Annotated in this window: 113 protein-coding genes, 4 tRNA genes and 1 other RNA gene (2 of these 118 cut by a window edge); 45 read left to right on the plus strand and 73 right to left on the minus strand. The window is 68.3% G+C overall.

The window, feature by feature from the left end:
* From OHB23_RS03265 to OHB23_RS03310, 10 genes are all read right to left on the minus strand, one after another.
* Positions 1 to 310, minus strand: partial view of an LLM class F420-dependent oxidoreductase gene (locus OHB23_RS03265; protein WP_027506666.1) — the 5' end (the start) only. It extends 680 nt beyond the left edge of the window; 310 of the gene's 990 nt are visible here — the first part of the coding sequence; its start codon is at positions 308 to 310; its stop codon lies beyond the left edge, outside the window.
* A 15-nt stretch (positions 311 to 325) separates the two neighbouring features.
* Positions 326 to 1126: an SDR family NAD(P)-dependent oxidoreductase gene (locus OHB23_RS03270; RefSeq protein ID WP_027506665.1), complete on the minus strand. Its 801-nt coding sequence runs from the start codon at positions 1124 to 1126 to the stop codon at positions 326 to 328.
* 6 nt (positions 1127 to 1132) lie between these two features.
* Positions 1133 to 2941, minus strand: coding sequence for a glycoside hydrolase family 15 protein (locus OHB23_RS03275; RefSeq protein ID WP_222626305.1), 1809 nt, complete (start codon positions 2939 to 2941; stop codon positions 1133 to 1135).
* Positions 2938 to 3603 (minus strand): HAD family hydrolase, encoded by a 666-nt coding sequence (locus OHB23_RS03280; protein WP_222626304.1) that lies wholly within the window; start codon positions 3601 to 3603, stop codon positions 2938 to 2940. The genes OHB23_RS03275 and OHB23_RS03280 overlap by 4 nt, the downstream gene beginning before the upstream one ends.
* A gap of 50 nt (positions 3604 to 3653) precedes the next feature.
* On the minus strand, positions 3654 to 5090 hold the full coding sequence (locus OHB23_RS03285) for a hypothetical protein (protein ID WP_328810870.1): 1437 nt from the start codon (positions 5088 to 5090) through the stop codon (positions 3654 to 3656).
* Positions 5087 to 5617 carry a signal peptidase I gene (locus OHB23_RS03290; protein ID WP_056443316.1) on the minus strand — a complete coding sequence of 177 codons (531 nt, stop codon included), beginning with the start codon at positions 5615 to 5617 and terminating at the stop codon, positions 5087 to 5089. The genes OHB23_RS03285 and OHB23_RS03290 overlap by 4 nt, the downstream gene beginning before the upstream one ends.
* A 48-nt stretch (positions 5618 to 5665) precedes the next feature.
* Entirely contained in the window at positions 5666 to 6340 is a 675-nt protein-coding gene (locus OHB23_RS03295; RefSeq protein ID WP_222638965.1) for a hypothetical protein, read from the minus strand.
* A gap of 21 nt (positions 6341 to 6361) precedes the next feature.
* Positions 6362 to 7033 carry a SipW-dependent-type signal peptide-containing protein gene (locus OHB23_RS03300; protein WP_328810871.1) on the minus strand — a complete coding sequence of 224 codons (672 nt, stop codon included), beginning with the start codon at positions 7031 to 7033 and terminating at the stop codon, positions 6362 to 6364.
* Between the two features lie 339 nt (positions 7034 to 7372).
* Positions 7373 to 8896: a catalase gene (locus tag OHB23_RS03305; protein WP_027506659.1), complete on the minus strand. Its 1524-nt coding sequence runs from the start codon at positions 8894 to 8896 to the stop codon at positions 7373 to 7375.
* Positions 8897 to 9057: 161 nt separating this feature from the next.
* Positions 9058 to 10143, minus strand: coding sequence for an SMP-30/gluconolactonase/LRE family protein (locus OHB23_RS03310; RefSeq protein ID WP_328810872.1), 1086 nt, complete (start codon positions 10141 to 10143; stop codon positions 9058 to 9060).
* Between the two features lie 200 nt (positions 10144 to 10343).
* Between OHB23_RS03310 and OHB23_RS03315 the strand changes: the two genes are divergently transcribed.
* On the plus strand, positions 10344 to 11492 hold the full coding sequence (locus OHB23_RS03315) for a hypothetical protein (RefSeq protein ID WP_328810873.1): 1149 nt from the start codon (positions 10344 to 10346) through the stop codon (positions 11490 to 11492).
* A 72-nt stretch (positions 11493 to 11564) separates the two neighbouring features.
* Here the strand turns inward: OHB23_RS03315 and OHB23_RS03320 are convergent, their stop codons facing one another.
* The 4 genes from OHB23_RS03320 to OHB23_RS03335 all read right to left on the minus strand — a co-directional run bounded on the left by OHB23_RS03320 (position 11565) and on the right by OHB23_RS03335 (position 16563).
* A complete protein-coding gene (locus OHB23_RS03320) occupies positions 11565 to 13271 on the minus strand; it encodes a GMC family oxidoreductase (RefSeq protein ID WP_328810874.1) in 1707 nt (568 codons plus the stop codon).
* A complete protein-coding gene (locus OHB23_RS03325) occupies positions 13268 to 14743 on the minus strand; it encodes a flavin-containing monooxygenase (protein WP_051613577.1) in 1476 nt (491 codons plus the stop codon). Before OHB23_RS03325 ends, OHB23_RS03320 begins: the two co-directional genes overlap by 4 nt.
* A gap of 56 nt (positions 14744 to 14799) precedes the next feature.
* Positions 14800 to 15411, minus strand: a complete 612-nt coding sequence (locus OHB23_RS03330) for a TetR/AcrR family transcriptional regulator (RefSeq protein WP_056443296.1) — start codon at positions 15409 to 15411, stop codon at positions 14800 to 14802.
* 69 nt (positions 15412 to 15480) lie between these two features.
* Positions 15481 to 16563, minus strand: coding sequence for a glycosyltransferase (locus tag OHB23_RS03335; protein WP_328810875.1), 1083 nt, complete (start codon positions 16561 to 16563; stop codon positions 15481 to 15483).
* A gap of 183 nt (positions 16564 to 16746) precedes the next feature.
* Between OHB23_RS03335 and OHB23_RS03340 the strand changes: the two genes are divergently transcribed.
* Positions 16747 to 16944 carry a PspC domain-containing protein gene (locus tag OHB23_RS03340; RefSeq protein WP_027506653.1) on the plus strand — a complete coding sequence of 66 codons (198 nt, stop codon included), beginning with the start codon at positions 16747 to 16749 and terminating at the stop codon, positions 16942 to 16944.
* Positions 16945 to 17235: 291 nt separating this feature from the next.
* Complete coding sequence (locus tag OHB23_RS03345; RefSeq protein ID WP_056443289.1) at positions 17236 to 17925, plus strand: hypothetical protein; 690 nt, start codon at positions 17236 to 17238, stop codon at positions 17923 to 17925.
* Positions 17926 to 17997: 72 nt separating this feature from the next.
* Here OHB23_RS03345 and OHB23_RS03350 read toward each other — a convergent pair whose 3' ends face one another.
* Both OHB23_RS03350 and OHB23_RS03355 read right to left on the minus strand, forming a co-directional pair.
* The gene (locus OHB23_RS03350) at positions 17998 to 19041 is read right to left on the minus strand and encodes an aspartate-semialdehyde dehydrogenase (RefSeq protein WP_027506652.1); all 1044 of its coding nucleotides are present in this window, start codon (positions 19039 to 19041) and stop codon (positions 17998 to 18000) included.
* A gap of 7 nt (positions 19042 to 19048) precedes the next feature.
* Positions 19049 to 20314, minus strand: a complete 1266-nt coding sequence (locus OHB23_RS03355; RefSeq protein ID WP_027506651.1) for an aspartate kinase — start codon at positions 20312 to 20314, stop codon at positions 19049 to 19051.
* Between the two features lie 128 nt (positions 20315 to 20442).
* On the opposite strand from OHB23_RS03355, the gene OHB23_RS03360 reads away from it, so the two are divergent.
* A complete protein-coding gene (locus tag OHB23_RS03360) occupies positions 20443 to 22119 on the plus strand; it encodes an FUSC family protein (protein ID WP_328810876.1) in 1677 nt (558 codons plus the stop codon).
* Between the two features lie 168 nt (positions 22120 to 22287).
* The gene (gene leuA / locus OHB23_RS03365) at positions 22288 to 24108 is read left to right on the plus strand and encodes a 2-isopropylmalate synthase (RefSeq protein WP_027506649.1); all 1821 of its coding nucleotides are present in this window, start codon (positions 22288 to 22290) and stop codon (positions 24106 to 24108) included.
* Positions 24109 to 24156: 48 nt separating this feature from the next.
* On the opposite strand, the gene OHB23_RS03370 is transcribed toward leuA, so the two are convergent.
* On the minus strand, positions 24157 to 25050 hold the full coding sequence (locus tag OHB23_RS03370) for a LysR family transcriptional regulator (protein WP_222633309.1): 894 nt from the start codon (positions 25048 to 25050) through the stop codon (positions 24157 to 24159).
* 72 nt (positions 25051 to 25122) lie between these two features.
* Here OHB23_RS03370 and OHB23_RS03375 point away from each other — a divergent pair, with 72 nt between their 5' ends.
* From OHB23_RS03375 to OHB23_RS03390, 4 genes are read left to right on the plus strand one after another with little or no spacing between them, the layout of a single operon-like run.
* Positions 25123 to 26082, plus strand: coding sequence for an EamA family transporter (locus OHB23_RS03375; protein ID WP_328810877.1), 960 nt, complete (start codon positions 25123 to 25125; stop codon positions 26080 to 26082).
* Positions 26083 to 26120: 38 nt separating this feature from the next.
* The gene (locus OHB23_RS03380) at positions 26121 to 27032 is read left to right on the plus strand and encodes an ABC transporter substrate-binding protein (protein WP_442973014.1); all 912 of its coding nucleotides are present in this window, start codon (positions 26121 to 26123) and stop codon (positions 27030 to 27032) included.
* Positions 27033 to 27081: 49 nt separating this feature from the next.
* Entirely contained in the window at positions 27082 to 28368 is a 1287-nt protein-coding gene (locus OHB23_RS03385) for a Mur ligase family protein (RefSeq protein ID WP_328810878.1), read from the plus strand.
* Positions 28361 to 29062 (plus strand): type 1 glutamine amidotransferase, encoded by a 702-nt coding sequence (locus OHB23_RS03390; protein WP_222633306.1) that lies wholly within the window; start codon positions 28361 to 28363, stop codon positions 29060 to 29062. Before OHB23_RS03385 ends, OHB23_RS03390 begins: the two co-directional genes overlap by 8 nt.
* Here OHB23_RS03390 and OHB23_RS03395 read toward each other — a convergent pair.
* The 4 genes from OHB23_RS03395 to OHB23_RS03410 all read right to left on the minus strand — a co-directional run bounded on the left by OHB23_RS03395 (position 29059) and on the right by OHB23_RS03410 (position 33086).
* The gene (locus OHB23_RS03395) at positions 29059 to 30135 is read right to left on the minus strand and encodes an AbrB family transcriptional regulator (protein WP_328810879.1); all 1077 of its coding nucleotides are present in this window, start codon (positions 30133 to 30135) and stop codon (positions 29059 to 29061) included. The two genes, OHB23_RS03390 and OHB23_RS03395, sit on opposite strands and share 4 nt — an antisense overlap.
* 20 nt (positions 30136 to 30155) lie before the next feature.
* Positions 30156 to 30557, minus strand: coding sequence for a universal stress protein (locus tag OHB23_RS03400; RefSeq protein ID WP_027506642.1), 402 nt, complete (start codon positions 30555 to 30557; stop codon positions 30156 to 30158).
* 31 nt (positions 30558 to 30588) lie between these two features.
* Positions 30589 to 31995 (minus strand): CitMHS family transporter, encoded by a 1407-nt coding sequence (locus OHB23_RS03405; protein ID WP_328810880.1) that lies wholly within the window; start codon positions 31993 to 31995, stop codon positions 30589 to 30591.
* A gap of 104 nt (positions 31996 to 32099) precedes the next feature.
* Entirely contained in the window at positions 32100 to 33086 is a 987-nt protein-coding gene (locus OHB23_RS03410; protein ID WP_222633438.1) for a Bug family tripartite tricarboxylate transporter substrate binding protein, read from the minus strand.
* Between the two features lie 136 nt (positions 33087 to 33222).
* On the opposite strand from OHB23_RS03410, the gene OHB23_RS03415 reads away from it, so the two are divergent.
* Together OHB23_RS03415 and OHB23_RS03420 are read left to right on the plus strand one after the other, a co-directional pair.
* A complete protein-coding gene (locus OHB23_RS03415; RefSeq protein ID WP_328810881.1) occupies positions 33223 to 34953 on the plus strand; it encodes a sensor histidine kinase in 1731 nt (576 codons plus the stop codon).
* On the plus strand, positions 34950 to 35618 hold the full coding sequence (locus OHB23_RS03420) for a response regulator (RefSeq protein WP_056444251.1): 669 nt from the start codon (positions 34950 to 34952) through the stop codon (positions 35616 to 35618). The genes OHB23_RS03415 and OHB23_RS03420 overlap by 4 nt, the downstream gene beginning before the upstream one ends.
* Here OHB23_RS03420 and recR read toward each other — a convergent pair.
* From recR to OHB23_RS03435, 3 genes are read right to left on the minus strand one after another with little or no spacing between them, the layout of a single operon-like run.
* Complete coding sequence (gene recR / locus OHB23_RS03425; protein ID WP_027506637.1) at positions 35615 to 36226, minus strand: recombination mediator RecR; 612 nt, start codon at positions 36224 to 36226, stop codon at positions 35615 to 35617. The two genes, OHB23_RS03420 and recR, sit on opposite strands and share 4 nt — an antisense overlap.
* 16 nt (positions 36227 to 36242) lie before the next feature.
* Positions 36243 to 36581: a YbaB/EbfC family nucleoid-associated protein gene (locus tag OHB23_RS03430; RefSeq protein ID WP_204869622.1), complete on the minus strand. Its 339-nt coding sequence runs from the start codon at positions 36579 to 36581 to the stop codon at positions 36243 to 36245.
* A gap of 58 nt (positions 36582 to 36639) precedes the next feature.
* The gene (locus OHB23_RS03435; RefSeq protein WP_027506635.1) at positions 36640 to 37074 is read right to left on the minus strand and encodes an SRPBCC family protein; all 435 of its coding nucleotides are present in this window, start codon (positions 37072 to 37074) and stop codon (positions 36640 to 36642) included.
* A gap of 228 nt (positions 37075 to 37302) precedes the next feature.
* Here OHB23_RS03435 and OHB23_RS03440 point away from each other — a divergent pair, with 228 nt between their 5' ends.
* From OHB23_RS03440 to fadD5, 3 genes are all read left to right on the plus strand, one after another.
* A complete protein-coding gene (locus tag OHB23_RS03440; RefSeq protein WP_328811581.1) occupies positions 37303 to 38715 on the plus strand; it encodes an FAD-binding oxidoreductase in 1413 nt (470 codons plus the stop codon).
* Positions 38712 to 40031 (plus strand): class I SAM-dependent methyltransferase, encoded by a 1320-nt coding sequence (locus OHB23_RS03445; protein ID WP_027506633.1) that lies wholly within the window; start codon positions 38712 to 38714, stop codon positions 40029 to 40031. Before OHB23_RS03440 ends, OHB23_RS03445 begins: the two co-directional genes overlap by 4 nt.
* An 87-nt stretch (positions 40032 to 40118) precedes the next feature.
* Positions 40119 to 41654 carry a fatty-acid--CoA ligase FadD5 gene (fadD5, locus tag OHB23_RS03450; protein ID WP_328810882.1) on the plus strand — a complete coding sequence of 512 codons (1536 nt, stop codon included), beginning with the start codon at positions 40119 to 40121 and terminating at the stop codon, positions 41652 to 41654.
* Here the strand turns inward: fadD5 and OHB23_RS03455 are convergent.
* Positions 41651 to 41839, minus strand: coding sequence for a hypothetical protein (locus tag OHB23_RS03455; protein WP_027506631.1), 189 nt, complete (start codon positions 41837 to 41839; stop codon positions 41651 to 41653). The genes fadD5 and OHB23_RS03455 overlap by 4 nt on opposite strands.
* A gap of 108 nt (positions 41840 to 41947) precedes the next feature.
* Between OHB23_RS03455 and OHB23_RS03460 the strand changes: the two genes are divergently transcribed.
* Entirely contained in the window at positions 41948 to 43087 is a 1140-nt protein-coding gene (locus OHB23_RS03460) for a lipase family protein (protein WP_328810883.1), read from the plus strand.
* 50 nt (positions 43088 to 43137) lie between these two features.
* Here OHB23_RS03460 and OHB23_RS03465 read toward each other — a convergent pair whose 3' ends face one another.
* The 7 genes from OHB23_RS03465 to ffs form a co-directional block, all read right to left on the minus strand.
* Positions 43138 to 45288: a 3-hydroxyacyl-CoA dehydrogenase NAD-binding domain-containing protein gene (locus OHB23_RS03465; protein ID WP_328810884.1), complete on the minus strand. Its 2151-nt coding sequence runs from the start codon at positions 45286 to 45288 to the stop codon at positions 43138 to 43140.
* A gap of 8 nt (positions 45289 to 45296) precedes the next feature.
* A complete protein-coding gene (locus OHB23_RS03470) occupies positions 45297 to 46508 on the minus strand; it encodes an acetyl-CoA C-acetyltransferase (RefSeq protein ID WP_027506628.1) in 1212 nt (403 codons plus the stop codon).
* 176 nt (positions 46509 to 46684) lie between these two features.
* Complete coding sequence (locus OHB23_RS03475) at positions 46685 to 48928, minus strand: DNA polymerase III subunit gamma and tau (RefSeq protein ID WP_328810885.1); 2244 nt, start codon at positions 48926 to 48928, stop codon at positions 46685 to 46687.
* A 46-nt stretch (positions 48929 to 48974) separates the two neighbouring features.
* Positions 48975 to 49559, minus strand: a complete 585-nt coding sequence (locus OHB23_RS03480; protein ID WP_027506627.1) for an HhH-GPD-type base excision DNA repair protein — start codon at positions 49557 to 49559, stop codon at positions 48975 to 48977.
* Between the two features lie 12 nt (positions 49560 to 49571).
* Positions 49572 to 50477 (minus strand): hypothetical protein, encoded by a 906-nt coding sequence (locus OHB23_RS03485; RefSeq protein ID WP_328810887.1) that lies wholly within the window; start codon positions 50475 to 50477, stop codon positions 49572 to 49574.
* A 133-nt stretch (positions 50478 to 50610) separates the two neighbouring features.
* Entirely contained in the window at positions 50611 to 51897 is a 1287-nt protein-coding gene (locus OHB23_RS03490; protein WP_328810888.1) for an aminotransferase class I/II-fold pyridoxal phosphate-dependent enzyme, read from the minus strand.
* Between the two features lie 41 nt (positions 51898 to 51938).
* Positions 51939 to 52033, minus strand: an RNA gene (gene ffs, locus OHB23_RS03495) — signal recognition particle sRNA small type.
* 82 nt (positions 52034 to 52115) lie between these two features.
* Between ffs and OHB23_RS03500 the strand changes: the two genes are divergently transcribed.
* Positions 52116 to 52200: transfer RNA gene (locus OHB23_RS03500), tRNA-Ser, on the plus strand.
* 43 nt (positions 52201 to 52243) lie between these two features.
* Here OHB23_RS03500 and OHB23_RS03505 read toward each other — a convergent pair.
* Together OHB23_RS03505 and OHB23_RS03510 are read right to left on the minus strand one after the other, a co-directional pair.
* On the minus strand, positions 52244 to 52378 hold the full coding sequence (locus tag OHB23_RS03505) for a hypothetical protein (RefSeq protein WP_268788599.1): 135 nt from the start codon (positions 52376 to 52378) through the stop codon (positions 52244 to 52246).
* A gap of 50 nt (positions 52379 to 52428) precedes the next feature.
* Positions 52429 to 53337 (minus strand): hypothetical protein, encoded by a 909-nt coding sequence (locus OHB23_RS03510; protein ID WP_328810889.1) that lies wholly within the window; start codon positions 53335 to 53337, stop codon positions 52429 to 52431.
* Positions 53338 to 53370: 33 nt separating this feature from the next.
* Here OHB23_RS03510 and OHB23_RS03515 point away from each other — a divergent pair, with 33 nt between their 5' ends.
* Positions 53371 to 53910 (plus strand): hypothetical protein, encoded by a 540-nt coding sequence (locus OHB23_RS03515; protein WP_285189706.1) that lies wholly within the window; start codon positions 53371 to 53373, stop codon positions 53908 to 53910.
* Between the two features lie 140 nt (positions 53911 to 54050).
* Positions 54051 to 54953, plus strand: a complete 903-nt coding sequence (locus OHB23_RS03520) for an alpha/beta fold hydrolase (RefSeq protein ID WP_027506623.1) — start codon at positions 54051 to 54053, stop codon at positions 54951 to 54953.
* A gap of 60 nt (positions 54954 to 55013) precedes the next feature.
* Here the strand turns inward: OHB23_RS03520 and OHB23_RS03525 are convergent, their stop codons facing one another.
* Positions 55014 to 56399 (minus strand): MFS transporter, encoded by a 1386-nt coding sequence (locus OHB23_RS03525; RefSeq protein ID WP_328810890.1) that lies wholly within the window; start codon positions 56397 to 56399, stop codon positions 55014 to 55016.
* 128 nt (positions 56400 to 56527) lie between these two features.
* Here OHB23_RS03525 and OHB23_RS03530 point away from each other — a divergent pair, with 128 nt between their 5' ends.
* From OHB23_RS03530 to OHB23_RS03545, 4 genes are all read left to right on the plus strand, one after another.
* Entirely contained in the window at positions 56528 to 57481 is a 954-nt protein-coding gene (locus tag OHB23_RS03530; protein ID WP_231476434.1) for a LysR family transcriptional regulator, read from the plus strand.
* Positions 57478 to 58368: a tRNA glutamyl-Q(34) synthetase GluQRS gene (gluQRS, locus tag OHB23_RS03535; RefSeq protein ID WP_328810891.1), complete on the plus strand. Its 891-nt coding sequence runs from the start codon at positions 57478 to 57480 to the stop codon at positions 58366 to 58368. The genes OHB23_RS03530 and gluQRS overlap by 4 nt, the downstream gene beginning before the upstream one ends.
* A gap of 104 nt (positions 58369 to 58472) precedes the next feature.
* Complete coding sequence (locus OHB23_RS03540) at positions 58473 to 59189, plus strand: RDD family protein (protein WP_328810892.1); 717 nt, start codon at positions 58473 to 58475, stop codon at positions 59187 to 59189.
* 78 nt (positions 59190 to 59267) lie between these two features.
* On the plus strand, positions 59268 to 60011 hold the full coding sequence (locus OHB23_RS03545) for a queuosine precursor transporter (protein ID WP_027506618.1): 744 nt from the start codon (positions 59268 to 59270) through the stop codon (positions 60009 to 60011).
* 88 nt (positions 60012 to 60099) lie between these two features.
* Here the strand turns inward: OHB23_RS03545 and tgt are convergent, their stop codons facing one another.
* The 7 genes from tgt to OHB23_RS03580 all read right to left on the minus strand — a co-directional run bounded on the left by tgt (position 60100) and on the right by OHB23_RS03580 (position 68902).
* Positions 60100 to 61317 (minus strand): tRNA guanosine(34) transglycosylase Tgt, encoded by a 1218-nt coding sequence (tgt, locus tag OHB23_RS03550; RefSeq protein ID WP_056443237.1) that lies wholly within the window; start codon positions 61315 to 61317, stop codon positions 60100 to 60102.
* Entirely contained in the window at positions 61314 to 63248 is a 1935-nt protein-coding gene (locus tag OHB23_RS03555; RefSeq protein ID WP_328810893.1) for an ABC transporter ATP-binding protein, read from the minus strand. The genes tgt and OHB23_RS03555 overlap by 4 nt, the downstream gene beginning before the upstream one ends.
* Positions 63245 to 64978 carry an ABC transporter ATP-binding protein gene (locus OHB23_RS03560; RefSeq protein ID WP_328810894.1) on the minus strand — a complete coding sequence of 578 codons (1734 nt, stop codon included), beginning with the start codon at positions 64976 to 64978 and terminating at the stop codon, positions 63245 to 63247. Before OHB23_RS03560 ends, OHB23_RS03555 begins: the two co-directional genes overlap by 4 nt.
* Before the next feature lie 66 nt (positions 64979 to 65044).
* Positions 65045 to 67375 (minus strand): MMPL family transporter, encoded by a 2331-nt coding sequence (locus OHB23_RS03565; RefSeq protein WP_222633292.1) that lies wholly within the window; start codon positions 67373 to 67375, stop codon positions 65045 to 65047.
* Between the two features lie 56 nt (positions 67376 to 67431).
* Complete coding sequence (locus OHB23_RS03570) at positions 67432 to 68070, minus strand: TetR/AcrR family transcriptional regulator (RefSeq protein ID WP_051613574.1); 639 nt, start codon at positions 68068 to 68070, stop codon at positions 67432 to 67434.
* 93 nt (positions 68071 to 68163) lie between these two features.
* Complete coding sequence (locus OHB23_RS03575) at positions 68164 to 68745, minus strand: antibiotic biosynthesis monooxygenase (RefSeq protein WP_027506614.1); 582 nt, start codon at positions 68743 to 68745, stop codon at positions 68164 to 68166.
* 19 nt (positions 68746 to 68764) lie between these two features.
* Positions 68765 to 68902: a hypothetical protein gene (locus tag OHB23_RS03580; protein WP_155957101.1), complete on the minus strand. Its 138-nt coding sequence runs from the start codon at positions 68900 to 68902 to the stop codon at positions 68765 to 68767.
* A 351-nt stretch (positions 68903 to 69253) separates the two neighbouring features.
* Here OHB23_RS03580 and OHB23_RS03585 point away from each other — a divergent pair, with 351 nt between their 5' ends.
* Entirely contained in the window at positions 69254 to 70315 is a 1062-nt protein-coding gene (locus OHB23_RS03585; RefSeq protein ID WP_442973015.1) for a fatty acid desaturase family protein, read from the plus strand.
* A gap of 35 nt (positions 70316 to 70350) precedes the next feature.
* Positions 70351 to 71232: a sterol desaturase family protein gene (locus OHB23_RS03590; RefSeq protein WP_328810895.1), complete on the plus strand. Its 882-nt coding sequence runs from the start codon at positions 70351 to 70353 to the stop codon at positions 71230 to 71232.
* 52 nt (positions 71233 to 71284) lie between these two features.
* On the opposite strand, the gene OHB23_RS03595 is transcribed toward OHB23_RS03590, so the two are convergent.
* The 6 genes from OHB23_RS03595 to OHB23_RS03620 all read right to left on the minus strand — a co-directional run bounded on the left by OHB23_RS03595 (position 71285) and on the right by OHB23_RS03620 (position 74627).
* Positions 71285 to 71968 carry a YceI family protein gene (locus OHB23_RS03595; RefSeq protein WP_222641258.1) on the minus strand — a complete coding sequence of 228 codons (684 nt, stop codon included), beginning with the start codon at positions 71966 to 71968 and terminating at the stop codon, positions 71285 to 71287.
* 72 nt (positions 71969 to 72040) lie between these two features.
* Positions 72041 to 73057 (minus strand): aldo/keto reductase, encoded by a 1017-nt coding sequence (locus tag OHB23_RS03600; RefSeq protein WP_261770341.1) that lies wholly within the window; start codon positions 73055 to 73057, stop codon positions 72041 to 72043.
* 67 nt (positions 73058 to 73124) lie between these two features.
* Positions 73125 to 73215: transfer RNA gene (locus OHB23_RS03605), tRNA-Ser, on the minus strand.
* A 69-nt stretch (positions 73216 to 73284) separates the two neighbouring features.
* Entirely contained in the window at positions 73285 to 73482 is a 198-nt protein-coding gene (locus tag OHB23_RS03610) for a CsbD family protein (RefSeq protein ID WP_222633433.1), read from the minus strand.
* 117 nt (positions 73483 to 73599) lie between these two features.
* Positions 73600 to 74037: a nucleoside deaminase gene (locus tag OHB23_RS03615; protein ID WP_027506609.1), complete on the minus strand. Its 438-nt coding sequence runs from the start codon at positions 74035 to 74037 to the stop codon at positions 73600 to 73602.
* A 32-nt stretch (positions 74038 to 74069) separates the two neighbouring features.
* Positions 74070 to 74627: a tRNA adenosine deaminase-associated protein gene (locus OHB23_RS03620; RefSeq protein ID WP_027506608.1), complete on the minus strand. Its 558-nt coding sequence runs from the start codon at positions 74625 to 74627 to the stop codon at positions 74070 to 74072.
* A gap of 121 nt (positions 74628 to 74748) precedes the next feature.
* Between OHB23_RS03620 and OHB23_RS03625 the strand changes: the two genes are divergently transcribed.
* The gene (locus OHB23_RS03625) at positions 74749 to 75708 is read left to right on the plus strand and encodes a prephenate dehydrogenase (protein WP_328810896.1); all 960 of its coding nucleotides are present in this window, start codon (positions 74749 to 74751) and stop codon (positions 75706 to 75708) included.
* 12 nt (positions 75709 to 75720) lie between these two features.
* Here the strand turns inward: OHB23_RS03625 and OHB23_RS03630 are convergent, their stop codons facing one another.
* Positions 75721 to 76329 carry a putative glycolipid-binding domain-containing protein gene (locus OHB23_RS03630; RefSeq protein WP_269320107.1) on the minus strand — a complete coding sequence of 203 codons (609 nt, stop codon included), beginning with the start codon at positions 76327 to 76329 and terminating at the stop codon, positions 75721 to 75723.
* Between the two features lie 313 nt (positions 76330 to 76642).
* Between OHB23_RS03630 and OHB23_RS03635 the strand changes: the two genes are divergently transcribed.
* The 3 genes from OHB23_RS03635 to OHB23_RS03645 are packed head-to-tail and all read left to right on the plus strand — an operon-like array spanning position 76643 to position 79037.
* Positions 76643 to 77803, plus strand: a complete 1161-nt coding sequence (locus tag OHB23_RS03635) for a DNA cytosine methyltransferase (protein WP_222633431.1) — start codon at positions 76643 to 76645, stop codon at positions 77801 to 77803.
* Complete coding sequence (locus tag OHB23_RS03640) at positions 77803 to 78612, plus strand: hypothetical protein (RefSeq protein ID WP_056443224.1); 810 nt, start codon at positions 77803 to 77805, stop codon at positions 78610 to 78612. The genes OHB23_RS03635 and OHB23_RS03640 overlap by 1 nt, the downstream gene beginning before the upstream one ends.
* Positions 78609 to 79037, plus strand: a complete 429-nt coding sequence (locus OHB23_RS03645) for a very short patch repair endonuclease (protein ID WP_027506605.1) — start codon at positions 78609 to 78611, stop codon at positions 79035 to 79037. Before OHB23_RS03640 ends, OHB23_RS03645 begins: the two co-directional genes overlap by 4 nt.
* Positions 79038 to 79039: 2 nt before the next feature.
* Here the strand turns inward: OHB23_RS03645 and OHB23_RS03650 are convergent, their stop codons facing one another.
* The gene (locus OHB23_RS03650) at positions 79040 to 79549 is read right to left on the minus strand and encodes a hypothetical protein (protein ID WP_051613553.1); all 510 of its coding nucleotides are present in this window, start codon (positions 79547 to 79549) and stop codon (positions 79040 to 79042) included.
* Between the two features lie 95 nt (positions 79550 to 79644).
* Between OHB23_RS03650 and OHB23_RS03655 the strand changes: the two genes are divergently transcribed.
* On the plus strand, positions 79645 to 80787 hold the full coding sequence (locus tag OHB23_RS03655) for an NAD(P)/FAD-dependent oxidoreductase (protein WP_027506604.1): 1143 nt from the start codon (positions 79645 to 79647) through the stop codon (positions 80785 to 80787).
* An 11-nt stretch (positions 80788 to 80798) separates the two neighbouring features.
* On the opposite strand, the gene corA is transcribed toward OHB23_RS03655, so the two are convergent.
* Entirely contained in the window at positions 80799 to 81815 is a 1017-nt protein-coding gene (gene corA / locus OHB23_RS03660; RefSeq protein WP_027506603.1) for a magnesium/cobalt transporter CorA, read from the minus strand.
* A gap of 178 nt (positions 81816 to 81993) precedes the next feature.
* Here corA and OHB23_RS03665 point away from each other — a divergent pair, with 178 nt between their 5' ends.
* The 3 genes from OHB23_RS03665 to OHB23_RS03675 all read left to right on the plus strand — a co-directional run bounded on the left by OHB23_RS03665 (position 81994) and on the right by OHB23_RS03675 (position 86844).
* Positions 81994 to 83091, plus strand: a complete 1098-nt coding sequence (locus OHB23_RS03665) for a ferredoxin reductase (protein WP_328810897.1) — start codon at positions 81994 to 81996, stop codon at positions 83089 to 83091.
* Positions 83092 to 83129: 38 nt separating this feature from the next.
* Positions 83130 to 84545, plus strand: coding sequence for a fatty acid desaturase family protein (locus tag OHB23_RS03670; RefSeq protein WP_037186465.1), 1416 nt, complete (start codon positions 83130 to 83132; stop codon positions 84543 to 84545).
* Between the two features lie 121 nt (positions 84546 to 84666).
* Complete coding sequence (locus OHB23_RS03675) at positions 84667 to 86844, plus strand: putative bifunctional diguanylate cyclase/phosphodiesterase (RefSeq protein ID WP_328810898.1); 2178 nt, start codon at positions 84667 to 84669, stop codon at positions 86842 to 86844.
* A 4-nt stretch (positions 86845 to 86848) separates the two neighbouring features.
* On the opposite strand, the gene OHB23_RS03680 is transcribed toward OHB23_RS03675, so the two are convergent.
* The 8 genes from OHB23_RS03680 to OHB23_RS03715 form a co-directional block, all read right to left on the minus strand.
* Complete coding sequence (locus tag OHB23_RS03680) at positions 86849 to 87112, minus strand: lipopolysaccharide assembly protein LapA domain-containing protein (protein WP_056443214.1); 264 nt, start codon at positions 87110 to 87112, stop codon at positions 86849 to 86851.
* A 211-nt stretch (positions 87113 to 87323) separates the two neighbouring features.
* Positions 87324 to 87494, minus strand: a complete 171-nt coding sequence (locus OHB23_RS03685) for a CsbD family protein (protein ID WP_027506598.1) — start codon at positions 87492 to 87494, stop codon at positions 87324 to 87326.
* A gap of 108 nt (positions 87495 to 87602) precedes the next feature.
* Complete coding sequence (locus OHB23_RS03690; protein ID WP_328810899.1) at positions 87603 to 88292, minus strand: ZIP family metal transporter; 690 nt, start codon at positions 88290 to 88292, stop codon at positions 87603 to 87605.
* Positions 88293 to 88359: 67 nt separating this feature from the next.
* Positions 88360 to 88659: a DUF202 domain-containing protein gene (locus OHB23_RS03695; RefSeq protein ID WP_027506596.1), complete on the minus strand. Its 300-nt coding sequence runs from the start codon at positions 88657 to 88659 to the stop codon at positions 88360 to 88362.
* Positions 88656 to 89009: a YidH family protein gene (locus OHB23_RS03700; protein WP_231476430.1), complete on the minus strand. Its 354-nt coding sequence runs from the start codon at positions 89007 to 89009 to the stop codon at positions 88656 to 88658. The genes OHB23_RS03695 and OHB23_RS03700 overlap by 4 nt, the downstream gene beginning before the upstream one ends.
* Before the next feature lie 45 nt (positions 89010 to 89054).
* Positions 89055 to 89432 carry a DUF5313 family protein gene (locus OHB23_RS03705; RefSeq protein WP_027506594.1) on the minus strand — a complete coding sequence of 126 codons (378 nt, stop codon included), beginning with the start codon at positions 89430 to 89432 and terminating at the stop codon, positions 89055 to 89057.
* Positions 89429 to 89899, minus strand: a complete 471-nt coding sequence (locus tag OHB23_RS03710) for a MarR family winged helix-turn-helix transcriptional regulator (RefSeq protein WP_328810900.1) — start codon at positions 89897 to 89899, stop codon at positions 89429 to 89431. The genes OHB23_RS03705 and OHB23_RS03710 overlap by 4 nt, the downstream gene beginning before the upstream one ends.
* A 365-nt stretch (positions 89900 to 90264) precedes the next feature.
* Positions 90265 to 90912 carry a hypothetical protein gene (locus OHB23_RS03715; RefSeq protein WP_328810901.1) on the minus strand — a complete coding sequence of 216 codons (648 nt, stop codon included), beginning with the start codon at positions 90910 to 90912 and terminating at the stop codon, positions 90265 to 90267.
* Positions 90913 to 91070: 158 nt separating this feature from the next.
* Here OHB23_RS03715 and OHB23_RS03720 point away from each other — a divergent pair, with 158 nt between their 5' ends.
* A complete protein-coding gene (locus tag OHB23_RS03720; protein WP_027506592.1) occupies positions 91071 to 91775 on the plus strand; it encodes a response regulator transcription factor in 705 nt (234 codons plus the stop codon).
* Positions 91772 to 93148, plus strand: coding sequence for a HAMP domain-containing sensor histidine kinase (locus tag OHB23_RS03725; protein WP_027506591.1), 1377 nt, complete (start codon positions 91772 to 91774; stop codon positions 93146 to 93148). Before OHB23_RS03720 ends, OHB23_RS03725 begins: the two co-directional genes overlap by 4 nt.
* On the opposite strand, the gene OHB23_RS03730 is transcribed toward OHB23_RS03725, so the two are convergent.
* Complete coding sequence (locus OHB23_RS03730) at positions 93132 to 94379, minus strand: multidrug effflux MFS transporter (RefSeq protein ID WP_442973016.1); 1248 nt, start codon at positions 94377 to 94379, stop codon at positions 93132 to 93134. The two genes, OHB23_RS03725 and OHB23_RS03730, sit on opposite strands and share 17 nt — an antisense overlap.
* 77 nt (positions 94380 to 94456) lie before the next feature.
* Here OHB23_RS03730 and OHB23_RS03735 point away from each other — a divergent pair, with 77 nt between their 5' ends.
* From OHB23_RS03735 to OHB23_RS03750, 4 genes are all read left to right on the plus strand, one after another.
* Positions 94457 to 94897: a MarR family winged helix-turn-helix transcriptional regulator gene (locus OHB23_RS03735; RefSeq protein WP_328810902.1), complete on the plus strand. Its 441-nt coding sequence runs from the start codon at positions 94457 to 94459 to the stop codon at positions 94895 to 94897.
* Positions 94898 to 94934: 37 nt separating this feature from the next.
* Positions 94935 to 95474, plus strand: coding sequence for a thioesterase family protein (locus tag OHB23_RS03740; RefSeq protein ID WP_051613550.1), 540 nt, complete (start codon positions 94935 to 94937; stop codon positions 95472 to 95474).
* A gap of 66 nt (positions 95475 to 95540) precedes the next feature.
* The gene (gene modA, locus OHB23_RS03745) at positions 95541 to 96299 is read left to right on the plus strand and encodes a molybdate ABC transporter substrate-binding protein (RefSeq protein WP_222626248.1); all 759 of its coding nucleotides are present in this window, start codon (positions 95541 to 95543) and stop codon (positions 96297 to 96299) included.
* 10 nt (positions 96300 to 96309) lie between these two features.
* Positions 96310 to 97062, plus strand: a complete 753-nt coding sequence (locus tag OHB23_RS03750; protein ID WP_081821384.1) for an NADPH-dependent F420 reductase — start codon at positions 96310 to 96312, stop codon at positions 97060 to 97062.
* 6 nt (positions 97063 to 97068) lie between these two features.
* Here the strand turns inward: OHB23_RS03750 and OHB23_RS03755 are convergent, their stop codons facing one another.
* Genes OHB23_RS03755 through OHB23_RS03765 form a run of 3 tightly spaced genes read right to left on the minus strand, consistent with a single transcriptional unit; the run spans position 97069 to position 99976 of the window.
* Entirely contained in the window at positions 97069 to 97644 is a 576-nt protein-coding gene (locus tag OHB23_RS03755) for a DUF6518 family protein (RefSeq protein ID WP_328810903.1), read from the minus strand.
* Positions 97629 to 98426 carry an enoyl-CoA hydratase-related protein gene (locus tag OHB23_RS03760; RefSeq protein WP_328810904.1) on the minus strand — a complete coding sequence of 266 codons (798 nt, stop codon included), beginning with the start codon at positions 98424 to 98426 and terminating at the stop codon, positions 97629 to 97631. Before OHB23_RS03760 ends, OHB23_RS03755 begins: the two co-directional genes overlap by 16 nt.
* Positions 98423 to 99976, minus strand: coding sequence for a thiolase C-terminal domain-containing protein (locus tag OHB23_RS03765; protein WP_328810905.1), 1554 nt, complete (start codon positions 99974 to 99976; stop codon positions 98423 to 98425). The genes OHB23_RS03760 and OHB23_RS03765 overlap by 4 nt, the downstream gene beginning before the upstream one ends.
* 44 nt (positions 99977 to 100020) lie before the next feature.
* Between OHB23_RS03765 and OHB23_RS03770 the strand changes: the two genes are divergently transcribed.
* Entirely contained in the window at positions 100021 to 100632 is a 612-nt protein-coding gene (locus tag OHB23_RS03770) for a TetR/AcrR family transcriptional regulator (protein WP_222626244.1), read from the plus strand.
* On the opposite strand, the gene OHB23_RS03775 is transcribed toward OHB23_RS03770, so the two are convergent.
* Complete coding sequence (locus tag OHB23_RS03775) at positions 100629 to 101480, minus strand: SDR family oxidoreductase (protein WP_328810906.1); 852 nt, start codon at positions 101478 to 101480, stop codon at positions 100629 to 100631. The two genes, OHB23_RS03770 and OHB23_RS03775, sit on opposite strands and share 4 nt — an antisense overlap.
* A gap of 85 nt (positions 101481 to 101565) precedes the next feature.
* On the opposite strand from OHB23_RS03775, the gene OHB23_RS03780 reads away from it, so the two are divergent.
* A complete protein-coding gene (locus OHB23_RS03780; RefSeq protein ID WP_308115534.1) occupies positions 101566 to 102459 on the plus strand; it encodes an amidohydrolase family protein in 894 nt (297 codons plus the stop codon).
* On the opposite strand, the gene OHB23_RS03785 is transcribed toward OHB23_RS03780, so the two are convergent.
* Positions 102437 to 102847, minus strand: a complete 411-nt coding sequence (locus OHB23_RS03785; RefSeq protein WP_222626241.1) for a VOC family protein — start codon at positions 102845 to 102847, stop codon at positions 102437 to 102439. The two genes, OHB23_RS03780 and OHB23_RS03785, sit on opposite strands and share 23 nt — an antisense overlap.
* Before the next feature lie 110 nt (positions 102848 to 102957).
* On the opposite strand from OHB23_RS03785, the gene OHB23_RS03790 reads away from it, so the two are divergent.
* From OHB23_RS03790 to OHB23_RS03800, 3 genes are all read left to right on the plus strand, one after another.
* Entirely contained in the window at positions 102958 to 103950 is a 993-nt protein-coding gene (locus tag OHB23_RS03790) for a helix-turn-helix transcriptional regulator (RefSeq protein ID WP_328810907.1), read from the plus strand.
* Entirely contained in the window at positions 103947 to 104801 is an 855-nt protein-coding gene (locus tag OHB23_RS03795; protein WP_328810908.1) for an LLM class flavin-dependent oxidoreductase, read from the plus strand. Before OHB23_RS03790 ends, OHB23_RS03795 begins: the two co-directional genes overlap by 4 nt.
* A gap of 79 nt (positions 104802 to 104880) precedes the next feature.
* Positions 104881 to 105513 carry a dihydrofolate reductase family protein gene (locus tag OHB23_RS03800; protein WP_328810909.1) on the plus strand — a complete coding sequence of 211 codons (633 nt, stop codon included), beginning with the start codon at positions 104881 to 104883 and terminating at the stop codon, positions 105511 to 105513.
* A gap of 31 nt (positions 105514 to 105544) precedes the next feature.
* Here OHB23_RS03800 and OHB23_RS03805 read toward each other — a convergent pair whose 3' ends face one another.
* The 7 genes from OHB23_RS03805 to OHB23_RS03835 form a co-directional block, all read right to left on the minus strand.
* A complete protein-coding gene (locus OHB23_RS03805; protein ID WP_328810910.1) occupies positions 105545 to 106921 on the minus strand; it encodes a lipase family protein in 1377 nt (458 codons plus the stop codon).
* A gap of 144 nt (positions 106922 to 107065) precedes the next feature.
* A complete protein-coding gene (locus tag OHB23_RS03810; RefSeq protein ID WP_027506576.1) occupies positions 107066 to 107704 on the minus strand; it encodes a TetR/AcrR family transcriptional regulator in 639 nt (212 codons plus the stop codon).
* 34 nt (positions 107705 to 107738) lie between these two features.
* Positions 107739 to 108077, minus strand: a complete 339-nt coding sequence (locus OHB23_RS03815) for a DUF2834 domain-containing protein (RefSeq protein ID WP_037186452.1) — start codon at positions 108075 to 108077, stop codon at positions 107739 to 107741.
* A gap of 34 nt (positions 108078 to 108111) precedes the next feature.
* A complete protein-coding gene (locus tag OHB23_RS03820; RefSeq protein WP_328810911.1) occupies positions 108112 to 108900 on the minus strand; it encodes a crotonase/enoyl-CoA hydratase family protein in 789 nt (262 codons plus the stop codon).
* Between the two features lie 121 nt (positions 108901 to 109021).
* Positions 109022 to 109097: transfer RNA gene (locus tag OHB23_RS03825), tRNA-Arg, on the minus strand.
* A gap of 43 nt (positions 109098 to 109140) precedes the next feature.
* Positions 109141 to 109230 (minus strand) — tRNA-Ser (locus OHB23_RS03830).
* 94 nt (positions 109231 to 109324) lie between these two features.
* Positions 109325 to 110038: a dienelactone hydrolase family protein gene (locus tag OHB23_RS03835; RefSeq protein ID WP_328810912.1), complete on the minus strand. Its 714-nt coding sequence runs from the start codon at positions 110036 to 110038 to the stop codon at positions 109325 to 109327.
* 92 nt (positions 110039 to 110130) lie between these two features.
* Between OHB23_RS03835 and hisC the strand changes: the two genes are divergently transcribed.
* Positions 110131 to 111204 (plus strand): histidinol-phosphate transaminase, encoded by a 1074-nt coding sequence (gene hisC / locus OHB23_RS03840; protein ID WP_222650557.1) that lies wholly within the window; start codon positions 110131 to 110133, stop codon positions 111202 to 111204.
* Between the two features lie 94 nt (positions 111205 to 111298).
* On the opposite strand, the gene OHB23_RS03845 is transcribed toward hisC, so the two are convergent.
* The gene (locus OHB23_RS03845) at positions 111299 to 112315 is read right to left on the minus strand and encodes an alpha/beta hydrolase (RefSeq protein ID WP_056443162.1); all 1017 of its coding nucleotides are present in this window, start codon (positions 112313 to 112315) and stop codon (positions 111299 to 111301) included.
* A gap of 544 nt (positions 112316 to 112859) precedes the next feature.
* On the opposite strand from OHB23_RS03845, the gene OHB23_RS03850 reads away from it, so the two are divergent.
* Positions 112860 to 114034, plus strand: the 5' portion of a protein-coding gene (locus tag OHB23_RS03850) for a PucR family transcriptional regulator (RefSeq protein ID WP_261776324.1). Its footprint extends 82 nt past the window's final position; 1175 of the gene's 1257 nt are visible here — the first part of the coding sequence; the start codon lies at positions 112860 to 112862; its stop codon lies off the right edge, out of view.

Genomic DNA, 114034 nt, shown 5'->3' on the forward strand with positions numbered 1-114034 from the left:
CCAGGCCCAGCGTGAAACGGCCGTCGGCGAGGATCTGCAGCGTTGCCGCCTTCTGCGCGACGATCGCCGGGTGGTACCTGATGATGGGGCAGGTCACGTACGTGTAGAGGCCGACTCGGGACGTCGCCTGCGCCACCGCGCCGAGCATCGTCCAGGCGTAGGACGCGTGTCCCTGCGACGACAACCAGGGTGAGTAGTGATCGCTGGACACCTCGAAGTCGAACCCGACGTCCTCCGCCTTCACGGCGTAGTCGACGAGCTGCTTCGGTCCGCTCTGCTCGGTCATGAGGGTGTAGCCGAAACGTGTCATGGGCGTGGGTCCTCTCTAGATGGTCGCGACGGAACCGGAGTCGACGCGGTAATTCGAGCCGTTGACGAAGCTGGCGCGCTCCGAGCACAGGAACGTGATCACCGACGCCACTTCCTCCGGGGTACCCCGTCGACCGAGTTCCATGAACGGCCGGTCCTCCTTCAGGAAGCTCTCGATGGCCTCGTCGCGGTCGGTGCCACGCTCGTCGGCTCGCTTGTCCATCATCGCGTCCGTCATCGGGGTGTGGATGAAGGCAGGAGACACCGCGTTCACCAGGACACCCTCGGACGCATACGTCTTCGACAGTCCCTTGACCAGCGAGAGGATGCCGGCCTTGGCCGCGCAGTAGGGCAGCTCGTCGATGTAGGGCTGCTCCGCGTCCTCGGACGCGAGCAACACTATGCGTCCCCATCCGCCCGCGCGGAGTTCGGGAAGGAAGGCGCGCACGACGCGCACCGGCCCGAGAAGGTCGACCTCGATCGTCGTCGACCACCCGTCGTCGTCGATCTCGTGGAACATGCCCTGTGCGCCGGTGATGCCGGCGCTCTGCACCAGGATGTCCACGGTGCCGAGCGCCTCGACCGCCTTCGCGTGCATCGCCTCGACGTCGGCGGGCTTCGTCACGTCCGCGGCGAACGCCGTGACGGCACCCTCCGGTCCGGTGAGCTCGGCAGCGCCGGCGGCCAGCTTGTCCTGGTCCTTGTCCGTGACGAAGACCCGGACACCCTCGTCGAGCAGCATCTGCGCCGTGCACCACCCGATTCCCGAGTCCGCGCCGGTGACGACAGCAGTTCTGCCCGTGATTCCGAGGTCCATGTGGTCCTACTTTCCTGTGTCGGAGGTCGTGTGGTCGTGGCCGCTGGCGAGAGTGAGCGCAGCGTTGATGAGAGCGAGATGGGAGAGCCCCTGCGGGAAGTTGCCCAGAAAGGTCGACGGCTCGTCCTCGGCCGACCGGTCGGGATCGATCATCTCGGCGAAGAGGCCGACGTCGTTGCCGCTGGTGACCAGTCGATCCATGAGTGCGCTGGCCTCGTCGTCGCGGCCGAGCTTGGCGAGGGCGCCGACGACCCAGAACGAGCAGGCGACGAACGTACCCTCGACCATCTGCATGCCGGAGTAGCGATAGAGGTGGTCGCCGGAACCGAGTTCGTCGCGCAGAGCGTCGACGGTTCTCGACATCCGCTCGTCGTCGACGCACCGACTGCCCGCGTGCAGCAACACGGAGGCGTCGAGCTCATCCGTGCCCGGGTACCAGACGTAGGCGCCGCGCGACTCGGACCAGCAGTTGTCGTCGATCCACTGAGCGATGTGATCGCGCTCGGTCACCCACCTGTCCGCGATGCCGGGAATCATGCCCTGCTCGGAGAGGTGCACTGCACGGTCGAGCGCGTGCCAGCAGCCCATCTTGGAGGACGTGTAATGCCGGATCGTGGGCAGCTCCCACATCCCGGCGTCCTTGCGGCGCCAGATGTCACACGTCGTGTCGGCGATCTCCGCGAGGAGTCGGCCCGTGGGCGCGTCGAGTACGTTGCCCGCGTCGACGTAGAGGGACACGATGTCGAACAGGTCACCGAAGATCCCCTGCTGCAACTGAGTTGCCGCCTCGTTTCCGTTGATCACCGGACCGACGCCGCGCCACCCCGGCACGTCGGGATATGTCGAGCCGCCCGGGATCTCGCCGTTCAGGGTGTAGAACACCTGCGTGATCTGCTCGTTGCTGCGGATGATGCGCAGCAGCCACGCCACCGCGGCGTGGACCTCCTCGCGCAGACCGAAGCGGATCAGCGCCTTGATCGTGTACGCGGTGTCACGCACCCACGCGTAGCGGTAGTCCCAGTTCTTGGCACCGGCCCACCGCTCCGGCAGCGAGGTCGTCGCCGCTGCCGCGATGGCGCCGGACGGGCTGTACAGCAGTAGCTTCAATGCGAGGGCGCTACGGTGCACCTCGTCGTGCCAGGGGCCCTCGTACCGGAACTCCTCGGACCACATCTGCCAGTTGGCGATCGTGCGATCGATGCCAGAGTCGACGTCTTCCGGCACTGGGAGATACAGCGGTTCCACCTCGGTACCGACCACGGCCACGAGGGAGCGCGAACCGACCGCGGTGGTGAATCGACCACTGATGGAGCGAGATTCGAGCTCGATGTCGTCGGCATTGAGAGTGCGCACGCCCAGAGTGACACCGTCGACGCGCAGCACCGTGCCGTGCACCGTCTCGTACGACCACGGCGACGCCGTTCCCAGACACGTCCCCGGAGCGACGGACCACTCCATGTCGACACTGCCCTCGACGCCCTCGACGCGCCGTGCGAGCTCGGTCCACGGAAGGCGTCCCGCCACACCGGTGTTCAGGGAGTCCGTGACGTTCACGACGCCCGACTCGGTGGTGAACGTCGTGACCAGGACATTGGTGCCGTCGGCGTACCGACGCGTGGTCGTGAACTCCTCCGCCGGGCGCATCGAGATGTAGCCGCCGGACTCGGCGTCGAGCAGTGCCGCGAACACCGGCGCGGTGTCGAGATTGGGAACGGGAAACCAGTCGATGCGTCCGTCGTCCGCGATGAGCGCGACGGTGCGGCCGTCGCCGATCGCCGCGTAGTTCTCGATCGGTGCGTAGCCGTTCTCTCTCATTCGAGGCGCGCGATCATCGAACTGTCGATGTGCGCCAACAGGTCTGCAGGATCGTCGTACACCGCGGTGGCGCCGGCCTCGGTCAACTCGGCACTCGAGACGCCGCCACTGCGCACTCCGATACACGGGACGCCCGCTGTGACGGATGCCTTCACGTCCCACACGGAATCCCCGACGAAGACGGCGCGCTCGGCACCGACGCCGGCACGGTCCAGCGCGATGTCGACGATGCGCGGCTCAGGCTTCGCCGTCTCGACGTCCTCCGACGACGTCAACTCCGAGACGATCTCCTCGACCCCGAGAAGTCCGCGAAGGATCGCGAGTTCGTTCTCCGGTGCCGAGGTGGCGAGTACGACCTGCAGCCCGCGGTCCGCTACCGCGCCGAGCAGGTCGAGCGCACCGGGCAGCGGCGACAGCAGGGAGGACATCTCCTCGTAGTACTGCGTGTGTAGTTCCTTCGCGCGTTCCGCCGCGTCCTCGGGTGCGTCACCCGCCAACGACGAGAGCAGCTTCGCGCCGTCCATGCCGATCGAGCGGTGAATCCGCCACGAGTCCACAGCGATACCGGCGTCGGAGAAGGCACGAGCCCAGGCGTGGACATGGGCGTAGTTCGAATCGACGAGCGTGCCGTCGATGTCGAACAGAACGGCGGGAGAAGTCACCCTCCCCGACTACCCGGGGGTGGGGGACGACAAACGGCGGGAGGGCAGCGTCACGACCGGGTGGCCGCCTCCACCGGCACCGTCTCCCCCGTGAGCGTCCTCGGCGACCAGAGCCCGTCGGTCGTGGCAGCGGCGATGCCAGGTGGCGACAGCGCCACCGGAGTGAAGACGAGGGTGCTGCCGTCCGAACACGTGAAGGTGACCGCATCAGGACCGACGGAGCATTCGAGCCCGTCGGATGTCGTGATCGACGTGATGGGCCCCGCCCCGGAGAACACCGTGGCGGAGGCTGCAGCGGGAGTGGTGGTGGTGGTCGGCGCCGGAGACGTCGTGGTCGTTGCGGCGGTGCTCGACGATGCAGGAATCGTCGTCGCGTCGGTCGGTGACACCACCGAGGACGCCGACGGCTGAGCGCTGGTCGTCGCGGCCGCTGTCGTCGCGGCCGCTGTCGTCGCGGCCGCTGTCGTCGCGGCCGCTGTCGTCGCGGCCGCTGTCGTCGTGACCGGTGTCGTCGCAGCCGGCGGTTCCGCTGCGGCTACTCGCGCAGATGCGGCGGTGATCGACACGGGCCCGGTCGGTCCGCCTCCGCACGCCGCGTCGACCAGCACCAGGGTGAACCTGATGTCGAGAAGGATGCCCCCGAGCAGTCCCAGCCTCAGGATCCGGCCGTTCTCCAGCACGAGGCTCGAGCGCGCAGACGACGAGTTGTCGACGACACTGCGAAGTGTTCCCGACACGCCAGGCACCACGACGGTGGACCCGCTCTGGGGGAAATCGAACGACACCGTGCCGCCCGCAGGCGGAATCGCGACGGCGTTTCCGCCTCGAACGGTGATCGAACCCCGAGGGTTCAGCGTCGTCACGTTTGCCGCACTCGGAGGGGTTGCCGTGTAGGTCGGCCCGGAGGTGGTCAGGTCACAGGATGCGGCCGATGTCACAGGTGACGGCACCGAGACCACGTCTGTCGACCCCAGGCCGAGAAGCGACAGCAGTGACGCGTACAGCGTGTAGGACGACAGAGTTGCGCGCGCGTTCACTCTCTGCGACGGGACCGTCGTGCACGGTGCCGGCGTGTTCGGCGCCCATCCGTAGGCCGCGCACGACGAGCCTTGAATCGGTGTTCCCGGAGCAGCGCCTCGCGAAGTCAGCTCGTTGGCCAACCCGAGTACCCCGGCGCTGCTGTACGGCCCGGCCGTGGTGCTGGTGACTGTTCCCGGAGCCGCTTGCGAACGCGTCGCTGCCGGTCCGGGCCACGGCGGGTTCGTTCCGCCCGCGAGCACATCGAATGCGAGACCCGACGCTGAACCGACGCGTCCGATCTCCGCGTACGCGCTTCCGGCGCTGGGCCATGATCCGATCGACACGGTGGCCGCTGCGTGGTCCCGCCCCTGCCAGGCGGCAACGGTGCCATCCGTGTTCGAGACCACCGACACGACCGTCAGCACAGCAGCGATCAGGACCAGTGCCACCGAGCGCGGGCGGCTCACGGTACCGGCCGCTTCGGCGTTCTCGGCCAGAACATCGCCACGACGAGAGCCGCCATCGAGAGGGTCAGAAGCGCCAGAACCAGGGGACTAGAGAACCACACCACCACCTTCGCGAGGCCGGGCACCGACCACAGCACCTTGCGCACCTCGGTGACGTCGTATCCGGCCGGATCTTCGTACTCGTTGGCATCGCCCTTCAGCTCGAGGAACGTTGCGCCGTCGCGGCCGGGCGAGGTCTCGACCACACGGTGCGTGACAGGCAGCTCGCCGACCCGTGCGATCGTCACGACATCCCCGGGAACGACGGAGTCCGCAGGTACCTCCCGCACCACCGCGAGTGACCCCGTCGGCATCGTCGGTGCCATCGATCCCGTCTTGAACATGATCAACGAGATGTTCAGGGTGAACGACAGAACCACCAACACGATGCAGACGACACCGCCGAGCGCGAGAACGTTGAGAACGGCGTCACCCAGGCGGGAGAAGGCCGAACGACGCCGAGGGGGCGCTGCGTGACGAGTCGACATGGTGTGAGCACTTTCTGGTGGCGCGAAGGGGTGATCGGACACGTGGACTCAGGCGGTACCGAGGAAGGTCCACGTTGCCCGAAGGGTCGACGACGCGGCCCCGGCGGTCCACACCGCGAGGGTGTCGGGCAGCGTCATCCTGAAGCACAGAGGCACAACGGTTCCCGTGGTCGTCGGCGATCCTGCCGGGAGTACGACGGCCCCGCTCGCCGAATCGGCGGACAACGGGACACCGCCCGTGACCGAGCCGACGACGAACGATGCCGTCGAGGCGAACGAGGTGCTGTCGCACGTGGGCGATCGAACGACTGCGTACTGCAACAACGATGCGAGGCCCGAGGGCACCGACGCCGTGCCGTCGACGGTCACGGCCACCGCCGGCGACCCGGCAACCGAACGCAACGAGATCGCGCCGTAGACCGACTGACCCGGGAGCAGCGGCGCAGCCGGAAGCAGAGAGAGCACGGCAGGCGCGGCCTCCGAGTGGGTCGCGAAGGGCGCCCCGAGCGTCGCCGACTCGAAGCCGAACGGTGTTGTGCTGAATGCCGATCCGCCCAGGACCCGGTCGGTCCACGACGCCGCAACGTCGGTGGCCGAGAGTGCCGCGACGGCGAGTCCTACGACCAGACCGATCACGGCACCGAGCCGAGCCCGTCGTCCGACGACGGCGTCGTGCGTCCGCGGTTCCGCCGCAGTGTGCCGAGATGGTGCGTGACGAGACATGGGGTGACGAGGAGCAGCCGATTACGGCGTCGGCACCACGGCCTCGGCCTGGAACTGCCAGGTGACCGTATTGGTGGTCTTACCGGCCGCCTGGTCCGCGCTCACGGTCGCAGGCAGGGTCACGGCGAAGCACAGAGGAAGAGCGGTGCCGGTCTTCGGCAGCGTGATGGCCTTGGAGGCGCTTCCCGTGCCGAGGGCACTGCCGACGGGGACGACACTCGCGCCTCCGGTGATCGTTCCGGCCGCGCAGTTCGCCGCGGTGACGCCGCTGACGACCTGATAGGTGAGAAGGGGTGTCAGCGCCCCAGTCGTCGGCGTGGCCCCTCGGAGGGTCACGGCCGCGTCGTATGCGCCGCCTGCACTGGTTCCCAAGCCGACGCGCAGGGCAACCGGCGCGTACACCGTCGTGCCGGGGCTCAGCGCGGAGAAGCCCGTCGTGTAGTTGAAAGTGCCCGCAGTCTCGGCGGTGTTGTATTCCTGCCACGCCCCACTGCCGGCGGCCGAGAAGTCACCCTGCACGTTCCAGTTCTCCGCTGTGAACTGCGCGGTGCCGAACACGTTGTCGCTCCATGCAGCCAATGTCACCGCCGCTCCCACGCCGAGAACCAGCCCGCCCGCGAGGAGCGCTCGAACCTTGCGGCGACGGACATCGCGCTGGTCACGCTCTGTCTCGACGGTGAGATCGGTGATCATGGCAGGTCCCCGTTTCGCTTCGACGAGCCATTACCGCAATGGCTGCGAGCGAACTGTAGATCTATTCTCGAAACCACACATACCGAACGTTCTTCAATTTCCGCGAACCATTGATAGGTACTCGAGGTAACACAGACCGATCGGGCGATACGACGAGGCCGTTCGATGAACCGGGCCGGGACGTGAGCCTGTCGGCGTTGCCACCGCCGCTTCGGTGCCCGAAGCAGCGAGCCGGCAGAGAATTCTGACCACACGTTTCAAACGTGATCTACATCACACACGGCAGCGCCCGCCGCACCCGCTGAGGGTGCGACGGGCGGCGTCGGAAATCGGAGCGGATCAGACCTTCGCGGCCTCGTCGGCCGGGTCGTCCACCGCGCCGGCGCCGGTCGTGGGGGCGGTCTCGCCCTGTCCGGAGCGCACACCCTCCTCGACCTTCTTGCCGATCTCGGGGTCGACGTTGCTCCAGTACTGGAACACCCGCTGCAGCACAGGCTCGGTGACACCGTTCAGCGCGTGGCCGACGATGTTGCCCACGAGACGCTCGCGGGCGTCGTCGTCCATGATCTCGCGCACGAGAATGCCGGCCTGGACGAAGTCGCCGTCCTCGGGATGCTGCACGTACCCGGTGCGCACGAATCGGGGCTCGAAGTCCCAGGCACCGTCGTCGCCGTACGCGTTCGTGTCGGCGGCGGGACCACCGTACGAGTTCGGGGCGTACACGGGCGTCTCCGCGGAGTTGTAGTGGATGTTCATCGCACCCTCCTTGGAGTAGGAGTTGATCTCCGCCTTCGCCCGATTGACCGGCAGCTGCGCGTAATTGGTGCCAATGCGGTACCGGTGCGCGTCCGCGTAGCTGAAGATGCGTCCGAGCAACATCTTGTCCGGGCTCGCACCGATGCCCGGAACGAGGTTGGACGGCTCGAACGAGCTCTGCTCGATCTGGGCGTGGAAGTTCTCCGGGTTCTTGTTCAAGGTCATCGTGCCGACCTCGATCAACGGGTAGTCCTTCTGCGACCAGACCTTGGTCAGATCGAACGGGTTGTACCTGTACGTCTCGGCATCGTCGTACGGCATGATCTGCACCTTGACGGTCCAGCTCGGGAAGTCGCCGTTGCGGATCGATCCGAACAGGTCCTGACGATGATGATCGGGCGACGTGCCCGCCAGCTCGTCGGCCTTGTCCTGTGTCAGGTAGTCGATGCCCTGATCCGTCTTGAAGTGGAACTTGACCCACGACTTGGTGCCGTCGGCAGCGATGAACTGGTACGTGTGCGAACCGAAACCGTCCATGTGGCGGAACGACTTCGGGATTCCGCGGTCACCCATCAGCCAGGTCACCTGGTGCGCCGACTCGGGCGACAGGGTCCAGAAGTCCCACTGCATGTTGTTGTCTCGGAGACCGGAGTCGGGCATGCGCTTCTGGCTGCGGATGAAGTCCTGGAACTTCAACGGATCGCGCACGAAGAACACCGGCGTGTTGTTGCCGACCATGTCCCAGTTGCCTTCGGTGGTGTAGAACTTCAGCGCGAAACCGCGGGGGTCGCGCCACGTGTCGGGGCTGCCCTGCTCGCCCGCGACGGTGGAGAAGCGCGCCAGCATCTCGGTCTTCGCGCCGGGCTGGAACACCGCCGCCCGCGTGTACTGCGAGATGTCACCGGTGACCTCGAACGTGCCGAAGGCGCCTGCACCCTTGGCGTGCACCACACGCTCCGGGACCCGCTCACGGTTGAACTGCGCCATCTTCTCGATGAGGTAGTGATCGTGCAGCAGGATCGGTCCCTGCGCACCCGCAGTGAGGGAGTGCTCGTCGCTGGGAACCGGGATACCGGCGTTGTTGGTCGTGGGCCTCGGCTGTGTCATGAGTCCAGTGCCTCCTGTTCGTGGCAGACGCGAAGCGTCGCGGTGTGACGCAGAACGTCCGTCGTACCCGCATACCCGGGCATCGACTCGCGCACACGCAGAATGTCGATCCGTTCCAGTATGACCCCTTTTCTGGAATCAGTCCAGTTACGTTCGTGGTGTCAGGGCGTCGGGTACAGGAGGGGCAGTCCCCGCTCCCCCACGCCCAACTCCTGGATCGACCACTCGCGGGGGTCGATCGCGTACTGGGAATGGTTGGTCGCCAACACCGACGTGCCGCGGAAGGCCAACGATGCGGGAGTGACGAGAGGCACCGCCAGCGCCGCCCTCGCTTCGGGGGACGGGAGCGCGCCGACGACGCCACGTCCGGGCTCCACGATCTCGACGTCGTTGATGATCGGGTTCGCGACCGCCACGTAGACGCGGCCCGACTCCCCGATGGCGATGCCGTCACCCTGTGACGTCGTGGCGATCTCCTCGCGAGTACCCGGACCACCGTTCCCGTCGACGCCGAGGCGGAACAGCTTCCCGCGGAAGATCGACGGGTCCGCTGTCAGGGAGATCGTGACCACGAAGACGAGGCGGCCCTGCGCGTCGAACTGCATGCCGTTGACGCTGTACAGCGACACGAAATCTGGACTCTGGTACCAGATCCGAGCCTCACCGCCGCCGGCCGGCACCTTCCAGATGGTGGCCTGGTTCAGATCGCTCACGTACATATTGCCCGCCGCGTCGAACACCGGGTAGTTGGGCCACGCGGGTCGATCGACAGGGCTCGGCTCGCACGGGACGATCCCCCGACCACAGGACGGCAGATCGGGGAACGTCGCGTAGACCGACTGGGCTCCCGATGCAGGATCGAGTCGTACCGCACGCGCACCCGACCAGTCGAGCGCGTAGACCCGGCCCGCACCGTCCAGCGCGATGCCGTTGACCCCGTGCTCGGCGTCCGGGGAATGCCCCACGAGATCGTAGGTGCCGATCAGTGCACCGGATCCGTCGTGATGCCAGACCGTTCCCGTCGATCGGGGCCGATTCGATCCCGTCCACACGCTGCCGTCGGACGGATCGACGGCGATGCCCTCCGGCTGTCCGGGCAGCGGAAGCTCGGAGAACGTTCGTGCGCCACCGGGCGCCGGCGACGGTTGTACGGCGGGATCCGCACTCCCCGTGGCACTCCCGAACACGGTCATGGCGGCCACTGCCACCACGGTGACCATGACTCTGGTCAGAGAGAACGTCGACACGTCAGGAGCCCCCCGGCACGAATTGCGCAGCACTGTGCTGCTCCGGTGGACACTACGGTCAGTCCGACCGTCCCCTCGTGTCCACTCGTCCAGGGCCGCGTAGCGGGCATTGTGCCAGGTCACACACATGTCGGAGATGGGGGATTCGTGTGGCACTCTTCGGTCGTCGAGATGGCAGCAGTTCTGGGGGGAATACAACAATGCACAGTCGTTCGAGCAGATCCGGTCTTCTGCGGCGGGCGGGACTCGTCGCCGCTGCGGCCGTCACCGCGGTCGCCTCCTTCACGGGCACCGCCTCGGCCGACCCGGGACCGGTGGCACCGTCGACCCTTCTCGGATCGATCAGCGACGGCCCCGGCCAGTTCCACGTCTTCCGCACGGTGGACAGCGGCAATCGGCCGACTGCCGAGGACACCGCGCGGTGCAACGCCCAGTACGGCGTTCCGGCCCAGTACCTCCTCGTCGAACGTCTCGACGCCCGTATGTACACGTTCCAGTCGGACCCCGCGTCCGGCGTGCTGACCGCCGAGACGGCGCGCAACGTCGGACCTATCTACGTCTGCGACGGGCTGGGGCTCGACGGAACCCAGATCCTCGACCAGTGGGGCACTCTCGACGCTCCCGGCCTCGGCCGTCTCGACATGCGCGGACCGTGCGGCTTCGAGCTCTACCCCGGATCGCCCGGACGCGGCGCCGTCGACTGCGTTCTCCGCATCCAGCCCAACGCGTCCGGTGTGAGCGCCGGTGTCGCCACCAGCAACTCGGTGGCCAACCCGTTGCGTCTGCCCGGTGGACGCACCGGATCGGTGTGGACGCTGTACTCGCTCGGCGAGGGCACCGCGCCCATCGATTCGGCTCCGCCCGCCGGAATCCCGCAGCCGACGGGCCCGATCGCCTACAACGTGACACGCGAGGTGAACTCCCGATCGGTGGGATCGTCGCCGTCCTGTGCGGGAGGCGAGCGCACCACCGAACTGCACGCGGCGAGTGTGGATCCGGCCACGGGCGCGGCCTCGACCTCGCCCAGCGAGATCACGGCCGCGACGGCGCGTGTCTGCTACTCCCCGACGGCGCAGCCCGAATTCGGTGCTGCCCTGACCGTCACGTACGACAACCTGCCCGGTGGCCCGCTGACGGTCGAGGGACGCGGTCAGTGCCGCCAGAACTCGCTGCCCGGCATCGCCGACGTGCAGCAGAGTTGCGGCCTCACCCTCCCGCCGAACCCCGCACGCGGACTGGCCGGCGGACAGGTGACCATCAACGGACTGGTGCCGGCCGGTGACCCGGCAGGGTCCGCCAACTCGGCGATCTGGACCACCTCGCTGCTGGGACCCATATCCGGCAAGTGACCGAACGGGACAGGCCCCGATCTCCGCGAGGAGGTCGGGGCCTGTGTCGTCTCGGGGTCGAGCCCGCGCGAGTCAGCGGTTCCGACCCACCACGGTGAGCGGGAGTCGCAGTGCGCCGGGTGCTTCGGCGGGAACCACGGGAGCGACGGGGCGGACCGGGGCGAGGGGTTCGTACCCTGTGCCGACCGGCGGACGCTGATCGTTTTCTCCCTTGTTCGGCCACAGGGCCATCGCCCGCTCAGCCTGGGCGGTGATGGTGAGCGACGGATTGACGCCGAGGTTCGCGCTCACGGCCGATCCGTCGACGACGTGCAGACCCTCGTGCCCGAACACCCGGTGGTACGCGTCGATGACGCCCCGTTCCGGCGTCGCACCGATGACACAACCACCGAGGAAGTGCGCGGTCATGGGAATGTCGAACACGTCCGCGAACGAGCCACCCGGGTCGCCGCCGATCTTGTCCGCGGCCTTCCTGATCGCGATGTGCCCCTCCGGAATCCACTTCGGCGGCGGGCTGCCACCTCCCGGGCGAGAGGTCAGACGCCGACCGAATCGACCTTTCCTGGAACCGAGTTCCAGCGAGTTGTCGTCGGTCTGCATGACGAGCGCGATGACGGTGCGTTCCGACCAGTTCTTCACCGACAGGCTGCGCACGGTGGCGGCCGGGTGGCGCAGCGCGACGCCCAGCGTCTTCAGCGGTCGCGGCAGCCTGCCGCCGCCGTCACTGAGAACGGTCTGCAACAGTCCGATGGCGTTGCTGCCCTTGCCGTATCGCACCGGCTCGATGTGCGTGTGATCGTTGGGGTGGAACGACGAGGTGATCGCCACGCCCTCCGTGTAGTCGATCTGCCGGTCACGCGCCGTCGCGGCCAGCACCGCTTCGGAGTTGGTACGCACCACGGACCCGAGCTTGTCCGACAGGTGGGGCAGATCTCCGGTCTCCTTCATCGCCAGCATCAACTTCTGGGTCCCGTAGGTGCCGGCGGCGAAGACGACGTGGTCGGCCGTCATCACGGTCTCCTTGCGCCGCAGCTTCGCACCGGTGCGACGCGTCCGCACCTCGTATCCACCGCCCTCGCGGGGACGCACCGAGGTGACCGTGGTCAGCGGATGCACCATGGCACCGGCCTTCTCGGCGAGGTAGAGGTAGTTCTTCACCAGGGTGTTCTTGGCGCCGACACGGCAGCCCGTCATGCACGCACCGCACTCGGTGCAGCCTGTCCGGGTGGGTCCGACGCCACCGAAGAACGGGTCCGGGACGTCGCGACCCTTCTGCCCCGGCTGACCGAAGAACACGCCGACCGGTGTGGTGCTGAACGTGTCACCGACGCCCATCTCCTCGGCGATGTCGCGCATGACCTTGTCCGCGGGGGTGATGGTCGGGTTGTCCTCGACGCCCAGCATCCGACGCGCCTGCTTGTAGTACGGCGTCATCTCCGCTTCCCAGTCGGTGATGTCACCCCACTGCGGATCCTCGAAGAAGCGGCTCGGGGGCTGGTACAGAGTGTTCGCGTAGTTCAGCGATCCGCCGCCGACACCGGCTCCGGCCATCACCAGGACATTGGGGAGCAGGTGGATCCGCTGCAGTCCGTAGCACCCGATCACGGGCGCCCACAGATACTTCCGCAGTCGCCAGCTCGTCTTGGGCAGCTCGTCGTCCTCGAAACGACGACCGGATTCCAGGACACCGACTCGGTATCCCTTCTCGGTCAGACGCAGGGCGGAGACGCTGCCGCCGAAACCCGATCCGACGACGATGACGTCGTAGGTCTTCTTCATATTGCTGCCTTCTCCGACGGTGTACTTCCCACAGTTCGGCCGACGTCCGGCCCTCCGCGCGCCCGCATCGTGCGGTAGTTCTCGATGTCGAACGCGGCGGTCGCCTTGCGGAACTTCCACGTGAAGGTCGGCCACATGGCCGAGTTCCGTCCACTCGCGTCCAGGTACCAACTCGAACACCCACCGGTGTTCCACACCGTGCCGGCCAGGTCGGCGTCGAGAGACGCGTTCCACTCGTCGACCGCGGACGGACTCACGTCGACGGCATCGACGCTGCGACGCGTCATCTCGCGCAGAGCGGATTCGACGTACGCCGACTGGGACTCGAGCATGTAGACGATCGAGCTGTGTCCCAGGTTGGTGTTCGGCCCGTACATGAGGAAGAGATTCGGGAAGCCGGCCATCGTCGTACCTCGGTAGGCGCGCGGGCTGCCGCCCCACCGCTCGGCGAGAGTTCGACCGTCGCTGCCGCGCAACAGATGTGCGACGGGCGGCTCGGTGGGGGTGAAGCCGGTACCGAAGACGATGGCGTCGACCTCGCGCTCGCGTCCCGCGGCGTCCACCACACCTGTCGGCGTGATCGAGGCCAGACCGCTGTCCACCAGTTCGACGTCCGGTCGCTGCAACGTGTCGTACCAGTCGTTGGACAACAGCATGCGCTTGCAGCCGATGGTGTAGCCCGGCGTGAGGCGCTTCCGGAGTCCGCCGTCGCGCACCTTCAGTCGGAGGAAACCCGTGGCTATCGTGTGCGCGATCGACAGAAGCTTGGGCCGCTTGGCCATCATCTCGACGTACATCTCGCGGTACGCGTAGATCGCACCGCGCTGCGCCTCGAGTGTCCACGGCGCGCGGCGGTAGAACCATCGCTCGATCGGACCGCGCGTGCGGTCCATGCGCGGGATCACCCACGCCGGGGTGCGCTGGAAGACGTGCAGTTGCGACGTGACCGGGGCGATCTCGGGAACGAACTGGATGGCCGACGCACCGGTGCCCACGACGGCGACACGCTTGCCGCGCAGGTCGTAGTCGTGGTCCCACGTCGCGGAGTGGAAGGTGTGGCCGGCGAATGTGTCGAGGCCCGGCACAGCGGGCAGCTTCGGCGTCGAGAGCGTTCCCGTGGCCGCGACCAACACTCGGCAGGTCAGATCACCCTTCTCCGTGGTGACGTCCCAGACGCAGCGTTCCTCGTCCCACTGCGCCCCGAGCAGCGCGCAACCCGTGACGAGACGGTCTCGGATCCCGAAGTCGTCGGCCACCCCGCGCAGGTACCGATGAATCTCCGGTCCACGAGCGAAGGTGTGGCTCCAATCGGAATGCGGGGCGAAGGAGAACGAGTACAGCGACGTCGGAACATCGCACGCGACACCGGGATACGTGTTGTCGCGCCAGGTCCCACCGACGTCGTCGGCACGCTCGATCACGAGCACGTCGGCGGACGGGTCCTCGCGGAGCACCCGCGCCGTCACACCCATACCGGCGAATCCCGATCCGACGACGAGAACATCGACGTGCGCGGGCAGTGTGGTCGTCACAGCTCCGTCACCGCCCGCTCCCACTCCGGCAACAATCGTGCACGCATCGCGTGTTCCTCCTCGGGGGTTCGGAAGATGGCCGACACGGCCATCCCTCGTGCGAGTTCGATACTCAGGTCGAAGGCAGCGGGAGACATGCTGTCCCCGTAGAGCTCTCGGCCGCCTTCCTGCAACACCTCGGTCACTCGACGCTCGAGTGGTTCCACCGCGGCGTGCAGTGCCGCATCCGTGCGGGCGGCGACCCACAGTTCGAGCGCCGCGTGGAACAACGGGCCGGAGAAGGCGTCGAGCAGGAGCGCCGGGCCGACGGGCCCACCGCGGTGGACCCCGACCAGCTCGTCGAGGCGTCGCTCGACGAGCCGCTCGACGGCCGCCACGACGAGCGCTTCCTTCGTCGGGAAGTGGTGGAGCTGAGCACCGCGGGACACACCGGCCCGACGTGCGATCTCCTGAGTGCTGGCGCGGGAGTATCCGACGTCCACCAACGTGTCGATGGCGGCGTCGAGAAGCTTGGCCCGCGTGCCGGCGGTGCGCTCGGCCTGCGTCCGGCGGGCGGGCTGAGCAGCCGGCTCGGTCACGGCGGTGGTCTCGGTCACATCTGCGACCATATCGGCTTTCTTACAAACAGTCCAGACTGAATGTAAGTGAGTTAGCCGGGGTTCAGGGCGGGCCGACCGTCACCGCCCGGACAGGACCTCGAGCATCGATTCCACCGCCGTCGGCCAGCCGTACTGCTCCGCCCTCGCCCTGGCCGTGGGCCGTCCGCCCGAGGGGAGCACCAGGGTCGCGGCGATGCCCTCGGCGAAGTCGCGAGAGCGATTGGCCACTGCTGCGCCGCAGTCCGGGGTGACGATCTCGGCCAGCGCGGACGTTCCCGAGACCACCGCGGGTGTGCCCGACGCCAGTGCCTCCAGCGCCGCCAGCCCGAACGTCTCGTGCGGTCCGGGAGCGACCGCCACGTCCGCCTCGGCGAGCAACCGTGCGACGCGCTCGCGGTCGGAGACGAACCCGGCGAAGTGCACGGGCAGACCCTCGGCGCGCCGCTCGAGCGCGGACCGCCGCGGACCGTCGCCCACCACCACCAGGCGTGCGTCGATGCCCTCGCGGCGCAGGTGTGCCAGGGCGTCGACGCTCCGCTCGGCGTGCTTCTCCACCGACAGCCGTCCACAGTGCACGAGCCGGATCATCCGTCCCTCGTTGCGATGGCGACGCGACGGGTGGAACAACTCGAGGTCCACCCCGAGTGCGATGCGGTGCGCGTCTGCGCCGATCCGGTCGAACTCCTCCTGCGCGAACGCGGTGGTGCACACCACCGCGTCGTGACCGAGGACGGACCGCCTGTTGGCGACGTCCGCCGCCGCGCGCGCCACCGGGACGGGCAACACCTGTCCGAGCAGTCGGTCCAGCCTCTCGTGGGAGATCATCACGCTGCGAATCCCTCTGTGGCGCGCCCACGTTCCGAGGCCACGCAGGGTGAGACGGTCCGAGATCTCGAGCACGTCCGGTCGCAGACTCGCCGCGACATCGGCCGTCACGGACGGCCTCGCCACCCGGTAGCCACCGGTCATCGGGAGCCGGGTGGACGGGACGGTGATGCGATGCACCCCGGTGGCAGACATCGTCTCGGAGTGGACGTCGCCGGGCACGATGACCGTCACCTCGTGGCCGCGAGCGACATAGCCGGCTCCGAGTTGGTCCACGGCCGTCCGCAGACCGCCCGAACGAGGTCCGTAGAAGTTGGCCACCTGCACGATGCGCATGCGGCCCAGTGTCGAGGTGAGCCGTGTACGGACGAGGACCGCGCCGAGAACGTCGCACGAACACTCATGTCGAGCATTCACCGTCGTCGCACGACGGCGGCACGGGAACCCGGCACCGGCGCCGCACGTTGCCGTGGTGTCCGACCCGCGACGACACGTCACCGACGAAGAAGAGGTCCCACGATGACCAGCCCGGCCCGCAGGCTCACCCGTTCACGTCAGAGCAAGCTCATCGCCGGAGTGTGCGGCGGTCTCGCCGAGCGCTTCGGTCTGAGCGCAGGACTCGTGCGCCTGCTGTTCGTCCTCTCGTGCATCCTTCCGGGACCGCAGTTCGTGATCTACCTGGTCCTGTGGATCGCGATCCCCAAGTCGTCCTACTGATCGTTCGATCAGTTCGAGAGTGAGTGCACATCGGGCGCCGCTCCCGTGGCGGGTTCGTATTCCGATCACCGACAACATCTTTGACCAACGGTTGGACAGGGTCTACTTGCGGCACGACTGACCTGCACCTACTGTCGAAGTCGATTCGTCGCACGTGCGGTGTCGTCACCTCGTCCACCGTGCGCTCACGTCGAAGTGCGAGGCGTTCGAGCCCCGGGGCGCCCGGCACCACACGGCCACTCTCGAGCAGGCTGTTCGCCACCACCCTGGCGCGCGGCCGGCAAGGACACGATGTCTTACCACGGCGGTTTCCCGCACCACGGTGATCCTTCGGGCCGCGGCGCTCGACCTCGTCCGGGCACTCTCCCCGGTCCCGATCGCGCCCGCGGTCGCTACACGTGGCGCTATCTCGACACCGACGACGCCGCCCGCCTGTGGGACGAGGTGACCGACTGGGTGTGGTGGCTGCGTGACCGCTACGAGCTGACCGAGCGCATCCCCCGCTGCTGGTACCGGCACGGACCGGTGGTCGAGGAGTTCACCGCCGTGTTCGCGTCCTGGAGCGAGGCCTACGGCGGCGAGAGCGGACTGTCCCGCTGGCATTCGCAGGACCTGTGGCCACTGATCGAGCGGCTCGAGGTGATCGCCGGATTCGAACAGTGTCAGGCCGACGGGTGCTCGCACGACTCCGGCTTCCTCCACGCTCCCGAGGGCACCGAGGCGGTCATGGAGCCGCTGGTCGACTCGTCGGGCCGCGATGCCGACGAGCCGGTGTCCACGGTCGATGCGATGGTGGTCGGTGTCGTCGACGAGAGCGTGATGCTCTCGGCCGTGGTCAGCGGCGAGGCGACAGCGCTCGACGCCGGTCTCCCCCACGGGCGCTACCGACTCGACGGACGCCTGTGGACCTGGAGTTCGATCCTGGGTGGGTACGTGCCGTCACGCGACACGCACCGCACCCTGCGCGCCCTCGAGAGCTGAGCGCGCGGGACCGAATCCGACCGGCCTCCGGCCTTCCCGCCGAACCCGACCGGCCCCTGGCCTTCCCGCCGACTACCGAACGAAGAGTTCGGCGATCTGAATAGTGTTGAGGGCAGCACCCTTGCGCAGGTTGTCGCCGGACACGAACAGCGCGAGTCCGCGACCGTCCGGCACACCGGGATCCTGCCGGATGCGTCCGACGAGCGACTCGTCGGCGCCGGCCGCCTGCAGAGGCGTCGGCACGGCCACCACTCGCACGCCGGGAGCCGACGACAACAGTTCCGTCGCCCGTTCCACGGACAGCGGGTTCGCGAACTCCGCGTTGATCGACAGCGAGTGGCCGGTGAACACGGGAACGCGGACGCACGTGCCGCTCACCAGCAGGTCCGGCAGACCCAGGATCTTGCGGGACTCGTTGCGCAGCTTCTGGTCCTCGTCCGTCTCGCCACTTCCGTCGTCGACGAGAGAGCCCGCGAGCGGCAGGACGTTGAACGCGATCGGCGCGGTGTAGACCGTCGGATCGGGGTACGCGACGGCGCTGCCGTCGTGCACCAGCTTCTCGGCGTCGGCCACCACGGCGCGCGCCTGCGTCGCCAGTTCCTCGACACCGGCGAGACCGCTGCCGGACACTGCCTGGTAGCTCGAGACGATGAGCCGCTGCAGCCCGGCCTCGTCGTGCAGCACCTTGAGCACCGGCATCGCCGCCATGGTGGTGCAGTTGGGGTTCGCGATGATGCCCTTGACGAGATTCTTCGTCGCCTCGGGGTTCACCTCGCTGACCACGAGCGGGACGTCGGGATCCTTGCGCCACGCGGAGGAGTTGTCGATGACGGTGACGCCGGCGGCGGCGAAGCGCGGCGCCTGCTCGCGGGACATGGTGGCGCCGGCCGAGAACAGCGCGATGTCGAGCCCGGTGGGATCCGCGGTGGACGCGTCCTCCACGGTGATCTCGCCGTCGCCCCACGGCAGGGTCTTGCCGGCGGACCGGGCGGACGCGAAGAAACGGATCGAGGCGACGGGAAACTTACGCTCCGCCAACAAGGTTCGCATGACGGCGCCGACCTGGCCGGTCGCGCCGACGACTCCGATGTGGAGGCCGGTGGAATTCGTGGTCATGGTGCTCCTACCTTCCGGTTCCGCCGTGCACGACGGCGATCTCGTCGCCGCCGAGGCCGAAGGCGGCGTGCAGCACGCGCACGGCCTCGTCGAGCTCGGAGTCCTTGGTCAGCACGGAGATACGGATCTCCGAGGTGCTGATGAGGTCGATGTTGATGCCCGCGTCGGCGAGCGCTTCACAGAACGTCGCGGTGACGCCGGGGTGCGACTTCATGCCGGCGCCGATGAGCGAGACCTTGCCGATGTGGTCGTCGTAGAGCACCTTGGTGAAGCCGATCTCGCCCTGCAGCTTGGTCAGCTTCTCCACCGCGGTGGGTCCGTCGGCCTTGGGGCACGTGAACGTGATGTCGGTCTTGCCGGTGTCGATGCGCGAGACGTTCTGCAGCACCATGTCGATGTTGATCTCGGCGTCCGCGACGGCCCGGAAGACCTTGGCGGCGAAGCCCGGCTGATCGGACAGGCCGACGACCGTGACCTTCGCTTCGCTCCGGTCGTGCGCGACACCGGTCAGAATGGCTTCTTCCACTGGAATGTCCTCCATGGATCCGGACACGATGGTCCCTGGCTTGGTGGTGTACGACGAGCGGACGTGGACGGGAACGTTGTAGCGGCGGGCGTATTCCACGCACCGCAGCATCAGGACCTTGGCGCCGCACGCCGCCATCTCGAGCATCTCCTCGAAAGAAACCTTCTCGAGGTGACGGGCGTCGGGAACGATCCGTGGGTCGGCGGTGAAGATGCCGTCGACGTCGGTGTAGATCTCGCAGACGTCGGCGTTCAGCGCGGCGGCGAGCGCGACGGCGGTGGTGTCCGACCCACCTCGCCCGAGCGTCGTCACGTCCTTGCTGTCCTGGCTGACGCCCTGGAAACCGGCGACGAGGACGATCGAGCCCTCGTCGAGTGCGTCGCGGACGCGCCCGGGCGTCACGTCGATGATCTTGGCGTTGCCGTGCACGCTGGTGGTGACGACGCCGGCCTGCGATCCCGTGAAGGATCGGGCCTCGGCGCCGAGGGAGTGGATGGCCATGGCGACGAGCGCGTTGGAGATGCGTTCGCCCGACGTGAGCAGCATGTCCATCTCGCGCGCGGGCGGCGCGGGGCACACCTGCTGCGCAAGGTCGAGCAGTTCGTCGGTGGTGTCTCCCATCGCGGAGACGACCACGACCACGTCGTGGCCCTTGCGCTTGGTTTCGACGATCCGTTCAGCGACGCGCCGGATCCGCTCGGCGGTCGCCACCGAGGATCCTCCGTACTTCTGAACGACGAGTGCCACGCTGGTGCTACCTCCCGAGTCGAGAACGTCCCGCTGGACATCCACTGGTGCGACGGGTGCCGCCGGAACGGTCAGCAGCCTACCGACCTGCGGGGGTCCGGGGGGAATCGCGTGCCTACCATCAGGTGGTGACAGCCCCGGACCCGTCCGCTCTACCGCCTCGTCCTCGGCGCCGACGACTCTTCGTCGCGGTGCCGTCGGTGGGGCCGCGCTGGCCCGGCGGCCTCCGCGCCGCGCTCGCGTTCGGTGTTCCGGCACTCGCGCTGCTCGCGCTCGGTTTTCCCACCGAGGCCCTGCTGACCGCGGCAGGCGGATTCGCCGTCGTCTACGGCGAGGGCCGGCCGTTCCGGTCCCGCTGGTCGGTCGTCCTGTGGGCCGGTCTCGCACTCGTGCTGTCCGCCACTGTCGGCGGCCTCGTGGGCCAGTACGCCGACCCGCGGAACTCCGTGGTGGGCGCCGTCCTCGTCGTCGTGGTGCTCACCGTCCTGGGCACCGTCGCGACCTTCGTGGTGGATGCGCTCCGTCTCGGACCGCCCGGTGCCTTCTTCTTCGTCCTGACCTGCGCGATCGCCACCATCGTCCCGCAGAGCGGGGTGACGGCGTGGGTCAACTCCGCCTGCGTCGCGCTCGGAGCGCTGTGGGCCCTGGTCGTGTCGATGGCACCGGCGCTGCGCGACGCGTCGAAACCGGAACGTGACGCCGTGGCGGCCGCCGAGCGGAGCGTGACCGTCTTCGGTGAGGCGCGCACCGCGGGCGATCCCGCGGTCGGTGCCCGGCACCGCGCCGCCGTCGCGGTCGATCGCGCCTGGGCCGCGCTGCACGACGCCGGGATACCGGCTCGCCGGATCGACGATCCGCTGGTCCTGCGACTACGGAGAGTCCACCTCGACTTCGCGCGCATCATCGGCGACGCACCGCTCGATCCCGAGCACGCGTCGGACACCGTGCACGTCACTCCGGATCACACGCCCTCCGTCCCGATGTCGCGCCCGACGATCAGGTTCCGGCTGCTCCGGGCCCTGCACGTCGATTCCCACGCCACCACCACGGCGCTCCGCGTCTTCTGCGCATCCGCGGCCTCGGGCGCGATCGCCGTCGTCGCCGGGCTCGGGCGGCCCGACTGGGCTGTCATCGGCGCGGTCCTCGTGCTGCAACAGGGCCTCGACCGACCACGAGGTACCGTCCGCGCCCTGCACCGCCTGGTGGGCACGGCCGTCGGAGTGGTGCTCTTCGCCATCGTCTTCTCACTGTCACCGAGCGGGTTCGTGCTGGTCCTGCTGCTGATGGCACTGCAGTTCCTCATCGAACTGGTCATCGCTCGGAACTACGGCATCGCCGTCACGTTCATCACGCCCCTGGCGCTGCTCATCGGCGGCGCGTCCCATCCGGGTGCGCAGGCGTGGCCGCTCGCGACCGAACGTCTCGTCGAGACGTGCATCGGTGTGGTGTGCGCGCTGGCGTCGATGTGGGTGGTCGCTCGTCACGCTCATCGGCGGTGCCTGCTGTGGTGCGACGGGCGCGTTCTCGACGCCTGTCGCCGGACGGCGGATCTGCTGCGCACCGTGACACCCACCCATCCGGACGCCACGACCGCGCGGCGAGACGTGCAGTTCGAGCTCGTCGGGGCCGCCTTCGCCGCCGAGCACGCCGTCAGCGACGACCGGGAGTGGACGTCGGCGAGGTGGGAGTCGCACCTGCGAGTCGACGCGGCCGGGTACGACCTCCTGTCCGCCTGCTGGCGCACCGCAGACGGCGCCATGCTGGCGGAACCGGAGCGGTGGGCGGACGTGGCACCGCGCCCGTGAGACGTGCCGGTGTCGTCCGCGCGGGCGACGGAGTAGGGTGACCCGCATGTTCGGCGCCGGGTTCGCCCTCCTCCTTCGTCGCCGCGACGGGGTCTGATTCACAGACCGGCTCCCTGTCGCGGGTCTTTTCGGCGCCGGTCGTCCCCTTCCTCACAACGGAGATCATCGATGTCACCCGCCGACGCTTTCGTATCCGGCTCACGCACGGTCACCACCCCCACCAAGCCTGCGCCCGCCGATCAGCCCTCGTGGAACACCCAGAAGAACTCGTCGATGCCGACGTTCCGGTACCGGTCGTTCGCCGAGGAGGTCGAACCGCTCACCCTCCCCGACCGCACCTGGCCGGACAAGGTCATCGATCGCGCACCCCAGTGGTGCGCCGTGGACCTGCGTGACGGCAACCAGGCACTCATCGACCCGATGAGCCCCGCGCGCAAGCGCCGCATGTTCGAACTGCTGGTTCGTATGGGCTACAAGGAGATCGAGGTCGGTTTCCCGTCCGCGAGCCAGACCGACTTCGACTTCGTCCGCGAGATCATCGAGGACGGTGCGATTCCCGACGACGTCACCATCCAGGTGCTCACCCAGTGCCGACCGGAACTGATCGAGCGCACGTTCGTCGCGTGCGAGGGCGCCCGCAGCGTCATCGTCCACTTCTACAACTCCACGTCGATCCTGCAGCGCCGCGTGGTCTTCCGCGCGGACCGCGACGCCATCGAGAAGATCGCGACCGACGGTGCCCGCAAGGTGCTCGAGGAGGCGACGAAGTTCCCCGACACGCACTGGCGCTACGAGTACTCGCCCGAGTCCTACACCGGCACGGAGCTCGAGTACGCCAAGAAGGTCTGTGACGCGGTCACCGAGATCATCGCTCCCACACCGGAGAACCCGATGATCCTGAACCTGCCCGCGACCGTCGAGATGGCGACCCCCAACGTCTACGCCGACTCCATCGAGTGGATGCACCGCAATCTCGAACGTCGCGACTCGATCGTGCTGAGCCTGCACCCGCACAACGACCGCGGGACCGGCGTCGCCGCAGCCGAACTGGGCTACCAGGCCGGCGCCGACCGCATCGAGGGTTGCCTCTTCGGCAACGGTGAGCGCACCGGCAACGTCTGCCTGGTCACGCTGGGCCTGAATCTCTTCACTCGCGGAGTCGACCCGCAGATCGACTTCTCCAACATCGACGAGATCCGGCGCACCGTCGAGTACTGCAACCAGCTGCCCGTCCACGAGCGCCACCCGTACGGCGGCGACCTGGTCTACACCGCGTTCTCCGGCAGCCACCAGGACGCCGTGAACAAGGGCCTCGACGCGATGAAAGTGTCTGCGGACGAACAGGATCAGGACGTCGACGACGTGCTGTGGCAGGTTCCGTACCTGCCCGTCGACCCCAAGGACGTCGGCCGCACGTACGAGGCCGTGATCCGCGTCAACTCGCAGTCCGGCAAGGGCGGCGTCGCTTACATCATGAAGTCGGACCACGGTCTGGTGCTGCCGCGTCGACTGCAGATCGAGTTCTCCTCGGCCGTGCAGCGCGTCACCGACGGCGAGGGCGGCGAGGTGTCGCCCAAGGCCATGTGGGACGTGTTCTCCGAGGAGTACCTGGCCCCGATCGTTCCTCTCGAGCGCATCCGGCAGCGCGTCACCGCGGCCGAGGAGGACGGCGGAATCGACTCGATCTCCGCGATCGTCAAGGTCGACGGCGCCGAGCAGGAGATCACGGGCGACGGCAACGGTCCACTCGCCGCCTTCGTCGACGCGCTGGGCTCCATCGGGTACGACGTCAGCGTCCTCGACTACTCCGAGCACGCCATGTCCGCCGGCGACGACGCCCAGGCCGCGGCCTACGTCGAGGCGGCCGTGCGGCTGCCCGGCGGCGGCGAGACCATCGTGTGGGGTGTCGGTATCGCCACCTCCATCACCACGGCATCACTGCGCGCCGTGGTCTCGGCCGTGAACCGGGCGGCACGATCCGGGGCGTAGCCCTCGTGCGCCTTCTGCGCATCCAGGGATACGCAAAAGGCGCACGGGTCACGCAGTGACCTCCGCGACCCGCGCCGCGAACGCGTCCACCACGGCCCGCACGGCCGGACGCTCCGCGGCGCGGGGTCGTGTCGCCAGGTCGTAGATGCGGGCCGCGCGCACCCCGGCCAACCGGCGCTGCGTGACACCCGGGTGCGTCGAGGCGTGGCGCGGCATCAGCGCGATCCCGTGGCCGTGGGCCACCAGCTCCTCCATGAGCCGGAAGTCGTTGATCCGCAGATTCACTCGCGGCGCCACCCCGGTGACCGTCGCGATGGAGAGCAGCACGTCGTCCACCGGGAACCCTCCGCGGACACTGATCCACCGCTCGTCCGCCAGATCCTCGATGTCGACGGCATCACGCTCCGCCAGCGGGTGCCCCGGCGGCAGCACCAGGTCGATGGGCTCGCGCATCAGTGAACGCACCTCTACCCGCTCGGACGCGATGCTCGGTGCGCGCTCGTCCCGATGCGTCAGCACCACGTCGTAGTCCGCGAGCAACGCCGGCACGGCCGACGCGGGCACGTCCTCGTCCCGGGCGTCGACATCCACACCCGCCTCGGTGAGCCGGTCCAGAACCCCCGGCAGCAACAGTGCGGCGCCCGAGGGGAAGAGCGCCAGTCGAACGGTTCCGCGTGCGCTGCCGCGGTACGACGCCATCTCCTCCGACGCCCGGTCGAGGGCGGCGAGCACGTCGTCGGCGTGAGGAAGCAGCGCGCGTCCCGCCGCGGTGAGCCGCACGCGGCGCCCGTCGGGTTCGAGCAGGGCGACTCCCGCCTCCCTCGCCAACACCTTGAGCTGCTGCGACACCGCGGACGGTGTCATCGACAGCGCGTCGGCGGCCGCGGCGACCGTGCCGCGATCTGCCAGCGCCCGCAGGACGCGCAACCGGTCGACATTCATGTAGCAACGCTACAGCTACTGGTCACCACAATTCGATTGTTCTTAGCAGTCGCACCCGGAACACTCGAGGTCATGACCACTCGCGACCGCCTGCTCGGACTGATCGTCGTGGTGGTCTGGGGACTGAACTTCCTCGCCATCCGCGCCGGGCTCGACCAGTTCCCGCCGTTCTTCTTCGCTGCCCTGCGGTTCGCGGTGATCGCCGTTCCGGTCGCCCTCTTCGTCCGCCGACCGACCGTGCCGGTGCGCTGGCTCCTGCTGTACGGCACGGGTTTCGGCCTGCTGCAGTTCGCGTTCCTCTTCGCCGCGATGAACGCCGGCATGCCCACCGGCCTGGCCTCGCTGGTGCTCCAGTCGTCGGCGCCGTTCACCGTCGTTCTCGGCGCGCTGCTGCTGCGGGAGAAGGTCGGGCCGCGCCAGTGGATCGGGATCGGCATCGCCGTCGGGGGCATGATTCTGATCGGGTGGGATCGCGCCCACAACGCCACCCTCCTGCCCGTGCTGCTGACGCTGCTGGCAGGCCTCAGCTGGGCCTTCGGCAATCTCGGAAACCGACTGGCGACACGAGCATCTCGACCGGCCTCCGGCGTTCCCGTCGAGCCGATGCGACTCATGCTGTGGATGACGGTGGTTCCCCCGCTGCCGATGTTCGCGTTGTCGGCCGTCGTCGAGGGTCCGACCACGGGATGGACCGCCATCGGCGACGTGGTGTCGGCCGGGCAGTTCTCCGGGTTGATCGGGCTCGCCTACATCGTGCTCATCGGCACGATCGCCGGCTCGGGACTGTGGACCGTCCTGATCAGCCGCTACCCCGCCGGCGTCGTCGCGCCGTTCTCGTTGCTGGTCCCGGTCGTCGGCATCGGTGCGTCCTGGCTCGTGCTCGACGAGACGCCGAGCGTCCTCTCCCTCGTCGGTGCGGCCGTCGTGATCGGCGGCTGCACGTGGGGTCTGAGCCGCTCGCCGCGATCCGCGACGACCACACCGACCGAGCCCCGGATCGTGACTCCCCCGTCCGGAGCCACCGTCGGTTAGGGTCCCCTCACCATCACTGTGACGGAGGCTCGGCAAGCGTGTTCGGAAGAAGAAGTACTGTCCTGGCGACCCTGCTCGCCGCGACGGCCCTCGTGGCCTCGGCGTGTTCGACCGATGCGACAGCCGAGGACGCCGCGGACAGCACCCGGACCGTGACCCATGCGCGCGGGGACACGGAGGTGCCCTCGTCGCCGTTGCGAGTCGTCACTCTCGAACCCGTCCAGCTCGACACGAGTGTCGCGCTCGGCGTCGTTCCGGTGGGCACGTCGGTGCTGAGCGAGGCGACGGGGGTGCCCCCGTATCTGGGCGACGAGGCGTCGCGCATCGAGACCGTCGGCACCGTCGCGGAACCTCGCGTCGAGGCCATCGCGGCTCTGCAGCCGGACCTGATCCTGGGAACGGAGACGCGCCACTCCGAGCTGTACGAGCGGTTGTCCGCGATCGCTCCGACGGTGTTCATGGCGTCGCAGAGCGACCCGTGGCAGGACAACGTCCGCCTCGTCGGGCGCGCCCTCGGACGTGACGCGGAGCCGTTGCTGGGCGAGTACGACGCGCGGTGCGACGAGATCGCCGACAGGTTCGACACCGCCGGGTCGACGGCGCAGCTCATCCGGCCACGCAACGAGGAGCTCACGCTCTACGGACCGCTGTCCTTCGCGGGCAGCACCCTCGAGTGCGCCGGGTTCACCACGCCGCCCCGCCCGGAGTGGTCGAACGAGATCAGTGTCGACGTCTCCCCCGAACTGGCGACGGAGGCCCGCGCCGATCTCGTGGTCGTGACGTCGGCGACACCGGACGATCCGGCGTCGATGCCCACGTCCGTCACGTCGAACACGACGGCGTTCCCGAATCCGCACCTCGTCGACCAGTCGTACTGGATCACCGGCGTGGGACCTCGCGGCGGACAGGCCGTTCTGGACGACATCGAACGCCTCCTCTCGCAGCCCTGACCTCCTGCTGACTCTCCCGTGTCCACCGCATGTGGGAGGATCGGACACCATGATCGACAGCAGCAGACGGCACCTCGGAGCCCGCGGACGCCTGGCACTGTCGGCGGCCTCCGCGGCCGCGTGGGCCTCGCAGAAGGCCGGTCGCGGCAAGGGATCGATGATCGGCGGTCTCGTCGCGCTGAAGATCGACCCGGCCCTCATGTCGCGCCTGGGCGCGAATCGACGCACGGCCGTCATCACCGGTACCAACGGCAAGTCGACCACCACCCGGATGACTGCGGCGGCGCTCGCGACACTGGGCGAGGTGGCGACGCAGGCCGACGGCGCCAACATGGACGCGGGCATCGTCGCCGCGCTGAACTCACGGCGCACCGCGCCGCTGGCGGCCCTCGAGGTCGACGAGCTGCACGTCCCGCACGTGTGCGACGCCGTGAACCCCGAGGTCCTGGTGTTGCTGAACCTCAGCCGCGATCAGCTCGACCGCGTCGGCGAGATCAACATGATCGAGCGCAAGCTCCGCGCGGGAATCGTCGCCCATCCCGACACCGTCGTCGTCGCCAACTGCGACGACGTGCTGATGACGTCCGCGGCGTACGACGCTCCGCGGACCGTGTGGGTGGCCGCCGGCGGCGGGTGGGTCGGCGACTCGGTCAGCTGCCCCCGCACCGGGGAACCCATCGAGTGGAACGGCACGCACTGGCGCAGCACAGGTCTGCTGGAGGGCGGGCGGGAGTTCTCGCGGCCGGAGCCGCAGTGGTGGCTCGACGACGAGAACCTGTACGGCCCGGACGGTCTCGTGCTCCCCATGAGTTTGACGCTGCCCGGCCGGGCCAACCGCGGAAACGCGGCGCAGGCCGTCGCTGCCGCGGTCACGATGGGCGCCGATCCCGCGCAGGCCGTCGCCGCGGTGTCCGCGGTCGACGAGGTGGCGGGCCGCTACAGCTCGATCCAGTACGGATCCCACACCGTGCGCATGCTGCTGGCCAAGAACCCCGCCGGATGGCAGGAAGCACTGTCGATGATCGACCCGGCCGCCGACGGCCTGGTGATCGCCGTCAACGGCCAGGTGCCCGACGGCGAGGACCTGTCGTGGCTGTGGGACGTGCGGTTCGAGCACTTCGAGAACACCACGGTGGTGGCGGCCGGTGAACGTGCGACCGACCTGGGAGTCCGCCTGACGTACGCCGGATCCGACCACACCGTGGTGCCGAACCCGTTGCGGGCCATCGCCTCCTGCCCACCGGGGCGCGTGGAGGTCCTGGCGAACTACACGGCCTTCCGTGACCTCGGCCGGGCGCTGGCGCGCGAGACCGCGAAGGAGGCACCCGGTGTCTGATTTCCGTATCGGGCTCGTCCTGCCCGACGTCATGGGGACCTACGGCGACAGCGGCAACGCGCTCGTCCTGCGCCAGCGCATGCTGATGCGCGGACTCGACGCCGAGATCGTGTCGATCACCCTCGCCGATCCGGTGCCCGAGTCCCTCGACGTCTACGTGCTCGGCGGAGCGGAGGACTCGGCGCAGCGACTCGCGACGAAGCACCTCGCGCGCTACCCCGGACTGCAGCGCGCCGCCGAGCGCGGTGCACCGGTGCTCGCCATCTGCGCGGCGATCCAGGTGCTGGGCGAGTGGTACGAGACGAGCTCCGGCGAACGCGTCGACGGTGTCTCGATGCTGAACGTCACCACGGCGCCGCAGAAGACCCGGTCGATCGGTGAGGTCATCACCCGCCCGGTGTCGGACCGCCTCACCCAGACACTCACCGGCTTCGAGAACCACCGCGGCGGTACGACTCTCGGTCCCGATGCCGCACCGTTCGCGCGCGTCGAGCACGGCATCGGCAACGGTGTCGGCGACGGCAACGAGGGCGTCGTGCAGGGCTCGGTGATCGGCACCTACATGCACGGACCGGCGCTGGCCCGCAATCCCGAACTGGCGGACCATCTGCTCGAGACAGCTCTGGGTCACTCCCTCGAGCCGCTGCACCTGGCCGACGTCGAGCAGCTGCGCACCGAGCGTCTGCGCCGCTAGACCGAGACCGGATCCTCGGCCGGCCTCCGCGCCGCCCGGCGCATCAGGAGCTGGGCGATGAGCGGTGCCGCCACGAGCATCGAGACCAGCCGGATGAGCTGCACGCACGCCACGAACGTGACGTCGGACCCGGTGGACGCGGACACCGCGAGCACTGCCGCCAACCCGCCGGGGGTCGTCGCCAGGTAGCCGGTGAGCAGGCTGGTCCCGGTCCACGCGGACAGCGCCCATCCGAGCAGCGCACAGATCACGCCGATGCCGAGCACCAGCGCGAACGCGTAGGGGAAGAGTCGGCCGATCAGGCGCAGGCTCGACATCGTGAACGCCAGTCCCGCTTGCCATCCGATGACCAGGAACGCGAGTGGCAGCACGATCATGGGAACCTCGATGCCCACGGGCCAGCCCAGCAGCGCGCAGGCGCCGGACACCATCAGCGGACCCAGCGTGGCCGGTGCGGGAAGCCGCGCGAGCCGCCCCACCGCGATGCCGACGAGAACAGCGCCGAGCAGGAACAGCAGACCCACCCACCACGGCAGCGCATTCTCGTCGGGTGCGGCCGCCGCGACCGAGTGGGTGTCGGCGTGGAACACGAACGTGACCACCAGAGGCATGGTCACCACCACCAGTGCCACCCGCAGGTACTGCACCACCGCGACCACACGTTCGTCGCCGCCGAGCTCTCTCGCTGTCGCGACGAGACCGGTGGCCCCGCCCGCGATCAGCGCCAGCATCCCGGTGGCCGCGGTGACATCCTTGTTCAGTGCGAGCAGTGCACCGCAGCCGGCGCTGACGACGAGCGTCGCGATCCCGATGGCGACCGCGGGAAACCAGTTGTCCCCCAGCGTACTCAGCGTCTCGACATCCACCATGAGACCGATGGTGACGGCCAACGTTCCCTGCGCCGCCATGGATCCCGCGCGCGGGACGGCGCGCGGCCCCAGTCCGGTGAGGGCGAAGACCACCGCCACCACCAGTGCCGCGAACAACGACGGCGCCGTCAGGCCGACGGCGTCGAGCGCGAACCATCCGGCCACGGACACGGCTGTGAGCGCCACCCAGCGGGTGGCGCTCACAGCGACGGTACGACCTCCGCTCACGACTTGACGAGCAGCACCGGTACCGGTGTTTCGAGAAGCAGGCGCTGGACGGCCTGTCCCATCAGGAACTTGCCGACGGCCGACCGATGCCGCGACCCGACGACCAGCAGCTCGGCGTCCGCCTTGTCGATGAGCGCGAGCAGTGTGGTGGTCGCGTCCGGATCGGGCTGGGCCGCAGCGAGAGTCCACTGCGCCTCGGACTCTCCGAGCGCGGCGAGCGACGTACGGATCGAGTCCTCGACGGCGGTGGTCTCCTTCGCCTCCGAGGAGGGATCCGCGGATCCGGAGAAGGCGTGGAGGACGACCAGTTCGGTTCCTGCGGACCGGGCCTGCTGGACTGCCGATCCGAGTGCCTTGCGGCCTTCCTCGGAACTGTTGTGCACGACGGCGACACTCATGTCGGTGACTCCTCTCTCTGGTGGATGCTGATCAGCCGAAGGGGATCTGGCCGAGGAGGACGCCGACGGCGAGCATCGTCAGGGAGACGACGGTGGCACGCCACAGGACCTTGCGGTGGTGGTCGGCGAGCGAGACGCCGGCCAGGGTGACCAGCAGCAGGATGGCGGGGACCAGCGGGCTCTGCAGGTGGACGGGCTGTCCGGTGATGGAGGCGCGGGCCATCTCGACCGGCTCGATGCCGTACTGGGCGGCGGTCTCGGTGAGGACCGGGAGGATGCCGAAGTAGAAGGCGTCGTTGGTCATGAAGAACGTCAACGGGATCGACAGGATTCCGGTGATGACGGCCAGGAACGGTCCCATCGCGTCGGGGATGACGCCGAGGAGCCACTCGGCCATGGCCTCGACCATGCCGGTACCGGAGAACACGCCGGTGAGGACGGCAGCTGCGAGCACCATGGCGACGACGGAGACGATCGAGGCGGAGTGGCGTGCGATGGCCTCGCCCTGCTCCTTGACCTTCGGGAAGTTGAACGTGAGCGCGATGGAGGCGGCGATCATGAACAGCACCGGGATGGGGAGGATGTCCATGACCAGGATCACGAGCAGCGTGACGGTCAGGATCGCGTTGAACCACAGCAGCTTCGGACGCAGAGTGTCGCGGTTGGGGTCCAGGCCGTCGATGAACTGGCCGGCCTTGCCGTCGTTCTCGTCGTCGCCGGTGGTGATGTCGGCGCTTCCGGTACTGCGACGGGTCTTGCCGTTTCCGGTTCCGGTGCCGTCGGTGCCGACGCCGGCGCCCACCAGCTTCGTGTCGTAGATCAGCGAGCCGAGGCGGCGACGCTCCATGAGGCCGAGGTGGATCGAGAAGAGCAGCACGATGATCAGGCCGGCGATCATCGACGGGACCATCGGGATGAAGACGTCGGAGGGCGAGATGCCCAGTGCGGACGCGGCGCGAACGGTCGGGCCACCCCACGGAATGATGTTCATGGTGCCGTTGGCGAGGCCGGCGACGACCGTCAGGATGACCGGTGAGACACCGAGTTTCAGGTAGAGCGGCAGCAGCGCGGACGTCACGATGATGAACGTGGTGGAGCCGTCACCGTCGAGGGACACGACCATGGCGAGCACCGCGGTGCCGACGACCAGCTTCATCGGATCGTTGCGCACCAGGCGGAGGATGCCGCGCACCAGCGGGTCGAACAGACCCACGTCGATCATGATGCCGAAGAAGATGATCGCGAAGAACAGCAGCGCTGCCGTGGGGGCGAGCGACTTGATGCCGTCCGTGATCATGTCGCCGATGCCGAGCCCAGCGCCGGCGAACAGGCCGAAGATGACCGGGACCAGGATGAGGGCGACCACCGGGGTCGCTCGTTTGGTCAGGATCAGGAACATGAAAGCGGCAACCATGAGGAAGCCGAGTATCACCAACATGGTTACTACTCCTCGTTGTTCGAATAGTGCAGGGTTCGATCAGTGCAGGGTGTGTCGAGGCAGGCTGCGGGCACAGGTGTGGCGCAGTACGGAGGTGTGCGGCGTCAGCCGTCGGTGGGTGGATCGATGGTCGAGCGGACCAGGTCGGCCTGCTCGCGGAGGAACGACGCGAAGTCGTCTCCGGTGAGCAGCGCGTCCCGCCACCCGTTCTGCGCCAGGATCTCCTGCCAGAGCGGCGACCCGACCAGTGCTGTGACGTCGGCGATCAGGCGGTCGACGCGCTCCGGTGGCAGTCCCGGCGGGGCGAGGATGCCGCGCCAGTTGTCGAAGTCGAGGTCGACTCCCTGCTCCCGCAGAGTGGGCGCGTCGATGCCGTCGACGCGCTCGGAGCTCGAGACGGCGAGCGCCCGGACCGTACCGGACGCGATCTGGTCCAGATATTCGCTGACGCCGGTGGTGGCGACGTCGACCTCGCCGGTCAACAGGGCCGGCAGCAACTCGCCGCCGCCGTCGAAGACGCGGTACTCGGATGCTCGCGGGTCGACACCGACGGTGCGGGCGAGCTGCGTCCGGAACAACCCGTCCGGCCCACCCTCCGCGGAGCCGCCGGCGAACTGCAGAGCCGCGGGATCCTGTCGCCAGGCGTTCGTGAGATCGGCCAGAGTCCGCAGCGGGGATGCTGCCGGCACCAGGACGACCTCGGGTTCGGTGACGAGTCGGGCGATCGGGGTGACGTCCGCGATCTCGTGATCGGACGGGGTGGTGGACAGTGCGCCCACCAGACCCAGCCCCATCACCAGCAGGAGTCGATCGTTGCCCTGTTCGAGAGCGAGACGATTGAGTCCCACGACACCACCCGATCCGGGTAGTACGAGGACGTCGTCCACCACGACGCCCTCCGCGGCCCAACCTCGGGCCAGACTGCGAGCGGTCAGGTCGTAACCGCCACCGGCGACCGACGGAGCGATGACACGAAGTCCCGGCTCCTCCGCCCCGGTCACCATGGCCGACACCCCCGCACTGCACGCGGTCGCCGTGCAGAGCACCGCGAGCAACGCTGCGAGAGCGCTGATGCGGAGGCGTCGGTTCATGGGCACGGTCTCAGTGTGTCGGATCCTGTGACTGTGGTCACCCTTTGGTGCACAAACGGGATTGTGTTCATTGTGAGCGTCCGCAGCGCACGCAGATGCACGAATTCCGCGCTCGCCCAGCGGTACGGTTCACCTCGTGATCGGGCGGCGACTGCGCATCTTCGGAACACGCCGCACCCTCTCGTCGCAACTGCTCGCACTGCAGCTTCTCATCATCGTCGCGGTGCTCGTCGTCATCAGCGGGTTGTCGCTGGCCCAGGCGTCGGCGACCTTCCAGCGCGACCAGGGTCTGCGCGTCCAGTCGGCTGCCGAGAACCTCGCCGCGAGTCCCACCGTGCGACAACTGCTCGCCTCCGCCCAGCCCCGGATCCGCACGGCGCTGCAGGGTGCGGTCGAGTCGGTGCGGGCCGTCTCAGGTCTGGACTACGCGCAACTGACGGACCCCGACGGCATCATCGTCGTCGCGACCGACCCGTCGCGGGTGGGACAGGAATCGGCGGCCGAGGGAGCGGGCGCGCGGACGGGCCGATCCTGGACCGGTCTCGCCGAGACGAGCGCCAACACCGCGGTGTCCCCCGACGCGTCCGTGCAGTCACAGGTCCCGGTGCTCGATGCCGACGGCCGCATCGTCGGTGTGGCGATCGTCGGCCGCGAGTACCCGTCGGTGTGGGAGCGCCTCGCGCAGGCGACCCCGGACCTCGTCATCTACCTTGCCGTGGCCTCCGTTCTGGGCGCCGTCGGGTCGATCCTGCTGGCCCGACGCGTCAAGCGGCAGACCATGGGAATGGAGGCCGGGGAGATCGTCGACCTGGTGCGCCAGCGGCAGGCGATGCTCGAGGGCCTCAAGGAGGCCGTGGTGGCACTGGATCCGTCGGGTCGGGTGGTCCTGCTGAGCCGCAGCGCACACGACATGCTCGGCCTCGACGAGGACGGCGTGGGCCGGCGGGTGGAGGAGCTCGGACTCGACGACCGGGTCCTCGACGTCCTGCGTCACCCGAGCGACGACGGCGACCAGCTCGTCCTCACCGGAGATCGCATCCTCGTCTTCAACACGGTGCCGATCGAGGCGTCCGGACGGAAGGTGGCCACGGTGACCACGTTCCGTGACCGCACCGAACTGAGCGAGGTCCAGAGCAAACTCGACATCAGCCGCACCAGCTCGACGGCACTGCGGGAGCACATCCACGAGTTCGACAACCAGCTGCACACCATCTCGGGACTGGTCCAGCTCGGTGAGTACGACGAGGTGGAGCGGTACGTCGACGGCATCACCGAGCATCGTGAGCGCCTCACGTCCACCGTGACCGACCGCATCGACGATCTCGGGGTCGCGGCGCTGCTCATCGCCAAGATCGGCGCCGCCGCGGCCCGCTCGGTGACCGTGGCGCTCGACGACGCCTCACACCTCCCGCGACTCGACGACGATGCCTCCCGAGACCTCTGCACCGTCGTCGGCAACCTCGTCGACAACGCTGTGGACGCAGTCCTCGAGAATCAGGCCGTGGACGCAGTCCTCGAGAATCAGGCAGTGGACGCAGTCCTCGAGAATCAGGCAGTGGACGCAGTCCTCGAGGGGCAATCGGTGGACGCGGTGGTGCGCGTCCGGATCGTCGCGGACGCGGACGCGATCGAGGTCGAGGTGGCCGACAACGGTCCCGGCATCGGCACGGAGGATGCGGATCGCGTGTTCGAGCAGGGGTGGAGCACGAAGGGGACGTCGCTCGACGGGCACGGTTTCGGCCTCGCCCTCGTGCGTGTCGTGTGCCGCCGACGCGGCGGTGAGGTCGGCGTGAGTGACAGAGTCGAGGACGGTAGGCGGTGGACGGTCTTCCGGGCCGTCACCGGATCCGGGGGGAGGACGCGATGACACTCAGGGTGCTGGTGGTGGACGACGACTTCATGGTCGCGCGGGTGCACACCGGTTTCGTCACCAAGGTGGCCGGATTCGAGGTGTGCGGGGTGGCGCACACGGCGCAGGAGGCGCTGGAGAAGGTGGAGTCCACCCGTCCCGATCTGGTGCTGCTGGACGTCCATCTGCCCGGCGTCACCGGGCTCGATCTCATCGGCCCGTTCCGGGAGATCATCCCCGACCTCGACGTCCTGGTGATCACCAGCGAGCGCGAGGCCGAATCGGTGCGCAAGGCACTGCGCGCGGGCGCCGTGCACTACTTGATCAAGCCGTTCAAGTTCCAGGCACTGCAGGAGCGCCTCGAGCACTACCGCCGCACACGGGAGTCGCTGGCCGCGATCGACGAGGCGGAGCAGGACGCCGTCGACAAGGCGTTCGGAGTGCGCGGGACCGCGACACGGCTCCCCAAGGGCCTGAGCGCCGAGACGCTGGCCATGGTCGAGCACCAACTGCGGGAGAATCCCGGCGAGACCTCGGCGAGCACGATGGCCGAGAGGACCGGGATGTCGCGGTCGAGCGCTCGCCGCTACCTGGAGTACCTCAGCGACGTCGACCGGGTGACCGTCTCGCTCGACTACGGCAACGTGGGGCGACCCGAGCGCCTCTATCGGCTCGAGCGCTAATTCATCACGTTGCGGCCGGACAGCGCACGGCCCAACGTGAGCTCGTCCGCGAACTCGAGGTCGCCGCCCATGGGCAGTCCGGAGGCCAGCCGGGTGACGGACAGGCCGGGGAAATCACGCATCATGCGCAGCAGGTAGGTGGCCGTCGCCTCCCCCTCGGTGTTGGGGTCGGTCGCGATGATCACCTCGGAGACGTCGACGCCGTCCTCCTGATTGCCGATACGGGTGAGCAACTCCCGGATGCGCAGCTGATCGGGACCGACCCCGCTCAGCGGATCCAGCGCGCCGCCCAGCACGTGGTATCTGCCCTTGAACTCGCGGGTGCGTTCGACGGCCTGCACGTCCTTGGGTTCCTCGACGACGCAGATCTTCGTCCGATCGCGGCGCGGGTCCGCACAGATGCGGCACAGTTCCTTGTCGGAGACGGTGCCGCAGACGATGCAGAACTGCACCCCGTCGCGGACGCGCTGCAATGCCTTCTGCAGGCGGTCGATCTCGGGCGCCTCGACCCCCAACAGATGAAAGGCGATGCGCTGCGCGCTCTTCGGTCCGACACCGGGAAGTTTGCCCAGCTCGTCGATCAGATCCTGGACCGGACCTTCGTACACGCTTCTCGACCCGGTTCTAGAAGCCGGGCAGGCCGGGGAGTCCGCCGCCGCCCAGGCCGGCGAGGGGACCGAGCTTCTGCGACGCGACCTCACCCGCGGCGCGGGACGCGTCGGCGATCGCACCGATGATCAGGTCCTGCAGGGTCTCGACGTCGTCGGGATCCACGACCTTGGGGTCGATGGTCAGACCGACCACCTCGCCGCTGCCCTTCACCGTCGCCACGACGAGACCGTTGCCGGCGCGGCCGGTGACCTCCGTCGCGGCGATCTCCGCCTGGGCTGCCATCAACTGCTGCTGCATCTGCTGGGCCTGCTGCAGCAGCTGGGACATGTCGGGCTGTTCACCGGGTTGCACGGCGGGTGTCCTTCCGAAGTGGTGACGAGATCGTGTCGGTCGAGCGTAGCCGCGTGCCTCACTCCACCTGGCGCGAGAGGTTCTGCAGGAGCTGCGCCTGAATTTTCTTCAGTCCGAGGGGCGCGAACGTCTTCTCGAAGAAGCCGCCGACACCGCCGGCGCCCGTCCACTCCGTGGTGGTGGTGACCGACGACCCGCTACCGCTCGGGGCGACGAGGTACGTGGTCACCATCGACGAGTTGGCGTCCTTCTCCGTGACGGTCGCGCCGGACACCGACACGGTCGCGAGCACGTTCCGCGAGCGCTTCTCGGTCGCCTGAAGGACCCAGCGAGCGACGGTGCCGTCGCCCTGCCCACCCTCGACGACCGCGAAGTCGCGGTACTGCTCGGGCAGGATGCGCGGACGCACCGTCTCGTAGTCGGACAGTGCCGCGAGGACCTTGTCGGGAGCCGCACTGATGGTGAGGGAACTGCTCGCGCTGACCTTGGCCATGACGGGGAGAACTCCTGATGTCGGGGTGGGACGGACGGTGACATTCATTGTTTCACGTCCACGCCCGGGCGAATCGAGCGCAACGATCGTGTGAAGTTTCCTCGTCGGGAGGCACCTTCCATAGCGTTGCGAACAACCTCCGTATAGCGTTCTCGCGTGGCTCAGACAGTCGATGCGGCGCTCGGGGGAGCGCGGGAACCCGGCGGGGGCGGCAACCGTCCGCACGAGATCGGACAAGCGGGACATCGGGCGGGTGTGGAACGGCTTCTGGCCAGTTACCGTGCCATTCCCCGGGACGCGACCGTCCGCCTGGCGAAGAAGACCTCCAACCTCTTCCGGGCCAGGCCGAAGAACTCCGCCCCTGGACTCGACGTCTCCGGGTTGGGAGGCGTCATCTCGGTCGACCCCGACGCCATGACCGCCGACGTGCAGGGAATGTGCACCTACGAGGACCTCGTCGACGCCACCCTGGCGTACGGGCTCGCTCCCCTGGTGGTGCCGCAGCTCAAGACGATCACGCTCGGCGGCGCGGTCACCGGCCTCGGCATCGAGTCGACGTCGTTCCGCAGCGGCCTTCCGCACGAGTCCGTCCTCGAGATCGACATTCTCGCCGGATCGGGTGACGTCGTCACGGCCACTCCCGACAACGAGTACGGCGACCTCTTCCTCGGGTTCCCCAACTCCTACGGCACTCTCGGCTACTCGACACGGTTGCGCATCGAACTCGAGCCCGTCCTTCCCTACGTCGCCCTGCGCCACGTCCGGTTCCACGACCTCGAGTCGGTGCAGACGGTCATGGCGCGCATCGTCGCGGAGCGGGAGTACGAGGGTGACCGCGTCGACTACCTCGACGGGGTGGTGTTCTCCGGGACCGAGGCCTATCTGACCCTGGGCCGGCAGACCGACGAGCCGGGACCGGTGAGCGACTACACCGACTCGGCGATCTTCTACCGGTCCATCCAGCACGACGGCACCGCACCGCGAACGGACCGCCTGACGGTGCGCGACTATCTGTGGCGGTGGGACACCGACTGGTTCTGGTGCTCGCGCGCCTTCGGTGCGCAGAACCCGCGCATCCGACGTCTCTGGCCGAAGAAGTACCTGCGCAGCAGCTTCTACTGGAAGCTGATCGCGCTCGACCAGAAGTACGACATCGCCGACCGTCTCGAGAAGCGCAAGGGCAACCCGATCCGCGAGCGCGTGGTGCAGGACATCGAGGTGCCGATCGAGAACACGGCCGCGTTCGTCTCGTGGTTCCTCGACGAGATCCCGATCGAGCCGTTGTGGCTGTGTCCCTTGCGACTTCGCGAACCCGACGGGTACGCCGACGCGCAGGACTCCGACGCCGGAATACGCGGGTGGCCCCTCTATCCGCTCGAACCTCACCGCACCTACGTCAACGTCGGCTTCTGGTCGTCGGTGCCCGTGGTCCCCGGTGAACCCGACGGGGCAGCCAACCGTCGGATCGAGAAGAAGGTGACCGAGTTCGACGGTCACAAGTCCCTCTACTCGGACTCGTTCTACGACAGGGACGAGTTCGATGCCCTCTACAGCGGTGACGGTTACCGCCGACTCAAAGAGAAGTACGACCCCGATTCGCGGTTGTTGGATCTGTATTCGAAGGCGGTGCATCGTCGATGACGACATTCAAAGATCAACGGAACCCCGGCCTGTCCGGCGGTTCCCCCAAACTCTCCATCGCCGAGATTCTCGAGCAGTTCACCGAAGGTGATCTGCCCGTTCGGTTCTCGGCGTACGACGGCAGTACGGCCGGTGCCGAGGATTCCGAGTACGGGCTCAGGCTCACCTCACCCCGCGGCACCACCTACCTCGCGACCGCCCCCGGCGACCTGGGCATGGCTCGCGCCTACGTCTCGGGCGATCTGGAGATCGAGGGCGCCCACCCGGGTGACCCGTACGACGTGCTCCGGATGCTGGGCGACGACCTGCACTTCAAACGTCCGTCCGCGCGCGCACTGGCGACCGTCACCCGGTCTCTCGGATGGGAATTGCTGCGTCCCATCGCTCCCCCGCCCCAGGAGTCCCTCCCACGCTGGCGTCGTATCGCCGAGGGGTTGCGGCACAGCAAGACTCGGGACGCCGAGAGCATCCACCACCACTACGACGTGTCGAACACGTTCTACGAGTACGTGCTCGGCCCGTCGATGACCTACACCTGCGCCGCCTACCCGACTCTCGAGGCGTCGCTCGAGGAGGCGCAGGAGAACAAGTACCGCCTGGTGTTCGAGAAGCTGAACCTGAAGGCTGGCGACCGACTGCTCGACATCGGTTGTGGCTGGGGCTCGATGGTGCGCTACGCGGCCCGTCGCGGCGTCCACGTCATCGGCGCCACGCTCTCGCGCGAGCAGGCAGAGTGGGCGCAGAACGCCATCGCCGCCGACGGTCTGAGCGATCTCGCGGAGGTGCGTCACAGCGACTACCGCGACATCGTCGAGGGCGACTTCGACGCCGTGTCGTCGATCGGCCTCACCGAGCACATCGGCGTCTCGAACTACCCGGCGTACTTCGAGTTCATCAAGGGAAAGCTGCGCCCGGGTGGCCGCGTCCTGAACCACTGCATCACCCGCCCGGACAACCGCTCGTCGGCGCGGGCCGGCGGCTTTATCGACCGCTACGTCTTCCCCGACGGCGAGCTGACGGGATCCGGCCGCATCATCACCGAGATGCAGGACGTGGGCCTCGAGGTGCGTCACGAGGAGAACCTGCGCGAGCACTACGCGATGACGCTCCGGGACTGGTGCCGCAACCTCGTCGACAACTGGGACGCCTGCGTCGCGGAGGTCGGTGAGGGCACCGCGCGCGTGTGGGGCCTCTACATGGCGGGCTCACGCCTGGGCTTCGAGCGCAACGTGGTCCAGCTGCACCAGGTGCTCGCCGTCAAGCTCGACGAGAACAACGACGCGGGTCTTCCGTTGCGGCCCTGGTGGATCGGCTGATCCACTGACACGGACGCCGTCTCGGGTGTCGAATCACGGGGACTGTCGACACCCGAGTGGGTGCGACTCCACGAGAGGACACCCGAGATGGCGGATCAGTCGCAGCCCGGACGTGCACGGCGGGACAACTGGAACAACCAGGTACGACGACACGCACTGATGAATCCCGCGGGCGTGGCGCTGCGCTTCGGTGGGACGACGCACACCTGGCGCGGCCTCTGCGATCGTGTCGACGCACTCGCCGGCGGGTTGTCCCACCGTGGCGTGACGGCCGGGGACCGGGTGCTGATCCTCATGCTCAACCGGCCCGAGTACATCGAATCGGTGCTCGCGATCACTGCCGTCGGTGCGATCGCCGTGCCCGTCAACTTTCGGATGAGCGCCCCGGAGATCACCTACCTCGCGCAGAACAGCGGCGCCGGCCTCATCGTCGTGGAGGACGCTCTGGCGCCGCTCGCCGCGGCGGTGGGCGTCGCGGACTCGATCGTGGTGGGCGGAGACGGGGACACCTACGAGGCTCTGATCCGCGAGGGCGCGCCCGCGCCGGACACCGACGTCCCGGACGACGCACCGGCTCTGATCATGTACACCTCGGGAACGACCGGCCGCCCCAAAGGTGCTGTGCTGTCTCATTCCAACATGCAGGCTCAGGCGCTGACCTGCATTCGCGCCCTGCAGATGTACGGAGTCGACGAGATCAACTTCTGTGCGTCACCGATGTTCCACATCGCCGCCCTGGGCAGCATCGCCCCCAGCCTCAAGCTCGGCATCCCGACCGTCGTCCACCCCGTCGGCGCGTTCGATCCGGCCGCGTTGCTCGACGTCCTCGAGGCCGAGGCGGTGACCACCCTGTTCCTCGTGCCGGTGCAGTGGCAGGCGGTCTGCGCGGAACAGGCGCGCCGCCCCAGGACGTTGTCGCTGCGAGTGATCTCGTGGGGTGCGGCGCCGGCGTCGGACACCGTCCTGCGGGCGATGTCGCAGACCTTCCCCGACGCCCTCACCGTGGCCGTCTTCGGTCAGACCGAGATGTCGCCGATCACCTGCGTCCTCGACGGCGGCGACGCACTGCGCAAACTCGGATCCGTGGGACGCGTCGTCGCCACGGTGGAGGCTCGGGTCGTCGACGACGACATGGTCGACGTCCCGAGAGGTGACATCGGCGAGATCGTCTATCGCGGGCCGACGCTGATGCACGGGTACTGGGAGAACCCTGCCGCCACGTCGGACGCGTTCCACGGCGGCTGGTTCCATTCCGGCGACCTGGTGCGTCAGGACGAGGAGGGCTTCGTCTTCGTCGTCGACCGCAAGAAGGACATGATCATCTCCGGCGGCGAGAACATCTACTGCGCCGAGGTCGAGAACGTGCTGTTCTCCCACCCCCGAATCCTCGAGGCAGCAGTGATAGGCCGCCCGGACGACCGCTGGGGTGAGGTGCCCGTCGCCGTCGTCGCGCAGCGCGGCACCGACGAGCCGGACCTCACGCTTCCCGACCTCGTCGGCTGGCTGGACGGACGCCTCGCGCACTACAAACACCCGCGCCACCTGGTGCTGGTGGAGGCGCTCCCCCGCAACGCCGGCGGCAAGGTCGTGAAGGTCGACCTGCGCCGGCGTTTCTCCGACTAGACCCCTCGGCGCCTGCTCACCACCACGATCGCCACTCCGACGATCAGGATGACGGGGCCGAGGATCGACCAGGTGGTCGTGTTGCTCATCGCACTGCCACCGATCACCCCGAATCCCTGGAGGCTGAACAGCAGGCCCATGACGGCGATCACGGCACCGATGACGGTGACAACGGGAGTCTTCACCTGTCGAACCTAGTCCCCTGATGCCGCGTCGGGCGCGTTCTCGTGACGAGACACATCGTCGCGACGGGACACACCACGGACGCCGCTCGACATGATGGACTGCTGTCCGTGACTTCTCTTCCCCGACGATTCTGTCCACCGGTCCTCGTCGCGTGCGTCGCACTCGCGTCGTCCGTCCTTCTCGTCCCCGCTCCCGCGTCCGCCGAGACGGCCGCGGGCACGGTGCTCTCCAGCACCGCGCTCGATCCCTCGCTGGCACCCGCCGGCGCCGCGGAGAGCTATGTGGTGCGCTACTCCACGCTGCGGACGGCCGAGCAGGCCGGGGAGTCGACGGGCACGGTGTTCGTGCCCACAGGCGATGCTCCCGCCGACGGATGGCCGGTGGTGTCCTACGCCCACGGCACCACCGGTGTCGCCGACTCGTGTGCACCGTCGGCGACGGGCACCGCACAGTACGAGCGTCCGGCGATCGAGGCGTGGCTGGCCGCCGGCCACGCCGTGGTGGCCACCGACTACGCGGGCATGGGGACTCCGGGTGTGCACGCCTATCTGGACGGACCCGCCGCCGGTGCCAACGCGATCGACATCGTCCGCGCAGCACACACGATGCTCGGCGATCGGCTCTCGCCGGAATGGATCACCACCGGCCTGTCCCAGGGCGGCAACACGTCCTTCTTCACCGCCGCAGCGGCATCCACCCGCGCACCGGACCTCGACTTCCGCGGCGCCGTGTCCGTGGCCGGCCCGACGGGGCTCGACACCGTGCTCCCGCTGGTCGGTCCGGTTCTCCCGCCGGTCGTCCCCAGCGGCTTTCTCGGCTACGTCTTCTACACTCTCGCCGGACTGGCGGACCAGCGTCCGGAACTCGACGTCCGGCAGTACCTGACGCCGAAGGGCGTCGAGTATCTCGACGCTGCGACCACGCTGTGCGGCACCGAGTTCCGCGATTATCGGTCGGCGCACCCGGCCCAGTTCGGGGAGCTTCTCACGCGCCCGTTGACGCCGCTGGCCCCCGTGCTCGAGCAGATGCAGGCCGTCCCCGTCAGTGGCTACGACCGGCCGCTCCTCGTGACTCAGAGCCTCTCCGATCAGACAGTTCCGGCTCCGCTCACGTTCGTCCACACGGCCCGGATGACCGCTGCCGGTACGGACTTCCAGCTGGTCACCTTCCCGACGCCCGATCACATCGGCACCCTGATGGCCTCCATGCCCGCATCACTCGACTTCGCCGCGCGCGTCCTGAGCTGAGACGACGACAGCCCCACACCAGGAGGTGCGGGGCTGTCGTGTACTCGTGACTAGCGCAGAGACGCAGGCGGAGTGAACCGCTCGCCGTACTGCTTGGCCAGCTCCTCGGCACGGGCGACGAACGCCTCCTTGCCGATCGAGCCGTCCGCGGCCTCGTAGCCGACGACGTACTGGTGCACGCCACCGGTCCACGCCGGGAAGCCGATACCGAAGATCGAGCCGATGTTGGCGTCGGCCGTCGTGTTCAGCACGCCCTCGTCGAAGCACTTCTGCGTCTCGATCGCCTCGATGAAGAGCATGCGCTCCTTGAGGTCCTCGAACGACGACTCCGAGGTACCCGACTTGAAGGCGTCACGCAGACCCGACCAGAGGCCGGTGCGCTTGCCGTCGACGTATTCGTAGAAGCCGGCACCCTTGGCCTTCGACGGACGCTCGAACTCGTCGACCATCTTGTCGATGACCGCGCCCGCGGCATCCTCGGGAGGAGTTCCGCCGGCTGCGACGATCGCGTCGTAGGTCTCCTTGCGGATCTTCTGCATCAGCGTCAGCGTCAGCTCGTCGGAGAGCTGCAACGGCGGCGCCGGGTAGCCCGCCTGCAGACCGGCCTGCTCGATGGTCGCGGGCTCGACGCCCTCGCCCAGCATGGCGATGGCCTCGTTGATGAAGGTGCCGATCACGCGGGAGGTGAAGAAGCCACGGCTGTCGTTGACGACGATCGGAGTCTTCTTGATGGCCTGCACGAGGTCGAATGCCTTGGCCAGAGCGGCATCCGAGGTCTTGTCACCGCGGATGATCTCGACCAGCGGCATTTTGTCGACGGGCGAGAAGAAGTGGATTCCGATGAAGTCTTCCTGGTGCTTGACACCCGTCGCGAGACCGGTGATGGGCAGCGTCGAGGTGTTCGAGCCGAGCAGCGAATCGGGTGCGACGAGGTCCTCGATCTCCTGGAAGACCTTGTGCTTGAGGTCCTGCGACTCGAAGACCGCCTCGATGACGAGGTCTGCACCCTCGACGTCCTTCGGATCGGCAGTCGGGTGGATACGCGCCAGCAGCGCGTCCGACTTCTCCTGCGTGGTCTTGCCGCGTGAGAGCGCCTTGGCCTCGATGGCCTCGGAGTACGCCTTGCCCTTGTCTGCGGACGCCTGCTCGACGTCCTTGAGGACGACGTCGATTCCGGCCTTGGCACAGACGTAGGCGATGCCCGCGCCCATCATGCCGGCGCCGAGCACGGCGACCTTGGTGAACTGCGTCTTCTCGTAGCCGTCCGGGCGGGACTTGCCGGCATTGATCGCCTGCAGGTCGAAGAAGAACGCCTGGATCATGTTCTTCGACACCTGGCCGGTGACGAGCGACGTGAAGTAGCGCGACTCGATGGTGGACGCGTTGTCGAAGTCGACCTGCGCACCCTCCACCGCGGCGGACAGGATCGCGAGCGGTGCCGGCATCGGCGCGCCCTTGATCTGCTTGCGCAGGTTCGACGGGAACGCCGGAAGGATCTGCGCGAGCTTCGGATTGGACGGCGTGCCGCCGGGGATCTTGTAGCCCTTGACGTCCCAGGGGGCGACGCCGCCCTCGGGGTTGGCCTTGATCCATGCCTTCGCAGCGGGAACGAGTTCCTCGACGCTGCCGACGACCTCGTGCACCAGACCGAGCTCGAGCGCCTTGGCCGGGCGGAATCGCGTGCCCTGGGACAGCACCGACATGAAACCGTTCTGGATACCCATCATGCGGGTGATGCGGGTCACGCCGCCGCCGCCGGGCAGCAGGCCCAGCGACACCTCGGGCAGGCCGAGCTGGACACCGGGAACGTCCGCGACGATGCGGTGGTGCGTCGCCAGCGTGATCTCCAGGCCGCCACCGAGTGCGGCGCCGTTGATCGCGGACACGACGGGCTTGCCGAGCGTCTCGAGCCGACGCAGCTGCGACTTGACCGTCTGCACCTCGTCGAAGATCTGCTGGGCGTCGGCGGGGCCGGCCTTGATCATGTTCTTGAGATCGCCACCGGCGAAGAAGGTCTTCTTCGCCGAGGTGACGACGACACCGGTGATGGAGTCCTTCTCGGCCTCGAGGCGGTCGACCGTGGCGCCCATCGAGGTCTTGTAGAGCTCGTTCATCGTGTTGGCGCCCTGGTTCGGGTCGTCCATCGTCAGGGTGACGATGCCGTCGGCATCCTGGTCCCACTGAATCATGTTGTCACTCATGCTGTTCCTCAGACTCGCTCGATGATGGTGGCCACGCCCATGCCGCCGCCGATGCACAGGGTGATCAGTGCGTAGCGGCCGTTCCGACGCTCGAGCTCGTCGAGCACGGTGCCGGTGATCATGGCGCCCGTGGCACCGAGGGGGTGGCCCATCGCGATGGCGCCACCGTTGACGTTGAGCTTCTCGCCCGGGATCTTCAGGTCGCGCTGGAAGCGCAGGACCACGGAGGCGAATGCCTCGTTCAGCTCGAACAGGTCGATGTCGTCGACCGTCAGGCCGGCCGCGGCCAGCACCTTCTTCGACGCGGGCGTCGGCCCGGTCAGCATGATGGTGGTGTCGGCGCCGCTGGTGGCGGTCGCGACGACGCGAGCGCGCGGCGTCATGCCCATCGACTTGCCGGCGTCCTCGCTGCCGACGACGACCAGGGCCGCACCGTCGACGATGCCCGACGAGTTGCCGCCGGTGTGGACGTGATCGATCTTCTCGATCCAGTGGTACTTCTGCAGCGCGACGTCGTCGAACCCGCCCATCGCGGCGATGCCCTCGAAGGCCGGCTTGAGCTTGCCGAGCGACTCGACGGTGGTGCCGGGGCGCATGTGCTCGTCACTGTCGAGGATCAGCAGACCGTTCTGGTCCGTGACCGGCACGACGGACTTGGTGAAGTAGCCACCCGACCATGCGGCTGCAGCGCGCTCCTGGGACTGCGCGGCGTACGCGTCGACGTCCTCACGGGTGAAGCCCTCGATCGTCGCGATGAGGTCGGCGCCGATGCCCTGGGGGGCGAAGTAGGTGTCGTAGTTGGTCTGCGGGTCCATGGCCCACGCGCCGCCGTCCGATCCCATGGGAACGCGGGACATCGACTCCACGCCACCGGCGATGACGAGCTCGTCCCAGCCCGACCGCACCTTCTGCGCGGCGAGGTTGACGGCTTCGAGGCCGGACGCGCAGAAACGGTTGAGCTGGAAGCCGCCGACCGTGTCGGGCATCTTCGCGGCGAGCACCGCGGTACGGGCGATGTCGGCACCCTGATCTCCCACGGGCGAGACGACGCCCAGGATCAGATCGGAGATGCGATCCTCGTCCATGTCGGGGAAACGACGGCGGAGCTCGTCGATCAACCCGGTGACCAGCGAGATCGGCTTGACCGAGTGCAGCGACCCGTTCTTGCCCTTACCTCGCGGTGTTCTGATGGCTTCGTAGATGTATGCCTCTGTGGTCACTGAACACAGTTCCTTCCGACGTGAGACTCGGGCAGCACGGTGCACTGGAGACACCGGCGCCCACGAGGACAGACCTCGACGCCATTCACCCTAGGCATGGAGCCGCGCTGCCGTAAGGACCGAAACGAGCGCGCACTGTGACACTCCTGCCGGTGTTTCACACCGTCAGCAGCAGGTCAGACGTCTTTCAGCGGGGTGGCACCCAGCTCGGACTGCAGCAGCTCGAGCGCGACCTCGTCCGGATCGCGACGCGTCGACGGATCGACCGGCTCCTTCGCCTGCTTCATGAGCTCTTCCTGCTCCTCCGGGCTCTCCGGGGGAGGTGGACCGTCGTACGGCGAGGGACCCGGGTCGTCCGGATAGTCGGGCTCCTCGGGCGGCGGGGGGATGTCGTCGTCGGACGGGCGCGAGGGCGTCGACCGCGCCGGGGCGCTGCCGGACTGCGCCGGCCGTGCCGGCTCCGGGGTGGGCGCCGACCTGCTCGGGCGCGAGAACCGAGGGCCGGTGGACGCCGGGCGCTCGGCCGGGGCGGATGCCGGCGCCGGTGCCGCCGACCGAGCGGTGCCGTCGCCCGCCTCGCAGACCACGGTCCACTCGACGCCGAAGACGTCACGCAGCGCGTCCTTGATGACCTCGGCGTTGCGGGGCTCGACCAGCCTCTTGGCCAGCGGTACCGAGTCGTGCGCCAACACGATCGCCCCGTCCCCGACGGACTTCACGGTGGCGCCCGAGAGCATCACCTCGACGGTGCGGCTGCGCTCGCGCACCTTGGTCCGCACCTCGGACCAGACGGCGCGCACGTCCGCGGCATCCGGACCCTCCGCCGCGGCGGGACTCGGCGCGGCGGGCTCGGGTGCTGTCTCGGGGGCGGTCTCTGCCGGCTCGGGTGCACTCTCGGCGGGCTCGGGTGTCGTCGGTTCGGCGGCCGGGGGTTCCACGGCTACGGGGGTGGGCTCCGGGGTCGGCTCGGGTTCAGGGGTGGGCTCGGGTTCAGGGGTGGCCGGCTGCGCTGCGGGCGGCTGTGCTGCGGGCGGCTGCGCTGCGGGCGGCTGCGCTGCGGCCGGTTCGGGGCGCGCAGGTTCGGGTGTGACCGGTTCCGGTGCAGCGACTCTGGCTGCGGGGGCGTCGACGACGCGCGCGGGAGCGGCGGCCGGCTCGGCCGCCCGCTCGGACGGACGGCGGTACGTCTGCTGCTGCGCCGCCGCCTCGAGGCGGTCGTGCTGATGTTCGGCCTCGACCGCAGCGGCCTCGCCTGCGGGCAGGGTCACGTCGAGGCGCCGTTCGAGTCGCTCCAACCGTTGCAGCACAGCACTTTCCGCATCGGACGCCGCCGGCAGCAGCATCCGCGCACACATGACCTCCAGCAACAGCCGGGGAGCCGTGGCGCCGCGCATCTCACCGAGTCCGGCGTGCACCGTCTCCGCGAATCGGGCCAGCGTGGCCGGGCCGATGCGCTCCGCCTCGTCGCGCATCCGCTCGAGCATGTCGGCGGGGGCGTCGACGAGTCCGCGCTCCCCCGCATCGGGGACTGCACGCATGAGGATGAGGTCGCGGAGTCGATCGAGCAGGTCCACCGCGAACCGGCGGGGATCGTGGCCCGCGTCCATGACCTTCTCGACGGTGCCGAACAGAGCGGCGCCGTCCCGGGCGGCCAGTGCGTCGACGGCCTCGTCGATCAGCGCGACGTCGGTGACGCCGAGCAGAGTGAGTGCGCGGGTGTACTGCACACCCTCGTCACCTGCACCGGCGAGCAGCTGGTCCAGCACGCTGAGAGTGTCGCGCGGGGAGCCACCACCGGCACGAATGACCAACGGGTACACCGCATCCTGCACGGTGACCTTCTCCTCCGCACAGATGCGCTCCATCAGGCCGCGCATGGCGAGCGGAGGCAGCAACCGGAAGGGGTAGTGATGGGTGCGGCTGCGGATGGTCGGCAGCACCTTCTCCGGCTCCGTGGTCGCGAACACGAAGATCAGGTGCTCGGGCGGCTCCTCCACGATCTTGAGCAGCGCATTGAAGCCCGCCGTCGTGACCATGTGGGCCTCGTCCACGATGAAGACGCGGTAGCGCGATTCCGCAGGCGCGTAGAACGCGCGGTCACGCAGCTCACGGGTGTCGTCCACGCCGCCGTGGCTGGCCGCGTCGAGCTCGATGACGTCGAGGTTGCCCGGGCCGCCGGGAGCGAGCGCGACACACGAGCCGCACACTCCGCACGGCGTCGACGTCGGACCCTGGACGCAGTTGAGCGACCGCGCCAGGATGCGTGCGGACGACGTCTTGCCACACCCGCGAGGGCCGGAGAAGAGGTAGGCGTGATTGATGCGCTTCGAGTCCAGTGCGACGGACAGAGGCTCGGTGACATGCTCCTGCCCGACCACTTCCGCGAACGTCGCTGGACGGTACTTCCGGTACAGGGCCACGCGAGAGAGAGTACCGACGTCGACCGACAGAACGGTCGGCGGGAACCTACGATCCTGCGCTCTCCTTGGCTGCCCGCTTGGCCGCCTTCTTGAACTCGCGCACCTCGCCCAGACTGGTCGCGTCGACCACGTCGGCGATGGATCGTCGGGAGCCGTCGTCGCCGTACGATCCGGCGGCGTCGCGCCACCCGGCCGGCTCCACACCCATCTGCTTGCCCAGCAGAGCCAGGAAGATGCGCGCCTTCTGATCGCCGTACCCGGGCAGCGCCTTCAGTCGCTTCAGCACTTCTCTGCCGTCCGGGTCGCCGTCCGTCCAGATGGCGTCGGCGCGGCCGTCCCACTCGTCGACGATGTACGAGCACATCGACTGGATCCGCTTGCCCATCGACCCGGGGAACCGGTGCACCGCGGGTGGGGTGGAGCAGATCGCGAGGAAGTCGTCCTCCGGCATCTCGGCGATCGCGCGGACGTCGAGCGACCCGATGCGATCCACCAGCTTCTTCGGACCGGCGAACGCCGACTCCATCGGTACCTGCTGATCGAGCAACATCCCGATCAGCAGCGCGAGCGGGTCGGAGGCGAGCAGGGCGTCGGCGTCGGGATCCCCCACCAAGTGCAGCGTCGTGGCCATGGCGTCATTCTTTCACGCGGACAGCGCAGCACGAATGCGCTGCGCCAGCCGACCGTCGACGAGGTCCGCCCACGTCCACCGCACGACGATCCACCCGGCGGCACGCAGAGCGTCCTCCCGAAGCTTCTCGCGGATCACGACTGCGTTCGCGGACTCGCCGTTGCGTGTGTACTTCGCCAGTCCGTCGAACTCGCCGAGCACGCGCTGGTCCTCCCACAGGAAGTCCGGCCGATACGTGCGCCCGTCGATCACGATCTCGATCTGCAGCTCGGGCGCGGGGAGCCCATGCCGATCGAGGTACACCCGACTGCGCGATTCGCCGACGCTCTCGCTACGACCGTCCAAGAATGCGGCGGCACGTCGAGCGCCCGCGACGCCGCGCCGACGGCCACACCCGCGGATCGCCTCGGTGATGTCGTCGATCGATGTCGGAGTGCATGCCAGCGCCGAATCACCAACGCACACAGCGGCTTCGAAGCTCGAGGCACACGCAAGATCCGCCACGGTCCGCGCCGCGGAGGTCACTCTCGCACCGTCACGCATCACCACGTCCACATCGGCGAGTGGATGCGTGTGAAGGTGCCGTACCGCGTCGACACGTCCGCCGGTCGGCCTGTCGACCGTCAGGTGCACCAGCGGTGGCGGCCCCTGCCACAACGACATGCCCCACGCCAGCGCGGCCGACTCGTGGCTGAGCGTGAGACCCGGTCCGCCTGCGGCCAGGGCTGCCCGGGCTGCGAGAAGGTGTCGAGCCTCCGGCGCGGAGTCGGTGAAACGCCGCTTGTCGACGAAACACCCCCGCCGCACGGCCACTATGGACCCGGACCTGCGTGCACTGCGGATCTCGGTGTCGGACACACCTCGGCCGAGAAGATCCGCGCGCCGGATCAGTTCTGCGGCTTCGCCCTCGTCGCTCATGTGACGATCGTGGCCGAGATCCAGGAATGCTGCTCATGGCCATCCACAGGCGTCGAACCGTCACCGGTTTCCGCAACTCACAGGGGTTGCAGCCGGTGAAACCTGCCGGAATCGGTGTGAGAACCCGACCGAACTACGACCCGAGCAGCTTCTCCGTCGCGGCCAGCAGCACGCAGGTGGCCACGCCGTCCATCGCCGCGGACAACTCGTCGGTGGACGGGAAGCTGGGGGCGAGGCGGATGTTCCGGTCGTCGGGATCGCGCTTGTACGGGAAGGCGGAGCCGGCGCCGGTGAGGGCGATGCCGGCGTCCTTCGCCAGGGAGATGGTGCGCGCAGCGGTGCCGTCGAGCACGTCCAGGCTGACGAAGTAGCCACCGTCGGGCTCGGTCCACGACGCCACCTTCGACGCGCCCAGGCGATCGTCGAGGATCTCCTGTACCCGTGCGAACTTCGGCGCGAGGATCTCGCGATGCTTCGCCATGTGTGCGCGCACACCGTCGGCATCACCGAAGAAGCGCAGGTGGCGGAGCTGATTGAGCTTGTCGGGGCCGATGCTCTTCTTGCCGTAGTGGCCCAGGTACCAGTCGAGGTTCGCCGACGACGAACCGAGGAAGCTGACGCCGGCACCGGCGTAGGTGATCTTCGACGTGGACGCGAAGACGTACGGACGGTTCGGGTGACCGGCCTCCGCCGCCAGGCTCAGCACGTCGTACGCGGGCGGGAAATCGTCTGCCAGCGGATGCACCGCGTAAGCGTTGTCCCAGAACAGGCGATAGTCGGCGGCCGCGGTGGGCATCGTCGCGAGAGCGCGGGTGACCTCCTCCGAGTACACCGCACCCGTGGGGTTGGCGTAGTTCGGCACACACCACATGCCCTTGATCTGCGGATCGCCCGAGACCAGCCGCTCGACCTCGGCGACGTCGGGGCCGTCCTCGTTCATCGTCACCGGGATCATCTCGATGCCGTAGCTCTCGGTGATGGCGAAGTGCCGGTCGTAACCGGGGCTCGGGCACAGGAAGCGGACGACGGGTTCGGCCGACCACGGACGCACCGAGTCGACGGTGCCGTGCAGCAGCCCCCACACCACGAGGTCGTGCATGATTTCGAGGCTCGCGTTGTTTCCCGCGATCAGGTTCGCGGCCGGGATGTTCAGTAGCTCACCGAAGATGGCGCGCAGCTCGGGCAGACCCTGCAGTCCGCCGTAGTTGCGGCAGTCGGTGCCCTTGCCGTCCCGGTAGTCCTCACCGGGCAGGGTGAGCAGGCCGGCCGCGAGATCGAGCTGCTCGGGGGACGGCTTGCCGCGGGTGAGGTCCAGCGAGAGTCCGCGTGCGACCAGTGCCTCGTACTCGGCGGTGCGCTTCTCGTGCTCCGCGGCCAGCTCGTCGGGGTTCATCAGTCCGAGTTGAGCTTGGCCGGTCATGGCGAGGAGGGCCTTTCGAGGCGACTGCGCGTGGCGGGAAGTTAAGGGGACCCCGCGCACCCGGCAGAGCCCGTTGACCCTTGCTGCCTTCCGGCCCTGGGGGAGTTCACAGGATGCGCGCCGCGCGGGATCCGTGGACGAGTCTAGCCACATCCCCCGCGCACCACCGAACCGACCCGATTCGTCTCAACGGGGGTGTCGCCGGTAAGGTAGCCGACGGAGGATTCGCCTAGTGGCCTATGGCGCTCGCCTGGAACGCGGGTTGGGTTAACGCCCTCAGGGGTTCAAATCCCCTATCCTCCGCAGAGAAAGACCCCCGTGCACTGCACGGGGGTCTTCTTCGTTCTCACTCTCTGTCCAGCACCCAGGTCACGGGAGCCGGGTCGAGCCCTTCCACGACCACTGCCGCCCACGCCTCGGCTGTCGACACGTCCTCGTGCTCGGCCGTGGCCAGGATGGAGTCGTCGCTGGTGTCTCTCACTCGATAGGTCGGCATGGCTCACGAATGCCACGCGGCGGCCGGGGACAAACTCAGAACAGTGCTTCCTGCATGGCGGGCAGCGCGGTGTCGAACTCGCCCCACTCGATGCGGCGGCCCCGCAGTCGGGCCAGGTCGGCGACGTAGACGGCATCCGGATCCTCCGCCACCGTCGCGCCGACGGCGGAACCGATGCACCACTGCACGGTCAGGCCGTGCGCACCGACGGCAGTGTCCAGCGGATAGGCCGTGCGCCGACCCGTGAAGGCCGCCTCTCGGCCCGCGGGCGGCTCCCACTGCTCGTCGACGACACGGAAGTCGTCGTCGGAGAAGTCGGGACCGAGGTCGGCGAGCACCTCGCGCGCCAGTGTCGCCGCGTCGGCGTTCGATCTATCGAGGCGGGCGAGGTCGATCGGGCGGGTCAACCCCGCCGCCTTGACTGCCGCGCGCACGGCCTGGCGCAGACCGGCAGTGTCGGTCATCGCGTCCTCGAGGTGCCGCACCACGCGTCCGTCGACCGCCCGTGCGACGTAGCGTCCGACCACGGCGCCCTGCTCGGTGAGCCGTCCCCATTTCCGAGGATCCGCCGCCGTTCCCACCTTGTCCGTCCCGTCGGCGAAGGTCGCGACGTAGAGCCAGTGCGGTTGCATCACGACGCTCTCGAGCCCCTTCGACAGGAAGTCCTGCCGGTGGACGATGTGGACGAACCGGTACGGATCCGCCGCGACACAGGCGTCGCAGTGCACCCCGGAGGTGGCGCGCGCACCGTTCGGGCAGGCCACGGGACGGCCGTCCTCGGCGCGGCGACCGATGCACCAGAGCACACCCGGCGCATCGAGCGCGCGGTATCGCAGTGCGGAGGACAGCACCGGCCGGGACGTCACCTCGCCGGTGTCCGTGTCGGTGACTCCGAGCAGCGGCTCCCCGCGTGGCCACCCGACACCGCGCACGACCAGGGCCATCGCGACTCCTCTCCACCTGGCAGCATTCCCGGGATGAGCACACCCGGACCCGTCGGATCCCTCTACCGCCGAGTGACGACGCGCAAGGCCGGCGTGCTGCCCCCGCACCGCGCCACCCGACGTCTCTCGGCCTACGTCTACGGAAACGTCCTGGTGATGACCGTGGTGGTCGCCGCCAGTCCGTCGTCCATCGCGAACGGTACGGCGGCGCTGTTGGTGATCGGCACCACGCTCACCACCTTCCTCGCCCACATCTTCGCGGACGCCGTCGCGGCCGGCACCGTCGACGACGACACCGTCGACTGGCGCGAGGAGTTGCGGGACTCGCTGCCGATCGCCTCCTCGGGCGTCGCGCCGTCGTTGCTGCTGGCGCTGGCGTGGCTCGAGATCCTGCCCGGCGCACTCGCGCAGGGGCTCGCGGGTGGTCTGGTGACGTTGCGTATCGCGTCGATCCCGGTGGTCGCCGAGCGTCTGCGCGGCCGCGGACTGTCGTTTCGCCTGGTCCTGGCCGGTATCGCCACCGCAGCGCTGGCCGCGATCGTCGTGGCGGTGAAGGTGTATCTGACGCACTGATCGCGTCGTTCGCCACCGAAACCTCTTGTGACCGACACCGCCGCCGGGCAGTGAATGTCTGGGATCACATGCTCGCGGAACGGCTCCCCGCCGCCCACCAGCGTGCACACTGGAGCGGTAGTACAACGGAGGGATCTCCCATGGCGGCACTCGATACCGCACAGCCGGACATGCAGACACTCAGTCTGCACGGCAACGAACTGAAGTACCTGGACATCGGACACGGCCCCGCGGTCATCCTGATCCACGGACTGCTGGGCTCCCATCACAACTGGGAACCGCAGATCGACACCCTGTCGCAGCGGTACCGCGTCATCGTGCCGGACCTGTTCGGCCACGGTGAATCGGACAAGCCCGCCGGGGACTACTCCATCAGTTCCCACGCCGCGACGGTGCGCGACCTGCTGCACAGCCTGGACATCACGTCGGCGACGTTCGTGGGCCACTCGCTCGGCGGTGGCATCGCGATGCAGACGCTGTACCTGTTCCCCGAGTTGGTCGAGCGCATGGTGCTCATCGCCAGCGGCGGACTCGGCCCCGAGGTGAGCCCCCTCCTGCGTGCGGCCACCCTGCCGGGCAGCGAATTCGTTCTCCCGCTCATGGCGAACCGCACCGTGCGAGGCCTCACCGATCTCGCGATCGATCGGCTCGACAAGCTGGGACTCCCCCTGATGAGCGCCAGTTCCTCCGAGGCGTGGCGCAGCTTCGGGTCGGTCCAGGACGCCGGCACCCGCCGCGCATTCCTCGCGACCGCCCGCTCCGTCATCAGCTTCCGTGGTCAGACCATCAGTGCGACACCGCACTTCGCCAACTTCCCCAACATCCAGGCGATGCTGGTCTGGGGTGCGCGCGACAGCATCATCCCCAACTCGCACACCGAGAACGCTCGGGCCGAGTTGCCGCACGGCCGCGTCGAGATCTTCGAGAGGGCAGGGCATTTCCCGCATCTCGACAATCCCGACCGCTTCGACCGCATCTTCACCGAGTTCATGCGTGACTGCGAGGCCGGTGCCTCGCGTCCGCACCTCGTCGCCGAGGCCTGACACACACACGAACGCGCCCTCTCCCGTGATGCGGGAGAGGGCGCGATTCTGTGTGCGTGCCTACTTCGTCGGGATACCGGCCTTCGCGAGCTCGGCCTCGGTGGCCAGGTTCTTCGCGTCGGCGATGTCGATGCTCTCGAGCGCGATGCCCTTGGTCTCACGAGCCACCACGACGGCGATCAGCGTGATGAGCGCGGAGGCTGCGAGGTACCAGGCGATCGGCACGGACGAGCCGTAGACGTCCAGCAGCTTCACCGCGATGATCGGCGCGAGCGACCCGGCGACGATCGACGTCACCTGATAGCCCAGGGACACACCGGAATACCGCATACGCGTGGGGAACATCTCGGACATGATCGCCGGCTGGGTGGCGTACATGAAGGCGTGGAACACCAGTCCGATGATGATCGCCAGCATGATGACGACGTTGTGGCCGCTGTTCATCATGGGGAAGGCGAAGAAGCCCCACGTGCCGGCGGTGACCGCACCGACGAGGTACACCGGACGGCGTCCGACGGTGTCCGCCAGGCGACCGACCAACGGGATCACCGCGAAGTGCACGGCGTGCGCGATGAGCATCCACCACAGGATGGTGCTGGTGTCGGTTCCCACCTCGACCTTGAGGTAGGTGATGGAGAAGGTGACCACCAGGTAGTACATGACGTTCTCGCCGAAGCGCAGGCCCATCGCGGTGAACACGCCACGCGGGTAACGCTTCACGACCTCGAAGACGCCGTACGACGCGGCCTTGATGACCTCGGCCTGCTTCTGCGCCTCGACGAAGATGGGTGCGTCGGTGACCTTGGTGCGGACGTAGTAGCCGACGAAGACGATGACGGCGGACAGCCAGAACGCGACACGCCAGCCCCAGCTGAGGAACGCGTCCTCCGAGAGCACGGTGGTGAGCACCAACAGGACGACCGTCGCGAGCAGGTTGCCGCCGGGGACACCGGCCTGCGGCCAACTGGCCCAGAAGCCGCGGCTCTTGTTGGGGCTGTGCTCGGCGACGAGAAGCACTGCGCCGCCCCACTCACCGCCCACCGCGAAGCCCTGGACGAAGCGCAGCGTCACCAGCAGTGCCGGCGCCCAGTACCCGATCTGGTTGAACGTCGGCAGGCAGCCCATGAGGAAGGTGGCGGCACCGACGAGCACCAGGGAGAACTGCAGGAGCTTCTTACGTCCGTACTTGTCACCGAAGTGACCGAAGACGATGCCACCGAGCGGTCGTGCGACGAAGCCGACCGCGTACGTGACGAAGGCCGCCAGGATGGCGTCGAGTTCGCTGGTTCCCTCCGCGAACATGATCTTGCTGAACACGAGCGTTGCCGCCGTGCCGTAGAGGAAGAACTCGTACCACTCGACCACGGTGCCCGCCATGGATGCGGCGACCACCTTCCGCAGACCCGACGGTTCCTCGTCGCGATCCACCCTGTCGACAACCGACATGACATTCTCCTTGCTGAGTCTCCGGTGCCGGGACAGTGATCCACGGCACACGCTGAGTCGAGTATCGACGCAGATCACCGCGCCGCACAATGGCCGCGCGCGCACGACCGAACTGCAAAGATGCACACATGACCTCGTCCGGACGCTCCTCGGCGCACACGCCGCCCAGCGCGGACGATCTTCTCGTCCTCCTCGCCGTCGGGCGCAGCGGCCGCTTCACCGCCGCCGCGGACAGCCTCGGTGTCAATCACACGACGGTGTCGCGCCGCATCGCCTCACTGGAGAAATCACTCGGTGGTCGGGTACTCGTCCGCACCTCGGGCGGCTGGGAACTCACCGACCTGGGCCGACACGCACTCGCCGCGGCCGAGACGGTCGACAGCGTGGTGCGCGGCCTGGTGGACCCGGGCGGTGCGTCGCTGCGCGGTGTCGTCCGCATCTCCGCGACCGACGGATTCAGCGCCTACATCGCGGCGCCGGCCGCCGTCAGTGTGCAGGAACGGCACCCCGAGGTGTCCGTGGAACTGGTCGCCGCGACGCGACGCGCCTCGCAACAACGGTCGGGAATGGACATCGAGATCGTCGTCGGCACGCCTCAGGTGCACCGCGCCGAGGCCGTGCACCTCGGCGAGTACTGCCTCGGTCTGTACGCCACTCCGGAGTACCTCGAGGACCACGACACCATCACCACCCGACGCGACCTCGCCGGCCATCCCCTCGTCTACTTCGTCGAGTCGATGCTCCACGTCGACGACCTGGATCTCGCGCGCTCGGTCGCCGTCGGCGACGCTCCCCCGTCGTCGGACGTCCCGGTGATGCGGAGTTCGGTGAGCTCGACCAACGTCTTCGTGCACGTCGAGGCCACGCGGGCGGGCGCCGGTATCGGCCTGCTGCCGTGCTTCATGGCCGACCGGCACCGCGATCTCGTGCGCATCCTGCGCTCGGAGGTGTCGGTCACCCTGGCCTACTGGTTGGTCGTGCGCGGCGAGACGCTGCGCCGCCCCGAGGTCGGGGTGGTGGTCGACGCGCTGCGGACGGAGGTCGCGTCCCGACGGGACGAGCTCATGGGTCGCGGCGAGTGAACGGCCGCTTCGCGCCGAGCCCCTCCGGCGACCTCCACATCGGGAACCTCCGCACGGCTGTGCTCGCGTGGCTCCTCGCCCGCGGAACCGGACGCGGATTCGTCCTGCGCGTCGAGGACCTCGATCGCGTGCGACCGGGCGCCGAGCACCGTCAGCTCGACGATCTCGCCGCCGTCGGCATCACCGTCGACGGGCCGGTGCTGCGGCAATCGGATCGCCGAGAGTCCTATGCCGCGGCAATCGCCTCCCTCGCCGCCGACGGCCGTGTCTACGAGTGTTTCTGCACCCGCCGCGAGATCCAGCAGGCCGCGTCCGCACCGCACGCTCCCGAGGGTGCGTACCCCGGAACCTGCCGGAACCTCACGGAGGCGCAACGCGCGTCCCGCCGCGCCGAGGGCCGACGCGCCGCACTGCGGTTGCGTTCGGACACGCGGTCGTTCACCGTGACCGACGCCCTCGTCGGCGAGTTCACGGGCGTGGTCGACGACCTCGTCCTCCAGCGCACGGACGGCGTTCCCGCCTACAACCTCGCCGTCGTCGTCGACGACGGGTTCCAGAGCGTCGACCAGGTGGTTCGCGCGGACGACCTGCTCGCGTCGGCGCCGCGTCAGGCCTACCTCGCCGGTCTGCTCGGCGTGCAGATCCCGGAGTACGTGCACGTCCCGCTCGCTCTCGGACCGACGGGCACGCGCCTCGCCAAGCGGGACGGTGCCGTCACCCTGCGCGACCGACTCGCCGCCGGGCAGACCGTGTCCGACGTCCGCGCCGAGATCGCGTCGTCGATCGGGGTTCCGTCCGAGCGCACGCACGAATCGCTGTCCGACCTGGCGTCGCACTGGTCCCTGGACCTGCTCCCGAGGGAGCCGTGGTTCGTGCTCGGTCACTGATCGAGACCCCGTTGCAACGGAACATCGCACACCGGTCGGGGCGTATCGGACGTAAGGTGGCCGCGAGAAGACTCCGACACGTCAACCCGTACGAGAAGGACATCATGACCACAGGCGGTTTCGACCCGAGCAAGGATCCGCAGAACCCCGGCAGCTACCCGCCGCCGCAGCAGGGTTCCTACCCGCCCCCGTCGCAGGGGTCCTACCCGCCGCCCTCGCAGGGCAGTTACCCCCCGCCCTCGCAGGGCAACTACCCGCCGCCGCAGGGCAACGTCCCGCCGCAGCAGGGTGGCTACCCTCAGCAGGGCGGCTACCCCCAGCAGGGTGGCTACCCGACGCCCCCGCAGTTCGACAACACCACCAACTACGGTGGCTCGAACTTCGGTGGAGTGCCCGGCGGTGGCCAGCCCGGTGGGCTCGGTGTCCGACTGGGCGCGCGCATCATCGACGGGATCATCGTCGGCATCGTCGCGCTGATCCTCGCCGCGATCTTCGGTGCGACCGACAACATCCTCGTCACCGGACTCTTCTCCGGCGTCCTGACGTTCGCGTACTTCGTCGGCCTCGAGGTCAGCCAGGGCGCGACACTCGGCAAGAAGATCCTCGGACTCCAGGTACACGGTCCCGCCGGCACGCCGCGGCCGACGCTGCAGCAGTCCGCGATCCGCAACGCGTTCACGCTGCTCAACATCATCCCGTTCCTCGGTAGCCTGCTCGCGTTCATCGCCGTGATCGTCATCGCCGTCACGGTCAACTCGAGCCCCACCAAGCAGGGCAAGCACGATCAGTTCGCCGGTGGCACCCAGGTGGTCAAGAAGTAGCCTCCGCACACACCGACATCGGGCGCGGATCCCTTCGGGGATTCGCGCCCGTCGTCGTCTCGGTGCTTGGATCGACCGGTGACTGCAACCAACTCCACCGCCACCGACGGCGACACTCCGTCTGGACAGGCCTCGTTCGCCCACATCAGCCGTGGCTTCTACCCCGCCATCGTCGCGCTCTTCGTCGCGACACTGCTGATCTCGAACGTGGCCGCCAGCAAGGGTGTCGCCTTCTTCGCCGCGTCCGACGTCTCGCTCGGGCCCTTCCAGATTCTCCCCATCAACACCGACGGCGCGTTCTTCCTCTTCCCCCTCGCGTACATCCTCGGCGATGTCCTCAGCGAGGTGTACGGGCTCAAGGCGACGCGCCGCGCCATCTACCTGGGCTTCGGCTCTCTCCTGCTCACATCGGTCTGCTTCTGGATCGCCATCGAACTCCCCGCCGCGTCGTTCTACGAGAACCAGGCCGCACTCGAGACCGTCGTCGGCGTCGTGCCGCGCCTGGTCCTCGCCGGTCTCGCCGGTTACACCGTCGGACAGCTGTTGAACTCCATCGTGCTGGTGAAGATCAAGGAACGCACCAAGGAGAAGCACCTGTGGGCCCGCCTCATCGGGTCGACGGTGGTCGGCGAGTTCTTCGACACCCTGATCTTCTGCAGCATCGCGGCCGGCGTCATCGGCATCACGACGGGCGCCGACTTCGTGAACTACGTCATCGTCGGCTTCCTGTGGAAGACCCTCGTCGAGGTGCTCGTGCTCCCGATCACCTACGCCGTCATCGCGTACATCAAGAAGCGCGAGCCGACCTACTCCCCGGACTGACCCCCGCCCGCCCCCGCGAGTACGTCGATACTGTCGTTGTCGAGCACGACTTCACGACACTATGGGCGTACTCGCGGGGAGTTGCGGCTCAGGAATAGAAGCGCGCCAGGGTCTCCTTCTTGAACTCCTGGAACCGCCCGTCGCGGATGGAGGCGCGGATGTCGTCCACCAGCCGCACGGTGAACCGCTCGTTGTGAATGGTGGCGAGGGTCGAGGCCAGCATCTCCTTGGCCTTGAACAGGTGATGCATGTACGCCCGCGTGTAGTGCGCGCAGGTGTAGCAGTCGCACTCCTCGTCGATCGGCGTGAAGTCCCGACGGAACCGCGCGGTGTTAATGTTGAAGCGCCCGTCCGGTGTGTAGATCGCCGCGTTCCGGGCCACGCGTGACGGATTCACGCAGTCGAACGTGTCGGCACCGTTCTCGATGGCGACGAAGAAGTCGTCCGGCTCGCTGATCCCGAGCATGTGGCGCGGTTTGTGTTCGGGCAGTTCCTCGTTCACCCAGCGGACGATGGTGCCGAGGTTCTGCTTCTCCAGAGCGCCGCCGATGCCGTAGCCGTCGAATCCGCGCCCGGTCTCGCCGACGATGGTCTCGAGATCGTGTGCCGCCTTCCGACGAAGGTCCTCGTACTGCGCACCCTGCACCACACCGAACAGCGCCTGGTACGGCTTGTCGGCGCGCTCGGCCGTGAGGCGCTCGTGCTCGGCGATGCACCGCACCGCCCACGCCTGCGTGCGGTCCAGCGACTGTTCCTGGTACGCACGGGTGTTCATCAACGTGGTCAGCTCGTCGAACGCGAACATGATGTCCGCGCCGAGCTGGTGCTGGATCTGCATCGACACCTCGGGAGTGAAGCGGTGCCGCGATCCGTCGAGGTGGGACTTGAACGTCACGCCGTCGTCGTCGACGTGCGCGAGGCGCTCCTTGCCCTCGGCGATGACGTCGTCAGACTCCACCCGAGTGGCGTCCATCGAGATGACCTTCTTGAACCCGACGCCGAGCGACATCACCTGGAACCCGCCGCTGTCGGTGAACGTCGGGCCGTCCCAGTTCATGAACGTGCCGAGTCCCCCGGCCTCGTCCACGATGTCGGGCCCCGGCTGCAGGTACAGGTGGTAGGCGTTCGCCAGGACCGCCTGTGCGCCCAGCTCTTTCATCGACTCCGGCAGCACCGCCTTCACGGTGGCCTTGGTGCCGACGGCGATGAACGCGGGGGTCTCGATGTCGCCGTGCGGCGTCCGCAGGGTGCCGGTTCGACCGAGATGGTCCTCGATACGGGTCTCGACTGTGAAGAGGTCGGTCATGCCCCCATCGAACCAGACGCCAACTGCTGCTCCTGCAGGCCGGACGCACTGAGACGGTGGTAGGCGCCGCGCGCCGCGATGAGCTCGTCGTGCGTGCCCTTCTCCACGATGGACCCGTTCTCCATCACCAGGATCAGATCGGCGTCGCGGATCGTGGAGAGGCGGTGCGCGATCACGAAACTCGTGCGATCGCTGCGCAGGGCCGCGGTGGCCTTCTGCACCAGCAGCTCGGTACGGGTGTCGACGGAGCTGGTGGCCTCGTCGAGGATCAGCACGGCCGGGTCGGCGAGGAACGCGCGCGCGATGGTGATCAACTGCTTCTCGCCCGCACTGACGTTGCTGCCCTCCTCGTCGATGACGGTGTCGTACCCGTCGGGCAGCGAGTGCACGAAACGGTCGACGTAACTCACCCGCGCCGCCTCCATGATCGACTCCTCGGTGGCGCCACTGTTGCCGTACGCGATGTTGTCGCGGATGCTGCCGCCGAACAGCCAGGTGTCCTGCAGCACCATGCCGGTGCGCGATCGCAGCGTCGCCCGCGTCATGTCACGCGTGTCCACACCGTCGAGCGTGATCGAGCCGGAATCGATGTCGTAGAACCGCATCACGAGGTTCACGAGCGTCGTCTTGCCGGCGCCGGTGGGGCCGACGATCGCAACCATCTGGCCGGGTTCCGCCACGAAGGACAGCCCGTCGATGAGCGGACGCTCCGGTTCGTAGCGGAACGACACGTCCCGGAACTCGACGCGTCCACTGCGCGTGGTGGGGGTGACGGGTGCCGACGGATCGGCGCCCTCCTCCTCGGCGTCGAGGATCTCGAAGATGCGCTCCGCCGAGGCGACACCCGACTGGAGCAGGTTGACCATCGAGCCGATCTGCGTGAGCGGCTGTGTGAACTGGCGGGAGTACTGGATGAAGGCCTGCACCTCGCCCAGGCTCAGCGTGCCGGACGCGACGCGCAGTCCGCCCACCACGGCGATGGCGACGTAGTTGAGGTTGCCCAGGAACATGATGGCGGGCATGACGATTCCGGAGATGAACTGTGCTCGGAAGCTCGCCTGGTACAGCTCCTCGTTGCTCTCGTGGAACACCCGCGCCGTCTCCTGCTGGCGGCCGTAGGCCTTGACCAGCTCGTGGCCGGTGTAGGCCTCCTCGACCTGTGCGTTGAGCGCGCCGGTCTGCTTCCACTGCGCGATGAAGTGCGGCTGCGAGCGCTTGGCGATCATCGCCGTCACCACGATCGACAGCGGCACCGTCAGGATCGCGACCAGTGCGAGCAGCGGCGAGATCCACAGCATCATGCCCAGGATGCCGAAGACCGTGAGCACCGAGACCACGAGCTGGCTGAGTGTCTGCTGCAGGCTCTGCGAGACGTTGTCGATGTCGTTGGTGACTCGCGAGAGCACGTCGCCGCGCTTGTGGGAGTCGAAGTAGCGCAACGGCAACCGGTGGATCTTGTTCTCGACGTCGGTACGCAGACGCTTGATGACGCGTTGCAGCGCGATGTTCAGGATGTAGCCCTGCACCCAGGACAGCAGTGCGGACCCGATGTAGAGGATCAGGACGAGGACCAGCACCTTGCCGACGGCGTCGAAGTCGACTCCCCGACCGGGGACGACGTCCATGCTCGACACCATGTCGGCGCGTGTGCCCTCACCCGAGGCGCGGAGACCGTCGACGACCTGCTCCTTGGACAACGAGGGGTCGAGCGAACGGCCGACGATGCCGTCGAAGATGAGGTTGGTGGCTCTGCCCAGGATGTTCGGGGCGAGAACGGTGAGAACGACGCTGGCGACGGCGAACACGAGTACCACCGTGAGCAGCATGCGCTGCGGAAGGAGCCGGCGCAGCAGCCGCCTGACGGACGGTCCGAAGCTCATCGCCTTCGTGCCGGGAGCACCGGGACCGGGAGGACCGCCGGGCCGCGTCATGCGACACCCGCTGCGGTGCGCTGCGAGTCGACGATCTCGGCATAGGTGGGACACGTCTCGAGCAGCTCGTCGTGCGTACCGAGGCCGACCATCCTGCCGTCGTCGAGCACCACGATGCTGTCCGCGTCGCGGATGGTGGACACCCGCTGCGCGACGACGATGACGCAGGCGTCACGTGTGATGGGGCGCAGGGCCGCTCGGAGATTCGCGTCCGTCGTCAGGTCGAGAGCGGAGAACGCGTCGTCGAAGACGTAGATGCTCGGCCGCCGGATGATGGCGCGGGCGATGGCCAGTCGCTGACGCTGCCCACCGGAGACGGTGGTGCCGCCCTGGGCGACGGGGGTCTCGAGACCCTCGGGCATCTCGCGGACGAAGTCGGCGGCCTGCGCCACCTCGAGTGCGTCCCACATCTCGGCCTCCGTGGCGTTCTCCTTGCCGTAGCGAAGATTGGAGGCGATGGTGCCGGAGAACAGGAAGGGCCGCTGGGGGATCAGTCCGATCTCCGCTCGCAGCGCCTCCGGATCGAGTTCTCGCACATCGGTTCCGCCCACGCGCACCACTCCGTCGGTCGTGTCGATGAGACGCGGGATCAGGTTGATCAGCGTCGTCTTGCCCGAGCCGGTGCTCCCGATCACGGCCGTGGTGGTTCCGGCCGTCGCCCGGAACGACACGTCGCAGAGCACCGGGTGATCGGCCGCGGGATACGCGAAGCCGGCCTTGTCGAACTCCACCGTCGACGGCGCCGAGGCGAAGACGACGGGCTTCGCGGAGGGCACGACGGACGAATTCGTGTCGAGCACCTCGGTGATGCGCTCGGCACACACGCTGGCGCGCGGGATCATCATCGCGATGAATGACGCCATGATCACCGACATCAGGATCTGCATGATGTAGCTGAGCAGGGCCGTCAGCGACCCGATCTCCATGCGCCCCTCGTCGACGGCGTGACCGCCGAACCAGATCACCGCGACGCTGGTGACGTTGCTGATGAGCATGACCACCGGGAACATGAGCGCCATCAGCCGACCGACCTGCAGTGCGGTGGCGGTGAGGGCGGTGTTCGCGTCGTCGAAACGCTCCACCTCGTACGGCTCGCGCACGAAGGCGCGCACCACGCGGATGCCCGTGATCTGCTCGCGCAGAACGCGGTTGACCGTGTCGATGCGCTTCTGCATGACCTTGAACGCCGGAACCATGCGGACCACGACGAAGCCCATGCTCAGCGCCAGCGCAGGAACGGCGATACCGAGGAGCCACGACAGTCCGAAGTCCTCGCGCAGAGCCATGACGATGCCGCCGACGCACATGATGGGCGCCATCACCAGGATGGTGCAGCCCATCAGGACCACCATCTGCACCTGCTGAACATCGTTCGTGTTGCGGGTGATGAGCGACGGAGCGCCGAACGTCCCGACCTCGCGCGCCGAGAAAGTGCCGACGCGGTCGAGGAGCGCCCCGCGGATGTCGCGGCCTGCCGCCATGGCGGCGCGTGCTCCGAAGTAGACGCCGCCGATCGAGCACGCGATCTGCACGGCGGAGACGGCCAGCATGATCGAGCCGGTCGACAGGATGTAGCCGGTGTCGCCGGTCGTCACGCCGTTGTCGATGATGTCGGCGTTGAGGCTGGGCAGGTACAGCGAGGCCACGGTGGCCACGAACTGCAGCACCACCACGCCTGTCAGCGCGCCGCGGTACGGCGCCAGATACCGGCGGAGAAGTGAGATCAACACGTCGTGCATCCTTCCTTCTCGACAGGACCCGTCGGACGACAGGCGTGGTGGGTGCAGTTCATCGACTCAGCTCCGGTTCGCCGGCTGCTGGGTCGCCGGTGCGGTCTCGTCCGTCCTGCGGACGAGTTTCTCACCTTCGATGTCCACGTTCGGCAGAATCTTGTCCAGCCACTTCGGCAGGTACCAGGCCTTGTCGCCGAGCAGCGCCATGACCGCGGGGATCAGGATCATGCGGACGATGAAGGCGTCGAAGAACACGGCGGCCGCGAGAGCGAAACCGATGGACTTGATGAACGAGTCCGGTTCCAGCATGAACGCCGCGAACACCGAGATCATGATGACCGCCGCGGCGGCGACGACGCGGGCGCCGTACTTGAAGCCCGTGACGATGGCATCGCTCGCGGTCGCCCCGTGGACGTACGCCTCCCTCATCCGGGACACCAGGAAGACCTGGTAGTCCATCGCGAGTCCGAAGACCACACCGATCAGGAAGATCGGCATGAAGCTCACGATGGGCTGCGGGTTGGAGATCAGTCCCAGTCCACCTTCCTGGAAGATGAAGACGGTGGCACCGAAGGTGGCGAGCACGCTGAGCAGGAAGCCGAGCGTCGCCGTCAGCGGCACCAGGATCGATCGGAACACCACCATGAGCAGCAGGAATGCCAATCCGACGACGACTGCGAGGTACGGGATCAGGGCCTTCTGGAGCCGATCCGACACGTCGATCTCGAGCGCCGTCTGGCCGGTGACGCCGTAGGTGACGCCGTACTCGGATTCCAGACCACCCCGGGCGTCGCGCAGCGCGGTCACCAGGTTCTGCGTGTCCTCGCTGATCGGTGAGCTCTTGGGAGTCACCGACACCAGGGCGGTGTCGCCCGCCGGGTTGAGCCCGGCCTGCTGTGCGTTGGTCACGTCGGGTTCCGCCGCCGCCCTGTCGACGACGGCCTGGAAGGCCGCCGTCCGATCGGCCTCGGGGACGTTGCTCGCGTCCACGACCATCAGCAGCTGACCGTTGCGTCCCGGGCCGAAGCCCTGGTCGACCAGGTCGTACGCCTCACGAGCGGGGGTACCCGGTTCGGCGGTGGCCACCGACGGAAGCGCCAGACGCAGCGACGTCATGGGACCGGCGATGACACCGAGGATCACGACACCGACGATGAGCACCAGTGCGGGACGCTTGATCACCATGCGCACCCATCGCAAGCCGTTGGTCGGCTTGTCGTCGTGCTCGGGGTCCGGCACGGTGCGGATCTTGCCGGCGAACGCCTTCGCGCCGAAGAGTCCGAGGACGGCGGGCAGCATGGTCAGCGCGACGAGGACGGCGACGAAGACACCGAAGCCGGCGGCCAGACCCATCTGGGACAGGAACGGGATGCCGACGACGCGCAGTGCCACGAGCGCGATGAGCACCGTGGTGCCGGCGAAGACGACGGCGCTGCCGGCGGTTCCCACGGCGCGTGCCGCGGCTTCCTCACGGTCGTCCGTCTCGCTCAGCTCGTTACGGAACCGGGCGACGATGAACAGCGAGTAGTCGATGGCGACGGCAAGGCCGATCATGATGGCGAGAATCGGCGTGAACTGGGTGAGCTCGGCGAAGCCCGACGCGGTGGTGATGGTCAGACTGGTGACGCCGATGCCGACGATGGCCGTGATGAGCGGCAGTCCGGCGGCGACGAGCGATCCGAACATGACGACGAGGACGACGGCGGCGACGGCCAGGCCGATCAGCTCGGCGGTGCCGCCGGGCGGCTCGGCGGCCTGCATGGCGCTGCCACCGATCTCGACGGTGAGCCCTGCGTCACGGGCGGGCTGGGCGGCGTCGGTCAGCTCGGTGCGGATCTCGGCCGTGACATCGGTGACGGTGCCGGTGATGGGCACGTCGAGGATGCCGATGGTCTTGTCCGGTGAGAGCGGCGACACGGCCGCGGCGTTCGCGGCCGCGACGTCCGGCGCGAGACCGGCCTCCGCGTACTGATCGACGATCGCTTGGTTGCCGGCGATCGGATCGAGGAGCGGCATGGCACCCTCGGGCACCGGTCCGGCCGCGGGATCGGCCTTGGCCGTGTCCTTCACGGCGGCGATGCCGCGAATGTTCGCGATGACGCCGTCGATGGCCGCCGTGTTCTCGGGCGAGTCGAGCGTGGTGCCCGCGGGTGCCTGGAACACGTACTGCGCGGACGCCGACGTGAGCGGATCCTCGCCGCCTCCGAAGCGCTCCTTCTGCAGATCCAGCGCAGCCTGGGCGGGGGTTCCCGGGATGGAGAACGACGTGCTCGTCGGGCCGGACAACGTGGCCGCGCCGATACCGGCCAACACCAGGATGGCGAGCCAGATCGGCAGCACGATGCCTTTCCGACGGTACGAGAACCGTCCTATGCGATACAGGAAGGTGGCCATGAGAGTTCTCCTCGTTCGGGGGGGTGTCGTGCTGCGGGTGACGGACGGACGCGCGATCAGTCGGGCGGGAGCGGGGTGGAACCGGTGAGCGGCGCTCGGAAGCCCCGTTCGAGTTGTTGCATGGCGAGGCGGACCACTTCGCCGGCGGATTCTGCTGTGGTGGAGCCTTTCTCGGATGCCTCGGCGAAGAATCCGAGTGCGGCGCTGACGGTGGCGCCCACCGCGGCCTGGACCAACGAGGGGTACAGGTCCCGATCGGGATCGAGCCCCGTGCGCCGGGCCACGGCCTTCTTGAACGCCGCGGAGAGCGAGCGGTCGAACTCGAGCTTCTTCGCCAGCAGAGCCGGCGACTCCTCGACGAACCGCGCGACCGCGACAGTCTCGGTCAACTCGCGCTCGGGATCGTCGACGATCTCGAAGACGATGGCGCGCACCGTGTCCCAGAAGTCCTCGTCCTGCGGCCGGTGTTCGATCAGGTCCACCCACTCGAACGCTGCCTGCTCGAGGTAGTACAGCGCCGCTTCTTCCTTGCTGGAGAAGTAGTTGTGGAACGTGCGCGTCGACACCCCCGCGTCGCGGGCGATCGCCTCGGCGGTCACGGTGTCGAAACCCTGTTGCCGCCCGAGACGGATCGCGGCAGCACTGAGCGCTGCACGGGTCTCCGCCTTCTTGCGGTCGCGTAGTCCGGAACTCACGGATCCCACAGTACGGAACTTGCACGGCTCGGCAAGTTTGCAGTGGTGTGCACTTTTGTGACGCTCACCACGCTCGCGCGGTGTTTCGAACCGTCAGGGAGTGAGCCAGCGCTTCACACGGGCGGTGATGAACGGCAGCAGGACGTACACCATGAGGGGTGTACTCACGAGGGTGACGAGCAGGGTCCGGAGTACAAGACCCAGCGAGAGGTACTCGGAGACAAGGGTGTTGAGCAGAAGAGACAGGGGGAAGAACGCCGACCAGATGACGATGGCCTGCTTCCACCGAGGCGGCGGAGCGCCCACGACGCGGACCGCGTCGGTGAGCGTCGACTGTGGCTCGAACCACCCTTCGACCCCGGTGAGGCGATGCGTCACATGGTCGTCCGCCACACCCACACCACGCGCGACCCAGGCACGCCGGAAGGGCGACGAGAGCCACTCCTGCAGATGAGCGTCCGAATCGAATCGGTAGAGCACGTAGTACTCGTACGGATCGGTCGAGGAGCGCAGCCACCCGCCGCCCAGGAACCCGTCGAACGTGCGCAGCACACTGATTCCGGCATCGGTCCAGGCCACGAAGTCCTGCTCACGGCCGGGCGTGATGCGCCGCGCCACCGAGGTCGTGACCGCGGTACTCGTGGACGTGGACCGGTCGTCCCGGGGTTCAGTCATGTCAGGCGATCGAGAGGAGTCAGTTCTTCTCGGAGAACAGCTGGGTGTAGACGGGCGGCGCCGCGTTGACGACGTCCCTGGCAGCGGACGTCGCGGGAGCCTCGACGGGCTCCGCGTCGGCGGTGACGGGTGCGAGAAAGATCAGTTCGGGTTCCATGGAAACCCCTTCATCAGTAGTTCGGTGGTGAGGAGAACGAGTCGTCCGTCACGAGGGGGAGAACGAGGCGCCGGTGAGAACCGCGGCGTGCTCGTGATCCGAACACTACGCCACGGCGCCGACGGGGCGCGGTACGGCCACGCCCGGCCACGTCGACCGTCGTCTGTGGATGCACTGAGAGAAGACGACCGACACTCTCGGACTGTCGACGCCGTGCCCTGCCTGTGTCACACTTGTGACAGAGGCGTGACCTGAGCACTTCCCGCCCTCTCCGCGGTTCTCACCACTGCATCGACTGCCAGAACGACCGACAGCCACCGTGGCCAGACCGTCCACAGAACAGAGGCACCAGTGTCCGTCACCGCCGAACGCCCCAGAGATCGATTCGTCAGTTCGTACACCGAGCTGTCCGTCGCCGTGCGCGCCTCGGGGCTGATGTCCCGCCGCCGCGGTTTCTACTGGTCCCGCATCATCGGCACCGTGGCGGCCTTCGTCGCCGTCTGGGTCGGTGCGTTCCTCCTGGGCGATTCGTGGTGGCAGCTCGCGCTCGCCGTCGCCCTCGCCGTCGTGAGCACGCAGTTCGGCTTCCTCGGTCACGACGGCGCCCACCGCCAGATGTTCGACTCGGCGAAGTGGAACGAGTGGACGGCCCGCATCCTGTCCGGCACCTTCGCAGGACTCTCGCTGCACTGGTGGCAGGGCAAGCACAGCAAGCACCACAACGCGCCGAACCAGATCGGCAAGGATCCCGACATCGGGAACGGGCCCATCGCCTTCGTCCCCGAGTACGTCGCGCAGCGCACCGGCTTCTACGGCGCGTTCACCCGCCGCCAGGGCTGGCTCTTCTTCCCGCTGCTCACCCTCGAAGGCGCCGCACTCCACGTCGCCAGCGTGCGCACGCTGATCGGCTCCAAGGAGATCAAGCACCGCAAGCTGGAGCTGTCGCTCATCGCGCTGCGGCTCACCATCGGGTTCGCACTGCCGTTCCTCGCGATGCCGGCGGGGCTCGCGGTCGGCTTCATCCTCGTGCACTTCGCCGTCTTCGGCGTTCTGCTGGGCGGCTCGTTCGCGCCCAACCACAAGGGGATGCCGCTGGTTCCGGCCAACGCGAAGATCGACTTCCTCCGCCGCCAGGTCCTCATGTCACGCAACGTCGACGGCGGCTCCGTCACCGACTTCATGATGGGCGGCCTCAACTACCAGATCGAGCATCACCTGTTCCCCAGCATGCCGCGGCCGAACCTCAAGAAGGTGCGGCCCATGGTGCGCGAGCACTGCGCCAAGCACGGGGTGACCTACACCGAGACGTCGCTCGTGAAGTCCTACGGCATCGTCGTCCGCTACCTCAACCAGGTGGGACTGTCGAAGCGCAACCCCTTCGACTGCCCGCTGGTACGCGAGTACCGCGCCTGAACTCGGTGTGACCGCGGTCACGTAGACTGCGGCGGGTGATCGCCGATCTCTGGAACAGTCTGCCGACCGCGCTCCGCGACCCGGTCGCCCTCGCGGTGCCGGCATTCCTCGTTCTGCTCGCGCTCGAGTGGACCGCAGCGATCGTCCTCGAGAGCCACGGCGACGAGACCCAGGACGAACCCGGCCGACCGGCCCGTGGAAGCTACCTCCGCGCCGACGCCCGGGCCAGCATCGCGATGGGGCTGGTGTCCATAGCCACCACCACCGCATGGAAAACCCTGGCGCTGCTGGGCTATTCGCTGATCTTCGCGTATGTCGCACCGTGGCAGCTGCCCTCGGACCAGTGGTACACGTGGGTGATCCTGCTGCTCGGCGTCGACGTCCTCTTCTACTGGTATCACCGCATCGCGCACCGCACGCGCATCGTGTGGGCCACGCATCAGGCGCACCACTCGAGCGAGTACTTCAATTTCAGCACCGCACTACGGCAGAAGTGGAACAACAGCGGCGAGATCCTGATGTGGTTGCCGCTGCCTCTGCTCGGCGTCCCGCCCTGGATGGTGTTCACCGGGTTCGCGATCAACCTGGTCTACCAGTTCTGGGTGCACACCGAGCGCATCGACCGGATGCCGCGCTGGTTCGAGTTCGTCTTCAACACGCCGTCGCACCACCGGGTGCATCACGGCCGCGACAAGGAGTACCTGGACAAGAACTACGCCGGCATCCTCATCGTGTGGGACCGCCTGTTCGGGACCTACGCCGACGAGACGTTCCGACCGCACTACGGGCTGACGACTCCGGTGCAGACGTTCGACATCCTGAAACTCCAGACACACGAGTACGCCGCCATCGCACGGGACGTGCGGACGGCGGCGACTCTTCGACAGAAACTCGGTTACATCGTCGGACCGCCCTGACACGACGACCGGCCTCCGGCCTACCCGGATGGACTCCCGCGGACGCTACGGCTCAGGCCTTCCCGAGCGTCACCAGGAAATCGACGGACCCGGTCGGATCCACGGTCACGAAGCCCAGCGACGGCGGCTCGATGCCGTAGTCGGTCCACGTCGCGGGAATGTTGCCCGAGGCGACGATGGTCTCGCCCGACCGGAGCACCTGCGTCTCGACGCTCACGTCGCGCGTCTGGCCCTTGAGGGTCAGCGTGCCGTCGAGGGTGACGGTCGCCGTGGTGCCGTCGGTGGGCACGGTGGACAGGTCCACCGGCGACGTCACCGTGAACGTGGCGGTGGGGTTGTTCGCGACATCGAAGATGTTGCCGCGGAACTGGTTGTCGCGCCGATCGCTGTCGGTGGTGATGGTCTCGGTGCGCACCACGATCTCACCGGCAGTGAGCTGCTGGTTCGCGATCGTGGCGCTTCCCGAGACGTCCGGCGTGGTGCCGACGACCGTGACGTCGGTGCCGTTGAGCACCTCGGCGACGGTGTACCCGGCCGACGTCGGGTTCGCTGCGTCGCCGGGCGTGACGGTCCACTCACCGTCCAGATCGCCCGTCGCCGCCTCGGCACCGGAGGTGGACACCGACGCCGCCGGATCGCTGCTCTCGATCGACGAGTAGATGCGCGGTCCGACGACGAGCGCCACGATCGCCAGGACGACGACCACGGCTCCGGTGATCCACCATTTCTTCTTCATGGGACGAACTTTAGTTGTCGCTTCAACGTGCGGCCACCGCTGCGGCCTGGGAATCCCCTGTGAAAGCGTCCGTCACCACGTCGAGTGAACGACGTCCCGGAGGTAGCGGTCGTAGATGCTCTGCACGCCGGCATCGAACTCGGCGCCGAGAAGCGCGACGCGCCCCGCCTCGGCGTTGGCACGAGCCTGGTCCACGTTGCGGGCGCCCGGGATGACCGTCGAGATCTGCGGGTGCTGCCACAACCATGCGATGGCGGCAGCGGCGGGCGTCGTACCCTCCGGAGCCGCGTCCGCGACCAGGGCGGAGAAGTCACGAGCCGCCGCAAGGCCCGTGTCGAACGGAACGCCCGAGAACGTTTCGCCGACGTCGAAGGCCTCACCGTTGCGGTTGAAGTTGCGGTGATCGTTCTCGGGGAACGTCGTCGACTCGTCGTACTTCCCCGAGAGCAGGCCCGAGGCAAGCGGCACCCGCGCGATGATGCCGACTCCGGCATCGGCGGCGACGGACAGCACCTCGTCGACGGGCTTGAGCCGGAAGGCGTTGACGATGATCTGCACGGTGGCCACGTTCGGTCGGCGGATCGCCTCGAGCGCCTCCGCGACCGTCTCCACGCTGACGCCGTAGTGCGCGATCGCCTGCTCCTCGACGAGGGTGTCGAGGGCATCGAACACCTGGTCGTCGCCGTACACGGCAGAGGGCGGGCAGTGCAGCTGCACCAGTTCCAGGGTGTCGACACCGAGGTTGCCGCGCGACCGGTCCACCCACGTGCGGAAGTTCGCGAGCGTGTAGTTCTCCGGCACCTGGTCGACGCGTCGACCCATCTTGGTCGCCACGGTGACGGTGTCCCGCAGGCCGCGATCGGCCAGGAATCCGCCGATCACCCGCTCACTGCGCCCGTCGCCGTACACGTCGGCCGTGTCGAAGAAGGTGATGCCGCTGTCCACGGCGGCGTCGAGCACCGCCACGGCGTCCTGCTCGGACACGTCGCCCCAGTCGGCTCCCAACTGCCAGGTGCCGAGTCCGACGCACGACACCTGCCGTCCGGTGCGTCCCAGGGTGCGGTTCTCCATCGCGTTCATGTTTCTCATCTCGTCGGTGTACCCGAAGTTGGTGAACGACAAAGCCCCCCAGCTGCCGAGGCAGGTGGGGGGCTTATGGCGGTGGCGGAGGGATTTGAACCCTCGGACGGGGGTTACCCGTCACACGCTTTCGAGGCGTGCTCCTTAGGCCGCTCGGACACGCCACCGGCGGATACGTTACCGGATGGGTGGCGCGGATCCGAAATCGCGACGTCAGGAGTCACAACGCGGGTGGCTCAGTGGCCGGTGAGCTTGTCCTTGATGTTGGACGCTGCATCCTTGACCTTCTCCGCGCCGTCCTTGAACGCGGCGGAAGTCTGATCGCCCTGGCCTTCGGCCTTCAGGTCCTGGTCGCCGGTGGCATCGCCCGCAGCTTCCTTGCCCTTGCCCTTGAGGTCTTCTGCCTTGTTGCCGATCTTGTCGTCGAGACCCATGTGGTGCTCCTTCGAAGCGGAAGAACATGTCATCCACCCCTCCGTTTCGGCGGGGCGGGCGACGCAACGTCGCGCCTGGTGTTCTACCGGGCAGTAATACCCCGTCGACGGATCGCGTCAAACGTCGTTCGCGGTTCGAAAGAAGTCCCGAACCAGACCGGCCGCGTCGCTCTCGAGGACGCCGCCGACCACCTCCGGTCGATGCGTCAGACGCCGATCCCGCACCACGTCCCACAGCGAGCCGACGGCGCCCGTCTTCGGTTCCCAGGCCCCGAACAGCAGTCCGTCGACTCGCGAGAGCACCGCCGCGCCCGCACACATCGTGCAGGGCTCCAGCGTGACGACGAGAGTGCATCCGGTGAGTCGCCAGCCGTCCCCGTGCCGTTCGGCGGCGGCGCGGAGCGCGAGCACCTCCGCGTGGGCGGTCGGGTCCCCGCGGCGTTCGCGTTCGTTGACCGCGGACGCGATCTCGTCACCGTCGGCGTTCACGACGACGGCACCCACGGGAACGTCGCCCGCCGGCGTGGTGCGGGCGACCTCCAGAGCGCGACGCATCCAGACGTCACGCAGGTGGAGAGGCACCACGGTCAGCGGGGCAGCTTGTCGAGCACCGCGGCGAACTCCGCGGCGAATCCCAGTCGCGCGGCGATCATGCCGAGCTGCTCGTCGGGGTAGAGGTCGGACTCGGCCAGGATGACGCCGAGGACCGGCTCGGGAAGACCCATGTCGCTCAGCAGATCCAGATCGCCCTCGTCCCACGGCTCGACGTCGTCGAGCTCGTCCGGATCCAGATCGGGCACATCGACGTTCAGTCGGTCCAGGACGTCGGCCGCGATGTCGTAGTCGATCGCCGCGGTGGCGTCCGACAGCAGGACCCGCGTGCCCGACGGTGCCGGACGCAGCACGACGAAGAACTCGTCGTCGACATCGAGGAGCCCGAACACCGCACCGGCACTGCGGAGTTCACGAAGCTCGGTCTCGGCGGCACTGAGACTCGTCAGGGCGTCCGCGGACAACGGCCGGCACGTCCACGTGCCCTCCTCGCGGACGACCGCGATGGCGAACCCCTCGAGATCGTCGTAGTCGTCGGAGCGGTTGTCACCTCGACCCTGGGACGAGGTACTGCCTCCGCGCTGTGCAGCCATGCGCGCAACCGTAGTCCCACACCGTCGCCCCGGCGTGCAGACCTCCCTGTTCAGGGGAAACAGCGGGAGATTTCGGTGTCGTGCACCCGGCGGACGGTGCCGATGTGGAAATCTTCCCCCGGTGAACACACCCGACCGTCCCGTCTGCGTCCTGGGCCTCGGCCTCATCGGCGGCTCGTTACTGCGCGCCGTGGTCGACTCGGGTCGCCCGGCATGGGGTTGGAACCGATCGACCGGTGCCGTGGACGCCGCTCGCGCCGACGGGTACGACGTCACGGCGGACATCGCCTCCGCCCTCCAGCGTGCCGCCGAGGAGGACGCTCTCGTCGTCGTCGCGGTGCCCATGCCGGCGGTCGACACCGTCCTGGAATCGGTGGCCGCGCACGCGCCGCACTGCGTGCTCACGGACGTCGTCAGTGTGAAGGCGGAGATGGCGGCCGCGGTCGCACGTGCCGGACTCGGCGCTCGGTTCGTCGGCGGACATCCCATGGCCGGCACATCCGCCTCGGGGTGGCTCGCGGCCGACGTCGATCTCTTCCGCAACGCGGTCTGGGTCGTCACCGTGGACGACGACACCGATCCCGACGCCTGGCTCGCGGTCGCCGATCTCGCACTGTCCTCCGGATCCGTCGTCGTCCCGGCCCGAGCCGACGACCACGATCGCGCCGTCGCCCGCGTGTCCCATCTCCCGCATCTGCTGGCGGAAGCACTCGCCACGGTGGGCGCGCAGGGCGGGGAGCTCACGTTGCGGCTGGCAGCCGGCTCGTTCCGCGACGGCACCCGTGTGGCAGGAACAGCTCCAGCCCTGGTCAGCGCGATGTGTGATGCCAACGCGCCCGCCCTGGTCGACGCGCTCGACGAGGCGCTCGCCGCGTTGCACAGCGCCAGGGACGCTCTCGTCGCCGACGCCTCGACCGAGACACTGGTGTCCGCGGGCCATGCGGCGCGGTCGCGCTACGACGAGCAGTTGCAGTGGTGGGAGATCACCGACGTCGTCGTCGGCTCGCCGTCCTGGCAGGGCGACCTCGTCGACGCCGGTCGCCGCGGCGGTGTGGTGCAGCGGCTGCCCCGGCGGGCGTGACGGTCCGACCCGTCAGATGCGCTCGGCGAGTCCCCGGTAGTCGGCGACGAACCCGTCCGAGTCGACGCTCACGGCCGACGTCCCGACGGGCGAGACCACCTCGAACTCGTGCGGCCCGCGGCTGTAGGACAGTGTCTCCGCGCGGGCGGTGAGGACCGGCAGACCGACGTACACGACGGGCACCTGATGATCGGCCGGGTTCGTCTGCAGGCCGAGACGACGGATGGCGAGCGTGTTGAAGAAGGGGCTCCACACGAGCTCGACGTCGAGTGCACCGCCGAACGAGCTGCGGGTCGGTGACCCGTCGTCGACGAGCCAATAGCCCTCGGAGTCGCGACTGATGGAGACCTGCTTCTCCCCCGACGCGACGGCCGCGCGCACGGACAACCGCTTGGTCACTCCCGATTCGTCCGTGACCAGGTCGTACGACGCGGAGAACGCCGGGTGTTCGTCGCACTCGCCGCCGATGATCCGGCCGGCGGCCTTGATCCGCTTGCCGTTGAGCTGGACGCGCACCGACTCCATACGCGGGGCGCTGTGCGCGCGCCACGTCAGGATGGCCGGCCACGACGAGCCCGTCACGTCGGCGGACGACAGGGAATCGGCGGTGGGTGTGGTCACGCGTTCACGGTAGATCACACGAGCACGACAAGTACCGGAGCCGGGCGAATTGCCTGTGAATCCCCGTCCCCGTCAGCGACCGAGTGCCCCGTTCTCGCGAGATGAAACGGTCACGAGCAGGGTTTTCATCGACGGTGGGCGTGAGTCGGCGCACCACGCCCCCGTCTGCGGGCGCTGCTCACAGCGGTGTCGCCCTCTCGGTCGGACGCCGTGTCGGTGTTCTCGAGTAGCCTCACTCGAGATCGACGTCGGTGTCCGGAGCCGCCGTCGCACACGACGGTGAGCGGGGGTACGCGTGTCCAGCCAGGGTGCCATGGTCGGCCTGTTCGCCGGCATCGGCGGTCTGGAGCTGGGCCTGGCGCGCAGCGGATGGTCCACCACTCAGCTCTGCGAGATCGACGCCGGCGCGGGGGCGGTGCTGCGCTCGCGCTTCCCCGACGTGCCGCTGCACACCGACGTCGCGACGCTGCGGGCGCTCCCCGCCGGAACAGAGCTGGTCGCAGCCGGTTTCCCGTGCCAGGACCTCTCGCAGGCCGGTCGCACGGCGGGCATCACGGGCGCGCGATCGGGTCTGGTCGACGAGGTCTTCCGACTCGTCGCACGCAAGCGTGGTCCCCGGTGGCTGCTGATCGAGAACGTGCCCTTCATGTTGCAGCTCGGCCGCGGCGCGGCGATGCGGCACATCACGCACGCGCTCGAGGATCTCGGTTACATGTGGGCGTATCGCGTCGTCGACGCTCGCTCGTTCGGCCTGCCCCAGCGGCGTCAGCGCGTCGTCATGCTCGCCTCACGTACGGACGACCCGCGTGAGGTGCTCTTCGGACCCGACGCGGGCATCCCCGAGGCCGGCGACGCCGACGTCCTCCCGTGCGGCTTCTACTGGACCGAGGGGGTGCGCGGCCTGGGCTGGGCGATCAACGCGGTGCCCACGCTCAAGGGCGGATCGACTCTCGGCATCGCCAGTCCCCCGGCCGTCCGGCTCCCGTCCGGCGAGCTGGTCACCCCGGGCATCTCGGACGCCGAGCGGCTGCAGGGTTTCGACGCCGGGTGGACCGCCCCCGCCGTCGAGTCCCCGGGTGTCCGGGCAGGGCATCGGTGGAAGCTGGTCGGCAATGCCGTGAGCGTGCGCATGGCGACCTGGGTCGGTGAGCAGCTGGCCACCCGCACTCCCTACGACGAGGGGTCCGACACCGAGCTCGTACCCGGCCAGAGCTGGCCGTCGGCCGCGTGGGGCCGTGACCGTCGCGCGTTCCGGGTACCCGCGAGCACCTGGCCGGTCCAGCACCCCTACGAGGATCTGAGCGGATTCCTGGAGGAGTCGAAGTTGTTGTCCGCCAGGGCCACTGCCGGGTTCCTCAAGCGCGCACGCTCGGGTCGGCTGCGCTTCGCCCCCGGCTTCCTCGACACGGTCGAGTCGCACCTGCACCGGATGACCGACGATCCCGTCGTCCCCGAACCCGTTCGCGTGGCCTGATGTTCCCGTTGACGTTCGCACTCGACTTCGCCGGCGACCGTCCCGCGCCCGATGCCGACCGCGGGGAGAAGAAGAACTACGCGCAGCGCCTGTCCAACAACCTCGCGCAGGTGGTCGCCGATGCGTTGAGGCCTCGGTATCCGTCCATCACGCCCGACGCGCACGGCCTGGGCCAGGAAGCGCAGGTGGACGTCGCGAAGGGACGCAAGCGGCTCGACGTCAAGGCACTCGATCCGACGCTCGGCCTCATCCTCTGCGTGTCCGTGAAGACCTACAGCTTCCAGGACTACAGCCCCACGTCCGGTCGGCTCGGCCGCTGGACCAAGAACATCGTGCGCAACGACCACGAACTGCGGGGTGAGGCGATGGTGCTGCACCAGCGCCAGCCGTACAGCGTGCTCGTCGCCGTGATGTTCGAGCCCTGGTCGACGTGCGAGGACGGCGATCCCGCGAAGAGCAGCGACATCGGCAAGAGTTCGTTCGCGCACCACGTCACGACGCTGTCCAAGCGGTCGGGCCGCGGCAAGCGCCCCGTCGTCGGCATGCCGGGCCGAGCGTGGGTCGACCTCGGGGCCGAGGACACGCGCTACGACCTGTTCGAGAAGGTGTTCATCGGTCTCTACGAGCCGGACGGTCCGTACCGGGGTGAGGTGCGCTTCTTCGACGTCGACGACGCGCCGCCGCGCAACGGCCGTCCGTCGGACCGCACCACACTCTCGTTCGAGGAGTTCGTCGAGGTGGTGCACTCGGAAGTGGAGCGGCGCAACAGGTTCGCCCCCAGCTGGTCCGAGATCGACGACGACGAATGACGCCCGACGCTCGGGCAACGCCGCCGACGGACGCCGCGACCAGTGCCCGGTTCAAGAAACAGAAGCGGCGTGACACCAAGCCCGAGGTGGCCCTGCGGAAGGAACTGCACCGAGCGGGACTGCGGTACTTCGTCGACAAGGCCCCACTGAAGGGCATGCGACGACGGGCCGACGTGGTGTTCCCGCGTCGCCGAGTCGCGGTGTACGTCGACGGATGCTTCTGGCACAGCTGCCCGGAGCACGCCACCCACCCGCGCAACAACGCCCAGTGGTGGGCGGACAAGTTGGCTGCCAACGTCGCTCGGGACCGCGACACGGATCGTCGACTGGACGAGGCCGGCTGGACCGTCGTGCGCATCTGGGAGCACGAGGATCCAGCCGTGGCAGCGGAGCGGGTCACCGAGGCAGTGCGCCCCGGCGACTGACGTCAGCGCTCGTGGCGTCCCGGAGTGTCGTGCGGGCCGACGACAGGCGCATCGGCGTGTCCGAGACCGGTGGTGCGGTCCGTGACGTTCCGGTCCGTGACGTTCCGGTCTGCGGGATTCTGGTTCTGCTGTGCCGCGTTCGCGTCCTGTCGACGCGGGGTGCCGTCGTCGTGGACGGTCGGGTCCAGCTTGTTCGCCCGCTCCCACTCACGGTCCAGTTCGTCACGCCCGGTGGCGGCAGTGCCCTGGTGCTCCTGCGCGCGCTGCTGCGCGATGCGGGCCTCCGCTGCCGCGGCGTCCGCCTCGGCCTGCGCACGACGGGCGTCGGCCTCGGACTTCTGCGCGAGCGCCTCCGACCGCTCCACCTCCGCGCTGCGCTCGGCGGCCCGCTCCCGGATCTCACCGGCCTGCTCGACGCGCTTCTGCTTCGCCTTCTTCGACAGTGCGACGCCGACGGCGACGAGCAGCAACACCACCACGACCGCGATGACGATCCAGACAGCTGTGTTCATGACGGCTCCCGATGTTCGAGTGCGCGCACGGTTGCGCGCGGGACGGGGTACCCCTGGCGCCCGATTTCCACACGGGCCGCCTACCCTCGACCGCCATGACCACCGATGTCGCCTCTCGAGCCCTCGACGTACTGGTGATCGGCGGCGGTATCGCGGGTGCCTCGCTCGCCTGGGAACTCTCGTCCGATCGAACCGTGTGTCTCCTCGAAGGGGAGTCGACCCTGGCGATGCACTCGACCGGGCGTTCGGCTGCGATGTTCCTCGAGACCTACGGCAACCACGTCATCCGTGGCCTGACGACGGCGAGCAGGGCCTTCCTCGTGGACCCGCCGGACATGGTGCGCGGAACGGTCATGACTCCGCGCCCCTTCGTGCAGTTCGCACGTCCGGGCCGGGGCGACGCTCTCGCGGAGATGTTCACGACTCTGCGGACACTGTCTCCCGATGCCCGCCTGCTCGAGACCGCCGAGGCGGTGGACCGGGCGCCCCTCCTGCGGCCTGCGGCAGTCGAGGCGGCCATCGTCGAACCGGGCGCACTCGACATGGACGTCGACGCGCTGCACCAGGGCTTCCTGCGCGGAGCACGCCGACGCGGATGCACCGTTCGCACCGGGGCACGGGTCGTCGCGATCGACCGAGTCGGCGAGCAGTGGCGGGTCGATCTCTCGACCGGCGACACTCTCGTCGCCACGGTGGTGGTGAACGCGGCGGGTGCCTGGGCGGACGACATGGCCGACCTCGCAGTCGTACCGAGGATCGGCCTGCAGCCGCGACGACGCACCATCGCCGTGATGGACGCGCCGCCCGAGATCGCCGACACCCACCACCCGCTGATCAGCGACATGGACGAGTCGTTCTACATCAAGCCGGAGGGTGTCCGTCTGCTCTGTTCCCCTGCCGACGAGACACCGTGCCCGCCCGGTGACGCGAAGCCCGACGATCTCGAGATCGCCCGCGCCCTGGACGAGATCACGGAGGCGACCGTGGTGACGAGCCGCCGTGTCCGGTCGTCGTGGGCCGGTCTGCGCTCCTTCGTCGCCGATCGCACACCGGTGGTGGGGTTCGACCCGAGCGTGGAGGGCTTCTTCTGGTGCGCGGGTCAGGGTGGGTACGGCATCCAGACGTGCGCGGCACTGGCGCGCGTCGGTGCGGCGCTGGTCCGCGGCGAGCCGTTACCGGCCGACGTGACCGACCGGGGCGTCACCGCGGAGGACCTGGCGCCGGGCCGGCTGCGCTGAGCCGCACGGGGCTAGAGCCACTTCTGTCTCCGGAACACGATGTACAGCGCGCACGACGCGAGCAGCATCGCGCCGACGGCTCCGGGATAGCCGAAGGTCCAGCTCAGCTCCGGCATGTGCTCGAAGTTCATACCGTAGATGCCGGCGATGAGAGTCGGCGCGAAGAGGATGGCGCCCCAGGACGAGATCCGCTTGACCTGCTCGTTCTGTTCCAGACTCACCTGGGTCATCGCACGCATCTCGTCGTTCTGCCGCTGTCCCACCAGGGTGGTGTGCACCGACAGGGCGTTCTGCAGATTGGCGCGGAACGAGTCGACGCGCTCGGTGATGCGGATCGCGTGGTCGAGCACGTCGCGCAGGTTGCGCCGCAGCTCGATGTCCACGTTGTACTTCTCCGATCCGCGGCCGAGGGCCTCGATCATCGACACCAGCGGGTGGGTCGCGCGCTGGAACTCGATCACCTCGCGGGAGAGCTCGTAGATGCGACGGGAGACGTCGGGATCGCCGGTGAACAGCTGGTCGTCGATCTCGTCGATGTCGTTCTCCAGACCGGCGACGACCGGTTCGTACTCGTCGACCACCTGGTCGAGGATCGCGTACAGCACGGCCTCGGTTCCCAGTTCGAGCAGCTTCGGCGCACCTTCGAGCCGTTTACGGACCACGCCCAGGTCGGGTGACTCGGCATGGCGGATGGTGACGACGAAATCGGGACCGCAGAACACGTGGAGCTCGCCGAACTCCACCTTCTCGGTCTCGTCGATGTAGCGCGCGGGGTGCAGGACGACGAACAACTGATCGCCGTAGCGTTCGAGCTTGGGCCGCTGGTGCGCTTGGACGGCATCCTCGACCGCCAATCGGTGCAGCCCGAATTCGGTTGCCACCGAGTCGATCTCGGTCTTGTCGGGACGATACAGCCCGATCCACGCCATGCCGCCGCACGCCCGCAGGAGCTCGTACGTGCGATCCAGACTCTCCGGCTCGTCGGTACGCGCCCCGTGCACGTACACGGCGTTGTCCACGATCGGCACAGTTCACCCCTCGTCGTCGCACGTCCGCCGCCCGTCGGGCGGCTACCAGGACGCTCGCATCCAAACCTCGGACACGAATCTTCGTCCACCGCGACGACGGAAGCGAAACGGACTCGTTTCTGTCCACAATCGTCCGTTTACGGACGCGGATCCGCGCCGTGGCGATAGCGTGTGACCTGTGGCAGAACGCGGCGCACGACCCCAGGTTTCGGTACTCCGCCGAACCATGCTCAAGGCATTCAAACATCTGTCGAACCCGCTGAGGCCGGACGACTACTTCGAGATGATCAATCCGTTGTGGACCACCCAGGAGCTCCGCGGGAAGGTCGACCGGGTCGAGAGGGAAGGCACCGACGCGGTGTCGGTGTTCATCAGGCCCGGGTACGACTGGGGTGGGCACCAGCCCGGCCAGTACCTCCGACTGGGCGTGGTCATCGACGGCCGCTATCACTGGCGCGCCTACTCGATCACCTCCGACCCGCACGGCGACCACGGCCTGATCTCCGTCAGCCCCAAGCTGGTTCCCGAGGGCACGGTGTCCCCGTTCCTGGTGCAAGGGATCAAGCCGGGCGACATCGTGCGACTGAGCGAGATCGAGGGAGTCTTCACCCTCCCCGATCCCGTGCCCGCCAAACTGCTCTACATCAGCGCGGGCAGTGGCATCACACCGATCATGAGCATGTTGCGCGAACTCGACCACCTCGACGCCATGCACGACGTCGTGGTCATCCACTCCGTGCACAGTCGCGACCAGACGATGTTCTCCGAGACCCTCGAGCGCCTCGATCGCAAGCACTCGTCGCTGCGTCTCGACCTTCGGGTGACCGAGGAGCGAGGTCGAATGAAAGCCACCGATCTGGACGAGTTGTGCCCCGACTGGCGTGAGCGCGAGGCATTCTGCTCCGGTCCCGGCGACCTGTTGGACGATCTGCGCGACTACTGGAAATCCGAGGGTGACCCGGAGAAATTCCACTACGAAAGTTTCCAACCCGTCATCGGTGGCGGTGACGAAGGAGGAGAGGGCGGCACTGTCCGCTTCATCCGTAGCGACACCGACGTCGAATGCGACGGAGGCACACCCATTCTCGCGGCCGGGGAGGAAGCGGGGCTGGATCTCAAGTTCGGTTGCAGGATCGGCATCTGCCACACCTGCACCGGAACCCTGAAGAAGGGACGTTTGAGAGATCTACGTAATGGGGAAGTCTCCGAGCCTACGGGGCAGGCGGTACGCATCTGCGTGAACACCGCCGAGGGAGATATCGAAATCGATCTCTGACGAGACCGATTCACATGCAGTAACAGGGAGGGTTCGTCATGAGCATCGACACCGGGAAAAAGACCGAAGTGTCCATCGAGAGTCCGCTCGCACATCTCAGCGAAGAGACCATCGAACAGCTTGCCAAGGAATTCGACGCCATTCACGACGAGGTCTACGCCGACCTCGGTGAGCGCGATCGCAACTACATCACCACGGTCATCGCGGCGCAGCGCCAGCTCGCTGTCGCGGGGCGCGTGATCCTCTTCGGCTCCAAGAGCCGCACCGCCTGGGTGGCCGGAACGGCCTGCCTGGGTGTGGCCAAGATTCTCGAGAACATGGAGATCGGCCACAACGTCATGCACGGCCAGTGGGACTGGATGAACGATCCGGACATCCACTCGTCGGTGTGGGACTGGGACACCGCGTCCACCGCCGAGGCCTGGAAGCACTCGCACAACTACGTGCACCACACGTACACCAACATCCGCGGCAAGGACAAGGATCTCGGCTACGAGATCATGCGGATCGACCCGAACCAGCCGTGGTCGCCCGTCTACCTCGCGCAGCCGTTCTACAACCTGCTGCTGATGGCTTTCTTCGAGTGGGGCGTCGCGCTCCACGACCTCGACATCGAGGCCATCCGCAAGGGCGAGAAGCCCATGAAGGACCTGCTCACCGATCTGCGCGGCATCGGGACCAAGGCGCGCCGTCAGATCGTCAAGGACTACATCGGCTGGCCCGCGGTCAGCGCTCTCGCCTACGGCGCGGTACAGGTCGTCTCGGGTGGACGCGTCTCGGGCGCCGGCAAGTCGAAGCTGGGTGCGCGGTTGCGCTCGCTGAGCTCGTCGAAGGCGACCAACTCCGTGGCCAAGGTTCTGGACAAGCACGGTGCCGGCATCGAACGCACTTTCGTTGCCACGGTGACGGCGGACTTCGTCGCCAACATCATCCGCAACCTGTGGTCGCACGGCATCATCTTCTGCGGTCACTTCCCGGACCAGGCATACACGTTCAGCAAGGAAGAGACCGAGAACGAGACCCGCGGCGGCTGGTACGTCCGCCAGCTCGTCGGAGCGGCCAACATCGAGGGCTCGTCGCTGTTCCACTTGATGAGTGGCAACCTCAGCTACCAGGTCGAGCACCACCTGTACCCGGACATGCCCAGCACCCGGTACAAGGAAGTCGCGCCGAAGATCAAGGACATCTGCGAGCGCTACCAGCTTCCGTACAACTCGGGCCCCTTGATGAAGCAGTGGGGATCGGTGCAGCGCACCATCATTCGACTCGCCTTCCCCGGCGGCAAGATGGCCCCGAAGCCCGGACCGTACCGCGGCGAGCGCGTCGGGGGTTCCTCGTCGAAGCCCAGCGAGGCGGCTCGTTTCCGCAACCGCGTGCCGGCGGGTCACCCCGACTCGGGCCCCGAGCACAACGGTGGCGGCGTCGAGGCGAAGCTCCCTCCGCGCGGGGAGTGACGACGCGCTGCCGGTGACGGCAGCACTGATCTGACGAACGAGTGGTTTCGACCGGCGTTCTCTGGATACCCGAGTGAATCGGGCCGGAGACGCCGGTCGTTTCCCATTTCGGAGGTCGTTCGTGGCGCTCGACGGCCTGGACCCCGCCCTTCTGACGGGTGTGTTCGAGAACGCGCCCGAGCTGGTGTCCCTGTCCGCACTGGACGGCCGCATCCTCCACCTGAACCCGGCGGGCCTCGCGCTCGTCGGAGCACCGTCACTCGACGCCGTGCTCCGCCTGACCACGGCGAACTTCTTCTCCGACGTCGGTCTGCTCGCTGCGCCCGACGTGGAACGATCGCTGCACACCACCGGCCACTGGCAGGGTGTCGGCGAACTCCGGCGGCTCGACACCGGAGAACCCGTACCGGTCTCCATCTCGACGTTCCTGGTTCCCGCGGGTGAGCGCGACGAGCCGGTGATCGCGTCGATCATGCGTGATCGACGGCTGCGAACCAGTCACGAGAGCGCCCTCACCGACGTCCTGGAATCGGCCGCCCACCGGGCTCGCGAGCAGAGTGCTGTCGGCCTGTTGGGGCGGCTCGCGGTCGACGGTGATCTGACGACCATTCTGGACGCGACGACCAGCGCCGCCTCGTCGTTGATGGGTACGGAGTGCGCGTCGATCGCACGCCTCGACGACACCCGCACCGCGTTGCGCGTCGTCGCCTACAGCGGGGTGAGCGAGCGGCCCGAGGTGTTCGGAACCTGTACCCGCTCGGCTCCGGGCCTCGCCCTCTCCTCCGGCACGGTGGTCATCTGTTCCGACGCGCGGACCGAGTCGCGATTCGACACCACGACGATGCGCTCGCGCGGACTGCTCAGCACCGTCTGCGTCCCGTTCGACTCCACGCCTCGGCCCGGGGTGCTGGCCGTGCACAGCGCGGCTCCGCGGGAGTACACGGATCGGGACGTGACGTTCCTGCGGACGGCCACGGACATCCTGGTCGCGGCGATCCGGCGTATCGAGCTCGAGAACGAACTGCGGTACCGATCACTCCACGATCCGCTCACCGGTCTGGCCAATCGAGCGCTCGCGTACCGACGTATCGACGAGGCCGTGGCTCGCGCCGCGGACAGCGAGACCACCGTCGCGGTCCTGCTGGCCGACCTGGACGACTTCACGACCGTCAACGACAGCCTCGGACACGTGAGTGGAGACGCGGCGCTGATCACCTTGGCGCGCAAGCTCGAGCGCACGATGGCGGTCGGCGACACGGTGGCGAGGCTGGGCGGCGACGAATTTCTCGTCGTGTGCGACCACGTGGTGGACGAGGCCGACGCGCGGAGCCGGGCGGTGCGCATCTCGACAGCGCTGGCCACCGTCGATCCGCAGAGCGATCAGCCCATCCCGTTCAGTGCGAGCATCGGAATCGCCGTGGCCGGTGACGATGTGCCCTCCGCGCAGGAGATGGTGCGCCGCGCGGATCTGGCCATGTACCGCGCCAAGGGCACGGCTCCCGGGACCACGGACGTGTACGACGTGCGCGATCGCTACGAGGCCGATCGCGTGTTCCGACTCGCCGCAGACCTCCGACGATCTCTCGTGGACGGCGAACTGCGGCTCGTCTACCAGCCGATCGTCGACCTCGTGACGGGCGCCGTCGTCGCCGCCGAGGCCTTGGCTCGCTGGGATCATCCGACACTCGGCAGCGTCTCGCCTCGTGAGTTCGTCGCGGTGGCGGAGCGCACCGGCGTGGTCGGACACCTCGGCCTGTGGGCACTGCAGACCGCGTGCACGGATGCGGTGCGCTGGCCCGAGGACGTCTCGATACGCGTGAACGTGAGCGCCCACCAGCTCAACGATCCGGACTTCGTGCAGTCGGTCCGACGCACTCTCGACGCGACCGGCCTGCCGGCGACGCGTCTCGGGTTGGAGATCACCGAGACCGTGTGGGTGAAGGAGAACGCCCGCGTGGCCACCACTCTCGAGGCGCTGCACGCGATGGGGGTGTCGTTCGCACTCGACGATCTGGGAACCGGCCACAGCAGCATCGCGTATCTGGACCGTTATCCGATCTTCGACTGTCTCAACAACGCGCTACCCGGTGCGAGACCACACGCCATCGTGGCCGCGATCGTGTTGTTGGGCACTGCATTCGGAGTGGACGTGGTGGGTGAAGGCATCGAGACCGCCGAGCAGGCCGAGGCGTATCGCGCATGCGGCGGTCGCCTCGCACAGGGCTTCCATCTGGCGCGCCCGATGCCCGCTGCGGCGATCGAACAACTCCTACGAGAGGGTGTCCGATCGCTGCGGTGACGCGCTACTTGACGGCGCGTCGGACCCGGACCGCGCCCGAGATGGTCCAGGCGATGACGGCACCGACGACGGCGGCACCGAGGAGTGCGACACCCTGTGCCAGATCGAAGTTCCACCCGATGAAGTTGATGGTCGTGTGCACGGTGTTCTGCAGGATGAAGATCACCAGTGCGATCGTGAGGAGTAGCGCGATCAGGAGAGACAGCTTCGAGACGAAGCCTCCGGCACGGCGACGTCCGGTGTGTGCGTGGGTGGTGGTGTCGGTCATGGTGGTGCCTTTCGCGATGTCGCCGGTCCTGGCCGGCGATCGAGTGAGCGGATGCTCGAAGGAGTGATGGTCCGCGGACCCGCGGAAGAAACATGTCCGTTCGGTCGGTTCGAGCGAGGTGTGCGTCGAACCCGACAGTGTCCGGACACACCACGGGCGGCGATGGACCCGCTGAGGGTCCGGCGCCGCCCGGGTGTGGAGTGGTGCAGTCTTACTTGAAGGTGTCCTTGACGTTCTCGCCGACCTTCTTCACGCCGGCCGAACCCTGGTCCTTCTTGCCCTCGGCCTCGAGGTCCTTGTTGTTGGTGGCGTCACCGACAACTTCCTTGGCCTTGCCGATGGCGTCTTCTGCTGCGTTCTTTGCCTTGTCGACGATTCCCATGATGAAACCTTTCGTTCGGAGCGACGGCGGGTGACCATCGCGTTCTGAAAGGTGAGTCGAGGCCCGGCGCGGAAAGCGCACGTCCATGCAGAGTGATCCCGGTCACAGCTACCCGCCGAGTGCGAACGCCACGAGAAAGCCGAGCGCGGTGGACATGCCCACCCACCAGCCGCCGTCCTTGTAGGCCTCGGGCATCAGGGAGTCCGCGAGCACGGCGAGAGTGGCACCGCCCGCGAACGCTTGGACCGTCGAGATGCCGACCTCCGGGACGGCGTCGGACAACTGGTGGCCCAGTACGGTGACCACCACGAGCACGACCGCCGTGGCCGTCCACAGGGTCATCGCCCGAGCCGCGGAGAAGTCGTGTCGGTCCCGCATCAACGATGCACCACCGACAGCCTCCGGAACGTTGCCCACCGCGACCGCCACCAGCAGCACCAGCCCGCCACCGGACGTCAGGGAGACACCCAGCGCGGTGTTCTCCGGGACTCCGTCGAGGATCGTGCCGAGCATCAGTGCCCACCCGATCGCTGCGGGCCCGAGCTTGTTCTCGATCAGATGGCTGGCCACGACGTACACACCCGCGCCCAGGAACAGCGCCGCGCCCGCGACGAGGATGCCGGCCTGACGGAACGCCGGCTCGAACAGTTCCGACGACACGGCGGCGATCATCGTCCCGGCACCGAAGGCCATGAGACCGGCCAACACCCGCTTCGGCAGTGTCCACCGCAGCCCGATCACCGCACCGATCACCAGGGGAAGCGCCGTGCCGATGCCGTACAGGGCGGCGGTCAGCATCTCGATCGTCTCGTCACCGGCGGGGAGTACCCCGGTCCGCGTCGTCGAGTCATCCGACGACCTGCTCTCACAGACCCAGCGCGGTGACCACTGCCAGCAGGACGACGACGACGGGCAGGACGACGAGCCGGCCTGCGGCACCGGGGAGCACGTCCCGGTCCATGCCGTCGACGAGTCGGGAATGGGTCCTCGTCGAGAACACGACCGACACCATCGGAAGCGCAGCGCACAGCACCGCGATCGCGACGAGCGGCGGATGATCTCGCACCGCACGAGCGACGATCAGAGCCGTGACCGCCATGGTCAGTGCGGTCCGCACCCGAGCGAGCGTGGTGCGCTCGGCCTGCAGGCCCGGTGCCTCCGTCACAGGTACAGCCCCACCGCGAACGCCACCACGGCGATCACCAGACCCCCCGCGAGCAGCGCCGCCGCAGCGGGTAGAGGCAGTGACGCCCGCCGGCGCATGGCCGTCTCGATACGGATCCAGCGCACGAACGACCCGACGGCCAGAACCGCCGCGAGAGTGAGCAGCCCCAGCACGAGGGTGGTTCTCAGCCACGGAGGCAGCAGATCCCCACCGAACGCCTCGAGTGCCGCGGCCGTGGCCACGAGGCCGAGTGACGTCCTGATCCACGCCAGGAACGTCCGCTCGTTCGCGAGCGTGAATCTCGGATCGGGGTCACTGCCGTCGCGCAGTCCGGTCGGCCACAGTCGCACGGCACCCACTCTCGTCGGCGACGGCCCGCAGGGCCACAGCGGGTGTCAGCGGTTGGGGTGCCAGCGCTCGTAGGCGCGGCGTTCCGCCTCGTCCCGCGCGACCTTCTTCGGGTTCTGCAGGTCCGGCGACAACCCGTGCGCTTTGAGACGACGGCGACGGTTGGGTTCCATGTACGCGGCGGCGTAGAACAGCGCGAGCAGTACCGCCAGCAGGATCATCGCGCCGCGCAGCCACAACTCACCGGGGAACAGCAGGAACGCCGCGAAGATGGGGAGAAACGGCACCATGCTGCGCAGCAGATGACGCGCAACCGCACGATCACCGATCAGGTCCTCACGCACCCAGGCCTGCATGGACAGGGGCAACGTGCGGCCGAACGAATAACCGATCCACTGCAGCGGCCCCGGGCGAGTCCTGCTCATCGTGTGCTCCTCCGCTCGGTCGACAGTGCACCGGCCGCGATGGCCGCGGTGTTGATCCGGGTGAGCACCGCGTGAAGTTGTTCGAGCTCGCTCACGTCGACACCCAGAGATTCGATGACGGTGCCCGGTATGGACTCCGCCGAACCTCGCAACTGTCGCCCCTCGTCGGTCAGGTCGATCACCAGCCTGCGCTCGTCGGTGTCGCTCCGGCGCCGGGTCAGCAGACCGTCGGCGTCGAGCCGCTTGAGCAGCGGCGTCAGCGAGGCGGGTTCGAGTTGCAGAGCCGACGCGATCTCCCCCGCCGACATCGGTGCCCGCTCCCAGAGGGCGAGCATGACGAGGTACTGCGGGTGCGTCAGTCCGAGCGGTTCGAGAATCGGCCGGTAGACCGAGAGCACCGCGCGGTTGGTGACGGCCAGGGCGAAACACACCTGACGGTCGAGCGCGAGGGGGTCGGCGGTGGTCACGGGTCCATCGTACGCTGATAGTGAGAGTACGTACTGTTCGATGGCTCACGGTTGGCTGGGCGGGGTGCTGTCGGTCGGGGGGTCGGCGCTGTGGGCGATGCGGTAGGCGATTCGCACCCCCTACTGCAGGTGAACACCCACTCCGGCCGGCTGTACGGGGTGCACGACGCTGGGGCCTGTGCGGGTCGGGTGCGGCGCTGATCGCGGAGGCGCAGCCCCTGAGAGGGAGGCCACGATTCGGGGCACCGGGCGATGTGCACCCCTTGCTGCAGGCGAACACTTACTGCGGCCGGTTGGACGGGGTGTACGGCGCTGGAACCCGTGCGCGTGGTGCCGGCAACGCGTGCCGACACCACGCGAGATGATCAGGGTGTGGGGGCCTCGCACTCGGCCGGTGCGGGAGCACCCTCGGGCGCCGGAGCGCCCGGCGCTGCGCCCGGACCCTTACCTGCAGGCCCGTGACCGGCCGGACCACCATGGCCGGGGCCCGCCGGGCCACTGTCAGGACCGCAACCGGGCGCAGGCGGAGCCGGCGCGCCCTCGGGGGCAGCCGGTGCACCCTCAGGCGGGGTCGGGGCGCCCTCGGGCGGAGTCGGAGCATCCTCACCCGCAGCAGGCGGAGTGGGAGCACCCTCGGGCGGAGTCGGAGCATCCTCACCCGCAGCAGGCGGAGTGGGAGCACCCTCGGGCGGAGTCGGCGCACCCTCACCCGCAGCAGGCGGAGTGGGAGCACCCTCGGGCGGAGTCGGCGCACCCTCGGGCGGAGTCGGTGCACCCTCAGGCGGAGTGGGAGCATCCTCCGGCGGAGCCGGAGGCGTCGCGCACGTCGCACCGGCGTCGGGTGCCGCAGCGTCGGGTGCGGGAGTCGCGGGCGCCGAGGCGTCGGGCGCCGCGCTCTCGGAGACCGGGGGCGCCTCGCCCGGGCCGTCGGCGGACGCGGTTCCCACCGCTCCGAGCAGCAGCCCACCGGCGAGCACTGCTCCGGCGATCAGTCGGCCTGTCCTGACACGCATGACTCTTGTCGACATTGTCGTCCTCATCTCTCGTCGGCACCGGGCGGCGCCGTTCGTGAGGTCGACACTCGATCGTGGACCTGAAGCCTGCCTGAAGTCGCGGCGATCAGGGCCTCGTCTTCAGCAAGTCTTCAGCTCGGGACCCGCATAGTGGTGTCGTGACCGAACGGCGACCCGCAGCGACCCCGAGAATCCTCGTGATCGAGGACAACGAGACGTTGCGGCTGTCCGTGTCCACCGCGATCGCGGACCTGGGTGCCGACGTCCGGTCCGACGCGGACGGTTCCGCGTTCGAGGCCGCGCTCGCGAACCATCGACCCCACCTCGTGGTCCTGGACATCATGCTTCCCGGCCGGGACGGACTCGAGCTCCTGCGGGTCGCGCGCCGCAGCAGCGACGCGGCGGTGCTGATGCTCACGGCGCGCGACTCGGTGTCCGACCGCGTCACCGGGCTCACCGCCGGTGCAGACGACTATCTGGTGAAACCGTTCGCGATGGCGGAGCTCCTCGCCCGCGTCACCGCGGTGCTCCGACGACACGGCGCGGTCGCCACCTCGATCGAATGCGGAGACGTGTCGGTGGACACCGAATCGGGCGACGCCAGTCGGGGCGGCAACGCCCTCAACCTGACGGCCACGGAGTGGAAGCTGTTGTCCTACCTCGCCGCTCAGCGCGGGCGAACGGTGTCCAAGACCCAGATCCTGACGCAGGTGTGGGGGTACGACGCATACGACGAGAACCTCGTCGAGGTCCACATCAGCGCGCTGCGTCGCAAGCTCGAGGAGTTCGGCCCGCGCATCCTCCACACTCGGCGCGGCATCGGCTACGTGTTGGCCGCCGACACCGTGAGTCCGACAGCATGACGACCCCACCCCGTCGCGGTCTCCGCACCGGATCTCTGCGCCTGCGATTGCTGGTGTCGGTGATGTCGGTGGTGCTCGTCCTGCTCGTCGGCATCGTCGTGGCGACGACGGTGTTGCTGCAACGCCAGCTCGAGGCCTCGGCGGGAGACAGCCTCGCCGGCCGCACCGCCACCGCGCAGCAACTGCTGGACAACGGTGCCGATCCCACCGAGATCGTCTCCGCCACACAGGGAGAGAACGTGGCGGCGCAACTGGTGACGACGGACGGCCGTATCGTCGGGGACCTCGCGCTCCGAGCGACGACACCGCCGCCCGCACTACGTCCCCCGACGACGCCGGGAGACGGTCCCCCGCCGGGACCCCCACCGGGCCCGGAGGAGACGAGGCCGACGCGGGTCTCGACGACGACCCTGACCGACGGATCGGTTCTCACGGTCGCCGTCGACACGTCCTCGATCGACGCGGTGCAGCGGCAGCTGCTCGTGGTGCTGATTCCGTTGGTGCTCGTCGCGTCGGCGGTGGCGGCACTGCTCATGGCGGTGGTCGTCGGCGCATCGCTCCGACCGTTGCGCAGCATGACGGCACTGGCCCGTTCGATCACCCGGGGTAATCGCGGTGACCGACTCGCTCCCACCCGGTCGGACACCGAGCTGGGTGAGACCGCAACGGCATTCGACGAGATGCTCGACGAGCTCGAAGGAGCCGAGGCGCGCGAGCGTGCCACCGCCGATCGCACACGGCAGTTCGTCGACGATGCTGCTCACGATCTGAGAACGCCGGTCGCCGGGATCTCCGCCGCCGCCGAGACACTGCTGCGGGGCGGCGTCGACACCGAGCGCGACGTGCGGGAACGACTGCTGGCGTCGATGATTCGTGAATCACGCCGCGCATCCCGGCTGATCGACGATCTGCTGATGTCGGCGCGCACCGACGACGACGTGGAGTTGGATCGGCATGACCACGACCTTCTCGCTCTGGCCCGTGCCGACGCCGACCGGGCGCGGCTGCTCGCACCGGACTCGACCGTCGTGGTGACCGGCGAGAGCGTGGTCGCGCCGGTCGACGCCGCACGACTCGCTCGAATCCTGGCCAACCTCACCGACAACGCGTTGCGCCACGGACCGCCGGACGGCGTCGTCACCGTCGACGTGCGCGACGCCGGTACCACCGCGACGATCCGGGTGTCCGACGAAGGACCGGGCATCGGCGCTCAGGATCGCGAGCGGATCTTCGACCGGATGGTGCGGCTGGACAGCGCTCGCACCTCGGAGGGATCGGGACTCGGCCTCACCATCGCCCGAACCTACGCGCGGGCCCACGGCGGCGACGTCGTGTACGACGGCACCGCCTTCGTCCTCAGTGTGCCTCGGTGACCGACTGCTCTGTGGGGGAACGGGTTCCGAACACCACCCCGCCGAGGCCGATGATCGCGCTGACGAGCATGGTGACGGCCATGGGCACCGCGGTGCCTTCGCCGCCGAGTCCCACCAGCGGCGAGATGACCGCGGCGAGGCCGAACTGGGCCGCGCCCATGACGGCCGATCCCGTGCCCGCGGCCCGGCGCGCCTCTCCCAGTGCGAGAGTCGTCGCGTTGGCGATCACCAGACCCAGGCTGGCGACGGCGAACCACAGCAGTACCAGGGCCGCCCACAGGTAGGGCCCGACCACCGCGTCGACGACGAGCAGCGCCGAGAACGCGACCATCGAGACGAGACCGATGCGCAACAGCGCTTCCGGACGGACGCGGTCGACGAGCTTGGCGTTGGCACCACTGGTGACGACGATGCCGAGTGCGTTGGCCGTGAAGGCGATGGAGTACCACGTCGTCGAAAGCCCGTGCACCTCCTGCAGCACGAAGGGCGATGCGGAGATGTAGGCGAACATGACGCCGAAGCCGAAGGCGAACGCGCCCGCATAGCCCAGGAATCGCTTGTTGGACATGACCTCCCGTGCGTCCGCGATCATGGTGGAGAGTCCGCCCGTGCTGCGGAGCTCGGCGGGATGACTCTCCGGCAGGAGTGCGAGCACACCCACGAACATCAGGACGGACACACCGGCGAGCACCCAGAAGACGCCGCGCCACCCTGTCAGACCGATGACCGCACCGCCGAGCAGCGGGGCGATGACGGGAGCGACTCCGTTGACGAGCACGAGGAGGCTGAACAGTTTGGCGGCCGCCGCGCCGCGTGCACGGTCACTGATGACGGCGCGGGAGAGAACGACGCCGGCGGCGCCGGTGAAGCCCTGGAAGAACCGGAACACGGTGAGCCACTCGACGGTCGGAGACCACGCGCACAGGATGGTCGCGATGATGGACACGAAAGTGCCCACGAGGAGCAAGGGGCGTCGACCGAAGCGGTCGGACAGCGGCCCGATCACCAGGTTGCCGATCGCGAGACCGACGAGAAACGTCGTGAGGGTCAGCTGGATCGCCGTGGCGCTGACACCGAACTCCTCGGCCATGCGGGGGAATGCCGGCAGATACATGTCGATGGACAGGGGCGCGACGGCGGCAAGGAGCGCCAGCATCGCGATCACGCCGGACGCCACCGGCCGCGCGGCGGTCGAGTCGACGGTGTCGCCGGACCGAGTGTCGACGCTCATCGGGTGGCCTCCGTATTGGATATAACTTTATACATACTCACATGAGTAGAATGTCAGTCATGGCGTCTGGAAGTCCAGTGAGCGAGTCCGATGTGATCGACATCGCCCGCGAGGTGCGGGCTCTCGTGTGGTCGCTGCGCCGATTCGGCGAACGACAGTCCGGACTGCCCGCCCTCCCCCATTCCGAACTCGAGGTTCTGCGTGTGGTGGTCAGCCACGAAGGGACCACCGTCTCGGACGTCGCCCGCATGCTGGGCCTGCACAGCAGCAACGTCAGCACGACGGTGCGACGTCTGATCGACAAGGGGCTGCTCGCGCGGGACACCGATCCCGGTGACAGACGGTCGAGTCGGCTGCATCCCACCGCCACGGCACGTCGACACGGTGAGATGATCGACGACGTGTGGATCGACGCCGTCGGACGCCGACTCGCGGCCATGTCAGCGGAGGATGCGGCTCTGCTCACCCGTGCCGCGCCGCTCCTCGCGCACCTCACGTCCATGCCGACCGAACCCTGACGACTCCGCGGGGCGACCGAACCGTCATAGTGACGCCATGCTGATGTCGCTCCGCCTGCTCCGACAGATGGCGCCGTGGCGCACGGGACGCGGGCCGGTACGGGTCGACCCGACCCGTACGTGGTTCCGCGTCGCACCGTCCGATCTGGACGTGCTGATGCACATGAACAACGGTCGATACCTGTCCGTACTCGACGCGGGTCGAGTCGACATGTTCGTGCGCGGTGGCCTGTGGCGAGCCCTGCGTGGACGCGGGTGGCATCCCGTCGTCGCGTCACAGACCATCACGTACGTCCGCTCCCTCACCCTGTGGACGAAGTTCTCGGTGTCCACCCGCTTCCTCGGTGTCGACGCGAAGAACGCCTATCTCGAACAGATCTTCGACGTCGACGGACGTGTCCACGCGACCGCGATCGTCGCCCTCAGGTTCCTCGACGACAGCGGATCCTCGGTACCGACCGACGACATCGTCGCCCTGTTCGACGGCGATGCAGCCCCACTTCGCCGCCCGGACGCAGAGATTCCGCTCGGCCGACGCACTCAGCATCTCGTGGTCGCCGCATTCGAGGACGTCTGACCCCTCCGGGCGCGCATGCTCCTATATGGTCTCCTTCGAACCGCATCTGCGGCGAAAGGAGCCGACATGGTCACGACGAGGATCGCAGTGCTGGGGTGCGCGGCGGTGGTGGCACTGTCGCTCACGGGGTGCTCCTCGCCCGGACCGGCCGAAGACGGCATCACCGTGTTCGCTGCCGCGTCGCTGAAGGCGTCGTTCACCGAGCTGGGTGAGCAGTTCGAGCAGACCCGCCCGGGTACCACCGTGACGTTCACGTTCGCGGGGTCGTCCGATCTGGTGTCCCAGTTGTCACAGGGTGCGCCCGGGGACGTTCTGGCCTCGGCGGACACGATCACCATGGACAAGGCACGGGACGCCGAGTTGATCGACGGTGACCCGGTCACGTTCGCGACCAACACTCTGACGATCGTCACTCCGCCGGGCAACCCCGCCGGGATCGGCTCGTTCTCGGACCTGGCGACGTCCGGGGCCACGGTCGTCGTGTGCGCACCGCAGGTTCCGTGCGGTGCCGCCACCGAGAAGATCGAGACGGCCGCCGGGGTGAGCCTCACCCCTGCCAGCGAGGAATCGTCCGTGACGGACGTTCTGGGCAAGGTCACGTCCGGTCAGGCCGATGCCGGCCTGGTCTACGTCACCGACGCGGCCGGCGCCGGTGACGCCGTCGTCACCGTGCCGTTCCCGGAGGCGTCGGGCGCGGTGAACTCCTATCCCATCGCCGCACTGGCCGACTCCGGCGCACCGGACATCGCGAGCGCCTTCGTCGACTTCGTCTCCGGTCCCGACGGACGGAAGGTGCTGGCCGACGCCGGGTTCGGCGCGCCCTGAGAGACCGCCGCTGCGCCGAGGATCCGCCGCCACGGGGGAATCATTCCCGCGCGGACGGGGTTGGCCGAACGAGACGTTCGTTGCACGACCGAAGGAGAAGCACGTGAAGATCGGCATCATCGGAGCAGGCGACATCGGCGGAACCCTGACCCGACGGCTGCGCGCCGTGGGCCACGAGGTTGCCGTCGCCAACTCTCGGGATCCGGAGACCCTCGCGGATCTGGCGTCCGAGACCGGCGCCACCGCGGTCTGGGCGAAGGACGCCGCGACCGACGCGGATCTCGTCATCGTCAGCATCCCGCAGAAGAACACGCCGGACCTCGCGTCCGGCATCCTCTCGGCCCGCAAGCCCGGTGCTCCGGTGATCGAGACGAACAACTACTACCCGCAGCAGCGGGACGGCAAGATCGACGCGATCGAGGACGGCACACCGGAGAGCGTGTGGGTCTCGGAACTGCTGGGCGAGCCGGTCGTGAAGGCATTCAACGGAATCTGGTGGAAGCACCTCCTGAACAAGGGCGTCCCGGCCGGCACCGAGGGCCGCATCGCGCTGCCGATCGCCGGCGACGATGCCGACGCCAAGAAGATCGTGTCCGCCGTCATCGACGAGATCGGCTTCGACGTCGTCGACGCCGGATCATTGGCCGACTCCTGGCGCCAGCAGCCGGGTACACCCGTGTACGGCAAGGATTTCGGAGTCGACGCGACGGTCGATGCGCTGGCGCAGGCGACCCCGGAACGCACCGCGGAGTGGAAGGCCTGACACCCCTCAGGTGGTGAGCACCGCGTCGTAGGCCCAATAGGCGCCGAACAGCGCACCCGCCACCGCGGCGGCACCGAGTCCCGCACGGACTCGTGTCGCCGCGGTGCGGCAACACGGCGGCACGAGGATGCCCGCCAGCGCGGCTTCCACGAACCAGTGCGGACCGCCGACCACGACAGTCCCGTACACGGCCTCACCGAGCACGATCCCCGCCATGACCACCGTCCCGCTCACACGGCGGTCACGCCCGACAGCAGCACCGGCTGCGCCGCACACCGCCCCCGCACCGAGTCCGACGAGGACGAAGACCAGCACTTCCCGCGCAGGGATCACGTTCGGCGACAGCAGGATCCACACCAGGACGAGCGCGAGCATCGACGCGACTCCGACTGCCACACCGCGTCCGTGCGGGGACCGGGCCGCCACCGCGAACGGCACCAAGCCCCACAGCGCACTCGTGTTCACGAGCGCATCCCACGGCGGCGGCACGATGGTGAACAGAACCACGAGGGCCACACCCGCAGCGGACCCGAGCGAGGCCGCCGCGACGAGACGTCGTGCGCCGATCAGCGCCCCGTCCACCGGGGTTCGCGCTTCTCCATGAACGCCATGATCCCCTCGACCGTGTCGGAGGACTTGGACAACTGCGCGAGCGCGCGGTCGGTCTCCTCCCATGCGGCCGCTTCGGACGGGATGCGCCCGTCGACGATGCCCCGGGCGATGACCTTGCTGGCGCGGATCGCGAGAGGCGCTCCCGCCGCGATGGTCTCCGCCAACCGAAGCGCCGTGTCGAGAACGGCGTCCGGTTCCACCACACGATTGACGAGTCCCCACCGCGCCGCGTCGTCCGCACTCATGGGCTCACCGGTGAGGATCAGTTCCATCGCGATCGCTCGCGGGATCGCGTCGACCAGCCGGAAGAGTCCGCCCGCTCCCGCGATCAGCCCGCGATGCACCTCGGGAAGCCCGAATCGTGCAGTGGTGGAAGCGATCACGACATCACCGGACAGCGCGATCTCGGTCCCACCCCCGAGCGCGTTCCCGGTGACCGCGACGACGATCGGCGTGGAGATCGGGTGCCTGGTGACGCCGGCGAAGCCCCAGTGTGCCGTCTCCGGAGGGGTCACGCCGTCGGGACCCCGCGTGCCGAGTGCCTTCAGATCGGCTCCGCCGCAGAAGGTGCCGGAGCCCGCCGCCGTGAGCACGACGGCACGGATCGACTCGTCGCCGTCCGCCAGTTCCCACGCCTCGCCCAGCAGGGTGTGCACCTCTGCGTTCACGCTGTTGGCCGCGGCGGGGCGGTTCAACGTCACCAGCAGCACGTGTCCGCGCCGTTCCGTGAGAACCACGTCCTGATCGCTCATGCCCGCACTCCCCTGCCGTTCGCCATGATCGAGTCGAGGGTGATGTCCAGGTTCCCGCCCTCGTCCACCACGTCGATCGTGAGGCCGACCGGTGAGACGTCGCGGTCGGTGACCACTCGATGAAGCGCCGCCGCGGCGTCCGCCCCGGTACGACCGGCGATGCGGTCACCCTCGGGTGTGCGGGCGATGACGAGCGCCTGTTCCGGTTCCCCGCCGCGCCCGAACATGACAGTCGCCGTCTCGACGATCGCGCGACCGCTGTGGCCGTGCGTCACGGGTACCGCTATCGCCGACACGCTCACCGCATCGGGGTTCCCGACGTATCCGGCCTCGTGCGGATCGGTCGACAACAGGATGGTGTGCTGGTGGGTGAGGTAGCCGCCGTTCGCATGCACCATCGCGATCGCCGGAGCGCGTCCGCCGCGGGACTGTCGCAGCAGCCGGGTCGATTCCGCGACCGCGTGCAACGAGTAGCTGCTGAGCGGCCCACCGAAGAACGAGTGGCCGCCCAGGACCGTGGGAGTGGCATCCGACGACAGTCCCAGCTCGTCCATCAACAGGAGAGGGACGACGGGAAAGCAGCTGTAGGCATCGACGAAGGTGAGATCGGCACCCGCGACACCCGCCGCGGCGAGGGTGGTGCGCACCGCCGCTCGGAGCGCCGGTGAATGATCGAAGGTGCTGCGCGCCATGATGTCCGGGGCATCGGACGCACCGGCGCCGCCCCACAGGTACACGATGCGGTCCTCGTCCACCCCGGCCGCGCGCGCTGCCGCCAGCGAACACACCAGCACCGCGGCGGCCTGGTCGACGAACGGCATGGCGTTCATGGCGAGGGGGTAGCAGTCGGACACCGCGCGGTTCGACGCGTCCACGCCGGCGATGTCGTCGGGCGACCGCTCGACCGGACTCCACGCGACCGGATATCGCGCCGCGACTGCGGAGAACCGCGAGTACAGCTCTGCCGATGCCGTCAGGGACTCGCTGGGTCGCAGACCGAGACGGTCGGCCCGGGCGCGGTCGAACAGCGGATAGATCTGGACGGGGGCGAGGATGCCCGCTCGCTGCATCTCGGCGCTGCCGAGGTCGTCCGGTGCGAAGGTCGGCGGGCCGCCCGGTGCGACGGCCCAGCCGAGCTCGACGGGATCCCTTCCGGCTTTCGTCAGTGCTCGCACGGATGCCTGCGTCTCGCCGCCGACGACGAGTGCCACGGAGCTGCGACCGGCGGCGATGTCGTGTCCCACTCGGTCCATCAGGCGCGCGGGGTGGTGACCGCCGATGGTGCTGGTGGACCGCGTCGGCGCGGATGCCCCCAGCCGTGCGGCGATCAGAGCCGGGAGATCGTCGTAGTTCCAGCTCGTCGTGCGCACGGCGTGGATCGCGTCCACCGCGGCGCCGAGCGCCGACGTTCCGCTGTCGTCGAGCGCAGCACGGACCGCGCGCAGCACGAGCTCCATCGGCTCCACGGGGTCGGCCGCAGCGCCGGCGCTGCCGGACACGACATCGCCCACACCCACGACGACCGGAATGCGGTCTGCTTCCTGTGACATGGGATCACCTTATTACAGACACCAGTTGTCTGTAATCTGATGGCATGGAGTCGACCGACGGCACGGCGCGACGGGGGCGGCCACGCGACCCCGCCATGGAATCGCGGGTGTACGACGCCGTCGTGGACGTGTACTGGCGCACCGGGTGGGCGGGATTCACCATCGATGCCGTCGCCAAGAGCGGTGGCGTGGGCCGCGCGGCGATCTACCGTCGGTGGCCCACCAAGGAGGCACTCCTCACCGGGGCTCTGGAGACCGTGCTCCCCCTCGTCGACCCCATCGACACCGGCACCCTGACAGGCGATCTCACGGAACTGGCTCGTCAACTCCTGCGGGGCTACCGAGACTCCTCAGGGCTCATCGCCGTACGCGTGGCCCTCGACGCCCGCGTGTATCCCGACCTGCTCGAGGCGCTGACCGCCACCATCAGCACGAGCAGATTCGTCGCGACCCGAGACATCGTCCGCCGCGCCGTGTCCCGCGGCGAGTTACCGGAACACGTGCGGACCACACTGCTGCTCGAGATGCTCACGGGCGCCGTTCTGAGCCGGGTGTTGTTCGCACACGATGCGACCGAGGCGCCGTCCGCCGCCACCGCGGACGACACGTACATCGACGGACTGGTCGACGCGGTGCTGGCGAGCGTGCGCCGCTAGCGCGTCGACTCGGGAGCGGACGACTGCCCGCGCGCCCTGTCCTCGTACGCGCGACGCCGATCCGCGTCCACGTCGCCGAGGAAGATCTGCTCGGATCCGAAACGGCGACTGACGAACTCACCGAGTCGGCGCGGCACGAAGCGCTGGCTGACGACGATCGCGCCGGCGGAGGCCGGGATGCGCACCTTGGGTCGCGGCTTCTCGACGAGCCGGACCACCGCCTGCGCGATGTCCTCGGGTTCGGCCTTCTTCATGAAGGGCACGTCTCTCGTTCCCGCCGTGAGTTCGGTGTTGACGAACCACGGCAGGACCAGGGAGAACTCGACGCCCGAGGATCGGTACTCCACCCTCGCCGCCTCGGTGAACGCGATGACCGCAGACTTGCTGGCGCAGTAGGTGGCCAGGCCTGGCGCCACCGTCTCACCCGCCATCGAGGCGATGGAGACGACGTGTCCGCGCCGTCTCGGCACCATGCGGTGCAGCGCCGACTTGGTGCCGATGATGACGCCGTGCACGTTCACGTCCATGATCCGGCGTGCCACCGCGTCCGGCTCGTCCGTCAGCGCCCCGACCGGCATGATTCCGGCGTTGTTGACCAGGACGTCGACCGGGCCCAGCTCACGCTCGACGCGGTCGAGGAAGGCGTCGAAGGACGCCGGGTCCGTGACGTCCAGTGCTCCGTGCAGGTGCACCCGCGCGGACTCGGCCCCGGCGGCGAGGGCGTCCGCGTCCACGTCCCCGATCGCCACCCTGGCGCCGGCGGCGACGAGCGCGCGCGCCGTCGCGAGGCCGATTCCCCGTGCGCCACCGGTGATGGCGATGACTCGTCCCTGCAGTGATCCCGTCATCGTCTTATTACAGACACGCAGTGTCCGCAAAGTCAAGGGTCCGGAGTGCCGTCGCGGCCGCCCCGGCGATGCGAGGATCGATCCCGTGCAGAACCGTGACGACGACATCCGCCGGGTCCACCGAGTGCTCGACGACCTCCGCCTCGAGTCACTGGTGGACGTGCACACGCATTTCATGCCGCACAGCGTTCTGGCCAAGGTGTGGAACTACTTCGACTCCGTGGACGACCGCCTCGGTACCGCGTGGCCGATCGAGTACCGCGTGGACGAGGACGAACGCACCGACCTGCTGCGCAGGTACCGGGTAGGGACGTTCACGTCCCTGCTGTACCCGCACAAGCCCGGCATGGCGGAGTGGTTGAACGGGTGGGCCGCGGAGTTCGCGGACCGGACACCCGACTGTGTACGCACCGCCACCTTTCACCCCGAACCGGACGCTGCTCGGTACGTCCGTGCCGCCGTCGAGGACGGGGTCGGAGTGATGAAATGCCATGTGCAGGTGGGGAACATCGACGTCCACGATCCGTACCTGGACGACGTGTGGGCGGTTCTCGACGACGCCGCCGTACCCGTCGTCATCCACTGCGGATCGGGACCCGAACCCGGTCGCCACACCGGACCGGACCCGATCCGCGCACTACTGCGCCGCTTTCCGACACTCACCCTGCTGATCGCGCACATGGGCATGCCCGAGTACGAGGACTTCCTCACCCTGGCCGAGACGTTCGACAACGTCGGGCTCGACACCACGATGGTGTTCACCGATTTCACCGAACAGCTCTCGCCCTACCCGCGATCGGCGTTGCCGCGCCTGCGCGACCTGCAGGACAAGATCGTGTTCGGCAGCGACTTCCCCAACATCCCCTACTCGTACGCGCACGCGGTCGAGAGCGTGGTCGGCCTCGGACTCGGTGACGACTGGTCCCGCGCTGTGCTGCACGACAACTGGGCACGGTTCAGCCGCCGTACGGCACCATGACGTCGATGATCCAGACGACACCGAAGCGGTCGGTGAGTTTGCCGTACAGCGGGGAGAACACCGACGGACCGAGTTCCACCTCGACGGTCGACCCCGCGGCGAGCGCCGTCCAGTAGCCGGTGATCGCGTCGGTGTCGGTGCTGCGCAACGAGAAGTAGAAGGCGTTGCGGCCCGCGTCCCGCACGAGGTCGTGCTGCACGTCGTAGGCCATCACGTGGAAGCCGTCCGGCGAGGAGACCTGGCCCCACACCACCTGGTCGGCCTGATCTGGGCTCGTGTCGCCGTACGGGACCACGACGAGATCGCCGCCGAACACCGAGTGGTAGTACTCGAGCGCGGCGCGCGCGTCGCCGTCGAAGTTCAGATGCAGGGTGCTGGTCACGGTCATGGGGTTCTCCTCATGGGTGGTCTCTCGCGGGCGGTGATCACCGCCTGCGGACCCACTGTGTCGGTCGAAGCGGCCAGTTTCTGTCCGCTACTTCGGGCAGTATCGGCGGCATGCCCGCACCCTCGTCCCGCATGCTCACGCTGCTGTCGTTGCTGCAGCACCGACGGGACTGGCCGGGCGAGGAACTGGCTCGGCGACTCGAGGTGAGTCCGCGCACCGTCCGGAGGGACGTCGACCGGCTCCGCGAGCTGGGGTACGCGGTGTCGTCCGCGAAGGGGCCCGACGGGGGCTATCGCCTGGACGCGGGCGCCGACCTTCCGCCTCTGCTCTTCGACGACGACCAGGCGGTGGCACTCGCCGTCGCCCTCGGCGGTGCCACGTCACTCGGCGTGGACGTGGCCGAGCCTGCCGCCCGAGCTCTCGCCACCGTGCGTCAGGTGCTCCCGAGCAGGTTGCGCCACAGACTCGACCGCGTGGCGACGACGCCTCCGCCCGAGTTCGCGCCTATGGTCGACAGCCGAACACTGCTGGCGGTCGCCGGTGCGGTCGGCACCGAGGCACTGCGGTTCGCATACACATCCCCGTCCTCCGAGTCCTCGTCGCGACACGTCGAGCCCTACGGCGTCGTGACCGCGCGGGCGCGGTGGTACCTGGTGGCATGGGATCTGGCGCGCGACGACTGGCGCATCTTCCGACTCGATCGCATGGTGCTGCGCCCACCGACCGGCCGACGCTTCACACCGCGGCCCGTCCCGGGCGGATCCGCCGGTCGCCTGCTCCAGGCGCGACTCCGCGGATCGGAGACGGGTACCTGGCCCTGCGTCGGCGAGGCGGTCGTCCGCCTGCCGGCCGAGGCGCTGCGGCCGTTCCTCACCGAGTCGGACGAGTCCGTGGAACACGTCGACGCAGAGCGGTGCCGCGTGACGGTCGGCTCGTGGTCGTGGGTCGCCGTGGCCGCGTCCCTCGCACGGTTCGACGCGGACCTCGAGGACGTCTCCCCGCCCGATCTCGTGACGGCGATGGCCACGGTCGCGGCACGTCTCGGCCCCGAACGAACCGACGCGCCCCCGGCGGGCGCTCGATCTGCTACGACTGACTCGTGACGAGACTCGGCATCGTGTTCACCCCCGCCCACGACCCTGCCCGGCTGATCACGGCCGCACGCGCCGCGGAGAAGGCGGGACTCCACGAGTTCTGGCTGTGGGAGGACTGTTTCAGCCACGGTGGGCTGACGACCGCGGCCACAGTGCTGGCGAGCACCAAGCGCATCCAGGTCGGCCTCGGACTCATGCCCGCGCCGCTGCGCAACGTCGCGCTGTGCGCCATGGAGGTCGCGTCGCTGCATCGACTGTTCCCCGGCCGGTTCCTCGCCGGTGCCGGACACGGCGTGCAGCACTGGATGGGGCAGGTCGGCGCCCGCGTCGCGTCTCCGATGACGCTGCTGGACGAGTACTCGACCGCTCTACAGGCGCTGCTGCGCGGGGAGGAGGTCACCGTCGACGGCCGGTACGTCACCCTCGATGCCGTGCAGCTGCAGTGGCCGGCGCCCGACGAACCGTTCTTTCTCGGCGGTACCGGTCCGAAGACGCTGCGCTACGCGGCATCCCACTCGGACGGCACCTTGTTCGCGGCCGCGATGTCGGACGACGAGCTGGCCGCCTCGTGTGCCGAGGTGAGCGCAGCGCGGCGCTCCGCCGACCACCGCGTCATCGCGCCCCGACTGGTGGCGGTGGGCGCCGGCGCGGACGACCGCATTCGCGACGAGGTCGCGCGCTGGGGCAAGTCCGATACGAGCGGGCTCGCGGTCACCGGCGGCGCGGCGGAGGTGGCGGACGAGGTCGCCCGCCTGGGGCACCTCGGCATCACGACGGTCGTCGCCCACCCCACCGACGACGAGCCCGATCTCGAGGGGTTGATCGAGGTGCTCGGTCAGACGGCTGCGGCACTCCGGTAGCCGGTCGCCACAGCCCTCCGCGATGACTTCCGCACCGCTCGGTGGTCCATCTCGTCACACACGACCGAGGAGTGACGCCATGGGAACGATCACCATCGAGATGTTCGCGACGCTCGACCTCGTCGGGCAAGCTCCCGGCGGACCCGACGAGGACCCGGACGGGTTCCCGTTCGGCGGCTGGCAGGCGCCGCTGATCGACGACGTCACCGGCGCGCAGATCGATGCGGCCTACCGCGGCACCGATGCGCTACTGCTCGGGCGACGGACGTACGACATCTTCGCGTCGTACTGGCCGCACCAGCAGGGCGGACCGGACGACGGCATCGCGAGTCTCTTCAACGGGATTCCCAAGTACGTCGCCTCGCGCGATCCGCGCACGCTCGACTGGGCCGGATCCTCGGTACTGGGCCCGGATCTACCGACCGCAGTGCGCGAGATCCGAGAGCGGCATCAGGACATCAAGGTCGTGGGCAGTCTGGACCTGGTGCAGACGCTGCTGCGGGAGCGGTTGTTCGACCGCCTCGACCTGTGGCTGCACCCCATCGTGCTGGGTGTCGGAAAGACGGTGTTCGACACCGGCGCTCCGCCGACGAGCCTCGCCCTCGTGGCCCCACCGCAGGCGAGCCCCGGTGGCACCGTGTTCCTGCAGTACGCGCTGGCGGACGGCACGCCGACGACCGGTGACATGGGCGCTCCGGACCGGGGACTCTGACCGGCCCGTCGCGGGCGTCACACGAGGTGCCTCATCCCCCGATCGGCTTCCCGAACAGACCCGCGACGATCTCGCCCACAGCATCGACCCAGACGGGATAGGTGCGCTCGTCCAGTGCCATGGACCCGACGTCGGCGGTACGGCAACCGGGCTCCACAGGTACACCGGCGAACCGATCACGCATCCACAGAACGGCACTCGGGAACGCGATCACCTCCAGCGACAGGTGTTCGCTGAAGTGGTCGCGGGTGTAGGTGACGTTCGCTCCTGGCCGACTGCAGTACGCGTCGACCATCCCGTTCACCGGCCCGACGGGAACCAACCAGTCCGGGTTCGAGTGGTAGACGTAGACCGGCATGGTCGGCGTCGTGCCACCGAGATTCAGCGCGTCCAGGGACTTCTTCACCACCGGCTGCTCCAACGGATCCCCCTCGGTCCGCAGGAAACCCTTCAGGTTCAGGAACGGCAGCAGGGCAGAGGTGTACCCCACACACAGGTTGTCCTTGGCCGCGAAGAGGGCCCGACCCGCGGGATCGATGTGTTCGTCCACGAATCGCGCCAAGTCGGGGTCCTCACGGCTGGCGCCGATGATGCCGGCCGCAACGATGCCGGATCCGAGCGCGTTGTTCGCGTTGTTCACCAGGGCGGCGAGCTCGGCGGGGGTGCCGCCCTCCGTGGCGCCGACGATGCTCAGCTCCGGGGCGTAGGTCCCGGCGAGTTCGGCGGCGTGTCCGGTGGCGATCGCTCCGCCCGAGTAGCCGCTCATCCCGACCTTCGTGTCCACCCCGGACAGTCCCATCGGAGCGAAACTCTCCGCCGCCCGGATGCCGTCGAGCGTGATGCGTCCGGCGACCGGCCCGGCGGCGAACGCGTTGTTCGGCCCCTGATGGTCCGGAACCGACACCGCCCAGCCCTGGGCCAGCGCTGCCTGCACTTCGAGGAACTGCACGCCGGACGTCACGGCACCCGTCAGAGGCCACGGGATCGCACCCTGACGCATGACGTACGACGGCGCGCAGTACGCGGCCAGTGAGTCCTCGGCCATCTGCACCGAGAGCAGCGGAAGCGGAGCCGAGGCGGCGCCGCGCGGGGTGATGACGGTGGTCACCGCCGGGATCGGCTCGCCCCGGCCGTTGTTCGACCGGTACGACAACTGCCAGGCGTCGACCTGCGTCGGGATCAGATTCAGCGTGGCCAGGTCCACGGGACGCGCGGCGATGATCTCTCCCGGTGCGGCGGCGGCGACCACGGCGTCGGGCGGCAGGTAGAAGTCGGTGTCGAACTCAGGGATCGCGGGGAAGGTGACGGGCGCCGCGGACACGGGCGTGACCACCGTCGCGGACACCGCCACGGCGGCCACCACCACCACCGCAAGTGCGTACGAAGGACGGAACCGACGAGCGGACATCGATCTCACTCTTTCTGCGCCGAGCCTCGACAGCAGTCGTATGTGCGCCCGGCAACAGTGTTCAGCACATCCAACATGTTGGACACGCGTGTCCATGATTGTGATCAGGACTGTAGAGCGTTGTGGGCTGGATAACAATCCCCGCTATCGATCGAGGTCAGGAACGAACGCGCCGAGGACGGCGATCATCGTCTGGACGATCCCGTCCACGCGTGGCCGGGGCGGCGGGGTGCGCGACCAGTCCGACACCAACTCGGTGAGCGCCCCGAGGAAGGCTGTGGCGGCGAGCCGGTGACCGCCCGGCGGGACGAAGTCGGCGCCGATCTCGGCACGGAGCGTCGCCTCGATGAACTCGGCCCAGGTCGCGCGGCGCCTGCTGCGGTGCTGCTCGACGTCGTCACTCACCCCGACCATCTCGAGGTACGAGATGCGTGCCCGACGTGGGTCCCGTCCCAACGACTCGATCAGCGCGGTCATCGCGGCGACGACGAGCGCTCGTCGGGTGCGGTCCGTCGCGTCGGCGAGCGCAGCGACGACCGCGGCGAGGGCATCGTCCTGCACGAGGTCGTACACGGCGACGAGCAGCGTCTCGCGATTGGCGAACTCGCTGTAGAACTGGCTGCGTGCCAGACCCGCGGCCGAGCAGATGTCGGCGACGGACGTCGCGGCGTACCCCTTGTCGCCGATCACCTCGATGCCGGCCTGCAGGAACCGTCGTCGCCGGTCGGCACGTCGATCCGTCATCGACCGTCCGCCGTAGACGCGATCCACGTCCTCTGCCACGCGAGAACCCTATCCAAGAGGCTCTCGTCGATCGTCAGCCCGCGAGACGGACCGTCCGCGCGCGCACGGCGAGGAAGAACGGGATGGCGGAGCCGATGCCCACGCCGAAGGTGAGGAGCACCGTGACCAGCCACCACCGGACGATGCCGAGTCGCCGCGCCTCCGGCAACGCCCAGACGTGGAAGGCGATCACCACCAGGATCAGATCCACCATCGCGAACCGTCCGGGCACGGTGGACCAGATCTTCCCGACGAAGAAGTCGGCGGCGGATCGTGTCCCGTGCTTCCGGACGTAGGGCAGGGCGATCGCGTTCTGCGCGACACCCGCCACTGCCGCGAGGGCCATGAGTCTGCGTTCGTCCGACGTCGTCACCGATGCTCCGTTCGTGGTGTGGATCTGATGAGTATCACGCGCCGGTGAAGGTGGCCTGCCGTCTCTCGACGAACGACAGCATCCCCTCGGCCGCATCGGACGTCGAGAACAGTGCCCGGATGTCGGGGAGCAGCTGCGCAGCCGCGGCCGCGTCCCCCTCGATCAGGCTGCGATGCGCGGACTCGAGCGTGGCCCGCACACCGAGTGGCGCAGCGGTCTCCGCGATGCGGTGAGCGAGCTCGATCGCGCGCTCGATCGTCGCCGCGGGATCCGCGCAGACCTCCTGCACGAGCCCGATGCGATGAGCCTCCTCGGCGTCGAACTCGTCGCCGGTGAGCATCCACCGCATCGCGTTCCCCCAGCCGGTCTCGCGAGGGAAGCGCAGGGTCGCCCCGCCGAAGGGATAGATACCGCGCTGAACTTCCATCTGGGAGAAACGAGTTCCGGCTGCGGCGACCCGGATGTCGGACGCCAGCAGCAATTCGATGCCGAGCGTCATGCACCAGCCGTGCACCGCCGTCACCACCGGAGTGGTCCACGTCCCGTCGAGGCGCCACGGATCTCGCCCACCCTCGGCGAACGGCAGGCGATCGCCCGTCAGGTGCTGGGCGACGTCCACGAGATCGAGACCGGCGGTGAAGTGCTCACCGTGGGCGAACAGCACGCCGGCACGGAGGTCGTCGTCCTCCTCCACCATTCCGTAGGCCGTCGACAGCTCGCGGATCATGTCGGTGGTGAAGGAGTTCCGCTTCGACGGCCTGTTCAGCCCGATGTGCAGGACGTGCCCACGCGGTTCGACAGTGATGGTCTGAAACTCGGTCACGACACACTCCCCCTGTGGCGGGCCGGAACCCGGTTATATGTTCCATCGCATAGTACACAGAGGTGCCGGACCCGTACATGCAGAAAGCCGGCACCAGGATGATCCTGGTACCGGCTCTCTGTGGTGCGCCCGAAGGGATTCGAACCCCTAACCTCCTGATCCGTAGTCAGGTGCTCTATCCGTTGAGCTACGGGCGCATGCTGTGGTGCTGTTCAGTTGTCCTCCGACCGAAGTCGAAAGTGGCGGAGGCGAGAGGATTTGAACCTCCGGACCCGGTGAAGGGTCAAGTCATTAGCAGTGACTCCCATTCGGCCGCTCTGGCACGCCTCCTGGACCTCTTTCGAGGGCACCGGTCCTTGCGAACCGCCGAGAAGGAAGATTACACACGCGCCGGAGTAGACGCAAAACGGCTGGTGGGGCGGTCTTATCGGAGATGACTGTCGAACCAGTCGAAGATGCGACGCTGGGCGTCGACGATCGCCTCCTCGCCGGCCGACTCCTCCGACACGGCGGATTCCTCGTCCGCACGATGCTCGACACCGGCGTAACTGACGACGAGCGTGGCGACGGACGCCTTCGACACGGCCTCCTGCAACTGCGCCACGTGCTCCACGGGAGTGCGGACGTCGTCGCGTCCGTAGAGACCGAGCCAGGGCGCCTTGAGGGATGCCGCCGCGTCGACGAGAGCGAGCGCATCCGTGGTCAGCGCCTCGACGATGCCGGGAGCAGCGACACTCACCGCCGCACCGATGGCTCGATCGGTGGCCACCAGGGCGGCTGCGGTTCCGGCGTCGTCGAATCCGATGACGCCGATGCAGTCCGTCGGGACGCCCCGGCTCCGCAGCCAGTCGACGGTGGCGTCGAAGTCCTCGAACAACGGCGTGCCGAACACCTCGTCGTCGCCCGCTGCCCGGTGGAACAGGTGCGGCGCCGCAACCAACCAGCCGTCGGCGGCGAGGGACCGCATGAACTCGAGCAGGGCCTGCGGGAGCTCGCGCGCCTCGTGCAACACCACGATGCCGCCGCGAGCCCTGCTGTCAGGCTCGAACGCGGTGAGCGGCACGCGATCGAGCGTGGCGGTGTCCGCACCCTCGTCGCGGGGGCGGATGGGCGCAGTGTCCTCGATGAGACCCGACATGGCTCCACGGTAATGGCACACAATGGCGAAAGCGAGGGTCGAGCGAGAGCCGCGACCACACTGTGTCCGACCGCCGCGCATAATCGGTGATCGTGACCCCACGCACGCGCCCCGACCTCGATGCCATCCCCGGTTACCTACCCGGTCGTTCGTTCCCGGGCGCGATCAAACTCGCCAGCAACGAGACCACGGCCGGCCCGCTGCCCAGCGTTCGCGAGGCCATCGCCGAGGCGGCGGCCGGAGTGAACCGCTATCCCGACAACCAGTCGACAGTCCTGGTCGAGGCGCTCGCGGACTTCCTCGACGTCCCGGCCACCACCGTCGCCGTCGGCTGCGGATCGGTCGCGCTGTGCCAGGAGTTGGTCCAGGTCACCTGCAACGCCGGGGACGAGGTCGTCTTCGGCTGGCGCTCGTTCGAGGCCTACCCCATCGTCACGCTCGTCGCCGGCGCCACCGCCGTGCGTGTGCCGCTCACTCACGACGACGTGCACGACCTCGACGCGATGGCCGCAGCAGTGACGGACAAGACCCGTCTCATGTTCGTGTGCAACCCGAACAACCCGACGGGCACCGTGGTGGACCCCGCCGACCTCGAACGGTTCCTCGACGCGATCCCCGACCACATCGTCGTGGTGCTGGACGAGGCCTACTTCGAGTACACCGACCGCGCGATCGACGGCGTGGAGATCGGACGAACCCGGCCCAACGTCGTGGTGCTGCGGACGTTCTCGAAGGCCTACGGCCTCGCCGGACTGCGGGTGGGGTACGCCGTCGGAGCACCGTCGATCATCACGTCGATGAAGAAGGTGCACACCGCGTTCAGCGTGAGCAGTGTCGCGCAGAGTGGCGCCGTCGCGTCGCTCGCGGCCTCGGACGAACTCCTCGCACGTACGGCGGTCGTGACGGCCGAGCGGTCGCGCCTCCGTGACTCGTTGCGCGACATGGGGTTCCAGGTGCCCGAGTCGTCCGCGAACTTCGTGTGGATCCCGCTGGGGGCGGAGTCGGGAGACTTCTCCGCAGCGTCCACCGAGGCCGGTGTCATCGTGCGGGCGTACGGGGACGACGGCGTACGCGTGACCGTGGGCGACCCACACGAGAACGATGCGTTCCTCGCGTTCGCCGCGTCGGCTGCCGAGCAGTTCGCCGGGGCCACGGCCTCGCGCTAGGGCTCGTGTGCGCACGCGGTACGTGAGGCGCACACCCTCCGCAGCCGGCGGGAGAGGGTGTGCGGTCGACGGAGAGGGTGTACGCCCCTGACAGCTACAAGCCGAGCGCCCTGGCCACGACGGGCCACGAGTTGTGCATCTCGTCCTGCCAGTAGCGCCAGGAGTGCGTGCCGTACGGCTTGAACACGATGGTCGCCGGGACACCCGCCGCGCGCAGCGTGTCGGCGAAGCCGGTGGTGCAGATGTTCGCGGCGGCCTCGAGGGGGCCGCCCACGGTCAGCGCGTCGATGATCTCCTCACCGAAACCGCCACCCGCCTCGTACGGTCCGGGGAATCCGTTGCCCGTCGACAGGTACACCTGCTTGCCGCGGAGCGTCTCGACGCGGGTACTCGGATCGTTCTCGGCCCACAGCGGATCCGCGTTCGTACCCCACATGTTGGTGGCGTCGCCCCCGGTGGACCCGACGGTGGCACGCACCGCGTTCTTCGTCTCGTTGGAGCGGTTGTCGTAGCAACCGCTGAATCCGGCGATGCCCGTGTACAGATCGGGATGCTTGGTCAGCAGGTTCATCGCGCCCTGTGCGCCCATCGACAGACCCATCAGCGCATTGACGCCGTTGCCGTCGAAGCGGGCATCGATCAACGGGGGCAGTTCCGACGTCAGGAACGTCTCCCACTTGTTGACTCCGAGCACGGGATCGGGCTGGGCCCAGTCGGCGTAGTAGGCACCGCGCCCCCCGACGGGAAGGACGATGTTGGCGGCCTTGTCCGAGAAAAACGAGACCGCGTCCGTCTTCTGCGTCCACGTGCTCTCCGTGTAGCCGGACTCCTCGCCCGCACTGACCCCGTCCAGCATGTACAGCGACGGACGCGGTACCGATCGATCGGCGGGCAGTAACACCTGCACCTGGATCTCGCGGTTCATCGACGAGGAGAACACCGACATGACGGCCCGGCGATCGGTCGCCATGGTCACCGAGACGACGCGAGTGGGTGACGACGCGTCCACGGCCGGCGTCGGAACGCCCGGCTGCGCACCCGCCACCGGCGCGGAGCCGAGAAGCGTCAGCGCGGTGAGGCACCCCGCGGCGAGCAGAGCGGGACGTCGCATCGACAGACCTTTCGTCCGATGTGGCTCGCGTGGAGCCACCGGTGAACAGAGAGACACGACGCGCGGAACGTCCCGCGCGCCCGGGGGAACGCGTACCAACTTACTTGCCGGTAGGTACGCCGCCTTCAGGTCCAAAGGACTGCTCGACGTCCTGTCTGCGGTCACAAGAACCGGCGACGAGGACACCGAGACCGGGAACCGTGCCGAAAGCATACCGCGAGACGGTGGACGACACGTGAACCGGACTTGGAGGCATCACCCACGTATGTGACATTTCATGAAGTGGGTCACCGTCAATTGTGTGAAAGCAAGATGGAACTAGGTGAAAACGTGACTTGTTTTGCCTCAACAGGCGTCATGCAGGGATGTCATCGCAGGTCACAGCGGTTGGCCTGACAACGGGAACAGACACCGCAGTGGGCCTGAGCGCATACCGTGGCTCTCGAATAGGTATCTCGAAACAATCTCGGGACCCGTTAATGATTGTTACGGTACCCCGAGAACATGCACGACTGACATGAACTACACAGTCATGGGGGGATCGATGACCACACCGAAGACAGCTCCGAAGCCGCTTCCGGGACACATGGAAGCGGGCCTGATCGCCGGCACCCGTACAAACTCTCTGGCGATGAGCGATCTGCGAGGGGTGGCGCGTCATCTGGTCGATCACTTCCAGGCCAACACCCCCTGCGGAACGCTCCCCGGGGAGCTCCTGCACGGCGACGTCACCGAGGTCACCGTCAAGTGCCTGGGTCTCGCCGTCCGCATGCTCGAATCGGGCAAGACGCCGTCGGACAAGGACCTCGCCAACGTCCACGACGCGGCCGCTCGCTGGGCTCGCGAGGGGGTGCCGCTGCGCTCGATCCTGCGCGCCTATCACGACGGATTCCGCTTCGGTCTCACTCTCGTCAGCCGTGACGCCAAGGCGCAGAACATCGAAAACGTCACCGACAACTCGCTCGTCCTGGTGAGCCTCCTCGAGGCCGTCACCACCGAGGTGTCCATGGCGTACGTGGAGGAGTACCGCTCCGTCGCGTCCGAGCACCACACCGCCACGCACACTCTGGTGACCACATTGCTCAGCGGCGGTCAGAACGCCCTGTCCACCGCTCAGCAGTGCGGTATCGACCTCGCCGACGAGTACCTCGTCATCGCGCTGCACTTCCCGCAGCATCCCGACGAGGCGAACCCCGTCGTCGATCGCACCGTGTCCGCACGGCGCAAGCTGCGCCGCATCCAGGCGGAACTCGCGACCATGTGCGGCAAGTCGCCGCTGGCCCTGCTCAGCACCGACGGCGGCACCGTGCTCCTGCCCGCACCGCGCGAACGCGAGTGGGTGGACACCCTCGTCGAGCGACTCTCCCGCGCCGGCGAGATCCCGATCACCGCCACGATGACGTCGGCCGAGCGCGAGGACATCCCTGGTGCTGCCGAGCACGTCTACGAACTGCTCTCGCTCACACGGCAACTCGGCCGACCGGCCGGGATGTACCGCACCGAGGACCTGGTGCTCGAATACCAGCTCACCCGTCCGGGCCGCGGCCGGGAACAGCTGCTCCGCGCTCTCAAGCCCCTCGACGACGCGCCCGAACTGCTCGACACGCTGACGTCGTACATCGGTCACGAACTCAACCGCCAGCGCACCGCGCGACACCTGTTCGTGCACGCCAACACCGTCGACTACCGCCTCAAGCGCATCGGCCAGCTCACCGGCAT

Origin of the sequence: Rhodococcus sp. NBC_00294, from assembly GCF_036163995.1 — a bacterium.
Taxonomy (GTDB): Bacteria; Actinomycetota; Actinomycetes; order Mycobacteriales; family Mycobacteriaceae; genus Rhodococcoides.

Bases quoted from the DNA above. Each gene is read 5' to 3' on its own strand.
- OHB23_RS03270 (WP_027506665.1), bottom strand. From the start codon at position 1,126: ATGGACCTCGGAATCACGGGCAGAACTGCTGTCGTCACCGGCGCGGAC.
- OHB23_RS03275 (WP_222626305.1), bottom strand. From the start codon at position 2,941: ATGAGAGAGAACGGCTACGCACCGATCGAGAACTACGCGGCGATCGGC.
- OHB23_RS03290 (WP_056443316.1), bottom strand. From the start codon at position 5,617: ATGTCGACTCGTCACGCAGCGCCCCCTCGGCGTCGTTCGGCCTTCTCC.
- OHB23_RS03295 (WP_222638965.1), bottom strand. From the start codon at position 6,340: ATGTCTCGTCACGCACCATCTCGGCACACTGCGGCGGAACCGCGGACG.
- OHB23_RS03300 (WP_328810871.1), bottom strand. From the start codon at position 7,033: ATGATCACCGATCTCACCGTCGAGACAGAGCGTGACCAGCGCGATGTC.
- OHB23_RS03305 (WP_027506659.1), bottom strand. From the start codon at position 8,896: ATGACACAGCCGAGGCCCACGACCAACAACGCCGGTATCCCGGTTCCC.
- OHB23_RS03315 (WP_328810873.1), top strand. From the start codon at position 10,344: ATGCACAGTCGTTCGAGCAGATCCGGTCTTCTGCGGCGGGCGGGACTC.
- OHB23_RS03320 (WP_328810874.1), bottom strand. From the start codon at position 13,271: ATGAAGAAGACCTACGACGTCATCGTCGTCGGATCGGGTTTCGGCGGC.
- OHB23_RS03325 (WP_051613577.1), bottom strand. From the start codon at position 14,743: ATGGGTGTGACGGCGCGGGTGCTCCGCGAGGACCCGTCCGCCGACGTG.
- OHB23_RS03330 (WP_056443296.1), bottom strand. From the start codon at position 15,411: ATGGTCGCAGATGTGACCGAGACCACCGCCGTGACCGAGCCGGCTGCT.
- OHB23_RS03335 (WP_328810875.1), bottom strand. From the start codon at position 16,563: ATGCGCATCGTGCAGGTGGCCAACTTCTACGGACCTCGTTCGGGCGGT.
- OHB23_RS03340 (WP_027506653.1), top strand. From the start codon at position 16,747: ATGACCAGCCCGGCCCGCAGGCTCACCCGTTCACGTCAGAGCAAGCTC.
- OHB23_RS03345 (WP_056443289.1), top strand. From the start codon at position 17,236: ATGTCTTACCACGGCGGTTTCCCGCACCACGGTGATCCTTCGGGCCGC.
- OHB23_RS03350 (WP_027506652.1), bottom strand. From the start codon at position 19,041: ATGACCACGAATTCCACCGGCCTCCACATCGGAGTCGTCGGCGCGACC.
- leuA (WP_027506649.1), top strand. From the start codon at position 22,288: ATGTCACCCGCCGACGCTTTCGTATCCGGCTCACGCACGGTCACCACC.
- OHB23_RS03370 (WP_222633309.1), bottom strand. From the start codon at position 25,050: ATGAATGTCGACCGGTTGCGCGTCCTGCGGGCGCTGGCAGATCGCGGC.
- OHB23_RS03375 (WP_328810877.1), top strand. From the start codon at position 25,123: ATGACCACTCGCGACCGCCTGCTCGGACTGATCGTCGTGGTGGTCTGG.
- OHB23_RS03385 (WP_328810878.1), top strand. From the start codon at position 27,082: ATGATCGACAGCAGCAGACGGCACCTCGGAGCCCGCGGACGCCTGGCA.
- OHB23_RS03400 (WP_027506642.1), bottom strand. From the start codon at position 30,557: ATGAGTGTCGCCGTCGTGCACAACAGTTCCGAGGAAGGCCGCAAGGCA.
- OHB23_RS03405 (WP_328810880.1), bottom strand. From the start codon at position 31,995: ATGTTGGTGATACTCGGCTTCCTCATGGTTGCCGCTTTCATGTTCCTG.
- OHB23_RS03410 (WP_222633438.1), bottom strand. From the start codon at position 33,086: ATGAACCGACGCCTCCGCATCAGCGCTCTCGCAGCGTTGCTCGCGGTG.
- OHB23_RS03420 (WP_056444251.1), top strand. From the start codon at position 34,950: ATGACACTCAGGGTGCTGGTGGTGGACGACGACTTCATGGTCGCGCGG.
- OHB23_RS03435 (WP_027506635.1), bottom strand. From the start codon at position 37,074: ATGGCCAAGGTCAGCGCGAGCAGTTCCCTCACCATCAGTGCGGCTCCC.
- OHB23_RS03445 (WP_027506633.1), top strand. From the start codon at position 38,712: ATGACGACATTCAAAGATCAACGGAACCCCGGCCTGTCCGGCGGTTCC.
- fadD5 (WP_328810882.1), top strand. From the start codon at position 40,119: ATGGCGGATCAGTCGCAGCCCGGACGTGCACGGCGGGACAACTGGAAC.
- OHB23_RS03465 (WP_328810884.1), bottom strand. From the start codon at position 45,288: ATGAGTGACAACATGATTCAGTGGGACCAGGATGCCGACGGCATCGTC.
- OHB23_RS03480 (WP_027506627.1), bottom strand. From the start codon at position 49,559: ATGGCCACGACGCTGCACTTGGTGGGGGATCCCGACGCCGACGCCCTG.
- OHB23_RS03485 (WP_328810887.1), bottom strand. From the start codon at position 50,477: ATGAGCGACGAGGGCGAAGCCGCAGAACTGATCCGGCGCGCGGATCTT.
- OHB23_RS03490 (WP_328810888.1), bottom strand. From the start codon at position 51,897: ATGACCGGCCAAGCTCAACTCGGACTGATGAACCCCGACGAGCTGGCC.
- OHB23_RS03510 (WP_328810889.1), bottom strand. From the start codon at position 53,337: ATGGCCCTGGTCGTGCGCGGTGTCGGGTGGCCACGCGGGGAGCCGCTG.
- OHB23_RS03515 (WP_285189706.1), top strand. From the start codon at position 53,371: ATGAGCACACCCGGACCCGTCGGATCCCTCTACCGCCGAGTGACGACG.
- OHB23_RS03520 (WP_027506623.1), top strand. From the start codon at position 54,051: ATGGCGGCACTCGATACCGCACAGCCGGACATGCAGACACTCAGTCTG.
- OHB23_RS03525 (WP_328810890.1), bottom strand. From the start codon at position 56,399: ATGTCGGTTGTCGACAGGGTGGATCGCGACGAGGAACCGTCGGGTCTG.
- OHB23_RS03530 (WP_231476434.1), top strand. From the start codon at position 56,528: ATGACCTCGTCCGGACGCTCCTCGGCGCACACGCCGCCCAGCGCGGAC.
- OHB23_RS03540 (WP_328810892.1), top strand. From the start codon at position 58,473: ATGACCACAGGCGGTTTCGACCCGAGCAAGGATCCGCAGAACCCCGGC.
- tgt (WP_056443237.1), bottom strand. From the start codon at position 61,317: ATGACCGACCTCTTCACAGTCGAGACCCGTATCGAGGACCATCTCGGT.
- OHB23_RS03555 (WP_328810893.1), bottom strand. From the start codon at position 63,248: ATGACGCGGCCCGGCGGTCCTCCCGGTCCCGGTGCTCCCGGCACGAAG.
- OHB23_RS03565 (WP_222633292.1), bottom strand. From the start codon at position 67,375: ATGGCCACCTTCCTGTATCGCATAGGACGGTTCTCGTACCGTCGGAAA.
- OHB23_RS03575 (WP_027506614.1), bottom strand. From the start codon at position 68,745: ATGACTGAACCCCGGGACGACCGGTCCACGTCCACGAGTACCGCGGTC.
- OHB23_RS03580 (WP_155957101.1), bottom strand. From the start codon at position 68,902: ATGGAACCCGAACTGATCTTTCTCGCACCCGTCACCGCCGACGCGGAG.
- OHB23_RS03595 (WP_222641258.1), bottom strand. From the start codon at position 71,968: ATGAAGAAGAAATGGTGGATCACCGGAGCCGTGGTCGTCGTCCTGGCG.
- OHB23_RS03600 (WP_261770341.1), bottom strand. From the start codon at position 73,057: ATGAGAAACATGAACGCGATGGAGAACCGCACCCTGGGACGCACCGGA.
- OHB23_RS03610 (WP_222633433.1), bottom strand. From the start codon at position 73,482: ATGGGTCTCGACGACAAGATCGGCAACAAGGCAGAAGACCTCAAGGGC.
- OHB23_RS03615 (WP_027506609.1), bottom strand. From the start codon at position 74,037: ATGCGTCGCGCTCTGGAGGTCGCCCGCACCACGCCGGCGGGCGACGTT.
- OHB23_RS03620 (WP_027506608.1), bottom strand. From the start codon at position 74,627: ATGGCTGCACAGCGCGGAGGCAGTACCTCGTCCCAGGGTCGAGGTGAC.
- OHB23_RS03635 (WP_222633431.1), top strand. From the start codon at position 76,643: ATGGTCGGCCTGTTCGCCGGCATCGGCGGTCTGGAGCTGGGCCTGGCG.
- OHB23_RS03640 (WP_056443224.1), top strand. From the start codon at position 77,803: ATGTTCCCGTTGACGTTCGCACTCGACTTCGCCGGCGACCGTCCCGCG.
- OHB23_RS03645 (WP_027506605.1), top strand. From the start codon at position 78,609: ATGACGCCCGACGCTCGGGCAACGCCGCCGACGGACGCCGCGACCAGT.
- OHB23_RS03650 (WP_051613553.1), bottom strand. From the start codon at position 79,549: ATGAACACAGCTGTCTGGATCGTCATCGCGGTCGTGGTGGTGTTGCTG.
- OHB23_RS03655 (WP_027506604.1), top strand. From the start codon at position 79,645: ATGACCACCGATGTCGCCTCTCGAGCCCTCGACGTACTGGTGATCGGC.
- OHB23_RS03670 (WP_037186465.1), top strand. From the start codon at position 83,130: ATGAGCATCGACACCGGGAAAAAGACCGAAGTGTCCATCGAGAGTCCG.
- OHB23_RS03680 (WP_056443214.1), bottom strand. From the start codon at position 87,112: ATGACCGACACCACCACCCACGCACACACCGGACGTCGCCGTGCCGGA.
- OHB23_RS03685 (WP_027506598.1), bottom strand. From the start codon at position 87,494: ATGGGAATCGTCGACAAGGCAAAGAACGCAGCAGAAGACGCCATCGGC.
- OHB23_RS03690 (WP_328810899.1), bottom strand. From the start codon at position 88,292: ATGCTGACCGCCGCCCTGTACGGCATCGGCACGGCGCTTCCCCTGGTG.
- OHB23_RS03705 (WP_027506594.1), bottom strand. From the start codon at position 89,432: ATGAGCAGGACTCGCCCGGGGCCGCTGCAGTGGATCGGTTATTCGTTC.
- OHB23_RS03715 (WP_328810901.1), bottom strand. From the start codon at position 90,912: ATGCGTGTCAGGACAGGCCGACTGATCGCCGGAGCAGTGCTCGCCGGT.
- OHB23_RS03725 (WP_027506591.1), top strand. From the start codon at position 91,772: ATGACGACCCCACCCCGTCGCGGTCTCCGCACCGGATCTCTGCGCCTG.
- OHB23_RS03730 (WP_442973016.1), bottom strand. From the start codon at position 94,379: ATGAGCGTCGACACTCGGTCCGGCGACACCGTCGACTCGACCGCCGCG.
- OHB23_RS03740 (WP_051613550.1), top strand. From the start codon at position 94,935: ATGCTGATGTCGCTCCGCCTGCTCCGACAGATGGCGCCGTGGCGCACG.
- modA (WP_222626248.1), top strand. From the start codon at position 95,541: ATGGTCACGACGAGGATCGCAGTGCTGGGGTGCGCGGCGGTGGTGGCA.
- OHB23_RS03760 (WP_328810904.1), bottom strand. From the start codon at position 98,426: ATGAGCGATCAGGACGTGGTTCTCACGGAACGGCGCGGACACGTGCTG.
- OHB23_RS03765 (WP_328810905.1), bottom strand. From the start codon at position 99,976: ATGTCACAGGAAGCAGACCGCATTCCGGTCGTCGTGGGTGTGGGCGAT.
- OHB23_RS03770 (WP_222626244.1), top strand. From the start codon at position 100,021: ATGGAGTCGACCGACGGCACGGCGCGACGGGGGCGGCCACGCGACCCC.
- OHB23_RS03775 (WP_328810906.1), bottom strand. From the start codon at position 101,480: ATGACGGGATCACTGCAGGGACGAGTCATCGCCATCACCGGTGGCGCA.
- OHB23_RS03785 (WP_222626241.1), bottom strand. From the start codon at position 102,847: ATGACCGTGACCAGCACCCTGCATCTGAACTTCGACGGCGACGCGCGC.
- OHB23_RS03790 (WP_328810907.1), top strand. From the start codon at position 102,958: ATGCCCGCACCCTCGTCCCGCATGCTCACGCTGCTGTCGTTGCTGCAG.
- OHB23_RS03800 (WP_328810909.1), top strand. From the start codon at position 104,881: ATGGGAACGATCACCATCGAGATGTTCGCGACGCTCGACCTCGTCGGG.
- OHB23_RS03805 (WP_328810910.1), bottom strand. From the start codon at position 106,921: ATGTCCGCTCGTCGGTTCCGTCCTTCGTACGCACTTGCGGTGGTGGTG.
- OHB23_RS03835 (WP_328810912.1), bottom strand. From the start codon at position 110,038: ATGTCGGGTCTCATCGAGGACACTGCGCCCATCCGCCCCCGCGACGAG.
- OHB23_RS03845 (WP_056443162.1), bottom strand. From the start codon at position 112,315: ATGCGACGTCCCGCTCTGCTCGCCGCGGGGTGCCTCACCGCGCTGACG.